The 113,995-nt window shown below is 66.1% G+C and carries 102 protein-coding genes, 2 tRNA genes, 1 other RNA gene and 4 pseudogenes (1 of these 109 only partly in view); 34 read left to right on the plus strand and 75 right to left on the minus strand.

All coding sequences use genetic code 11. The annotated features are described in order from the left end of the window. The 3 genes from panB to GO606_RS16370 form a co-directional block, all read left to right on the plus strand. Window positions 1–329: the end of a 3-methyl-2-oxobutanoate hydroxymethyltransferase gene (panB, locus tag GO606_RS16360; protein ID WP_169119769.1), read on the plus strand. 487 nt of this gene lie to the left of the window's left edge; only the last 329 of its 816 coding nucleotides appear in the window; its start codon lies off the left edge, out of view; it ends in the stop codon at window positions 327–329. A 33-nt stretch (window positions 330–362) separates the two neighbouring features. Next, the gene (panC, locus tag GO606_RS16365; RefSeq protein ID WP_169119768.1) at window positions 363–1,193 is read left to right on the plus strand and encodes a pantoate--beta-alanine ligase; all 831 of its coding nucleotides are present in this window, start codon (window positions 363–365) and stop codon (window positions 1,191–1,193) included. A gap of 138 nt (window positions 1,194–1,331) precedes the next feature. Beyond that, complete coding sequence (locus GO606_RS16370; RefSeq protein WP_169119767.1) at window positions 1,332–1,778, plus strand: CBS domain-containing protein; 447 nt, start codon at window positions 1,332–1,334, stop codon at window positions 1,776–1,778. Window positions 1,779–1,794: 16 nt separating this feature from the next. Here the strand turns inward: GO606_RS16370 and GO606_RS16375 are convergent. Both GO606_RS16375 and GO606_RS16380 read right to left on the minus strand, forming a co-directional pair. Beyond that, window positions 1,795–2,752: pseudogene (locus tag GO606_RS16375) on the minus strand (IS110 family RNA-guided transposase). 371 nt (window positions 2,753–3,123) lie between these two features. Next, complete coding sequence (locus GO606_RS16380; protein WP_169119766.1) at window positions 3,124–3,333, minus strand: hypothetical protein; 210 nt, start codon at window positions 3,331–3,333, stop codon at window positions 3,124–3,126. Window positions 3,334–3,529: 196 nt separating this feature from the next. Between GO606_RS16380 and GO606_RS16385 the strand changes: the two genes are divergently transcribed. Further along, a complete protein-coding gene (locus GO606_RS16385) occupies window positions 3,530–4,186 on the plus strand; it encodes a Fic family protein (RefSeq protein WP_246979674.1) in 657 nt (218 codons plus the stop codon). On the opposite strand, the pseudogene GO606_RS16390 reads toward GO606_RS16385, so the two are convergent. From GO606_RS16390 to tnpA, 7 genes and pseudogenes are all read right to left on the minus strand, one after another. Beyond that, window positions 4,176–4,385 (minus strand): annotated as a pseudogene (locus GO606_RS16390) (transposase domain-containing protein); the annotation flags it as partial. The gene GO606_RS16385 and the pseudogene GO606_RS16390 overlap by 11 nt on opposite strands. A gap of 111 nt (window positions 4,386–4,496) precedes the next feature. Beyond that, window positions 4,497–5,507, minus strand: a complete 1,011-nt coding sequence (locus tag GO606_RS16395) for a site-specific integrase (protein ID WP_169120826.1) — start codon at window positions 5,505–5,507, stop codon at window positions 4,497–4,499. Next, window positions 5,504–6,451, minus strand: a complete 948-nt coding sequence (locus tag GO606_RS16400; protein WP_169120824.1) for a tyrosine-type recombinase/integrase — start codon at window positions 6,449–6,451, stop codon at window positions 5,504–5,506. The genes GO606_RS16395 and GO606_RS16400 overlap by 4 nt, the downstream gene beginning before the upstream one ends. After that, window positions 6,448–7,698 (minus strand): tyrosine-type recombinase/integrase, encoded by a 1,251-nt coding sequence (locus tag GO606_RS16405; protein WP_169120822.1) that lies wholly within the window; start codon window positions 7,696–7,698, stop codon window positions 6,448–6,450. The genes GO606_RS16400 and GO606_RS16405 overlap by 4 nt, the downstream gene beginning before the upstream one ends. Before the next feature lie 95 nt (window positions 7,699–7,793). Then, window positions 7,794–9,287: an IS66 family transposase gene (gene tnpC / locus GO606_RS16410; protein ID WP_246979675.1), complete on the minus strand. Its 1,494-nt coding sequence runs from the start codon at window positions 9,285–9,287 to the stop codon at window positions 7,794–7,796. 22 nt (window positions 9,288–9,309) lie between these two features. After that, window positions 9,310–9,669, minus strand: a complete 360-nt coding sequence (tnpB, locus tag GO606_RS16415) for an IS66 family insertion sequence element accessory protein TnpB (RefSeq protein WP_211166846.1) — start codon at window positions 9,667–9,669, stop codon at window positions 9,310–9,312. Beyond that, a complete protein-coding gene (tnpA, locus tag GO606_RS16420) occupies window positions 9,669–9,986 on the minus strand; it encodes an IS66 family insertion sequence element accessory protein TnpA (RefSeq protein WP_169120712.1) in 318 nt (105 codons plus the stop codon). Before tnpA ends, tnpB begins: the two co-directional genes overlap by 1 nt. A gap of 32 nt (window positions 9,987–10,018) precedes the next feature. On the opposite strand from tnpA, the gene GO606_RS16425 reads away from it, so the two are divergent. Further along, a complete protein-coding gene (locus tag GO606_RS16425) occupies window positions 10,019–10,477 on the plus strand; it encodes a Fic family protein (protein WP_211166845.1) in 459 nt (152 codons plus the stop codon). A 199-nt stretch (window positions 10,478–10,676) separates the two neighbouring features. Here GO606_RS16425 and GO606_RS16430 read toward each other — a convergent pair whose 3' ends face one another. From GO606_RS16430 to GO606_RS16440, 3 genes are all read right to left on the minus strand, one after another. Then, on the minus strand, window positions 10,677–11,102 hold the full coding sequence (locus tag GO606_RS16430; RefSeq protein WP_246979676.1) for a GNAT family N-acetyltransferase: 426 nt from the start codon (window positions 11,100–11,102) through the stop codon (window positions 10,677–10,679). 68 nt (window positions 11,103–11,170) lie between these two features. Next, window positions 11,171–11,464 carry a type II toxin-antitoxin system TacA family antitoxin gene (locus GO606_RS16435; protein ID WP_169120708.1) on the minus strand — a complete coding sequence of 98 codons (294 nt, stop codon included), beginning with the start codon at window positions 11,462–11,464 and terminating at the stop codon, window positions 11,171–11,173. 16 nt (window positions 11,465–11,480) lie between these two features. Then, window positions 11,481–11,903 (minus strand): hypothetical protein, encoded by a 423-nt coding sequence (locus tag GO606_RS16440; protein ID WP_246979677.1) that lies wholly within the window; start codon window positions 11,901–11,903, stop codon window positions 11,481–11,483. On the opposite strand from GO606_RS16440, the gene GO606_RS22190 reads away from it, so the two are divergent. Next, window positions 11,896–12,120: a DUF6920 family protein gene (locus GO606_RS22190; RefSeq protein WP_425532220.1), complete on the plus strand. Its 225-nt coding sequence runs from the start codon at window positions 11,896–11,898 to the stop codon at window positions 12,118–12,120. The two genes, GO606_RS16440 and GO606_RS22190, sit on opposite strands and share 8 nt — an antisense overlap. Further along, on the plus strand, window positions 12,075–12,299 hold the full coding sequence (locus tag GO606_RS22195) for a hypothetical protein (RefSeq protein WP_425532221.1): 225 nt from the start codon (window positions 12,075–12,077) through the stop codon (window positions 12,297–12,299). The genes GO606_RS22190 and GO606_RS22195 overlap by 46 nt, the downstream gene beginning before the upstream one ends. Here GO606_RS22195 and GO606_RS16445 read toward each other — a convergent pair. Further along, entirely contained in the window at window positions 12,233–13,453 is a 1,221-nt protein-coding gene (locus tag GO606_RS16445; protein WP_246979205.1) for an IS110 family RNA-guided transposase, read from the minus strand. The genes GO606_RS22195 and GO606_RS16445 overlap by 67 nt on opposite strands. A 176-nt stretch (window positions 13,454–13,629) precedes the next feature. Between GO606_RS16445 and GO606_RS16450 the strand changes: the two genes are divergently transcribed. The 3 genes from GO606_RS16450 (at window position 13,630) to GO606_RS16460 (ending at window position 15,433) form a co-directional block, all read left to right on the plus strand. After that, entirely contained in the window at window positions 13,630–13,932 is a 303-nt protein-coding gene (locus GO606_RS16450) for a DUF6920 family protein (protein ID WP_169120847.1), read from the plus strand. Window positions 13,933–13,935: 3 nt separating this feature from the next. Beyond that, entirely contained in the window at window positions 13,936–14,901 is a 966-nt protein-coding gene (locus GO606_RS16455; protein ID WP_169120849.1) for an alpha/beta fold hydrolase, read from the plus strand. A gap of 166 nt (window positions 14,902–15,067) precedes the next feature. Beyond that, window positions 15,068–15,433, plus strand: coding sequence for a hypothetical protein (locus GO606_RS16460; RefSeq protein ID WP_169120851.1), 366 nt, complete (start codon window positions 15,068–15,070; stop codon window positions 15,431–15,433). Window positions 15,434–15,487: 54 nt separating this feature from the next. Here GO606_RS16460 and arfB read toward each other — a convergent pair whose 3' ends face one another. After that, complete coding sequence (gene arfB / locus GO606_RS16465) at window positions 15,488–15,901, minus strand: alternative ribosome rescue aminoacyl-tRNA hydrolase ArfB (RefSeq protein WP_169120853.1); 414 nt, start codon at window positions 15,899–15,901, stop codon at window positions 15,488–15,490. A gap of 48 nt (window positions 15,902–15,949) precedes the next feature. Between arfB and GO606_RS16470 the strand changes: the two genes are divergently transcribed. Further along, window positions 15,950–17,248, plus strand: coding sequence for an IS1182 family transposase (locus tag GO606_RS16470; protein ID WP_169120923.1), 1,299 nt, complete (start codon window positions 15,950–15,952; stop codon window positions 17,246–17,248). A 183-nt stretch (window positions 17,249–17,431) separates the two neighbouring features. Here the strand turns inward: GO606_RS16470 and GO606_RS16475 are convergent, their stop codons facing one another. From GO606_RS16475 to GO606_RS16650, 36 genes are all read right to left on the minus strand, one after another. Beyond that, window positions 17,432–18,286 (minus strand): PA4780 family RIO1-like protein kinase, encoded by an 855-nt coding sequence (locus GO606_RS16475; RefSeq protein WP_169120077.1) that lies wholly within the window; start codon window positions 18,284–18,286, stop codon window positions 17,432–17,434. Beyond that, window positions 18,283–18,552: a VF530 family protein gene (locus tag GO606_RS16480; protein ID WP_169120079.1), complete on the minus strand. Its 270-nt coding sequence runs from the start codon at window positions 18,550–18,552 to the stop codon at window positions 18,283–18,285. The genes GO606_RS16475 and GO606_RS16480 overlap by 4 nt, the downstream gene beginning before the upstream one ends. 780 nt (window positions 18,553–19,332) lie before the next feature. Then, a complete protein-coding gene (locus GO606_RS16485) occupies window positions 19,333–19,560 on the minus strand; it encodes a hypothetical protein (RefSeq protein WP_169120081.1) in 228 nt (75 codons plus the stop codon). 206 nt (window positions 19,561–19,766) lie between these two features. Then, window positions 19,767–20,090, minus strand: a complete 324-nt coding sequence (locus tag GO606_RS16490) for a hypothetical protein (RefSeq protein WP_169120083.1) — start codon at window positions 20,088–20,090, stop codon at window positions 19,767–19,769. 13 nt (window positions 20,091–20,103) lie between these two features. Continuing rightward, entirely contained in the window at window positions 20,104–21,249 is a 1,146-nt protein-coding gene (locus tag GO606_RS16495) for a hypothetical protein (RefSeq protein WP_169120084.1), read from the minus strand. 201 nt (window positions 21,250–21,450) lie between these two features. Continuing rightward, the gene (locus GO606_RS16500; RefSeq protein ID WP_169120086.1) at window positions 21,451–22,347 is read right to left on the minus strand and encodes a coiled-coil domain-containing protein; all 897 of its coding nucleotides are present in this window, start codon (window positions 22,345–22,347) and stop codon (window positions 21,451–21,453) included. 83 nt (window positions 22,348–22,430) lie between these two features. After that, complete coding sequence (locus tag GO606_RS16505) at window positions 22,431–22,940, minus strand: hypothetical protein (RefSeq protein ID WP_169120075.1); 510 nt, start codon at window positions 22,938–22,940, stop codon at window positions 22,431–22,433. Beyond that, window positions 22,822–24,921, minus strand: coding sequence for a phage terminase large subunit family protein (locus tag GO606_RS16510; protein ID WP_169120088.1), 2,100 nt, complete (start codon window positions 24,919–24,921; stop codon window positions 22,822–22,824). The genes GO606_RS16505 and GO606_RS16510 overlap by 119 nt, the downstream gene beginning before the upstream one ends. 6 nt (window positions 24,922–24,927) lie before the next feature. Next, window positions 24,928–26,382, minus strand: a complete 1,455-nt coding sequence (locus GO606_RS16515; protein ID WP_169120090.1) for a phage portal protein — start codon at window positions 26,380–26,382, stop codon at window positions 24,928–24,930. After that, on the minus strand, window positions 26,382–26,588 hold the full coding sequence (locus GO606_RS16520; protein ID WP_169120092.1) for a phage head-tail joining protein: 207 nt from the start codon (window positions 26,586–26,588) through the stop codon (window positions 26,382–26,384). The genes GO606_RS16515 and GO606_RS16520 overlap by 1 nt, the downstream gene beginning before the upstream one ends. 76 nt (window positions 26,589–26,664) lie before the next feature. Next, the gene (locus tag GO606_RS16525) at window positions 26,665–27,042 is read right to left on the minus strand and encodes a helix-turn-helix domain-containing protein (RefSeq protein WP_169120094.1); all 378 of its coding nucleotides are present in this window, start codon (window positions 27,040–27,042) and stop codon (window positions 26,665–26,667) included. 136 nt (window positions 27,043–27,178) lie between these two features. Beyond that, window positions 27,179–27,694: a hypothetical protein gene (locus tag GO606_RS16530; RefSeq protein WP_169120096.1), complete on the minus strand. Its 516-nt coding sequence runs from the start codon at window positions 27,692–27,694 to the stop codon at window positions 27,179–27,181. Between the two features lie 128 nt (window positions 27,695–27,822). Beyond that, window positions 27,823–28,182: a hypothetical protein gene (locus tag GO606_RS16535; RefSeq protein WP_169120098.1), complete on the minus strand. Its 360-nt coding sequence runs from the start codon at window positions 28,180–28,182 to the stop codon at window positions 27,823–27,825. A 278-nt stretch (window positions 28,183–28,460) separates the two neighbouring features. Then, the gene (locus GO606_RS16540; RefSeq protein WP_169120100.1) at window positions 28,461–30,017 is read right to left on the minus strand and encodes a DUF3987 domain-containing protein; all 1,557 of its coding nucleotides are present in this window, start codon (window positions 30,015–30,017) and stop codon (window positions 28,461–28,463) included. After that, window positions 30,010–30,834 carry a toprim domain-containing protein gene (locus tag GO606_RS16545; protein ID WP_169120102.1) on the minus strand — a complete coding sequence of 275 codons (825 nt, stop codon included), beginning with the start codon at window positions 30,832–30,834 and terminating at the stop codon, window positions 30,010–30,012. The genes GO606_RS16540 and GO606_RS16545 overlap by 8 nt, the downstream gene beginning before the upstream one ends. After that, the gene (locus GO606_RS16550) at window positions 30,824–31,165 is read right to left on the minus strand and encodes a hypothetical protein (protein ID WP_169120104.1); all 342 of its coding nucleotides are present in this window, start codon (window positions 31,163–31,165) and stop codon (window positions 30,824–30,826) included. Before GO606_RS16550 ends, GO606_RS16545 begins: the two co-directional genes overlap by 11 nt. Beyond that, window positions 31,165–31,392: a hypothetical protein gene (locus GO606_RS16555; protein ID WP_211166799.1), complete on the minus strand. Its 228-nt coding sequence runs from the start codon at window positions 31,390–31,392 to the stop codon at window positions 31,165–31,167. Before GO606_RS16555 ends, GO606_RS16550 begins: the two co-directional genes overlap by 1 nt. A gap of 322 nt (window positions 31,393–31,714) precedes the next feature. Continuing rightward, on the minus strand, window positions 31,715–32,746 hold the full coding sequence (locus GO606_RS16560; RefSeq protein ID WP_169120919.1) for an IS110 family RNA-guided transposase: 1,032 nt from the start codon (window positions 32,744–32,746) through the stop codon (window positions 31,715–31,717). Between the two features lie 362 nt (window positions 32,747–33,108). Continuing rightward, window positions 33,109–33,549 carry a hypothetical protein gene (locus tag GO606_RS16565; protein WP_169119888.1) on the minus strand — a complete coding sequence of 147 codons (441 nt, stop codon included), beginning with the start codon at window positions 33,547–33,549 and terminating at the stop codon, window positions 33,109–33,111. Then, window positions 33,546–33,836, minus strand: a complete 291-nt coding sequence (locus tag GO606_RS16570; RefSeq protein ID WP_169119887.1) for a hypothetical protein — start codon at window positions 33,834–33,836, stop codon at window positions 33,546–33,548. The genes GO606_RS16565 and GO606_RS16570 overlap by 4 nt, the downstream gene beginning before the upstream one ends. After that, a complete protein-coding gene (locus tag GO606_RS16575; protein ID WP_169119886.1) occupies window positions 33,833–34,126 on the minus strand; it encodes a hypothetical protein in 294 nt (97 codons plus the stop codon). The genes GO606_RS16570 and GO606_RS16575 overlap by 4 nt, the downstream gene beginning before the upstream one ends. Beyond that, window positions 34,123–34,458 carry a hypothetical protein gene (locus tag GO606_RS16580; RefSeq protein WP_169119885.1) on the minus strand — a complete coding sequence of 112 codons (336 nt, stop codon included), beginning with the start codon at window positions 34,456–34,458 and terminating at the stop codon, window positions 34,123–34,125. The genes GO606_RS16575 and GO606_RS16580 overlap by 4 nt, the downstream gene beginning before the upstream one ends. Window positions 34,459–34,824: 366 nt before the next feature. Continuing rightward, window positions 34,825–35,526 carry a KilA-N domain-containing protein gene (locus tag GO606_RS16585; RefSeq protein WP_169119884.1) on the minus strand — a complete coding sequence of 234 codons (702 nt, stop codon included), beginning with the start codon at window positions 35,524–35,526 and terminating at the stop codon, window positions 34,825–34,827. Beyond that, window positions 35,523–35,759 (minus strand): helix-turn-helix transcriptional regulator, encoded by a 237-nt coding sequence (locus tag GO606_RS16590; protein WP_169119883.1) that lies wholly within the window; start codon window positions 35,757–35,759, stop codon window positions 35,523–35,525. Before GO606_RS16590 ends, GO606_RS16585 begins: the two co-directional genes overlap by 4 nt. Before the next feature lie 96 nt (window positions 35,760–35,855). Next, the gene (locus GO606_RS16595; protein ID WP_169119882.1) at window positions 35,856–36,497 is read right to left on the minus strand and encodes a hypothetical protein; all 642 of its coding nucleotides are present in this window, start codon (window positions 36,495–36,497) and stop codon (window positions 35,856–35,858) included. An 11-nt stretch (window positions 36,498–36,508) separates the two neighbouring features. Then, window positions 36,509–37,735, minus strand: a complete 1,227-nt coding sequence (locus tag GO606_RS16600) for a tyrosine-type recombinase/integrase (RefSeq protein WP_169119881.1) — start codon at window positions 37,733–37,735, stop codon at window positions 36,509–36,511. A 187-nt stretch (window positions 37,736–37,922) separates the two neighbouring features. Further along, window positions 37,923–37,998: transfer RNA gene (locus GO606_RS16605), tRNA-Ala, on the minus strand. Window positions 37,999–38,048: 50 nt separating this feature from the next. Then, a complete protein-coding gene (locus tag GO606_RS16610) occupies window positions 38,049–39,104 on the minus strand; it encodes an L-threonylcarbamoyladenylate synthase (protein WP_169119880.1) in 1,056 nt (351 codons plus the stop codon). Further along, window positions 39,091–40,251, minus strand: a complete 1,161-nt coding sequence (locus tag GO606_RS16615; protein WP_169119879.1) for a 5-(carboxyamino)imidazole ribonucleotide synthase — start codon at window positions 40,249–40,251, stop codon at window positions 39,091–39,093. Before GO606_RS16615 ends, GO606_RS16610 begins: the two co-directional genes overlap by 14 nt. Before the next feature lie 82 nt (window positions 40,252–40,333). Further along, a complete protein-coding gene (gene purE, locus GO606_RS16620) occupies window positions 40,334–40,828 on the minus strand; it encodes a 5-(carboxyamino)imidazole ribonucleotide mutase (protein WP_169119878.1) in 495 nt (164 codons plus the stop codon). Between the two features lie 4 nt (window positions 40,829–40,832). Further along, window positions 40,833–41,705: a bifunctional methylenetetrahydrofolate dehydrogenase/methenyltetrahydrofolate cyclohydrolase FolD gene (folD, locus tag GO606_RS16625; protein WP_169119877.1), complete on the minus strand. Its 873-nt coding sequence runs from the start codon at window positions 41,703–41,705 to the stop codon at window positions 40,833–40,835. Between the two features lie 62 nt (window positions 41,706–41,767). Beyond that, a complete protein-coding gene (locus tag GO606_RS16630) occupies window positions 41,768–42,376 on the minus strand; it encodes an indolepyruvate oxidoreductase subunit beta (protein ID WP_169119876.1) in 609 nt (202 codons plus the stop codon). Between the two features lie 5 nt (window positions 42,377–42,381). Continuing rightward, window positions 42,382–44,253, minus strand: coding sequence for a thiamine pyrophosphate-dependent enzyme (locus GO606_RS16635; protein WP_169119875.1), 1,872 nt, complete (start codon window positions 44,251–44,253; stop codon window positions 42,382–42,384). Window positions 44,254–44,360: 107 nt separating this feature from the next. Continuing rightward, a complete protein-coding gene (locus GO606_RS16640) occupies window positions 44,361–46,001 on the minus strand; it encodes a methyl-accepting chemotaxis protein (protein ID WP_246979678.1) in 1,641 nt (546 codons plus the stop codon). 122 nt (window positions 46,002–46,123) lie between these two features. Beyond that, window positions 46,124–46,759 carry a response regulator transcription factor gene (locus tag GO606_RS16645; RefSeq protein WP_169119874.1) on the minus strand — a complete coding sequence of 212 codons (636 nt, stop codon included), beginning with the start codon at window positions 46,757–46,759 and terminating at the stop codon, window positions 46,124–46,126. Beyond that, window positions 46,734–49,442 (minus strand): PAS domain-containing sensor histidine kinase, encoded by a 2,709-nt coding sequence (locus tag GO606_RS16650; protein WP_169119889.1) that lies wholly within the window; start codon window positions 49,440–49,442, stop codon window positions 46,734–46,736. Before GO606_RS16650 ends, GO606_RS16645 begins: the two co-directional genes overlap by 26 nt. 252 nt (window positions 49,443–49,694) lie before the next feature. Here GO606_RS16650 and GO606_RS16655 point away from each other — a divergent pair, with 252 nt between their 5' ends. The 4 genes and pseudogenes from GO606_RS16655 (at window position 49,695) to lpdA (ending at window position 57,620) form a co-directional block, all read left to right on the plus strand. Further along, window positions 49,695–50,873: an ABC transporter substrate-binding protein gene (locus GO606_RS16655; RefSeq protein ID WP_169119873.1), complete on the plus strand. Its 1,179-nt coding sequence runs from the start codon at window positions 49,695–49,697 to the stop codon at window positions 50,871–50,873. Window positions 50,874–51,291: 418 nt separating this feature from the next. Further along, entirely contained in the window at window positions 51,292–53,967 is a 2,676-nt protein-coding gene (gene aceE / locus GO606_RS16660) for a pyruvate dehydrogenase (acetyl-transferring), homodimeric type (protein WP_169120814.1), read from the plus strand. Window positions 53,968–53,988: 21 nt separating this feature from the next. Continuing rightward, window positions 53,989–55,742: pseudogene (gene aceF, locus GO606_RS16665) on the plus strand (dihydrolipoyllysine-residue acetyltransferase). 12 nt (window positions 55,743–55,754) lie between these two features. Next, the gene (gene lpdA, locus GO606_RS16670; RefSeq protein WP_169120682.1) at window positions 55,755–57,620 is read left to right on the plus strand and encodes a dihydrolipoyl dehydrogenase; all 1,866 of its coding nucleotides are present in this window, start codon (window positions 55,755–55,757) and stop codon (window positions 57,618–57,620) included. Between the two features lie 117 nt (window positions 57,621–57,737). Here lpdA and GO606_RS16675 read toward each other — a convergent pair whose 3' ends face one another. After that, window positions 57,738–59,129 carry a DUF3482 domain-containing protein gene (locus GO606_RS16675; RefSeq protein WP_169120684.1) on the minus strand — a complete coding sequence of 464 codons (1,392 nt, stop codon included), beginning with the start codon at window positions 59,127–59,129 and terminating at the stop codon, window positions 57,738–57,740. Beyond that, a pseudogene (locus tag GO606_RS16685) lies at window positions 59,122–60,542 on the minus strand (DUF2868 domain-containing protein). Before GO606_RS16685 ends, GO606_RS16675 begins: the two are co-directional and overlap by 8 nt. A 156-nt stretch (window positions 60,543–60,698) precedes the next feature. On the opposite strand from GO606_RS16685, the gene GO606_RS16690 reads away from it, so the two are divergent. Further along, a complete protein-coding gene (locus GO606_RS16690) occupies window positions 60,699–62,501 on the plus strand; it encodes a GGDEF domain-containing protein (RefSeq protein WP_169118096.1) in 1,803 nt (600 codons plus the stop codon). On the opposite strand, the gene bcsC is transcribed toward GO606_RS16690, so the two are convergent. The 10 genes from bcsC to GO606_RS16740 are packed head-to-tail and all read right to left on the minus strand — an operon-like array spanning window position 62,494 to window position 76,294. Next, window positions 62,494–66,018, minus strand: a complete 3,525-nt coding sequence (gene bcsC, locus GO606_RS16695; protein WP_169118097.1) for a cellulose synthase complex outer membrane protein BcsC — start codon at window positions 66,016–66,018, stop codon at window positions 62,494–62,496. The two genes, GO606_RS16690 and bcsC, sit on opposite strands and share 8 nt — an antisense overlap. Continuing rightward, window positions 66,006–67,121 (minus strand): cellulose synthase complex periplasmic endoglucanase BcsZ, encoded by a 1,116-nt coding sequence (gene bcsZ / locus GO606_RS16700; RefSeq protein WP_169118098.1) that lies wholly within the window; start codon window positions 67,119–67,121, stop codon window positions 66,006–66,008. The genes bcsC and bcsZ overlap by 13 nt, the downstream gene beginning before the upstream one ends. 4 nt (window positions 67,122–67,125) lie before the next feature. Then, the gene (bcsB, locus tag GO606_RS16705) at window positions 67,126–69,387 is read right to left on the minus strand and encodes a cellulose biosynthesis cyclic di-GMP-binding regulatory protein BcsB (protein ID WP_169118099.1); all 2,262 of its coding nucleotides are present in this window, start codon (window positions 69,385–69,387) and stop codon (window positions 67,126–67,128) included. Further along, window positions 69,384–71,969: a UDP-forming cellulose synthase catalytic subunit gene (gene bcsA, locus GO606_RS16710; RefSeq protein ID WP_169118100.1), complete on the minus strand. Its 2,586-nt coding sequence runs from the start codon at window positions 71,967–71,969 to the stop codon at window positions 69,384–69,386. Before bcsA ends, bcsB begins: the two co-directional genes overlap by 4 nt. Then, window positions 71,966–72,694, minus strand: coding sequence for a cellulose biosynthesis protein BcsQ (gene bcsQ / locus GO606_RS16715; protein WP_169118101.1), 729 nt, complete (start codon window positions 72,692–72,694; stop codon window positions 71,966–71,968). The genes bcsA and bcsQ overlap by 4 nt, the downstream gene beginning before the upstream one ends. Continuing rightward, complete coding sequence (gene bcsR, locus GO606_RS16720; RefSeq protein ID WP_169118102.1) at window positions 72,691–72,903, minus strand: BcsR/BcsP family cellulose biosynthesis protein; 213 nt, start codon at window positions 72,901–72,903, stop codon at window positions 72,691–72,693. The genes bcsQ and bcsR overlap by 4 nt, the downstream gene beginning before the upstream one ends. After that, window positions 72,900–73,403: a cellulose biosynthesis protein BcsG gene (gene bcsG / locus GO606_RS16725; RefSeq protein WP_211166591.1), complete on the minus strand. Its 504-nt coding sequence runs from the start codon at window positions 73,401–73,403 to the stop codon at window positions 72,900–72,902. Before bcsG (GO606_RS16725) ends, bcsR begins: the two co-directional genes overlap by 4 nt. Next, the gene (gene bcsG, locus GO606_RS16730) at window positions 73,334–74,530 is read right to left on the minus strand and encodes a cellulose biosynthesis protein BcsG (RefSeq protein ID WP_246979681.1); all 1,197 of its coding nucleotides are present in this window, start codon (window positions 74,528–74,530) and stop codon (window positions 73,334–73,336) included. Before bcsG (GO606_RS16730) ends, bcsG (GO606_RS16725) begins: the two co-directional genes overlap by 70 nt. After that, window positions 74,523–74,717, minus strand: a complete 195-nt coding sequence (gene bcsF, locus GO606_RS16735; RefSeq protein ID WP_169118103.1) for a cellulose biosynthesis protein BcsF — start codon at window positions 74,715–74,717, stop codon at window positions 74,523–74,525. Before bcsF ends, bcsG (GO606_RS16730) begins: the two co-directional genes overlap by 8 nt. Beyond that, on the minus strand, window positions 74,714–76,294 hold the full coding sequence (locus GO606_RS16740; protein ID WP_246979846.1) for a BcsE family c-di-GMP-binding protein: 1,581 nt from the start codon (window positions 76,292–76,294) through the stop codon (window positions 74,714–74,716). Before GO606_RS16740 ends, bcsF begins: the two co-directional genes overlap by 4 nt. A 341-nt stretch (window positions 76,295–76,635) precedes the next feature. On the opposite strand from GO606_RS16740, the gene ssrA reads away from it, so the two are divergent. Continuing rightward, window positions 76,636–76,963, plus strand: a transfer-messenger RNA (tmRNA) gene (ssrA, locus tag GO606_RS16745). A 155-nt stretch (window positions 76,964–77,118) separates the two neighbouring features. On the opposite strand, the gene GO606_RS16750 is transcribed toward ssrA, so the two are convergent. Together GO606_RS16750 and GO606_RS16755 are read right to left on the minus strand one after the other, a co-directional pair. Then, window positions 77,119–77,805 carry an SOS response-associated peptidase gene (locus GO606_RS16750; protein WP_169118105.1) on the minus strand — a complete coding sequence of 229 codons (687 nt, stop codon included), beginning with the start codon at window positions 77,803–77,805 and terminating at the stop codon, window positions 77,119–77,121. A 184-nt stretch (window positions 77,806–77,989) separates the two neighbouring features. Then, window positions 77,990–78,250, minus strand: coding sequence for a hypothetical protein (locus GO606_RS16755; protein WP_169118106.1), 261 nt, complete (start codon window positions 78,248–78,250; stop codon window positions 77,990–77,992). A 315-nt stretch (window positions 78,251–78,565) separates the two neighbouring features. On the opposite strand from GO606_RS16755, the gene GO606_RS16760 reads away from it, so the two are divergent. The 3 genes from GO606_RS16760 to GO606_RS16770 all read left to right on the plus strand — a co-directional run bounded on the left by GO606_RS16760 (window position 78,566) and on the right by GO606_RS16770 (window position 82,674). Next, window positions 78,566–79,060: a methyltransferase family protein gene (locus tag GO606_RS16760; protein ID WP_169118107.1), complete on the plus strand. Its 495-nt coding sequence runs from the start codon at window positions 78,566–78,568 to the stop codon at window positions 79,058–79,060. Between the two features lie 233 nt (window positions 79,061–79,293). Next, window positions 79,294–79,632, plus strand: coding sequence for a 4a-hydroxytetrahydrobiopterin dehydratase (locus tag GO606_RS16765; RefSeq protein WP_169118108.1), 339 nt, complete (start codon window positions 79,294–79,296; stop codon window positions 79,630–79,632). A 501-nt stretch (window positions 79,633–80,133) separates the two neighbouring features. After that, on the plus strand, window positions 80,134–82,674 hold the full coding sequence (locus tag GO606_RS16770) for an NAD-dependent epimerase/dehydratase family protein (RefSeq protein ID WP_169118109.1): 2,541 nt from the start codon (window positions 80,134–80,136) through the stop codon (window positions 82,672–82,674). Window positions 82,675–82,712: 38 nt separating this feature from the next. On the opposite strand, the gene GO606_RS16775 is transcribed toward GO606_RS16770, so the two are convergent. Genes GO606_RS16775 through coxB form a run of 4 tightly spaced genes read right to left on the minus strand, consistent with a single transcriptional unit; the run spans window position 82,713 to window position 87,047 of the window. Next, window positions 82,713–83,522 (minus strand): cytochrome c oxidase assembly protein, encoded by an 810-nt coding sequence (locus tag GO606_RS16775; RefSeq protein WP_169118110.1) that lies wholly within the window; start codon window positions 83,520–83,522, stop codon window positions 82,713–82,715. Continuing rightward, entirely contained in the window at window positions 83,513–83,860 is a 348-nt protein-coding gene (locus GO606_RS16780) for a hypothetical protein (protein WP_169118111.1), read from the minus strand. Before GO606_RS16780 ends, GO606_RS16775 begins: the two co-directional genes overlap by 10 nt. Further along, window positions 83,860–86,400: a cytochrome c oxidase subunit I gene (gene ctaD, locus GO606_RS16785; protein WP_246979683.1), complete on the minus strand. Its 2,541-nt coding sequence runs from the start codon at window positions 86,398–86,400 to the stop codon at window positions 83,860–83,862. The genes GO606_RS16780 and ctaD overlap by 1 nt, the downstream gene beginning before the upstream one ends. Continuing rightward, window positions 86,364–87,047, minus strand: a complete 684-nt coding sequence (coxB, locus tag GO606_RS16790; RefSeq protein WP_169118113.1) for a cytochrome c oxidase subunit II — start codon at window positions 87,045–87,047, stop codon at window positions 86,364–86,366. The genes ctaD and coxB overlap by 37 nt, the downstream gene beginning before the upstream one ends. 75 nt (window positions 87,048–87,122) lie before the next feature. Between coxB and GO606_RS16795 the strand changes: the two genes are divergently transcribed. Further along, on the plus strand, window positions 87,123–87,626 hold the full coding sequence (locus GO606_RS16795) for a DUF2231 domain-containing protein (protein ID WP_169118114.1): 504 nt from the start codon (window positions 87,123–87,125) through the stop codon (window positions 87,624–87,626). On the opposite strand, the gene GO606_RS16800 is transcribed toward GO606_RS16795, so the two are convergent. Then, window positions 87,621–88,034 carry a CopD family protein gene (locus tag GO606_RS16800; protein ID WP_169118115.1) on the minus strand — a complete coding sequence of 138 codons (414 nt, stop codon included), beginning with the start codon at window positions 88,032–88,034 and terminating at the stop codon, window positions 87,621–87,623. The genes GO606_RS16795 and GO606_RS16800 overlap by 6 nt on opposite strands. A 486-nt stretch (window positions 88,035–88,520) precedes the next feature. Here GO606_RS16800 and GO606_RS16805 point away from each other — a divergent pair, with 486 nt between their 5' ends. Then, window positions 88,521–92,462, plus strand: coding sequence for an EAL domain-containing protein (locus GO606_RS16805; RefSeq protein WP_169118116.1), 3,942 nt, complete (start codon window positions 88,521–88,523; stop codon window positions 92,460–92,462). 54 nt (window positions 92,463–92,516) lie between these two features. Here GO606_RS16805 and GO606_RS16810 read toward each other — a convergent pair whose 3' ends face one another. The 6 genes from GO606_RS16810 to acs form a co-directional block, all read right to left on the minus strand. Further along, window positions 92,517–94,601, minus strand: coding sequence for a sodium:solute symporter family protein (locus tag GO606_RS16810; protein WP_169118117.1), 2,085 nt, complete (start codon window positions 94,599–94,601; stop codon window positions 92,517–92,519). A 67-nt stretch (window positions 94,602–94,668) separates the two neighbouring features. Next, window positions 94,669–96,837, minus strand: a complete 2,169-nt coding sequence (locus GO606_RS16815; RefSeq protein WP_169118118.1) for a 3'-5' exonuclease — start codon at window positions 96,835–96,837, stop codon at window positions 94,669–94,671. A 3-nt stretch (window positions 96,838–96,840) separates the two neighbouring features. Beyond that, window positions 96,841–97,212 (minus strand): response regulator transcription factor, encoded by a 372-nt coding sequence (locus tag GO606_RS16820; protein ID WP_169118119.1) that lies wholly within the window; start codon window positions 97,210–97,212, stop codon window positions 96,841–96,843. A gap of 29 nt (window positions 97,213–97,241) precedes the next feature. Further along, window positions 97,242–99,998 (minus strand): sensor histidine kinase, encoded by a 2,757-nt coding sequence (locus tag GO606_RS16825; RefSeq protein WP_169118120.1) that lies wholly within the window; start codon window positions 99,996–99,998, stop codon window positions 97,242–97,244. Window positions 99,999–100,009: 11 nt separating this feature from the next. After that, window positions 100,010–100,207: a hypothetical protein gene (locus GO606_RS16830; protein WP_211166594.1), complete on the minus strand. Its 198-nt coding sequence runs from the start codon at window positions 100,205–100,207 to the stop codon at window positions 100,010–100,012. Between the two features lie 199 nt (window positions 100,208–100,406). Next, window positions 100,407–102,386 (minus strand): acetate--CoA ligase, encoded by a 1,980-nt coding sequence (gene acs / locus GO606_RS16835; protein WP_169118121.1) that lies wholly within the window; start codon window positions 102,384–102,386, stop codon window positions 100,407–100,409. Window positions 102,387–102,634: 248 nt separating this feature from the next. Between acs and GO606_RS16840 the strand changes: the two genes are divergently transcribed. From GO606_RS16840 to GO606_RS16895, 12 genes are all read left to right on the plus strand, one after another. Continuing rightward, window positions 102,635–104,167: a fumarate hydratase gene (locus GO606_RS16840; RefSeq protein ID WP_169118122.1), complete on the plus strand. Its 1,533-nt coding sequence runs from the start codon at window positions 102,635–102,637 to the stop codon at window positions 104,165–104,167. 438 nt (window positions 104,168–104,605) lie between these two features. Beyond that, entirely contained in the window at window positions 104,606–105,031 is a 426-nt protein-coding gene (locus tag GO606_RS16845) for a c-type cytochrome (RefSeq protein ID WP_169118123.1), read from the plus strand. A 37-nt stretch (window positions 105,032–105,068) separates the two neighbouring features. Further along, complete coding sequence (locus GO606_RS16850; protein WP_169118124.1) at window positions 105,069–106,451, plus strand: cbb3-type cytochrome c oxidase subunit I; 1,383 nt, start codon at window positions 105,069–105,071, stop codon at window positions 106,449–106,451. 188 nt (window positions 106,452–106,639) lie between these two features. Then, window positions 106,640–107,224, plus strand: coding sequence for a cytochrome c oxidase subunit 3 family protein (locus GO606_RS16855; protein WP_425532222.1), 585 nt, complete (start codon window positions 106,640–106,642; stop codon window positions 107,222–107,224). Window positions 107,225–107,237: 13 nt separating this feature from the next. Beyond that, window positions 107,238–107,543: a cytochrome C oxidase subunit IV family protein gene (locus tag GO606_RS16860; RefSeq protein WP_169118126.1), complete on the plus strand. Its 306-nt coding sequence runs from the start codon at window positions 107,238–107,240 to the stop codon at window positions 107,541–107,543. Continuing rightward, a complete protein-coding gene (locus GO606_RS16865; protein WP_169118127.1) occupies window positions 107,540–108,340 on the plus strand; it encodes a CbbQ/NirQ/NorQ/GpvN family protein in 801 nt (266 codons plus the stop codon). Before GO606_RS16860 ends, GO606_RS16865 begins: the two co-directional genes overlap by 4 nt. Before the next feature lie 41 nt (window positions 108,341–108,381). Then, window positions 108,382–108,789, plus strand: coding sequence for a hypothetical protein (locus GO606_RS16870; protein ID WP_169118128.1), 408 nt, complete (start codon window positions 108,382–108,384; stop codon window positions 108,787–108,789). A 3-nt stretch (window positions 108,790–108,792) separates the two neighbouring features. Continuing rightward, complete coding sequence (locus GO606_RS16875; protein WP_211166595.1) at window positions 108,793–109,863, plus strand: 4Fe-4S binding protein; 1,071 nt, start codon at window positions 108,793–108,795, stop codon at window positions 109,861–109,863. 1 nt (window position 109,864) lies between these two features. Then, window positions 109,865–111,733: a nitric oxide reductase activation protein NorD gene (locus GO606_RS16880; protein ID WP_169118129.1), complete on the plus strand. Its 1,869-nt coding sequence runs from the start codon at window positions 109,865–109,867 to the stop codon at window positions 111,731–111,733. Between the two features lie 2 nt (window positions 111,734–111,735). After that, complete coding sequence (locus GO606_RS16885; protein ID WP_169118130.1) at window positions 111,736–112,515, plus strand: Crp/Fnr family transcriptional regulator; 780 nt, start codon at window positions 111,736–111,738, stop codon at window positions 112,513–112,515. 72 nt (window positions 112,516–112,587) lie between these two features. After that, on the plus strand, window positions 112,588–113,745 hold the full coding sequence (locus GO606_RS16890; RefSeq protein ID WP_169118131.1) for an HD domain-containing phosphohydrolase: 1,158 nt from the start codon (window positions 112,588–112,590) through the stop codon (window positions 113,743–113,745). Window positions 113,746–113,843: 98 nt separating this feature from the next. Further along, window positions 113,844–113,919 (plus strand) — tRNA-Thr (locus GO606_RS16895). The last annotated feature ends 76 nt before the right edge of the window (window positions 113,920–113,995 follow it).

Consider the following 113,995-nt stretch of genomic DNA (forward strand, 5'->3'; position numbering starts at 1 on the left):
GCGAGGCCGCGGCGGCGCAGCTGAAGGCCGATGCGCTGGCACTCGAACAGGCCGGCGCCGCGCTGATGGTCATGGAAATGGTCCCCGCCGCGCTCGCCGGGGAGGTCACCGCGAGCCTCGCTTCGATGGCGACGATCGGCATCGGCGCGGGCCCGGACTGCGACGGCCAGGTGCTCGTGCTGCACGACATGATCGGCGTCTATCCGGGCAAGAAAGCGCGCTTCGTCAGGAATTTCATGAGCGGCAAGGCCGGTATCGACGAGGCCGTCGCGAGCTACGTCCAGGCCGTCAAGGACGGCAGTTTTCCCGCCCCCGAACACTGTTATTGAGCCGCGCCCTTCCAGCTTCCGAGACCCGCTGCCATGCAGATCCACACCACCCTCCAGAGCCTGCGCGCCGCGCGCGCCGCGGCCGCCGGCAAAGTCGCACTCGTCCCCACGATGGGCAACCTGCACGACGGCCACATCGCGCTGATGCGGCAGGCCGCCGGCCACGCCGATTCGATCGTCGCGAGCATTTTCGTCAACCGCCTGCAGTTCGGCCCGCGTGACGACTTCGACCGCTATCCGCGGACGTTCAAGGACGACTGCGAAAGGCTTGAGGCGGCGGGCGTCGCCCACGTGTTCGCGCCGGATGAAGGCGAGATGTACCCGCAACCGCAGCAGTACCACGTCGACCCGGCGCCGGCGCACGTCACCATTCTCGAAGGCGAGTTCCGTCCCGGCCACTTCCGCGGCGTCGCGACGGTCGTGCTGAAGCTCCTCAACATCGTGCGCCCGGACGTCGCGCTGTTCGGCAAGAAGGACTACCAGCAGCTGATGGTGCTGACGAACATGGTGCGCGAACTGGCCGTCGCGGTCGAGGTCGTGCCGGGCGAGACGATCCGCGCGGCCGACGGGCTCGCGCTGTCGTCGCGCAACGGCTACCTGTCCGCCGAAGAGCGCGCCGAGGCGCCGCGGCTGTACCGCGAGCTCGCCCGCATCCGCGACGCGGTGCGGCGCGGCGATCGCGATTTCCTGAAGCTCGAAACCGAAGCGGTGGCCGGACTCGCCGCGCACGGCTGGCACCCTGACTACGTCGCCGTGCGCCGTCGCGTGGACCTGCAGCCTCCAGGCCACGCAGACGATGCACTGGTCGTGCTCGCCGCGGCGAAGCTCGGCCACACGCGGCTGATCGACAATCTCGAAATCTGAACGACATCGGGCGCCGCCGGCGCGCTTGCCCGCGCAGGTGGCGCTTGCGTCCGCGCCGAAGTCGATTCAAGCTATGACGACGTGTTCGCGTCGGTGCCAGCCGGCACGGCAGTCAACGACAAGAGGAGGGAAGCAGCAATGACCACCACGACAGTGCGGCAGATTCTGGAAACAAAAGGCGCGGGCGCCCATGCGGTGTCACCGGACGTCAGCGTGTTCGATGCGCTGGCAGTCATGGCCAAGCACGACATCGGCGCCGTGCTGGTGACGGAACACGATCACCTCACGGGGATATTCACCGAACGCGACTACGCGCGGAAACTCGTACTGAAAGGCCTCAGTTCGAAAGAGGCGACGGTCGGCGAACTAATGACGCCGAACGTCTGCACGATCACGCCGTCGCACACCGTCGATGAGGTCATGAACATCATGACCGAGAACCGCTTTCGCCACCTGCCGGTCGTCGAGCGCGGCAAGATCGTCGGCATCGTGACGATCGGCGACGTCGTCAAATCGATCATCGTCCAGCAGGAAGAGACGATCAGCCACCTGTCGAGCTACATCGCGGGCGACATCACGAACTGAGCAACTGTCTTTCGAGTCAAGCGAGATGAATCGAATCGTCCCAAGAGGCGCCGGATCGGACCATCGCGTTGAGGATGGTCAGCAGCTTGCGCATGCAGGCGACGATGGCGACCTTCTTGGGCTTTCCTGCGGTGACGAGGCGGTCGTAGAAGTGCCTGATCACACTATTGAATCGGATGGCCGCGAGCGTGGCCATGTAGAGGGCGCGTCGAACTTCGGCGCGCCCGCCGAAGATGCTGCGCTTGCCGCGCATCTGTCCGGAATCGCGATTGAAAGGGGCGAGCCCGACCAAGGCAGCGATTTCGCGCCGGGACAGCGCACCCAACTCGGGGACATCGGCGATCAGGGTGGCGATGGTGGCCGGCCCGATGCCGCGCACGCTCGCGAGCTGGCGGGCAAGCTCGGCAATGATGCCGGTCGATGTGGCTGGCCAGTTGGGCCTCGACGGTATCGAGCTGCTGACGGATGGCCTTGATGAGCGCCTCGATGCTGGCACGAGCGGCCTTGTGGCTGATGGCCAGGCGCTGACGTTCGGCCACCAGCATCGTCACCAGCTGTCGGCGCCGGGCCACCAGCGCCTGCAACGCCTGCTGCTCGGCGGTGGGCAGCACCTTGACGAACTTTTCGCGCTCGGGGTGGCGCACCAGCACCTGAGCCAGCGCCGCCAAGGCGCACGCGTCGATGCGGTCGGTCTTGGCCAAGTACCCCATGGCACGGGCAAAATCGCGCGCCTGGCGCGGATTGACCACCGCCACAGCGAACCCGGCCGCCTGCAGGGCACAGGCCAGATCCCGCTCAAGGCCGCCGGTGGCCTCCATCGCGATCAGTTCGACCGTCTGCCCGGCCAAGGCCGTGATCAGCGCTTCGTGACCGGCGTCGTCGTTTGGAAACGTCCGCACTTCCGCCGTCACGCCCCATGCAGCATCGAAAGTCAGCTTGGCGATGTCGATGCCCACAACGATCGGTTCGGGCATGTTCCTACCCTCCCATCCTTGCAAATGCGATGTTCAGTCCAGCAACTGTTCGGGCTCCGGAGGAACGGTCGCGACGGCGCGCCGTCTGCTCAGATGCGGGCTTGCAGGCCCCGAGGGGGAACAGGCTGCGCCGCCGTGCTCGAAACGACTCGCGCTGTGGATTTGTGGACGATGGCCTGTCGGCCACCGGGCCGCTTGCCGTGGAAAAGTCTGACGACTTTCCCACCGCGCGGCCCTTCGCCCACAAGCTCCACAGCGCACCAATCATTTTTATAAAGATCAATCTGGAAGATACAAGGGGAGTTCTCTTGGCACACTGGAGCTCTTCGTTTGGCACGGTTTATTGGCACGATAAGACAAAGCGCGCCATTCTATTGGCACGCATACGCGAATCGTGCCAACGGCAGAAAGCCCACCAACCCAATGTCGATCGGGATATTGGCGTTGTCGCTAACGATCATCTGTCTCCACTTCTTGCATCGTTCCTTTTGGCAGTCCGGTGCCGAACAGAAGGTGTGGTTTTTGACGCGTGGATCTGGCTGGAAGGTCTGGCCGCAGCAGGCGCAAATCTTGGTGCTCATCAAATTTCTCCATACGAAAATTCGTATGGGAACTGCTGACCGTCGCATGGCGCAGGGCGTGAACCAATAAAACATCCATTCACACCCATTTACCCCTTGCGGCTCCGAGGACTCAACATCTTGAGAAATGGGTGTTATTGGGTGTATTATTGGTTCTATGCTTCGCTCTGACACCCTTCAGATCACCCCTGAGATCTTGAGCCTGATTGCTCGGATTGATGAGTTCAAAGGCGCTTGGCGCGCCTTGGGCACCCTTGCACCTGATCGTCTGTCTGCCTTGCGCAGGGTGGCCACCATCGAGAGCATCGGGTCGTCTACCCGTATCGAGGGCAGCAAGCTGACCGACAGGGAAGTGGAGAAGCTACTTTCCAACCTGGCCATCCAGTCTTTCGAGACCCGTGATGAGCAGGAAGTGGCTGGCTACGCCGAGCTGATGGACTTGGTGTTCAGCTCCTGGCGGGAGATCCCGTTCAACGAGAACCATGTCAAGCAACTGCACCAAATCCTGCTGCGTCACAGCGAGAAGGATTCACGGCACCGGGGACAGTACAAGACCAACTCAAATAGCGTGGCCGCTTTCGATGAAAACGGTGTGCAGATCGGGATCGTGTTCGAGACGGCAAGCCCGTTCGACACGCCGCGCCTGATGGCTGAACTTGTGACCTGGGTGAATGAGGAGCGCGACAAGGCGCAGTTGCACCTGCTATTGATCATCGCCATCTTCGTCGTGGTGTTCCTGGAGATTCACCCGTTCCAGGATGGCAACGGCCGCCTCAGTCGTATTTTGACCACTTTGTTGCTCATTCGTAAGCGCTCCACGAACCCCATCCTTCCCGAACTTGCTACGCTGTGATCAGATGCTCAGCCTTGAGATTCCAAGGCAGGAGGGCCTCGAAGTGTTCGACGGTGGTCGCAGCGGGCAGCGCCCGCAGCACGTGGCGCAGCCACAGGTACGGCTCGAGACCGTTGGCCTTGGCGGTTTCGACCAACGAGTAGATGAGCGCGCTGGCACGCGCACCGGCCTGGGTGTCCGAGAAGAGCCACGCCTTTCTGTTATCGAAATGTTTCGATAACCGGAATTATCCTCGGTCAACTATTAGGCAAGGTCTGCCGCCGGGATCGGCCACTTGTGTGGCGGGCCGCGTACTTGAGTTTGCATAATTTCAGAGGCTTTCGAGGAATTTGAGGACAGCGTCGCTTGGGCGGTAGCGTTTGCGCTTGGTCTCCGGCGGCGCGAGCGTATCGAGGGCACGTTCCTTCATTGCCAGGTCGGCCTCGACGTAGCCATGGGTCGTGACCGGGCTCTCGTGCCCCAGCCACAAGGCGATGACCGTGATGTCGACGCCGGCCTGCAACAGATGCATGGCGGTCGTGTGCCTCCAGGAATGGGGCGATATTCTGCGCCCCGCCAGCCGCGGACACTGCGTCGTCGCCGCCGTGATCGCGAGGGCAAGTCGCTCGGCGACATTCGTGCGGGTCATCGCTCGCCCGCTGCGGTTGGGGACGAGGGGCTGGTCGGTGCGCAAATCTGCATACTTCAACCAGTGACGGATTTCGGCCGCCGTTTCTTTCCACAGCGGCACGGTTCGTTGCTTGCGGCCCTTTCCATGCAGACGCACCGAGGACGTCGCGCCGAGCGTGACATCGGCGACCCGGATGCCGATCATCTCGGAAACCCGCGCGCCGGTGTTGTAGAGCAACGCGAACATCATCCGATCACGACGACCACACCAGGTGCTCGTGTCGGGGGCGGCGAGAACGGCTTGAACCTCATCGCGGGAGAGATACTCGAGCAGGGGCCGCTCGAAGCGTTTCATGGGTATTGCCAGAATCTGCTGCGCGAGTTGCAACGCCGGCGGGCATTGCAAGGCCACGTAATGGGCAAAGGCGCGCACCGCAGCCAGTCGTGCGTTGCGGCTGCGCACCGTGTTGCGGCGCTCGGTTTCGAGGTGGGCGAGGAAGTCGAGGACCAGTGCCGCATCGAAATCCCCCAGCGTCAGCTTGGCCGGTGGCTTGCCCCGTTCTCGTTCTGCATAGGTCAGCAGCAGCCGGAAGGTATCGCGATAGGCCACAACCGTTCTCGGACTGGCGTTCTGTTGCTGGATCAGACGTTCGGCAAAGAAGCGCTGGAGCAAGGTGGCGAAGTCGGCGGGAACTGCGAGCAAGGGGTTCATCGCGTCGCTCCCTCGGTGTAACGATGGAAGCGTTCGGCGGCAATCGCCATCAGTTCTGGAATACCGGTGAAGTACCAGTAGGTGTCGCTCACCTTGGCATGTCCGACGTACGTCGATAGCGCCAGGACGGCCCGGTCGACATCGATGCCCTGCTCGTAGAAGCGCAAAGTGCTCCTGACTATGAAGGTGTGCCTCATGTCATGCAGGCGGTGATGCGGGTAGTCGCCGCGGGGCTGCCAGCCGAGTTGCTGACACAGCGCCTGCAAGGCGTACAGGATGTCGCGCCGATTCGCACAATGGCCGTCATCGCGCAGGAAGAACCGGTCGCAGGCGGGTCGAGGCACGAGCCGGTCACGCTGAAGAGCATATGCGTCCAGGTACTCAGTTACGGTCAGATGAAGCGGCACCAACCGCTGCCGGTGGAACTTGGCTTCCCGGATACGGAGGATTCCGGCCTCGAGGTCGACGTCGGCGCGTGTGAGCCCGAGCGCTTCGGAGATGCGCAGGCCGCTGGCGGCGAGCAAGCCGAAGATGCACCGGCAAGTCGCCGGCCGCAAACCATGCTCCGGCGCCAGGCCATTGGCTGCATCGAGCAGCGCGATCAACTCCGCCTCGGTGTAGATATGCGGCACCAGGCGCCGGTGCGCCGGGCCGAAGAGACCTCGTGGTGGCATCTCCGTCGCCGGATCGTCGCGCAGGCAGAAGCGTGCGAAGCCACGCAGAACGTCGATACGGCGTGCCCACGTGAGCGGATTTGGGCGCTGCGAAGACCGTGCCCATGCGCTGGCCAGCGCCACCGTCAGGTGATCTGCGGTACCACATCGGTCAGCAAAGCGGGCAAAGGATCGAAGCTGCGTGGCATCGATGCTGAGCTCGAATCCGTGACGGCGGCGATACGCCAGATACGTCTCGACCCGAGTCATCCAGGAAACCGGGGCGTTCATGACCGACTCCCGGGCCACGGCAGGGCCACGGCCCGCAAGCCTTCCAGATCGACGCGCGCGTAGCTGTTGGCCGTGTCGAGGCTTTGGTGGCGCAGGAAGTCGGCGATTTCTTTGACGGAGGCCCCTGAGCGCTGCAGATGCGTCGCCATGGTCCGCCGAAGTACATGGGTGTTGCAGAACCGATCGCTCAGCCCGCAGCGAACAAAGGCGCGATTCATCGAATTACGGATCGCCGGTACGCCCAACGGTTTGTCGAAGGGCGCGCGGTGTCGTACGAACAATGCCCGGTTCACGGTCTGCGGTCGTCCCCGCCGTAGGTACTGAGCGATGGCTTCGCCGGTGGACTCCGGCAGGGGCAACTGCTGCACGCGTTTGCTCTTGGTGCTGCTGATCGTCAGCGTTGCGCTGCGCCAGTCCACCGACTCCAGGGTCAGGTAGGTGACTTCATGGCCGCGCAGACCAAGATCGAGCAGGCAGCGCGCGATGGCGTAATCGCGCAGTCCGACAGGGTCAGCGCGATCGAATGCCTTCAGGAAGGCATCCAGTTCGGCGTCCGCGAGCACTTTGGGCAGAGTGGTGCGGCGCCAGTCCGCAATTCTTGGCAGGGAGGCCGCCAAGGCAGCGGTCGACTCACCCAGCAGGGCACGGTAACGAAAGTAGCTGCGCAGACTGTTGCCGACGACGCGCAGCGATGACGGCCGCAAATGTGAACTCAACTCGGCAAAGAATGTATCCAAGCGCGCTGCGGACAGCTGCGCGATCACGGGAGTTGAAACTCCAAACTCGCGAACAAGGAAGGTGCCGACATGGTGAACTCGGCGGTCACGGGTGACGGGAGCCAACCCACAAATGTTCGAGAGGTACTCGCCAAACCGCTCGAGTTCAACCGCCACCGGATCCGTCAATGTCGCTGCCGATGGGTCGCCGGGCAGCAGGCGGAGCATATGCCGTAGCGCTGCGCCTGAACTGGCGGCAGAGGGATAGCAAGGCGCCGGGCATGTGCAGGCAGGGAGGTGGTCGTGCAAGAAGCGCTTGATGAGCGCAGCATCAAGGCGCGACATCCTGATCTCGTCAGTCTTGATCCAGTGGCTGAAATGGGCCAGACCGCCCAGATAAGCGCGGATGGTGTGATCGGGATAGCGCTGGTTGCGCAACGCTTCGATGTAGGGGGCGACGACGTCGTTGAGCGGGCCGTCAGTCAGCCAGTCGCGACGAGCAAAGTTCGTCAGGCACGCATCCGTAGGCATGGTGTGCTCCTGTGGTGAGGGATCGGACTCACAGGAAACACCAATTCTTATGGCAGGTTCGCCGACAGCAATGAGAGCTGAGACCCCCGATGGCCCTAGGCTTCGCGGACGGTAGCGAGCAAACCTTGCCTAATAGTTGACCGAGGATAATTGCGCCCGACCACGAAGGGGCGGATGGCGTTTTCGGCCGGATTGTTGTCGACCGGCAGATCGCCGCGCTCGATATAGCGGATCAGGCGTGGCCACTGCCGATGCAGGTAGCCCAGTGCGCCGCCGAGCACCGAGGAAGGCGGCACGGTGGGGAGCACCTGGTCAAGCCAGCGGCGCAGTTCGTCGAGCACGGCACGGCTTCGGGTCTGGCGTTGCGCCAGACGCTCGGCGTCGTTCAGTTCGCGGCACGCCTTCTCGATGGCGTAGAGCTTGCCGATCAAGCCCAGCGCTTCGTGGGCGCGCCCGCGCTTGCCCGCGGGCAGCACCTTGCTGGCCTCGACGAAGCGGCGCCGCGCGTGAGCCCAGCAACCGAGCCGGGTCACCCCGTCGCAGAAGGAGATCGCCCCATAGCTTTCGAGCCCGTCGGCCATCAGGTGTCCTTTCCAGCCTTCGAGCAGGCGTAAGGGCACGGCCTGCGCACGGCTCGGATCGTACTCGAACAGGATCACCGGCGTGCCGGGTGGCCCGCCGCGCTGCACCCACATCTGGCTCGTGCTCGTGGGCGAGCGCCCGGGCTCCTTGAGGACCTGGATCGGGGTCTCGTCCATGTGGATCACGTCGTGTCCGAGCAACACGTCGCGCATCAGGTTGGCGATCGGCTGCAGCGCCCGGGCCGCACCGATCACCCAGCGCGCCAGCGTCTGGCGCGGCACGAGGACGCCCGCGCGGGCGAGCACGTACTCGAAACGCGCCAGCGGCAGGCCATCGACGTATTTGATGATGAGCAGCAAGGCCAGAGAATCGTTGCTGGCGTTGCTCTTGGGCAGCACCTGAGCCGGTGCGGGGGCCATGACCGGCGCCTGGTCGCCCTTGGGGCAGCCGTAGCGCTTGCGGATGTGACGCAGCACCCGCACCTGCATGGGCACGATGTCGAGCTGTTCGCTGACGTCCTGGCCGATCTCGACCATGGGTGTGCCGCAGGCGCAGGTGCGCTCGGCCTCGGGGACGTCGTGGATCACGTCGATGCGGGGCAGCTCGACCGGCAAGGGCTTGCGCTTGCCGCGCGCCTTCTTCTTGCCGGTGTCGGCGGGTGTGTCCTCAGACGTCTCGGTGGCCGACGGCAACGCTGCGGCGTCGCCGGCCTCGGGCGCGGACTCGACCAGCGCCTCGGCCTCGTTGAACAGCCAACCCTGGCCCGCGTGCGATTCGCTGCTGGGCCCGAACATGCGCCGACGTGCCAGGCGCAGTTGTTCGTAAATCTCGACGATGCGCGCTTCGAACGCTTTTTGCAGTTCGGCTTCGCGTGCCTCGAAAGCGCGCTGCTGTTCCAGCAGCAAGGCTTTGAGCACCGCCGGATCGTCCGGCAACTGCGCCGGGGGGACGAGCGCACACCCGCCGCTGGCGGAGTTCGAGAGGGGGTCGGCGGTGCTGCACAGCATGCCGCAATTATACCCGATTGAACTACGTAACTGACTGGAAATGCAGCGTTTTATGCGGCTTTGCCGCCCACAGATCGAAGCCTTCGAGCAGCCACTCGAGCTCCCTGGCCGTCAGCACGCAGGTGGCCTCGCCGGCGTCGGTCGCAGGCCAGGCGAAGCGCTCGGCTTCGAGCCGCTTGTACCACAGACAGAACCCGTTACGGTGCCAGTACAGCGCCTTGAGCTTGTCGCGGCGACGATTGATGAACAGGTACAACGCGTCGCCAAAGGGATTCAAGCCCAGCTCCTGCTCGACCAGCGCCGACAGTCCGCCGATCGACTTGCGGAAATCGATCGCCGACCGGTACAGATACACCGTGCCGATGCGGTGCCCCGGGTGCATCAGCGCCCCCGCTCGCGCAGTGCCGCCGACAGTGCGGCCAGCCAGTCGACGGCGGGCAGCGTTGCGCATTCGAGCCGCAACCCGGCATCGATCACCACCGTGCAGCCCGCACGCGCTGCCAGCGAAGGCTCGATCTGGATCGGGACGAATCCGCCGAGTTTGGCGCGACTGCGCCGACCGCCGGCCACCAGGCGCTTGCGCCATTGATAGAGCGCCTGCGGCGACAGGCCCTCACGCTCGGCATACGCCTTCGTGGTGATGCCCTCGGCCTCGATCGCCGACAGGTGCGACCACCAGAACTCGCTGCGCTCCGACATGCTCGTGCTCCCAGAAAAACGGAAGCCAGAGCATGCAGGCTCTCCAGCGGCTACATAAGGATGGGGTTCGTGGAGCGCTTACGCTCATTCAGGCAGGCTACGCCTACGTGCCATACAGCTCACTGGAAAGCGTGATCGAGCTGAATAAAGAGGCGTACTACCTTGCCTTGCGGCAGACGCAGGGTTCTATCCGGACGGATGCACCCAACTGGCAACCGTGGCTGGTGTTTTTCCTCCGGTCACTGGCCGAGCAGGTTCGGCGACTGGAAAAGAAGGTAGAGCGCGAGAAGATCGTGCTGGCTGCCTTGCCCGAGCTGTCACTGCAGATCGTCGAATTTGCCCGTGAGCACGGGCGCGTCACGATCGGCGATGCGATCAAATTGACGGGTGTCAGCCGAAACACTCTGAAGCAACATTTCCGCAACCTGGTCGAGCACGGTCATTTGAATCAGCAGGGCAGCGGGCGTGGTGTTTGGTACGAACTCAAGTGACGGGATTGATGGAGCACTGACGCCAGCACCGCCTGACTCAATTTGTGGCGCTCTCGTAGCGCGGTCAGTGAGCAAAGTTCCGACCCTGCAAGTAGACCTATGACCGTGGACTGCATACGCCTTGAGTTGCGTTCCGACCAGTAGTCGAACACGTTCACAACGAGCGCCGACGAGGAATGGAGCGCCTTCAACTCATTGTTCAGCGTACCCAGCGACGGGCATCCTTCAGGAGCAACAGCAGTTGCTGCTCACGCAGCGGCGAGGCGATGAACCCAAACCGGGTGTAGAACCGCGCCGCGTCTTCATCGATGGGGCGGGTCAGCATCGCCCGGATGCCGACTTGCTCGGCAATCAGCATCGTGCGTCGGATCGCATCCTGCAGCAGACCGAAGCCTATGCCTCGCCCCTGATCCTGCGCCGAAGCCGCCAGCCGCGCCAGGATCACCACCGGCAACGGGTACTGCCCCATCCCTTTTCGGATGCGCTCCGGCGCGTCCAGCGTATCGATCTGGCCGACGGTTAAACTGCAATAGCCTGCTACCCGGTCATCATCGGCCACGACGAAGGTCTTGGCTGAGCCGCTGCCCTGGGCCTGCCGGGCGTGACGCAGCAGCCAGTCGTTCAAGGCCAGTTTGCCACAGTCGAATCCGTCCAGCCGATGTTGGATGCTCAGGGGTTCAGGTCCGCGCAATGTCACTTCGCATCCCACGGCGCCTTGCGCGAAAACAGATCACGCAAGCCTTCATTGGGCTGCTCCGGTTGTTCCAGCAAATCCATCAGGGCTTGGTACTGACTACCGGAAACCATGAACAGGCGTTGGTCCAGCAAAGTCTGCTCGGCGGCCAAGCAGGCGCTGTCCAGGATGAAGTCGGTCAGGGATTTATGCGCCACCTCGGCGGCGCGGCGCAACACCACTTCCTGTTCGTGAGTGGCGCGTAGCCCCAAGCGGGCAGACCGGGCGGAAGGAGAGGATGCGATAGCAGCCATCACGGCACCTCGTTTGTCAGATCAACTGCCGCAATGTTAGTACAAACGACGCACACCGTCTAGTTCTGGCGGGCGACCGGTTGCCTTGGTTGACGATGAACCGGCGTGCGTGGCGCCGACAGAACTGGCTCACACACGTCGTCGACAGAGGCAACTGATCTGCATCGATGCCTTGCAACGCTACCCAGAACAAAGCGCCACGCTTGCGTGTGAACTGTCGCGCCGCGGAGTCGTCGAGGGTGGCAAACACCTGATCCAGCACGTCGTCCTCAACTGCACTTTGCATCACGAACGCCAGCATTCCGCCCGCAGGGGTCCCGTACACGGCTGCTTCGCGATTGGCAGTGCCTGTCGCCGCGTCGATGGCCTTCCTCAACTCCTCGCGGCCCTTATCCTTCGCCGCTTCGATCTTGGCAGGATCGAAGGGCTCTATGCGCACTTCCGCGCCTCCACCCAAGGTCGCGCTGGGAGTCGGATCCGGGCAAGCGCAACTGCTCTCTGCAGTGACTGTCGCTTCCGACAGGGACAAGCCTGAACTGAATTCAGGTTCACTGCATCGCTATCTGGCGGAAGCAGTCTGGTATCCGACCGCGCTGCTGCCGTCCGCGGGGTGCGGTGGAGTCCGATCGACAACCGGAGGGCCCTGGCCACACTGAGCGACTTGGGAAACACGGTGTCGCTGGAATTTCGGTTTAACGTGAAAGAGCCCACATCCGAGACGAGCGCGCGCCTGACCGCTGAAGGTCATGGGGTGGAAGGGCGGGTGAATCAGGCGGCTGCGCGAATGAAGCCGAAGCGAGTCAGCGCCTTGATCCAGCGTGGAGCGTTGCGTTGAACGGAAAGCGCCTCATAGTCGGTGGCTGAATCCCGGTAGTGTTCGCCACGTTTGAGCATGAAGTAGATGGTGCGCAGAATCTTGTGTGCCAAGGCGACGATGGCGCGTTTGTGGCCGCGGCGAACGATGAGCGACTGGAACTTCGACTGCAAGGCCGATTTGGTGCGGCTGGCGGCATGAGCGAACTCGCAGAGCAGGCGTCGGACATAGAGGTTGCCCTTGCGAACGCGTCCGGATTTGCGCTTGCCCGCCGACTCATTGTTGCCCGGGCAGATGCCGACCCAGGACGTCAGCCGATCCGCGCAGCCGAATGCCTCCATATCGGTGCCAATTTCCACCAGCAGCATGGCTGCGCCGATCAGATCGACGCCGGGCAGGGTTTGCAGCAAGGCGAGCGCGTTTCGTTCGTCCTGCAGTCCATCCAGAAGTCGCGCATCGAAGCGCGCAATGCGCGCCTCGATCTCCTCGACATGGTGCATCAGTTCATCGAGCACGAAGCGATGGCTGTCGGTCAGTTCCCCCTGCAAGGCATCGAAGATTTCCTCGCGACTGGCCTTGAGTCGCCGACTGGCGAACTTCAGCACCTCGTTCGGCGAGTGCCCTTCGATGATGGCCTTGACCATGGCGCGTGCCGACTGACCATGCAGATCGCTCACCACCACGCCCAGGCGGATGCCGCCGTCGGTCAGCACCTTGTGCAGGCGGTTCTTCTCGGAGGCCAGCAGACCCACCAGTTTCTGCCGCTGCCGCGAAATCAGACGCAACTCACGCAGCCGTGCCGGCGGCACGAACGAACCGCGCAGCAATCCGGCACGCGAGAGCGTCGCCAACCATTGCGCATCGCCGACATCGGTCTTGCGTCCGGGAACATTCTTGACGTGCCGGGCATTGACCACTTGCCCACGGATGCCCACCGCTTCCAGTGCGGCATACGGGCTCTTCCAGTAGATGCCCGTGCTCTCCATCACCACCTGATCGGGAGCAAGCGATGCCGCCCAGTCGGCCAGTGCGCGCCGATCGCGTTTGAACGCACCGAATTGCCGCTGTTCGATACGCGTCGTGCCGTCGGCCTCTTCGAGGATCGCGCAGGCCGTAATTTGCGCCTGATGCACATCCAGTCCGATGACTCGTTTGTGTAGCGCTACCAGTTCCATGCCATCTCCCGTCGAATTACACTCAACAGTGGAAGGGGGCGGGTGCCAGAACTGAAAGTGCCTGAAGGCGACAAGTCGCCGACGGCCTGTTTAACGTGCGCTCTCTATGGAAGCAATCCGGGGTACGAGTCAGTTCGGCGGGTCACGTTAGCTTGCGGGGTCGAGCCGCCAAAAAATTGCGCGACCTCTTCCCGCCTCCTTCCACCCCGAATTCTCTTTCATCATCAGGGGTGGCGGCCATCGCAATCACCGTTAGCGACGTAGCCGAGGTCGTCGGGATTTATACGGAGGGACGCTGGAGCCGCACGGCGAATGGGTACGAACTGACGCCGTGGGAGGGGCACTTCAGCGCGTACCGCCGCCACCAGGGAGTGCTCGTGCCCTCCAGCGGTGAGGTCGGCTGGTATGCGAACGGGCGGCTGGAAATCGTCTGGAAGGGCGAGATCACTTCGCTTGAGTACGAATTCGAACGGGTCTAGGGGATGAAACGAACCGTGCTTGTTGCTGGAACCCTCCTGATCCTGGCCGTCGGATTGATGTACGTTCAGTACCGATCCGATCTTTCAGCTGCCCGCCGGGAATTGCGGGCGGGCAGCCAGATCGCTCAGACGGCGTGTGGCCCTGTCGAGTACGCCGTAGCGGGATCGGGACCGGCCGTGCTGGTCATCCACGGCGCCGGCGGTGGCTACTCGCAGGTGGCAGCAATCAGCGAATTGCTCGCGACCTCGGGCTTCCAGGCGATCGCGATGTCGCGCTTCGGCTACCTGCGGACGCCGCTGCCGGTAGATGCGTCGCCGTCTGCGCAGGCTGACGCCCACGCCTGCCTTCTGGATGCGCTGGGTGTATCGAAAGCTTCAGCCTTGGGACTATCGGCCGGAGCCCCCTCGGCCATCCAGTTTGGCCTGCGCCATGCGGCGCGCTGTTTCGCTCTCGTCCTGCTCGTACCAGCCATCACCGTGCCCGGGCGTGATGTCGCCGAAACGACCCCGCCATCTGCGTTCTGGCAGCTCGTATTCGACTACGTGCTCAGATCGGACTTCGCGATCTGGGTTGTGACCTGGTTTTGGCCGGAGATGCTCGTTGAAACGGTACTGGCCACTCCTTTGGACGAATTTCGTCACGCGAGCGGGGCAGAGCGGCAGCGCGGTCTCGGCGTGATCCGGGATATTTTCCCGGTGAGCCTCAAGGTCGACGGCTTAAAGAACGACACCCTCGTTACGATAACGACGACCGCTCACCACTTGGAGCGGATAACGGTCCCAACGCTGGCAATCAGTGCGAAGGACGATCTATATAGGACCGATGGTGGTGCGCAACATGCGGCAGAACAGATACCAGGAGCGCGTCTGATCTTGTTTCCCACAGGCGGACATGCCTGGCTGGGACATGATGCCGAAGTCCGTGATGAGTTAGTGACCTTCCTGCGCGGGGCCACTTCATCTCAGTAACGAACGACAGGATTTGGGCGGCCAATTTGACGCTCTGATAGGCGCCTTCGGGTCCTCTGGCGAAGTTGGACACACCAACGCCATTGCGACGTCCTGCCACGAAAAACCTGATCCACTGGCAAGCACCGTCCGTGCTACGGTACGACTTTCCGCGAGAAGCAAATCGATGAGCCCGCAGCCCCCTTCCCCTCCACCCGCCGACAGCCGCGGCACTCGCGCCGCGCTGCTCTTCGCCTTGACGGCCGAACGCCTGTCGGTCTTCTATGAGCACGGGCAGTGGCCTACCGCGGCGCAAGGCGCGAGTCTCGTCGCAGCGTGGCTCGGTCGCAGCGGGCGCAGTCTTCCGCTGGCCGATCGTCGCCTCCTGTCGGAGCTCAGTGATGAGTTGGCCCGCCAGCTTGTCGGCTCGCTGCCGCGCGAGGCGGGGCTACAGACGGTGCACGAGATGATGGAGGCGCTCGACCCCAGGTACGAATCCGACCTGGCCCGCGCACTGATGGCCGAATGCACGAAGCTGCTCGACGCGGCCTGATTCCTTGTCGCGTGCCGCGGCGCGCCGAGATGCGCCATCGGCCAGCCCCACGCCCTAATCGCCCACCTTCCCCCGCCCCGCTTTCACTGATGCGCGCCGCGCCTTACCCTCCAGGCGCCGGGTAACGGCGGCACGCGTCGGCCGGGTGGCGCGGCGGGCCTTGGGCGGTGCCGCCACGCGGTTGATCAGCTCCTCCAGCCGCCGCAGCGCGTCGGCCCGGTTCTTCTCCAGGCTGCGGAACTTCTGCGCCTTGATGATCACGACGCCGTCCTTGCTGATGCGCTGGTCGCCGAGTTGCAGCAGGCGCGTGCGGATCGCCTCCGGCAGGGTGGAGGCGGTGATGTCGAAGCGCAGATGCACCGCGTTCGACACCTTGTTCACGTTCTGCCCGCCCGCGCCCTGGGCGCGGATCGCGGTGATCTCGACTTCGTCGGGTGAGAGGCTGTGAAAATTTCCGGCATGATATATGCGTTTAGTATAATTGCTGCTTGAGATTGGAACTGGACTGCACAGCTGATGAAGACGCGAGCACGGGTGTTGTTGCCCAACCGGGGGCAGATGGAGTTTCGGGCGAGCGACCTGGAGTCGCTGCTGCCGGCAGGACATCGGGCGCGGCTGGTGTGGGCCTATGTCGAACGGCAGGATCTGACGCGGTTCTACGCGGGCATTCGTGCGGTCGACGGTGGCGTGGGACGGGCGGCGATCGCGCCCGAGATCTTGCTGGCGCTGTGGCTGTACGCCACCCTCGACGGGGTGGGCAGCGCGCGGGCAGTGTCGCGACTGATCGAATCGCACGATGCCTACCGCTGGTTGTGCGGGGGCGTTCAGGTCAATCACCACACCTTGTCGGACTTTCGCAAGGACCACGGCGAGGCGCTCGACGAGTTGCTCTCGGTGAGCATCGCCAGTCTGATGGCCGCTGGCGTGGTCAAGCTGCGTCAGGTGGCGCAGGATGGCATGCGGGTGCGGGCGAGCGCCGGGGCGGGCTCGTTCCGCCGGCACGAGAAGCTCGAAGCTTACCTGGAGGCGGCGCGTGGGCAGGTGAGCCGGCTCAAGGCCGAGCTCGAAGCCGACCCGGCGCAGGCCGAACGGGCACGGCAAGCGGCGCGGCTGCGGGCGGCCAAGGAACGTGAAGCGCGGCTGGAGCAGGCGCTCTCAAGGCTGCCCGAGATCGAAGCGATCAAGCAGCGGCAAGGCAAGAAGGCGGCTGAGGCGCGCGCATCGATGACCGATGCTGAGGCGACGGTGATGAAGATGGGCGACGGCGGCTTTCGGCCCGCCTACAACCCGCAACTGGCCTCGGATGCCGACAGTCTGGTGATCGTCGGCGTCGAAGTGGCCACCGTCGGCAGCGACCAGGGGCAGCTGGTGCCGATGCTCGAGCAGGTCACCGCGCGCTGTGGCCAGGCGCCCGACGCCTGGCTGGTCGATGGTGGCTTCGTCGGCCACGAACAGATCGAGCGCGCCGCCGAGCACACGGTCGTGTATGGCCCGGTGCCCGCGCCCAAGGACAAAACGGTCGATCCCCACCAGCCCAAGCTCGGCGACAGCGCTGCGGTGGCGGACTGGCGGCAGCGCATGGGCACCGACGAGGCCAAGGCCATCTACAAGCGGCGCGCGGCCACCGCCGAATGCGTCAATGCGCAGGCGCGCAACCGCGGCTTGCTGCAGTTTCGGGTGCGCGGGCTGGCCAAGGTCAAGTGCGTGATGCTGATGTTTGCCCTGGCGCACAACCTGATGCGCATGGCCGCCCTCGCGCCGGAGTTGCTCGGGATAGGGACAGGTGCGTCCACAATCCCCGGAATCGGGGCTTGAGGGCGAAAAATCGGCGGAAATTGGTCAGATGAGCAGGCTATAGCGGCACAAACGATGCAAAACACATATCCCGCCCGGCGCCACGGCGTCAGAACCGCTTGCGTGACCAGCGGGTCGCGTGAACGAAAGATTCACAAGCTCTGAGACGATCACGTGAGGGCGCATCGGAGTCCAGCTTGCGGTTCAGGCGGTGCCGGCCGCCGCCCTGCCCGCCTGGCGCGCGGCCTCTTCCTTGCGCGCCGCCTCGATGATCTGCATGACTTCGTCGACATCGGCGCAGCCGTCTTCCGTCCTGAAGATTCCGGTGAGCTCACTGTCGGGCAGCAGCCTGCCGGATTCGTACAGCGCCCAGATCTCCTTGCCGTAGTCGGTGTCGCGCAGATCGGGGGCGAACTGGCCGAAGTAGGCGCCGAGGTTGTCGACATCGCGCTCGAGCATGGCGCGCGCATTGTTGTTGGCCGCCGCATCGACGGCCTGCGGCAGATCGATGATCACCGGCCCGTCGCGATCGACGAGCACGTTGTATTCGGACAGATCCCCATGCACGATCCCGGCGCACAGCATGCGCACGACCTGGCGCACGAGCTCGGCGTGGTAGCGCCGCGCATCGTCCTCGCTGAGCACGACGTCGTTGAGCCGCGGGGCCGGTTCGCCGTCCTCATCGGTCACCAGCTCCATCAGCAGCACACCCTCGTGAAAGTCGTAGGGCGTCGGCACACGCACGCCGGCCGCGGCGAGCAGGCGCAGCGCGTCGACCTCGGCGTGCTGCCACGCGGCTTCCTGCTCCTGCCGACCGTAGCGCGAGCCCTTGGCCATCGCGCGCGCCTGGCGGCTGTTCTTGACCTTGCGCCCCTCAGTGTAGTCGGCCGCCTTGTGGAAACCGCGCTTGTTGGCTTCCTTGTACACCTTGGCGCAGCGCACCGCGTCGCCGCACTGCACGACATAGACCATGGCTTCCTTGCCGCTCATGAGTTGACGCAGGACGGCATCGACGAGCCCGTCGGCCACCAGTGGTTCAATTCTGCTCGGGGTCTTCATGCTTTGGGGCCACTCCTCGGCGCCTTGCCGTCGATCGCAGCGGCCGCTGCGCGCAGCGCGTCAAGATACAGTGCTTCCACCTGTTCGCGCGCCCACGGCGTGCGGCGCAGGAACTTAAGGCTCGAGGCGATGCTCGGCTCGTGGTTGAAGCAGCGAATGTCGATCCGCCGCCCGAGCCCCGCCCAACCGAGGCGGGTCACCAGTTCGTTCAGGATCCGCTCCAGCGTGAGACCGTGCAGCGGGTTGTTGGGCTGGGGTGCTGTCATCGCGTTCTCTCGCCTCCGGGCCGGCGGTGGTGTGGATCGATTGCGCCAGGGAATCGTGTGTGGAGGGGGTCGGTCGGTTTTGCTCACGGCATAAGTTCGGCCACGGTCGCCCTCGCCCACCAAAGCACGTTTCAAACATGCCTTCGTAACCCATTGATTTGTATATGTCGCGTGCGAAACCGCCTTTCGCACAAACAGAGAGTAGAGAGCCCTCTCTGCCTAATTTTTGTGCAATTTATGACGAATGTGGGGTTTCAGGTGCGCCCGCACCTTTCGCACGGATCGCCGGAACCCGCGCCAGTGCTGGCGTTTCGGGCAGATAAGACAAAGCCCGGAGCGAGTCCGGGCTTTGAGGGTGTGGCCGAAAGGCTATCTAACAATCGGTTAAAAGCCTTATGTCGCAAGGGATAAGAAAGCTGCATCGCTTCGTATACCGTCAAAAATACCGTCACCCGTAAGACATCATCCGCGCAAGCTTCCCCGGTAGCGGGTTGTAAAGGTGCCGGATGTTGCCGAGCAAGGACGACTCTGCGGGCCTTGCGGTTGCCGCCATCCGGCGTTGAAGGGTAGGCAGGCCAGCGCGCCCTGGTAAACGCGCTGGCCATGCGGGCGACCATGAAACACCCTTGCCCGTTGAAACAGATCAGGAATTCATGCTTGGGCTCGGTGATTCGATCGAATAGAACTCAACCCCTACCCCCTGTCGAAAAAGTCGACTAACTCGAATAACACGCGGTGCGGGGAGTGCATTGCTGTTGGTCGAGTTGGGGGCGAAGTCCATCAGGCGCGATCCGCAAGCGTCGTCCGGATCTTATCCAGATAAACCGCCACGTCCTGCGAGTGGAAATACGGGATCTGCCCGCGACGAATGACCGGGATACCGAGCGTCCGCGCGCTGAGCTGGTTGCGCACGGTTCCCGGCGCCAGGTGCAGGACTTCGCTCAGCTGCGCGACGGTGAGCAGCGGGCCGTATTTTTCGAGCAGGTAGGCGTGAACAAGCAGGGACATGGTGTGACTCCGCGATTCTGTCGAACGAGGGCGGCGCGGCGCACAGCCCTCGGCTTTGTCGTTGAACCCCATCCCCCGGCGGAAGCGGGGATGGGGTTCAACAGCGCGGGTGACCTGCCCTGCTGTCGGTCGATCCGGGCTTAGAGGGCCGCCGCCTACAGACCGGTGAAACGACTGCTTGGGGCGTGGGCGATGAAGAATACCGTTTACGGGTGCTCCGCGGGGTCGGGCGGCGTTGGGGTGGGGATGAGGCTGGCCGCTGCAGCAGGGGCGTGCACGCCGGTGTGATCGTAGGAGATGACGGTGTAGCCGGCGCCGTTCTGGCGGGGGGCGATCCCGTCGAATGCCCAGGCGCCGGCGGCATCGCTCCATGTTTTTGCAACAAGCACCGGTACGTTCACACTGCGCAACAGCTGCACGCGGCGCGAGGTTGGAATATTCGGCGAGCCGGCGATGGAGGTTGTGCCGCGGAGCCTATTCAGGCCGCGATCGGCACGATGGATCGTCAGGGTCGTCAGTCGCATCATCATGGCCTTGTCCCCGTCAGTCCCATTTGCCGTTGGCGCCGAGGTCGATTGCGTAGAAGCAGTTGTGAGCGGCGACGATTCGCAGGCCATCGCCCGGCACGCCACGTAGGCCTTCGTACGAGCCAGCGCTGAAAGGCAGGTGTCGCACTTGCGGCGCAACACCGCGGGGGATGCCTGCTGTACTGTCGTTTTCGAGGATCTGCACCGGCTCGCTCGGCAGCGCGTCGCCAGATATTGGCGTCGCATAGCTCGCGGCGCCGGTGACATAGCTTCCCGCGAATATCGGTTTCGCCAACACCGCCCCTGCCACTCCTGCTCCGTTCCGGGCCAGGAACACTCCGTTTGTCGAGTTGCCGGTTCGGGAGTGCGGTAGGTTCCCGCTGCGTGGAGTCTGCCCGGTGTACATCGTAATTGCCTCCCCCGAAGAGTATGGCCCGCTGCACAGGGACGCGTACGCATCCCCGGCTGCAGCCCCGAGCAGATCTCCGAATGTCGCGTGATTAAAGAGGTTCGAGTAGTACGGCGCAGAGAAAATCGCGAACCGGCGGCCGTCCGCTACCAAACGCCACGGCCTGGCGGTTCCAGAGGCGGCGTACGATTTACCGACCCACAGTCCGCCGGATAGCTGCGTGTCCGTGGGGTACGGCCCCGTACCGGTGTCGGCGTCGCTCATCTCCTCGAACCCGCGCAGGCGCGCCGTGGTGGTGCCAGTGTCGTCGACTCGCACAAAGTGACGCAGGCCCGCAACGTCCAAGCCGCGATAGACCGCCGTATTGGTCGCCGCAAACACTTTCTCCCATCCCGCGGGTGCCCGCATCGCGGTGATCGTGCCGGTCGCGCTGCCGGCGGCAATGCCGAGTCCGGCGACCGACCATACCGCCGTCGACCCCGTCACCGAGGCGAGCCGCCAGGCGCCGTTGAGCGCGGCAGGGGTCGCACCGGCGACGCGGATCACGTCGCCCTCCCCGTAGAAGTGACCGGCGCTGATCTGCGCGGTGGCGATGCCGTCGGCGACCGTCAGAGAGTTGATCACGCGCACGTCCCAGCCGTCGACGAGGCAGGCGTCGAGCACGCTGATCAGCGCGCCGGCCGTGCCGGACAGCACCGGCGCGCCGGCCATGTCGGAGCGGTAGTAGCGGACCTTGTTGCTGATTGTCGTCATGATGCCTCCGGGTTACGGGCGGCGCCGGGGGCGGACAAACCACAACCCTCCGCCCCTTCGCCAAGAGGTTCGGCTGCACCCTGCTGGCCGCTCGGGCTCAAGCTGTCGGCCACATCTTTCTCCCGCGTGAATCGCATCATGACCGGGCGTTTCTCTGCCTCGTCAACGGGGGCAGAGAGGACCATTGGAATGTGACCGCGCTTATTGGCAGGCATGTTCAACCCCCTCCGTCGCTTCCGGCAGGGTGATTTCTTCTACCAGCCGCCTGATGCTCCGGCCGGTCAGGCTGCCTGCGTTCGGCGCCAGGCGGTCGATATTGAGTTTGCGGAACAGGTAGTGGGCGTCCGTCCCGGCCAGGGATCGCGCCGCGACGATACGGGCGCCGATCAGGGAAAGCTGCTCGACAACGTCATCCCACTGGGCGGCGTATTTGGCTTCGATGGCGGTTCCCATCTGGAATCGCGCTTCCTTCGCACGCTCTTTCGCAGCGGCGTCCAAGTCATCGAGTTTTGCGGTTTCGGCCTGCAGCGCGTCGAGCACGACACGTTGGCGCTGCGTGGCCTCAACCGTATCCTGCGCGGCTTTGAGGGCTGCATCGGCTGTCTTCTGGGCTTTCTCGTCGCCACTGGCAACAGCTTGTGCATACACCTCTGCGGCAGCCTTTGCCGCGGCGTCCGTTTGCTCGGATGCGCTCGCGAGCTGTGATTGAAGTGCCGTCAGCTTGGCGGCGACCTGGTTGCGGCGCACGGCGATGGATTGCGATTCGGCGTGCGCTGCAGCATGTGCCGTGCGTGCCGCCTTGATGTCGCTTTCCGCGCTCTCGGTCTTGAGGCAGAAGGCCAGGCGCTTTTCCAGATCCGGGAGCTTGAAGTTACGCAGGTCGTCGACGGTCGCCTGCTCGCGGCTCAGGGTGGCGGCGATTTCTTGCGCACGGAGGTGGGCGGAGGTGGCGGCGCCCTGGTAGTTTTGCGGCAGGCGGATCTCGGCGTATTCGGCCGACAGCGCAGCAATGTGCTCGTCGAGTGCCGCGATTTGGCGGTTCACTTTGGCGATCTCGTCTTGCAGCGATTCAGCCTTGGTCTTGATGGCAGGAGGCATGGTCTGTCCTTGAGGAGGGAAGCCCATCATTCCATCGCCGCGCCGCGGGCGCCTGTGGAGGAATTTCCGCGTTACGGCGTCCTTTATGGCGTGCTGAACACCATCGGGAGCAGGCCGATCGCTTCGGCCTCGGCGCGGCAGCGCCCGACCTGCTTGGTGCTGACGCCGACCAGGTCGGCGACGTCGCGGGCGCCTGTGCCGGCGCGCAGGAGCCCGGCGACGCGGCGCACGCGCCGCAGGCGGTGGAAATCCTCGGCGCCGGCGAGGTCGAGCTGCTCGCGTCCGAACGCGGCGGACAGGCGCAACGCGGCCTCGAGGCCGAGGGCGCGGACGATGACGTGGTCGGCCTCGATGGTTTCGGGGACGTAGAGCCGCGTGCCGCCGAAGAGCGCGAGCAGGCGCAGCGTGGCGGTGGTGCCGATGGCGGCGCCGATGTCGTCGATGAGGTTGGTTTGTATGGTTGTCGCTCCCTGGTTATCGGCTGAGATAGGCGCTTCGGGTGGCGCGCCGCTGCGGGCGTGGCGCCACGGCTGGCGGGTTGTGCTCGCGGAGCTTGGGCGGCAGCACAGGTGCGGGCCCTGACAGCTCGCCATCGGCCGGCGGCTGGGTGGGCGCTTGGGTGGAAGGGGTGGCGGTCGGCGCGGTCCCTTCCGCAACGGGAACCGAAGGCGGCGCAGAGAGGAACATGTCGGACTGCAGCGGCTCGACCTTCTGGCGCACCCTCGCCCACTCCTGCGCCGTGTAGGCATGCAGCCCGAGGTAGTACACGCCGGCGAGGTTATAGACGAAGGTGTCGAGCGCTTCGTTACGGTCGCCGGGTTTCTTTACCCATTCCGCCTTGGCATGGCCCTTGAGGTAGCGCACGAGCTTCTTTTCCGCGACCAACTGATCGAAGTATTCGTCCGGCAGTTGCGTCGAGAAGTGGCAGGCGCCCGGGCCGCTTGTGAGCGGCAGGCGGCCGTGTATCCAGTCCTTTGCCACGTCTGTACCGACGAACCACAGCTCGGCGCCGTCATTGACGGTGCTGCCGCGCCACGAGACATCCACCTTGACCGGGCGCGAAGCCATTACGGGGCGGTTCGGTTTGGACGCACCCTTGATGCCGAGGATGTTGCGGTGCCGCCGGTGCCGGACGAAGTTGTAGACGTCCTGCGTGTTCGATCCGCCGGTATCGATGCAGCACGCAGCAATGCGCATCGGCACGCCGCGATGGTTGAGCACCGGCGTATTCAGGATTTCATCCAGGCGGCGCCACACGTCTTCCTGCGTCGGGTCGCCCCACAGCACGCGGTAAGCGACCACCCAGTTCTCCAGCCCCTCGCCCCAGGCCTTGATTTCGAGTTCCAGCCGGCTCGGTTGCGTGTCCACCGCAGCCGTGAGCGCCAGGCCGCCGAGCGGGACGATCCCCAGCGGATAGGATTCGGCGCGCGCGCGCAGCTCGTCGGCCTTGGTCGACGACACCGCCGCATCCCAGGCCTTGGCGAGCCGGGTGTTGACGAAAACCTGCATCGGCTCGGGGTCGCCCTGATCGAGCTTCTTCTTCGCCTTGAGGTACTGGCGCGCGAGGGATAGCCAGCTCACGAATCCAAGCGGCGCATACAAGGCGTTGAGGTGGAAGCTTTCGGTCTGGCCGTCGCCGACCTGTTCCGGGCGCCACTCCGCGGTGCCGCCCATTTCGCAGTCGGGCAGGAAGCGCGCCTTGTCGGCCTCCTCGATCTCGCAGCCGCAATGCGGGCAGACGTACCAGGCGCGCGAGGGCAGTTCGTCGTGGTCCCAGTGGATTCCGCCGTGCGCCGTTTGGCCCGTGGCGTCCCTGACGGCAACACTCCATTCGAGCACCTGGTGCGTGTCGCAATGCGGGCACGCGATCCAGTAGCGGTTGCGCGTGCCCTGGTTGTACAGCGCGTCGATGCGGCTCAAGCCCTCGACCGTCGGGGAGCTGGTGAGCAGGATCTTGGCGTTGTATTCGAACGTGCTGGTACGGGTTTCGGCCAGCTCGACCGGGTCGCCTTCACCGCCGACGTTGCCTTCCCATCGGCCGATCTCGTCGCCATAGACGTAGCGCGCCGGAATTTCCGCCAGGTTCGAGGCGCTGCCGGCGGTGGTGATGTAGAGCACGCCGCCGTCGAACTCCTTCGTGTCGGTGGTGTTGCGGCTGTCCCGGCTGCGGGGGGCGGCCACGCGGGCGCGCATCGCCGGCACCAGCTTGATGGCATCGGCGATGCGGGCGGAGACGCGCTTGGCGATCTTATCGGTAGGCAGTAGCGCCAGCACGTTGGCGGGCGCCTGACAGATGATCGACCCCAGCCAGTTGATCGCGGTCTGCGTCTTGAGCAACTGGCTCGGCCCTTCCACGACCACGCGCCGGCACGGATGCGACGGTGACAGGCAGCGCATGATCTGGCGGGCGAACGGCGTGCGCTCGGTGCGATAGCGTCCCGGCTCCGCGCTCTTGCCCTGCGGCAGGACCATGTTGGCGTCGGACCATCGGTCAACCGGCAGGTCGGAGTCCGGAGCGAGCCCGGCCTGCGCCGCCCGCAAGGCGACCAGGCCACCGTGTGACAATCCCTTCATGCGGGATCACGCCCCGCGGCCGGAACCCCCGGCAGGCCTGACGCGCCTGTCGCGTTCGGCATCCTCGGCCCGGAGCTTGTCGACTTCGTCGGGGTCTTCGCCGGTCGCGGCGATCACTTGGCTGCGGGCACGGAAACCAGCCTCGACTTCGATTCGCTTCGCCTGGACATCCTGCACCGGGTGAATGTAGGCCCACGCCTCGGGCGCCCAGGTGACCCGCTTCGCCTCCCGGACTTCGGCCCCCGAGAGGTGGCCGCCCAGCCCTGCATGGACGGCCCAGGCGTCGCGCACGGGCTGGCACAGCATCGGAATGATGATCTGCCATTGCCGCTGTCCGCAGTGCCGGCGGAACTCGTTGAGGATGATGCGCAGGCTGCGATCGGACACGTCCTTGAGGTCGCCGGTCAGCAGTTCATACGGCAGCCCCTGCCCAGCCGAGACGCCGAGGTGCTGGGCACGGACGAATTCGCTGTAGTTCGCCCCCGAGTCCGGCGGCTCGGAAAACTTCACGTCCTCGCCCGGCGCGAGCTCCTGCACGAGTCCGGGCTCCATCATGATGACCGGCGAGCCATCGCTTTCGGTTGCGCTGTAGGGCTGGCCGGTGGTCACATCGATCGGCATCGGCCCGGTAGGGGTCGGTCGGGTGACGAAGAGCGTGAAGAGGTTGGCCAGGCGCTGGCGCTCGAGCACCGCGTCGTCGAAATCCATCACGCCGCGCAGCTTGGCCAGCACCGGCGCGAGGTCGGACACGCCGCGAAGCTGGCCCGGCCGCAGCGGCTCGAACATGTGCCGCATCTGGTCGACCGGCACGCGCACCAGTTCGGAGAAGTTCGCGGCGCCGAAGACCTGGTCGCCCGGATGAGTGCGGTACACCCAGTAGGCGACGCGGCGGCCGATGCGGTTGAACTCGATGCCGGAGCGGATGACGTTGCCGGCCGGCAATGGGCGGTCGATCGTCGGCACCATGTCCGACTCGATGAGCTGGACCTGCAGCGGCACGGTAAGGCCGTCGTCGCGACGCCGAGGGCGCAGGCGAAAGAAGACTTCCCCCGAGGTGATCCACGATCGCGTGGCGAGCGTCTGCAGGCCGTAGAAGTCGAGCACGCCGTCAGCGTCGGCCTCGCGCACCCACGAATCCCACAGCTCGATCAGCTTCGCCTTGAGCTTTGGGTCGGTGGTGCGCGGGCGCGGAACAATGCCCGAGCCGATCAGGTTGGTGACCAAGGAACGGGCGCCGGCCGCTGCGCTCCAGTCGTTGCGTACGGCATCGCGGGTGCGGTTGCGGATGGTTTCGAGGCCGGCCGTGGCGCGATTGGGTCCGGTGCTGGGGGCGCGCCAGCCCCGCATGCGCCGGCCCTGCCCGGCAGCGTCGTACTGGGCACGGGCAACGAACGGGGCATCCGCGGCGGTGTGCACCGGGGCGGCCGTGGCTGTGGGGCGGCGGGTGCGCTTGCGGGCCATCAGTAGCCCCTCCCGCCTTGAGCGAGGTAGGCGCGCCGGGGGCGCGATTGACCCGCGGCGAGTTGGCGCTGCAGATCGTCACGGGCGAGGATGAGTTCGGAAACCGAGCGGTATTCCACCGTGCGTCCGTCGCTGAATCGCACCAGGCGCTCGCCGTGGGCAATGGCGCCGTTCAGGCTGTCAATATCGGATTGGGTAATGGGCATGGCTGCATCCTGATGAGGGTTGGATGCAGTCTTTCACCTTCGACGTGCTGGCGCCTGTGGGGGAATTTCCGTGCGGTCAGTCGTGCGGCAGGCATCGCCCGATCAGGCGCATCCGGGCGCCCTCGTTGCGGATGTTCCTGATCGTCCTCGGCGTGTAGTCAAAGCGCCGGGCGAGTTCTTCCACGGTCACGCCATCGGCGAGCAGGCGCACGACTTGGCGCACGCGACGCAGGCGCATGAACTCCCCCGCGGCGGGTACCGATATCGTTTCACCCCTCAAGGTAGCGACCAGGTGCCGGAACGGAGTCCTGCCGACTACCAGCGCGATCGGGTGCTCCGCATCGGCCATCATGGGAACGTACAACTGGCCACCGCCGAAGACCGCGACCAGGCGCATCGCCGCTTCGGTGCCCATGACGGCGCCCAGGTCTTCGAGGGTTCCGTTCAGTTTCATTCTGCGCGGTCACCTGTGATCATTCGTTGCCGGGCGCCGTGTCGCGCCGGCCCTGCGCTCGATGCGGGGGACGAAATCGAGCGATGAACGGGGGTCGTGTCGGGGGCAACGAGGCACCGGCAAGCGGGCTGCAGCGTCACTTTCCATCCTCCTGTTCGGCAATCCGGGCCAACGTCTCGTCGTTCAACTGGCTGAATTCCTCCAGGCATCGGCGGATCTCCGCACGCATGAGCTCGGCAGCCGCCTGCGGGGTGAGCCCGACCACCTGCGCGGCCAGCCGGTTCGGCACCGACAGGAGTTGATCGCGCAGCATGCGGTGCGCGGCGTACAGGGCGCGGTGCACGCGCTCGACTTCGCACAGGCCGTGCTTGGCGCGGGCGAGCTCGATCTCGGCGAGTTCAGCCTGCGCCGTCTCCTTGCGCGCCCTCGAGGCCAGGAATTCGGCCGAGGCGTTTGCACTGGCGGCGCCGTGCGCACCGCCCTCGCCGCGCGCTTCCGGGCTCCAGGACGGGTGAAGGTTCTCGGCTCGCCACGCCCGAGCGGCTGCCACGCTGTCGGTGGGCATGCCTTTGGCCGCGAGCTTGCTGATCTGCCCCTTGGAGAGCCCGAGGGCTTCGCCAAGGCCGGTCATGGTCATGGTGCTGTCATCCATCGTATCGATGTGTCCTGTTTCCTGATTTTGAAAGCCAGCCACTACCGAAGGCTCGCGCTCTCCGTTACCCGTGTTCGGCGGCGATGTGCAGGGGCCCCCGGTTTCGCGTGAGGCGCCCGCTGCCCTGGTCATACCCAGTGCATTCCGGGGGCACGATCCATCAACTCCTTGACCTTGACGCGCATCGTTTCGATATCGTCGAAGAGGCCCGACTCTCTGAGTTCGGCCTCCATCCCCGAAGCCGTCACGGTGTCGCCTCGACGGTCGGCCACGAAGTAGGCACGGCGCAGTTCGGCGGCGTCGGACAGATCCACCGGAACCGCGGTCGCGATCCATACTTCGAACGCCAGTCGGCCGTCGATCTGCGGGTGATCCGCCATCCAGTCGAGGAACACGGGCTGCAGATCGGTATCGAGCGCCAACATGGTTTCGGTGAGGAAGTGGGCGAAATGCTGTTCGGGGCGGGTTTCCTGCTGGTGATGCGTCATGTCGAACTCCTTGCAGTGATTGCGTCGGGGCCGGTCGGCTTGGTAGCGGCCAGGAAGCCGGCCGTTTGTCTTGATGGGCACTCTTTCGCGAGCAGTGACCCGTCCGCCTTCCCCCTGTCGAATAAGTCGAATAAGTCGATCAACCGGCTCTCACTCAGATGGGGAGGATTCCGGTTGTTCGAGTTAGTCGACATATTCGGTAGTCGATGTGCCTTATGGCGTAATGTGTTAATAAGAAAGAAAAAAGGTTAAAAATTTCTTCTAGGCGAATATCCCGGCTACGTCGATAGAGCCTTCGGATTCACCGCGCACATCGGCGTCGCTCTGGCGCCCTTGTTGCGGCGTTCGTAGCAGCGCACCACGTACTGGTGCTCCAGGCGCTGCAGGGCTTTGGTCAGGCGCTCGACGGTGCGGAATCGCCCTTCCATCGCCTTCTGGCAATCCGGCCGGCTGAACTCCTGCAGGTCGTTGGCACGCACCCATTTGAGGATGGCCGCCGCGTCGGTGTCCGTCGCATCGGTGCCGAGCAGGCCGAAGGCGGCTTGCGCGTGGGAAATCAGCAGGCAGCCGAGCTTCACCGCCCGCTCCATCGCCGACTGACTGACCGCCTCCGAGTGAAGTCCCATCTCCCCGAGTTCGAGCAGCGCGGCGATGCGCGCGACTGCGCCGGGTAGCTTGCTGGTCCAGTCGCTGATGGACTCGTACCGCCCGCCTTCGCCCTGGTTGTCCTCAATCTCCTGCGCGAAGTCGAGCCAGTGGTCGCGCGCTGGGTCGGTCATTTCGAGCACGCGCGGCTTGCCCGGCCGCACCTGGATGTCTTCGAGCAGGCGGAAGATTGCCGCCTCGTAGTCATCCCGCACCGCGCGAGGGATCGGCACATGGCGGCGCACGTCGCGCTTGCCGACGTTGCTGATCGGCATCGCGTAGAGGAAGCGGGCCAGCAGGCCGGAATCCCGGAAGCGCCGCGAGCCGGCCGCCTCGGACAGCACGCCCGGCTGCAGCGCCAGGCCAAACGACAGGGCCGGCTTATCGACGTGCGCCGACCGCCCCGCTCGATCCACGCGCATCGCGGTGCCGGCGTGCCCCTGCAGATACACGTCGTTGTTCGCCTGCCCGCCCGAGTAGAGGCCGGCGAGGTTCGCGAAGATGCCGCCCTCGTCCGACAGCACGGCCATGCGTTCGCCGTGCTCCACGAGCAGCGATTGCAGCCGCTCGCCCGTCACGTCCCCGGTGAAGAGGCGCGGCGCATAAACCTCCTCGGGCATGGCCTCTTCCTCGCGCTGGATGTCCGCGCGGTAGCCTTCGCGTTCGGCGTCGTCCTTGGCCTTGGCGGATTCGGCGAGGAGGCGCTCGATGCGCTTCTTTGCCACCGCACGCGCCGACGAAACGCGCACGATCTCGGAACGCATGCGGTCGCGCTGGACCTTCTCCCAGTGCAGCAATGGCTCCGTCAGCGCTTTGATGACGCTCGTCTTGCGCGCCCCGCTCGGCAATGCCGTGAGCGTCCACAGCGCCAGCGGCTCGGTGTAATCGTCGCCGAAGGGGGCCACCTCGAAGCGCCGTTGCAGCACTGTGGCGAGCACGGACAGGCCGACCATGACCGCCAGCGCAGGCGGCGTCTGGCTGGATTCGGCGACCGCGCCAGCCATCGCCCCCAGCCAGCTCGGCAGGACGTCGGCGGGGATATCGGGCGTGCGGATCGTCCCCGGCAGGATCGGGTCCGGCCATTCCGGCGCCGGCGTTTGCACGGGCTGAACCGCTTGTGCGACCACTTCCCGCACCGCATCGAGCCCGACAACCTGCGCCATGTCATTGAAGTCGGTGAGCTTACCCATGCGCCATCTCCCCGAACTTCGGCAGCGCCACGCGTCCGCCTACCGCCTTCGCTGCGGCATGTGCCGCCGACACCCCGGGGTTTCCCTTGGTCTCGCGGTCATCGTCGGCGCATACGACGAAGCGCAGCCTCGGAAACTTGCTCCGCAAAGCCCGGGCCACCGGGAGCAAATTCCCTGCATTGAAGGCGACCGCCACCGCGTTGCCCGTCGCCTGGTAGAGCGTCGCGCCGGTCGCGTACCCTTCGGCCAGCAGCAGCACGTCCGCCGGGCGGCCGATCGCGAAGTAACAGCCGGCGAGGCGCCCGCCGGTGAGGAAGCGCTTGGTGCCGTCCGGGCTGATGAACTGCAGCGTGTGGAGCCGCCCTTCCGCATCGCGCGCCGGCACCATGATTTGGTCGCGCAGCACCCGCAGTCCGAACGCATGCACGCCCTTGGCGCGTAGGTACAAGTTATCGTCCGTGGCCGGCTTCGCCCCGTTCCAGAGCTTCAACGCGCGTGCTGCCGCCGCTGCTCTGACGCGCGCCTCTTCGTCACATCGAGCGCGCTGTGCGGCCTGCAGCTTGCGCTGCAGCTCGGCACGCTCGGCGGGCGTCATGGTCTCGTTGCTGTTTGCGCGCCAGGTGTGGTGTTCGCCCGTCTTCCACGAACCGAAGGCGCCGGCTGCGACCGGCTGGCGGTGCAAGACCGCCCAGCCGTTGCGGCTGCCGGCCTTGTCACCCTGCACCCGAAAGCGCACGAGCTTGCCCTCGGGCAGATCGAAGGGCTTGAGCGGCGCCAAGCCTGCCGCCGCGATGGCCCCCAGAAATTCAGAATCCATCGAGCGCCTCCACAACCGCACCGGGAAACTGAGTGCAAATCTCGTTCGCCGTCGAGAGCTTCGGGCAGACAACCCGGAACGGCTCCTGCCCCGGCAGCGAGACCATCCATTCCCGGCTGGTGCGAGCGGCTGCAAAAGCCTGCATGTCCGCGAGCATCCTCTCGGCACCGGGCTGGCCTTGGCGCTTGTACATCTTCAACTGACGCACGATCTCGCGCCGCTGCGAGCGCGAGCCGTACTGCATCGTCCATTCGTAATCGACCAAGCCGGGCTGACGCGGGTTGGCATCACGGCCAAGGCCAGCCCCACGGGGATAGTTATCGTGAGCCATCACTTATCTCCATCCGGCAGATGCAGCTCGGGCGGCTTCGTGTGCACGCGCAGATGCCCGTGCCCGGCGAGGAAGTTCCGGTACGTCGCGATCGCGACATTCCATGCCGCGTGCTCTACCGCGGCGCCGGCCTCGAGGATGTTGCCGTCAACGTCGATCACGGCGAGGCGGGCGGGGCGGCCGTCGAGGGTGGTGATGGTGAGGCCTTCGTGGACGACGCCGCTCATTGCGACGGTTTTCAGCGGGGCTCTTTTCGGGGCGGGGATCATGACGTGCTTATATGGACGCCTCCCGTTTGCAAGGACGATTTGGTGTGTTGGGACAGATAGGCTGCAGTTTTATATCCGGCCTGTGGTGCAGGCCGATGCCTGCTGGCCCTGATGGAATCCGCTGACCCGCGCCTCATTTCCTTTGGTGGACTCGAAGTCCGGAACGTCATACAGGCTTGGCGGGTCACGGTCTGACCTGTTTGCCATCACACGTTTTCGTACCTTCGCAACCTTTACGGCGGCCACTCCTTTCTTCAAAGTGGTTGATTGACGTTGTGCTTCAGCCCTGCGCGGGTTGAGTCACAAACTCCCTTTGGTACGTCCGTTCATGAGCGAGAATCGCCCAGATCGTCCGCGCCATCTTGTTGGCCAAGGCCACCACCGCGACGTTGAGCGGTCGGCGCTGGCGTAATGCAGTCACCCACGGGCCCGGATCCTTCGCGTTCGTAAGAACCGCCCGGGCGCCGTGGATGAGCAGCGTTCGAAGGTAGGTGTCGCCGCGCTTGCTGATGCCAAGCAATTTGACTCGCCCGCCCGTGCCGGTCTGTCGTGGCACCAGTCCGGCGAAAGCGGCAAACTCCCGCCCGGACTTGAAGGTCTTGGCATCGCCCATGATGGCGACGGCGGCGGTCGCGGTCAGCGGCCCGACGCCAGGAATCTCGGCAATGCGCCGGCAGGCAGCGTCTTGCTTGAGCCAGTCTTTGATGCGCCGCTCGATAGTGGCGATCTCGGCATCCATCTTCTCGATGCGCGCCCACTGCTCGCGCAGGGTGTCGATGACGATCGCCGGCAGGCGATCCGACAGTCGTGCCAGGGCTTGCGTGATGCCCTTCCGGATGGCGGCTTTTCCCTGCGCCATGACTTCGCCGTATTCGGTGAGCAATCCCCGCAGGCCGTTGATCTGGGCGGTGCGGAACTTGACCAGCTGGCTGCGCATGCGATGCAGCGCCAGGATCGCTTGCTGTTCCTCGCTCTTGATGGCGACGGCCTTGACGTGCGGCTGCTGTACCGCCGTCCAGATCGCCCGCGCATCGTGGCGGTCATTCTTGTTGCCCGTCACGAAGGGCTTGACCGCCTTGCCAGGAAGAAGCTTGACCTGGTGCCCCAGCGCCGTGAGGCTCCGCGCCCAGTGCTGCGCGCCGCCGCAGGCCTCCATGCCGATCAGGCAGGGCTGCCGGTTGGCGAAGTGCTCGAGAAACTTCTCGCGCTTGAGCGGCAAACTCACGATCTCTCCCGTCTCCATGTCGATCCAGTGCAACTGGAACACCCGCTTGGCAATGTCGATGCCGACGACCGTTTTGCTATCATTCATCTCGGACCCTCCGGTTTGCCTGTGAAGATCTTCGTATCTTCCACCTTGGCACTTTGATGCCGTCGGCCCGTGAGGGTCCACCTCTCGATCGACCACCCCCGCAGAGTTATCCACGGCGCCGGGCGCCGCAGGTCCCTCTATCACCGCAGGCGACCGGCGCGGTGGGTAACTCGTGTTCAGCGCTCACGGGGGGCGGGAGGCGTCCATACCATTTCCTTGAAGGAAACTCACTGGGCGCAGGCTCTGCACCCCTTTGGAAATTGCCGTGCGGCATGGCAATCCGCTTTCCGAACACGCCGCAGATTGGTGAGCCAGACATGCGGCGATTCCCGGCCCGGCTCGGGTCGGCACTCTCAGGATAGTTAGCGCGCGACATGACAATCTCCTTTCCGGATGCGGCGCAGGTTGTCGATTCGGATACACGTACGCCAGGCCTGTCCGGTGCGCTCGCCCGTCGCAACGTCGTAGGTTTCCATCGGGATCGAGAGGGCGGCGATATCCGCAAAACCATCGGCGCTGATGCCCACCACCTGCACCTGCTTGCCGTGGTTCTCGGGCAGTGCGCCGCGGCACAGTTCGCATACGTCGCCAATGGCCAGCCGCGGGCGGCTGGTGAAGCGCACGACGTTTCGCGGCAGCCGTCCGCGTCGGCGAGGAGGGTTGGCGACAGGCGGGCGCTCGTCGGTGAAGAGGCAGACGACGTTCGGCGCCAGCCGGCGGGAGGGATGAGTGGGGGCCGCGAACTGCCGTCTGGCGACGCCAGCGCCGATTGCAAACGCGGCGAGAATGGCGGGGGTTTTCATGCATCGCCCCCTGTCTCCGGGAGGGCGATCCGCACGCGCCCCGCGATATCTGTAGTCCGTTCTAGTTCGTCGTCGAGGGCGGAGATAGCGGCGTTCGACAGGTCGAGCAGCCGCGCGACAAAGCCTCGCATGGCGCGCGAATCGATTTCGCATGCAGGATCAAGAGTGCTATGCATCACGAGGCACAGCGCCGCGATTTCCGCAGCCGCTTCCACCAGAAGACCGTGCCGGGCCGCACCCAAGGTCACGACGCCATTCTTCTTGCTCAAGTCGGGAGCGGCGCTCATTTTCCACTCCCCTCGTTGTTGATGGACGGCATCTCCAGCGCCGCGCTCAACACGGCGAAGTGCCTTTCCATCTCTTCTCTCTCGCTGTCGTGCGTGCTTGCCCAATCAGAGGCCAGATAGCCTCCGATATTGGCCAGCTTGTGGGCTTGCGAACCTTCGTTAGAGGAGTCGGCAATCGCCTGGAAGAGCGCACCCAAATCGGTGAAGCAGGAATACGCCAAGTTGGCAGTGCCATGGGCGCGGCTGACGGATTTCCATGCAGCCAGGACAGTCGGATTGTTGGTTTTCATGACCGGCCCTCCTGTGCAATCCGGAGAGCAGCGCGCGCCTGTTCAATCGACAGGTCGTGCACGAGGTAATAACCGGCGTTGTCAGGCCCCACGCCCGCGCAATCGGCCACGATCGCGGCCAGCGCGGCGAACAGATCCGGCGCGGCGACGATCAGATGCTCGTTCGCGTCGGCTTGCTCGACGCCGACACCGGCGGGCAGGACTTGGCAGACAGGTAGCCCGGCGCCATGAGCGGCGACGATGAAGCGTTGTCCGAGGCTGCGCCACGGGCCGAGGGTGAAACGGGGGGAATTCGGGGTGTGGGCGTGCGTGCCCGATGCGGTATTACGCATGGCTGAAGCTCCGTGTCGTTTGGTCTGGAGCCAGCATCCCCACGCCAATGGGGCGGCTGGCGCGTGCGGGATTGGCGTACCGGGACAACGGAACCGGCGAGCCTTGCGGCTCTCCCGCAGCGCCAGCCATAGAAACGGCAGCACATGCGGTGGACGTAAAAAATCCGCCTGGGTGGCGGAATCGTCCGCCGTCATCATTCGGGACGCCAATCCCGTTGCCTGTTGTTTGCAGGCGAGATGGATCATGCCTGCGAAGGGGCGAGTAGGTCAAGCACGCCGACATGCCGGCGGCGATCTTCCTGCGCTTCCAGGTCCGTTTCTGCCGGCGCTCCTGCCGGGAGGGTTTTTCGTAGGGGATCGGCGCGTTCATGCGGCAACCTCCAGCCGCGCCGGCCCGGCCAGCGTGAAGGCCCGGTGCTCAGTGGCGAAAACTTCGAGCGCGCATTTCCGCTCCGCGTAGTCCAGCCCTGCGCCGAGCAGCACCGCGTTCCGCTCCTCGACCTGAACGAGTAGCGCCAGGTCTTCCGAGCTCAACGCGGACCGATCGAGGGATCTGAAAACCCCGGTCAATACCCAGGCAACGAGCCGCGCCTCGTTGATGAAGTGCCGCGACTCGGCTGCCTTCCCCTGCAGCTCATGGGTCAGCCGCAGGATTTCGGACATCACGCGGAACGATGCGGCCGCTTCCCGGCGCAGTCGCTCCTGATCGAGTTGCGGGTGCGTGCCCCGGAGCAGGTTGTCAATCTGCTCGTCACACCAGATTGAAAAATCGATGTCCAGCCATCGAGCGAATGGAACACCGAGCTTCGGGTGAAGCCATGTTCCTGAATTACAAGCCTGTCTGGTATTTCCGCCGCGGCGGGTTCTTACAAAGTGGGATTTTCCCACTTTGAACTTTCGGCACAGCGCGTCGACGTAACGCTCCGTCTCCGGCAGCCGAAGCCATTCAATCGGCTTCTTTCCGAATCGCGTGGCTGAGGCCGTCGCATTGAACCAACCTTCCCGATCGAACTGGACAGGCTGGCCCGCGTAGTCGAGCGGGACGATCTTGCCGAGGCGCGAGCTCATTCCGAACCACCCGACAGTGCAGCCAGGTGACGACGGATCGCTCCGACGTTCCAGCGGGTGCAGGCCGGGCCCGTCTTAATCGGCTGAAGTTTTCCGGTTCTGGCATCACGCCAGATTGAGGATTCAGACTTGCCTAGGATTGCGGCGACGGTTTTTACGTCGACCATTGCCGCGTCGGGCAGGCTATCGAAATTCGACAGTGCTGTGGGGATGGTGCTGCTATGAGGTTGCATCGGTTGCCTCTCCTTGCGCCGGGTGGCGCTTCGTTGAGGCGGATGATGCTCAGCCGCTTAATCCGAGAGGAGCGGCAATAATTTCTGATTTACCTGCTAATTTTTACCCCCCTCGTCACGACAGGACATGATAGATGCGACGCACTCCGCCGCATACGCCGGGGGGCTGTCAATTGGGATGAAGCAGTCAATGTCTCCATGTTCGGCACGGCCGCCGCCCCATTGGCATAACCAGACACGCCCTTTCACCCGCAAACCGTTGCCAGTCCATTCCAAGATTGCGTCCTTTCTGACCACGATTGCCAAGCGCCCGTCTCCGCCGGCATCGCCCGAAAAGGTCAAAATGCTCTGAAAACCGTCGAGGGCTGCTTCAACGCCGGCATGCCTTGCGTGAGTCCGGATGTACTTTGCAGCCTCTTTTTCGTCATCTCCTCCTAGACACAGCGCCCGCGCGGCACGGACACGTGCGCTCGTCTTGGATTCTCCTGTGGTCTCGGCACCGCAGAGGGCCATCTTCTCGTGAAGGTGTATTGCGACTTTGCGTGGCTGATTACTCGGACGCCCTCGTCGACGGGCTTTCTTCAGTTCGAAGAATTCTTTTGGAAAACGCCCTCGTACGGTGGCTAAGTATTCGCCATTCTGGCCCGTCATGACGCCACCAAACGGGTATGAACCGTCATGAGACTTTGCAACAGATGCATGAATTTTGAATAGGGGAGTAGGTATCTGCTGGGTCATGCTCGAGTTTCCTATCTCAAACGTGCCTGGTCGATCTGTACCACTTCCGCCCCCTTTCGCAGGCGGTCGAGGTAGTCCGCCCACTGCTGCATCATCATCTTGCGCTGGGGCAGGAACTTCGTCCGGTTGTACGCGGCGCCCAAGGCATCCGGCACACGGTGCGCGAGCTGATGCTCGATCACCGCTGCGTCGACGCCCAGGGTCTCATGCAGGATCGTCCGGGCCATGGCCCGGAAACCGTGTCCGGTGATCTCGGTGCGTGTGTCGTATCCCAGGCGTCGTAAAGCGGCATTGATGGCGGCATTGGACATGGGGTGCGCCCGGGTGCGCGCACCGGGAAAGACGTACCGCCCCTGCCCGGTGAAGGGTTCCAGGTCACGCAGGATTGCAACCGCCTGCGTCGGCAGCGGGACAAGGTGATCGCGGCGGGTCTTCATCTTCTCGCCCGAAATCGACCATTCGGCCTTGTCGAGCTCGATCTCCGTCCATTCCATTTGCCGCAGCTCGCCAGGGCGGACGAACAGCATCGGCGCCAGGCGCAGCGCACTGCGAACGATCAGCGTCCCCGTGAAACCTTCCACGGCCCGCAGCAGTGCCCCCACTTCGGCGGTGTCCGTGATCGAGGCGAAGTGCTTGCCCTTGGGCGGCGCCAGTGCGCCGCGCAGATCCGCGGACGGGTCGCGCTCAGCGCGCCCAGTGGCGATGGCATAGCGGAAGATCTGCCCGGCTGTCTGCTTGGCACGGTGCGACGTGTCGACCGCGCCCCGCTCCTCGATTCGCCGTAGGGTGGTGAGCAGTTCCACGGCGCTGACCTCCGATGCGGGCCTCTTCCCCAGCCAGGGGAAGATATCGCGCTCGAGCAGGCCGAGCACCTTGGAGCTGTGCGACGGCGCCCAGCTCGGAAGCTGGCGCGCAAACCACTCACGGGCGATGGCCTCGAACGAGTTCGACGCGGCCGTAACACGGGCGAACTTTTCGGCTTTGCGGACTTGGCCGGGGTCATCTCCGCCAGCGAGCTGTTCCCGCGCCTGGTCGCGTCCCTTGCGGGCGGCGGCGAGGCTGACATCCGGGTAGGCACCAAGGGCGAGCGTCTTGCGCTTGCCCTCGAAGCGGTAATCGAGCCGCCACAGCTTGCCGCCGGTCGGCTGAATCAGCAGGTATAGCCCGCGCTCATCGGCGAGCTTGCGGGCCTTTTCGGCGGGTTTGGCTTGACGTACAGCGGTGTCGGTCAGTGGCATGGCGGCATCCTTCCCAGCGTCCGTTTTCACGGTATACCGTCAAGGGTAGCGCGATACCGTCAGGTGTACCGACACCTTTGACGGTATGGCTTGCTTCTTGGTGACACTGCCTGACACAAGAAAAAACCCGCAGAGCCTTTAGCTGTGCGGGTTTTGGTCTTTCTTGCCACGAGGTGACATGAGGAATTGGTGGACCGAAAGGGGATCGAACCCTCGACCTCTGCATTGCGAACGCAGCGCTCTCCCAGCTGAGCTATCGGCCCTTAAGAGCGGCGAATTATAGCGGTGCTGTTTTCATTTTGAAAGGGATTTTTCAGGTTTCGTCTGCGTCGCCGGAGCCGGCGGCGGCGCGGCCGAGGCGGTCGTTGACCGCTTGCCAGTCCTCGGTTGCGGGCAGGGTTTCGACGACGATGAAATCGGCGCCGCAGGCGTCGAGGTCGCGCAGGTTCGCGTAGAGCGCGTGCGCATAGCCGGCAGCGTCGATCGGCGCGGCGCGCCAGATCAGGCGCGCGTCCTGCGGGTCGTCGCAGCGGTGCGCAAGAACGGCGACACGGCTTCCTTCGGCGGCGAGCGTTGCCGCGAGTTCAACGAGGTGCGAAGCGGGTGCGACCTGCAGTGGCGTGCGCGGCGCGTAATGCGCCGACAGCGAGCCCGATACGCGGGGCTCGCCCTCGTCGGTGCCGCCATCGCTGTCGGTCCTGGCGCTGGCCTCGTCGGCCGCCGTCGCGCGGGACCGGGGATGGCGACCGATGACGCGGGCGATGTCTTCGGCGGCGATCGCGCCGGGGCGCAGGATCTCCGGTACGTCGCGCGACAGGTCGAGGATCGTGGACTCGATGCCGACTGCGCACGGGCCGCCGTCGAGGATCAGCGCGACCTTGTCGCCGAGTTCCTGGCGCACGTGCTCGGCGGTCGTCGGGCTGATGCGCCCGAAGCGATTGGCGGACGGCGCGGCGATGCCGGAATCGAAAGCCTGCAGCAGCGCGAGCGCGACCGGGTGGTTCGGCACGCGCAGGCCGACCGTGTCCTGGCCGCCGGTGACGGCATCAGGCACGCCGTGCTGGCGCTTCAGGATGAGGGTCAGCGGTCCGGGCCAGAATGCGCGGGCGAGCGCGAGGGCATCATCCGGAATGTCGCGCGCCCAGCGCGGGAGATGGCCGGCGTCGGGCAGGTGGACGATCAGCGGGTGGTCGGCGGGGCGGCCTTTCGCGGCGAAGATCCTGCCGACCGCGGCAACATTGAGCGCATCAGCGGCGAGCCCGTAGACCGTCTCGGTCGGCATGCCGACGAGTTCGCCCGCGCGCAGCAGCTCGGTGGCGCGACGGATCTCGTCGTCCGGGACTGCCGCAGCGGTGTCAGCGCTCGTCATCGCGGATGCCGATCGCCGCTCGCGCCCGCAGCGCCACGGCCAGCGCTTTTTCGGCGTCGTCGCCGATCACGGTGAAATGCCCCATCTTTCGCCCTGCGCGGGCGTGATGCTTCGCGTACAGGTGCAGGCGGAGATTCGGCACCGCATGCAGCGCAGACCAGTCCGGCTCGCGGTATGTGCCGCCGACGTGCGCGCCGTCATACCAGAGTTCGCCGAGCAGATTCACCATCACCGCCGCGCTGTGCGCACGCGGCTCGCCGAGCGGCAGCCCGCACAGCGCCCTCACCTGCTGCTCGTACTGGCTGGTGACGCAGGCATCGATCGTGTGATGGCCGCTGTTGTGCGGGCGCGGCGCCATTTCGTTCACGTAAAGTGCGCCGCCGCAGACGAAGAATTCGACGCCGAGCGTGCCGACATAGCCGAGCTTCCCGGCGATTTGCCCGGCGACCTCGCGGGCCCGCGCGAGGAGCGCCGGGGCGACCCCGGCCGGCGCGATGGTGATGTCGAGAATGCCATGGCGGTGGCGGTTTTCGGATGGATCGAAAGAGCGCACGTTGCCCGCCTCGTCGCGCGCGAGGACAACTGACAATTCGCAGTCGAGGTCCAGCATTTTCTCGAGCACGCAGGCTTCGCCGCCGAACTGGTGGAAGGCGTGCAAGGCTTCGTCAGGGTTCGCGACGCGCGCCTGGCCCTTGCCGTCGTAGCCGAAGCGCGCCACCTTGAGGACCGCAGGGAACAGGACCGCGTCGGCGTCGCGGACCTCGGCCTCGCTGCGGATCACGGCGAACGGGCCGTGCGGCAGGCCGTTGTCGGCGAGAAAAGTCTTCTCTGCAATGCGGTTCTGGCACACCGCCACGGCACTCGCCGAAGGGTGCACCGAAAGGAATTTGGCGAGGTAATCGAGGGTCGCGGCCGGGACGTTTTCGAACTCGGTCGTCACCCCGGCACAGGCTGCGGCGAGTTCGTCGAGTGCGGCGTAGTCATCGTAGGCAGCGACGAGGTGGCGGTCGGCGATCAGGCCGGCCGGGCTGTGCGGGTCCGGATCGAGCACCCACACGCGGTAACCCATTTCGTGGGCGGCAGAAACGAAGAAGCGGCCGAGTTGGCCGCCACCGAGCATGCCGAGGGTTGCGGGAGGGAGGATCATCACGCCCTCCGCCGGAGCAGCCCCGGAAGGACGTTCGTCCTCAGGGGCAGCGTAGCGGCTAGCGCCGCGAGCGTGGGGACTGTCATACCGGATCCAGGGTCATGTCGAGCACCGCCTGCGTCTGGCGGGCGCGGAACGCGGCGAGTTTTTCGGCGAGTGCGGCGTCCTCGTTGGCGAGCAGCGCGACGGCGAAAAGCGCCGCATTGGCTGCACCGGCTTCACCGATTGCGAAAGTCGCGACCGGGATGCCTTTCGGCATCTGCACGATCGACAACAGCGAATCCTGCCCCGACAGCGCTTTCGACTGCACCGGCACGCCGAGCACGGGCAGCGTCGTCTTCGCCGCGACCATGCCGGGCAGGTGTGCCGCGCCGCCTGCGCCGGCGATGATCGCCTTGAGGCCGCGTTCGCGCGCGCTGTCGGCATAGACGAACATCAGGTCCGGCGTGCGGTGGGCGGACACTACGCGAGCCTCGTACGGCACGTCGAATTCGGCGAGCATCTTCGCCGCCGCCTGCATCGTCGGCCAGTCGGAATTCGAGCCCATGATGATCCCGACGAGGGGCTTGTCGCTCATCGTCTCAACCTTTGCGGCGCGCGACGCGCTCGGCCGACTCGACCGTGTTCGCGAGCAGCATCGTGATCGTCATCGGGCCGACGCCGCCCGGCACCGGCGTGATCAGCGACGCAACCTCCTTCGCCGATTCGAAGTCGACGTCGCCGCACAGCTTGCCGGCATCCGGCCCTTCGGTCAGGCGGTTTATGCCGACGTCGATGACGACGGCACCCGGCTTGATCATGTCGCCGGTGACGAAACGCGGCTTGCCGATCGCGGCGACGAGGATGTCGGCGCGGCGGGTGTGGAACGCGAGGTCGCGTGTCTTCGAGTGGGTGACGGTGACAGTCGCGCCGGCGTTGGTCAGCAGCATCGCCATCGGCTTGCCGACGATATTCGAGCGGCCGATGATGACTGCCTCCGCGCCCTGCACCGGCACGTCCCCGGCTTCGAGCATCTTCATGACGCCGTGCGGTGTGCACGGCAGGAACGCTTCCTGGCCCTGCGACAGGCGGCCGACGTTCTCGGCGTGGAAACCGTCGACGTCCTTCTCGACGCGGATCGCCTCGAGGACTTCAGCTTCATTGAACTGCTTGGGCAACGGCAGCTGCACGAGGATGCCATGCACGGCCGGGTCGGCATTCAGCTCGGCGATCTTCGCCATGACTTCGGCGGCCTCGACATCGGCGGCGAAATCGAAGCGCAGCGAACGGATGCCCGCCTTCTCGCACGCGGCAACCTTGTTGCGCACATACACTGCCGACGCGGGATTCGCGCCGACCAGGAGCACCGCGAGACACGGCTGCACGCCCCGGGCGGCAAGGGCCGCGGCGCGCTCGGCGAGTTCGCCGCGGACGCGCGCGGAAAGGGCGTTGCCGTCAAGAATGCGAGCGGTCATCGTCGTTATCCCAAAAACCGGCGATTTTATCGCACGATCAGGGGCTTGTGCGCGTGCGACGCTCACGCGGCGAGCGTTTCTCCCGCGACCGCGCGCCGGCCGGCTTCGAATGCCTCGCGATTGACGTCGACGAGCTTCGGTTTGCGGCTGCCGAAGCGCGCCAGCACCGCGTCGCGCAGCACTTCCGCCGGGAACGGCAGCCAGTCCGAACTCGCGCCGAGCATCACGGTATTGCCGAGCCGGATGTTGCCGAGCTGCACCGCGAGCGCCGTCGCGTCGAAATCATGCACCCGCAGGCCGAGCGCGCGCATCTGCGCGACCGGTTGCTCGGGATAGTCGAACAGCCCGATATTGACGACCGGCGGCACGATGCGTCCGCTGTTGACGAGCGCGACCCCGCCGGGGCGCAGCATGTGACCCCAGCGCAGCGCTTCGGCCGACTCGAAGCCGATCAGCAGGTCGGCCTCGCCCGGAAGAATCTGCGGCGACAGCACTTCGGAGCCGAAGCGCAGGTGCGACGTGACGACGCCGCCGCGCTGGCTCATGCCGGCGACTTCGGTTTTCTTGACGTCGAAACCGAGCGAGATCGCCGCTTCGGCGAGGATTTCGGTCGCGGTCATGACGCCCTGCCCGCCGACGCCGCACACGAGAATGTTGGTGACTTTCGACATGTCGCTCATTTCCTGACGAACTGCACGGGCTGCAGCGTTTGCACGGGCTCGGCGTGGATGATCGCTTCGGGGGCGCACGGCTGAACGCACAGGCCGCAACCGGTGCAGGCTGAAGTGTCGATGCGCACGAACGACAGGTCGACTTCCTTGCCGGACGCCTTGACCTCCTTGTCGCGACGGATCACGTGGATCGCCGGACAGCCGACATCGACGCAGTTGCCGCAGCCGGTGCAGCGATCCTCCTTCACCAGGTACGGCTTCGTCGGCACGTAATGATCGATCAACACGCACGGGCGATCGGTGATGATGACCGACGGCTCCTCGATCTTCGTCTCTTCGCGCAGCGCCTTGAACAGCACCGGCAGCTGGTAGGGATCGAGGACGCGGATGCGCTCCTTCTTCACGCCGAGCGCCTCGCACAGCTTGGCGAAATCGATGCGCGTCGTTTCCTTGCCATGGAGGTCGCGCCCGCTGCCGGGGTTGTCCTGCCCGCCCGTCATGCCGACGGCGCGGTTGTCGAGCAGCAGCACGGTGACGTTGCCGCGGTTCCACGTGATATCGAGCAGGCCCTGCATGCCCATGTGCATGAAAGTCGAGTCGCCGATGACCGCGACGACCTTCTTGTTCTCATCGACCTTGCCGCGGCCCTTGTCCATGCCGAGCGCGGTGCCCATCGACGCGCCCATCGAGATGCAGGAATCGAGCGCGTTCCACGGATGGCCGGCGCCGAGCGTGTAGCAGCCGATGTCGCCGGCGATCATCACGTTGCGCATCTGCGACAGCGTGTAATAGACGCCGAGATGCGGACACGCGACGCACATCGTCGGCGGACGCGGGAACACTTGCTGCGGCACGACGTGCTCGGGCTCGGCGACGACTTCGCCGCGCAAGCGGGCGACGCCGAGATGCAGCGCATCGGGCGCGAGTTCGCCGGTACGCGGCAGCACGTCCTTGCCGTGGCATGCGATGCCGGCGGCCTTGAGCTCGGTTTCGAGCAGCGGCTCGGTCTCCTCGACGACCAGCACGCTATCGACGCTGGCGGCGAATTTCCTCAGGCTTTCGAGCGGCGCCGGACAGGACAGGCCGAGCTTGAACACTGGCGCATCCGGAAAGGCCTCGCGCACGTGCATGAACGCCGGGCCGGACGTGACGAAGCCGATACGCCGGTCAGTGCCGTCGACGCGGAAGTTCAACGGTGAATTCTCGGCTTCCGCGCGCACCGCGGCTTCGCGTTCGAACATCAGCGGCAGGCGCGGCTTCGCGTTGCCCGGCACCATCACCCAGCGGCGCGGGTCCTTCGTGAAGCCGCCGGGTTCGACCGCCTCGCGCTCGCCGGCGACGACGACGCCCTTGACGTGGCAGATGCGCGTCGTCAGGCGCAGGATCACCGGCGTGCGAAAGCGCTCGGACAGTTCGAACGCTGCACGCGTCATCGCATAGGCTTCCTGCGAGTCGGCGGGCTCGAGCACCGGCAGATGCGCGAAGCGCCCCCAGTAGCGCGAATCCTGCTCGTTCTGCGACGACGACATGCCGACGTCGTCGGCAATGGCGATCACGAGCCCGCCTTCGGTGCCGGTCACGGTCATCGTCATCAGCGCGTCGGAGGCGACATTCATCCCGACGTGCTTCATCGCGCAGAACGCACGTGCACCGACCATCGATGCACCGAGCGCGACTTCGAGCGACACTTTCTCGTTGATCGACCATTCGGTGTACAGGTCAGGGTACTTCGCCAGCACCTCGAGAATTTCGGTCGACGGGGTGCCGGGATAGGCTGCGGCGACACGTGTCCCCGCCTCCCACACCGCACGCGCCACGGCTTCGTTACCGGACAGGAAAAGCCGGGCCGCTGCCGGCACGGGCTGGGACGCAGACATCAGATGAACCCCGGGGATTGTGGAGCGCAAAGCTTACCGATCGGTCGACTTTACTCCGTTGATTCAGATCAAGCGGCGCAACGTTGCCGCGGCCGGAGACGAAAAACTCAGCCGATGCGGAATCCGGTCGTCAGCTGCTCCAGCGCTTCGGCGCTGTGCCTGAGCCGCGCCGTCGACTCGTTGCTGCTGCGGATCTCGGCGCTGCTGCGTTCGGCGACCTCGGCGACTTCCTGCATGTTCGTCGCGACGCTGTTGCTCGCCGACAACAACTCCTTCATCGATGACACCACTTCCTCGAGGCGCACCAGCGTGTCCCGCGCGCCCTCGCGAATCTCGTGCAACGCGTCAGCGGCCTGCTTGGACAGGCGCGCGCCCGAATCGACCTTCGACACGATCTGCTCGATGCTGGCGACCGCGCTTTCGGTTTCCGCCTGCACCGAGACGATGACCTGCGAGATTTGCGTCGTCGCCGCGCCGGTGCGCTCGGCGAGCTTGCGCACCTCGTCCGCGACGACCGCGAAGCCGCGTCCCTGTTCGCCTGCCCGCGCGGCCTCGATCGCGGCATTGAGAGCGAGCAGGTTCGTCTGGTCGGAAATCTCGCGGATCACGTTGGCGATCTTGCCGATTTCACCGGAGCGGTCGCGCAGCACCTGGATCTGTGCTGCGGCGTTGGTGACGGTGGCGGAGATCTGGGCGATACCGTCCGAGGCGTCGCGCGCAAGCCCTTCGCCGCGCAGCGCGACTTCCACCGTGCGCTGCGAGTTGCCGCACACCTCTTCGGCGTTCTCCGACACATGCGCGATGCTCACCGCCATCTGTTCGATCGCCGCCGCGGTACCGCCCGCGACTTCCGACTGGCGCATCGACGCTTCGTGGATCGAGCGCCCGGTGTCGGCCGCTTCGCGCACCGCCACCGTCACGTCGCGGGCGTTGTCGCGCACCCGCCGGATCACCTCGGCAAGGCGCGACTGCATCTGCTGCATCGCATACGTGATGCTGCGCGTGTCGCCCGCCGCGACCTTGACGTGCGAGGTCAGATCGCGCTTGGCGATCTGTCCGGCCACCTGCTGCAGCTCCGACGGCTCACCGCCGAGCTGGCGCAGAATTCCGCGCCCGATGCGCCACGACAGCAGGATCACCAGCAGCGCCGCAAGGGCGCCAAAGATGAAGGTGTAGCGCGTGTGCTGCCAGAAAGTCTCATCGACATCGTTGACATACACGCCGCTGCCAATCAACCAGCCCCACGGCGCGAACCCCTGCACGTAGGTGACTTTCGGCTGCGGATCGCTCTTGCCCGCTTTCGGCCATACGTAGTCGACGTAACCGGCGCCGGACTTTTTCACGACCTCGACGAACTCGACAGCCATGCGCTTTCCGCTCGGATCGGCAACCTCCCGCTGGTCCATGCCCTCGAGCTCGGGCTTGACCGGATGCATCAGCATGCGCGGATGCATGTCGAGGATGATGAAATATTCCCCGCCGCCGTAACGCATGCTCTTGACGACGGCCATCGCCGCGGCCTGCGCCTCGTCGCGGGTCATCTCGCCGGCAAGCTCGCGCCGCTGGAAATGTTCGAGCACGCCGTGCGCCGATTCGACCGCGTGCCGGGTGCTGCTCTTGCGTTCGTCGAGCATCACCTGGCCAAGAGAGCTGAGCGACTGCCACATGACCACGGCGAACAGCCCGAACGCGATCAGGATGATGAGACGCAGGCGTGTGCCCACTTTCAGATGAAAAAAACTTGGCACGAAACACCCCGGGGGAAATATTGAAGCGGAAACCGATGGAGTTCTTATCGGACTGGCGCAGCGAAACTTTAGGCGCCCCCGCCCGCGCCGGCCTGCCGGCGGCTTCCCGGGAGTGAAACCGCTCAGGGCGCCGCGTCCGGCTCGGCGGAAATGACGTGCCGGACCAGTTTGGCGAGCGAGTGGGCGCCCATCTTCTCCATCACCCTTGCGCGATGCACTTCGACGGTCTTGATGCTGATGCCGAGGACGTCAGCGATCTGCTTGTTGAGCTTGCCGGCGATGATCAGGTCGAGCACTTCGCGTTCGCGCTGGGTCAGGCTGCCGAGCCGGCGCGCAGTGTCGGCTTCGAGCCGGCGCTTGCCGCGGCTTTCCTGTTCGGCGGCGAGACACCGTTCGATCAGCCCGAGCATGTCGCGGTCGCCGAACGGCTTCTCGATGAAATCGACCGCGCCTTTCTTGACCGCCGACACCGCCATCGGCACGTCGCCGTGCCCGGTGATGAAGATCACCGGCAGCGTCGAACGCTGTCGGCGCAGCTCCTCGAACAGTTCGAAACCGCTCATGCCCGGCATCCGCACGTCGAGCACCAGGCAGCCGGTCATCGCCGGCTGGTACGCGGCGAGAAACTGCTCCGCCGATTCGAATGCGATCGCGCGGTAACCGCTCGATTCGAGCAGCCACACGAGCGAATCGCGCAGGGCCTCGTCGTCATCGACGATGTAGATGTTCTGGTCAGGCACGCCGGACGACTCGCTCACTGGCAACCTCCGTAGGCAGCGTAAAGGAGAAGATGGTACCGCCATCCGGGTTCGAGTCGACCACTAGGCGGCCATCGTGGAACTCGATGATCGAACGGCAGATGTTCAGCCCCATCCCCATGCCCTCGGCCTTGGTCGTATAGAACGGCGTGAAGAGGCGTGCACGGTCGTCCTCGTCAATGCCGTGGCCGCGGTCGATGACCGACACCTCGACGGCGCTCGGCCCGAGCGCGCGCGCGCGCACGACCAGCACGCGTTCATCGCGCGGCAGCTCGGCCATCGAATCGATGCCGTTCTTGACCAGGTTCAGCACCACCTGCTCGATCATGATGCGGTCGGCAAACACCGCCGGCAGTCCGGCCGCGACGTCCGCGACGATGCGCGAGCTCATCCGTTTGGCGTCGATCTCCGCGAACCCGATCGCGTCGTCGAGCACTTCGGAAATCTGCACCGCGCTGCGGCGCGGCTCGCTCTTCTTCACGAACTCGCGCACGCGGCGGATGATCTTGCCGGCCCGCTCGGCCTGGAAGCTCGCCTTCTGCATCGCCGCGAGCAGGTCTTCCCCGCGGACATTCCCCGACTGGATGCGGGTCACGCAGCCCATGCAATAGTTGGCGATCGCCGCCAGCGGCTGGTTGAGTTCATGCGCCAGCGTCGAAGCCATCTCGCCCATCGTGATCAGGCGCGACGTGCGCTGCAGGCGCTCGGCCTGCTGGCGCGAGACCTCGGCGGTCTGCTTGCGCTCGGTGATGTCGGTGGCGATCCCCATGCGCACGACGCGGCCGTCGACCCAGCGGGTCGCGCGCTCGCGCACGTGGTACCAGCGCCCCGACAGCGGATGCTGCAGTTCGCCGTCGAACAGCTCGCGCGGCACGTCGGCCGGCTTGAGGGCGCGTGGATCGAGCCGGTAGTCGCCGCGCTCGGGCTGCGGCACCGCGACGCCACGCACCGTCCGCCCGACGGCGTCGAAACCGTGGATGTTCTTGAATGCGCGGTTCGCGAACAGGATTTCGTCGGTGCCTGCGTCGGCGACGAACACCGCCGCTTCGAGCCCGTCGAGCACCGCCTCGAAGCGCTCGTGTGCGGCTTCGAGCGCCGCGCGGATGCGCTTCGGCTCGGTGATGTCGGTCACCGAGGCCATCCAGCCGGTCTGCGTGCCGCTGTTGTCGATCAGCGGCGACAGGTAGAAGCGCGCGTCGAGGCGTTCGCCGTTCTTGCGCCGGATGCGCATCTCGAAGCCCGCCCGCGGCGCCTGCCCGAGCAGCGTCAGGTCGAGGTTGTCGCTGCACAGCTGCAGGTCTTCGGGCGGCCAGTACGGAAACGGCCGCGACGCGCCGATGAGCTCGTCGGGCTCGAAACCGACCAGGCGGCAAAACGCGGGGTTCACATAGATGATGCGCCCGTTGAGATCGATCGCCCGCATCCCGGTGACGACCGACTCCTCCATCGCCTTGCGGAACGACGACTCGGCGCGCAGCGCATCTTCGCCCGCCTTGCGGCCGGTGATGTCGTGCGCGACGGCATAGACGAGCTTCTCCTCGCGCACCGGGTTGATGCTCCACGCCAGCCACTTGAAGCTGCCGTCGATGCAGCGGCAACGGTTCTCCAGGCTCACCGGCTCGCCGCCCGCGAGCCGGCGCATCTGCTCGACGGTATCCGAGACGTCGTCGGGGTGCACCAGATCGAGCAGCGGGTGGCCGGGCAGGTCGTCCGGCGCGTAGCCCAGAATCCGCTCGAACGCGGGGTTCGCGCGGCGGAACACGCCATCGAGGCCGACGATGCACAGCAGGTCGAGCGACAGGTTGAAGAGGCGGTCGCGCTCCTTCTCGACCTGTACGCGACGCTGCACGTGGGTGCGCAGCAGCCACAGGCTCCACAGCACGATCACCGACAGGCCGAGGATCATCGCCGTCGGCAAGGCCTGGGGCAGCTGGCTGCCGGTGCGGAACGCCGTGGCCCGCAGCGTGAGCCCGTTGCCCGGCGGATCGAGCGGGATCTGGTACGACACGCTCTCGTCGAGATCGCGCACGCGCGAATTGACCGCGAGGCTCTCGCCCTTGTCGCTGATCAGCGCGAGGCGGTATTTCTCGGCGAACCAGCTCGGCACGAGGTGGCGGACCATGCGGTCGATCGAATACACGCCGACCACCGCGCCGAGGAATTCGCGCCCGCGCCGCGCCGGCACATAGACTTCGAGCACCACCTTGTCGCGCGGATTCGCATAGGGCGCGCCATAACTCGGCCGTGAAAGTTCGCGCGCGCGGTAGAACGCCTGCGTCTGCAGCCCGGACAGCCCGTCGCCGACGAGCCAGTCGGTAGTGTCGAACGGCGCCGACCAGCGCACCGCCTCCTCCGGGCCGACCCACACGATGTTCACCAGCTCGCCGTTGTTCGCGATGTGCTGGTTCGCGCGCACCTGGAAGCCGTCGCTGTCGAGCGCGTCGGCAGCCAGGTCGCGCGCGAGCTGCCCGAGAAACTCCTCGGTGCCCTGCATGTGCAGGCGCATCGTCTGCTCTGCCCACTGGACGTCGCGCGCCACCGCGTTGCGCTCGCTCTCGGCTTCGCGCGTCTGCAGCAGCCACACCAGCGCGAGCATCGTCAGCGCGAACACGCCGACGGCCACGTACGGCGCGGTCCAGTACCAGCGGGCTCGCGTGAAACGGGACGAATCGATGTCGTTCATGAAAGCGAAGGCCAGGGCAGACGGCAGTTCCGGAATGAAGCGCACGGCAGCGAAAGCGTCGCCCGATGGCTCGAGCGCATTCTTGCCGCGGCGCGTCATCGGCGACATCGGGTCTTTCCCCTACCGTCGGAGCTGACTCAGGAGGCCTGCACGCGAGATGGGGGCGGTCCCGCGCTGCGGGTTTTCGCCAATTCTTGCCCGGCCGCATGTTGCGTAAATTGCGTCTTCGACGACAACCACGGCGGACTTCGCGTGCCACGCCTGATCCTTGCCCTGTTGTGCCTGCTCGCGCTGTCGGTCCACGGCGCGCCGCCGCTGCGGATCGGCGTGTCCGGTCCCTTCACGGGCGGCTCGAGCCCGATGGGCATCTCGACGCGCGAGGGGATCCGCATCGCCGCGGCTGAAATCAACGCCGGCGGCGGCGTCCTCGGCCGGCCGATCGAACTCGTCGAACGCGACGACGAGGCGCGCAACGAGCGCGGCGCCCAGGTCGTCCAGGAACTCATCGAGAAGGAGCACGTCGTCGCCGGCCTCGGCGTCGTCAACACCGGCGTCGCGCTCGCGAGCCAGCGCGCGTACCAGCACGCGCGCATTCCGGTGATCACGTCGGTGGCCACCGGCTCGGTCATCACGAAGCAGTTCGTGCCGCCGCAATATCCGGACAACTTCGTCTTCCGCATCTCGGCGAATGACACCCTGCAGGCGGCGATGATCGTCATGGAGGCGATCGACCGGCGCGGCCTGAAGCGGGTGTCGATCTTCCACGACGCGACCAATTACGGCCAGCTCGGCCGCGAGGACCTCGAGCGGGCGCTCGCCGCACACGGCGTCCATCCGGTCACGGTCGAACGCTTCCAGATCCGCGAATCCGACATGACGACGCAGCTGCGCCGCGCACGCGAGGCCGGCGCCGAAGCGATCCTCACGTACGGCATCGGCCCCGAACTCGCGCAGATCGCCAACGGCATGGCGCGGATGAACTGGCGCGTGCCGCTGATCGGCAGCTGGACGCTGGCGATGTCGAATTTCATCGACAACGCCGGGCCGAACGCCGAGGGCGCGCGGATGCCGCAGACCTTCATCGCCGAGCCGACGACGCCGCGGCGCCGCGCGTTCCTCGGCGCCTGGAAAAAATCCAGCGGCAGCGAGCGCATCCCGGTGCCGCCAGCCGCCGCGCAAGGGTATGATTCCCTCCTATTGCTCGCCGCCGCAATCCGGCAGGCAGGCAGCACGGAAGGCGACCGGATACGCGAGGCGCTAGAAGAACTGCGCGAGAAGGTCGAGGGAGTCATCATGACTTATCACCAGCCCTTCTCGAAGGACAACCACGAGACCATCACCAGCGTTCATGACATATTCATGGGCGAGGTGCGAAACGGCAAAGTGGTGTTCGCCTACGACGAGGATCGGCGCAGAGCGTCAGGCAAATGAGCCGGGCGCCTCCTCTCCCGTTTTACCCATCGGCCGGGGACCTCTCCCTCCCTCCCTCTCCCCGGCCGATTTTTTCCGCTGCTCCGCACCCTCCGCCGTCCCGCACTTTTGCGCGACTCCGCGCCGCAGCGCCCCCTTCCGCCGGCCCCTTCGCTTGGCAGCTTCGCCCCGCGCTGCCGCGAAACACGTTCGACCTGTCCATCCGCTTCCCGCGACGAATTGCCTGCAATCCTGTTTGCAAGATCCCCGCCGCGAACCACTCGCCATGAAATTTGCTGCGCCTTTATTGCACATCACGAAAACACATTTTATCATGTGAAACTTGCCGATCAGACGCAGGGGTCGGCGATCCACGCTTCCGCCCCGACCGCTCCACAAGAGCGAAAACCGCAAACCTCAATCGATGAGGAGACAGAGAATGGCCGCTACATCGAACGTGATCCTGCAGCCCGACCAGGACAGCCAGGAAACCCAGGAATGGCTCGATGCGCTACACGGCGTCGTCGCCAACGAAGGCCCCGAACGGGCCCACTTCCTGATCGAGAAAATGATCGAGGCCGGCCGCGAGGAAGGGATCGACATCCCCTATTCCGCGACGACCCAGTACATCAACACGATCCCCGCCAGCCAGCAGCCGAAATACCCCGGCAACCCGGACATGGAGATCAAGCTGCACTCCTACATCCGCTGGAACGCGATGGCGATGGTCGTGCGCGCGAACAAGCACACCAACGTCGGCGGCCACATCGCGTCGTTCGCGTCGGCCGCCGCCCTTTATGACGTCGGCTTTTCGCACTTCTGGCGTGCGCCGACGAAAGACAATGGTGGCGACCTGATCTTCTTCCAGGGCCATTCGGTGCCCGGCGTCTATGCCCGTGCGTACATGCTCGGCCGCCTCACCGAGGCGCAGCTCGACGGCTATCGCCAGGAAGTCGACGGAAAGGGCATCTCGTCGTACCCGCATCCGTGGCTGATGCCCGACTTCTGGCAGTTCCCGACGGTGTCGATGGGCCTCGGGCCGCTGTGCGCGATCTACGCGGCGCGCTTCATGAAGTACATGGATTCGCGCGGCATGATCGAGGCGAAGGACCGCAAGGTGTGGGCCTTCCTCGGCGACGGCGAGACCGACGAGGTCGAGTCGCTCGGCGCGATCGGCATGGCCGCGCGCGAGAAGCTCGACAACCTGATCTTCGTCATCAACTGCAACCTGCAGCGCCTCGACGGCCCCGTGCGCGGCAACGGCAAGATCATCCAGGAGCTCGAAGCCGAGTTCCGCGGCGCCGGCTGGAACGTCATCAAGGTCGTCTGGGGCACGCACTGGGATTCGCTGCTCGCGCGCGACACCAAGGGCCTGCTGAAGAAACGCATGATGGAATGCGTCGACGGCGAATATCAGACCTTCAAGGCGAAGAACGGCGCCTATGTGCGCGAGCACTTCTTCAATACGCCGGAACTGAAGGCGATGGTCGCCGACTGGACCGACGACGAGATCTGGCGCCTGAACCGCGGCGGCCACGACCTGTTCAAGATCTTCTCCGCGTACAAGGCGGCGGTCGAGCACAAGGGCCAGCCGACGCTGATCCTGGCGAAGACGATCAAGGGCTTCGGCATGGGCCAGGCCGGCGAGGCGATGAACATCTCGCACCAGCAGAAGAAGCTCGACACCGACGCGGTGCGCCGCTTCCGCGACCGTTTCGAGTTGCCGGTGCCCGACGACCAGGTTGCAGAGGTGCCGTACCTCAAGTTCGCCGACGATTCGCCCGAGCAGAAATACCTGCTCGAACGCCGCATGACGCTCGGCGGCTTCCTGCCGGCGCGCGCGCGCCGCGCCGAAACGCTGCCGGTGCCGCCGCTCGCCACCTTCGCCGCGCTGCTGAAATCCTCCGGCGAGGGCCGCGAGCTGTCGACGACGATGGCGGTGGTGCGCATCATGAACATGTTGATGAAGGACAAGCAGATCGGCCGCCATGTCGTGCCGATCGTGCCGGACGAATCGCGCACCTTCGGCATGGAAGGCATGTTCCGCCAGTACGGCATCTGGAACCAGGAAGGCCAGAACTACGTGCCGGAAGACCATGACCAGCTGATGTTCTACAAGGAATCGAAGACCGGCCAGGTGCTGCAGGAAGGCATCAACGAAGCCGGCGCGATGGCCGACTGGATCGCCGCCGGCACCGCCTATTCGGTGCATGGCGTGCAGATGATCCCGTTCTACATCTTCTATTCGATGTTCGGCCTGCAGCGCACGATGGACCTGTGCTGGGCGGCAGGCGACCAGCGCACGCGCGGCTTCCTGATCGGCGGCACATCCGGGCGCACGACGCTCAACGGCGAAGGCCTGCAGCACGAGGACGGCCACAGCCTGCTGCTCGCGAACATGATCCCGAACTGCATCAGCTACGACCCGACCTTCCAGTACGAAGTCGCGGTCGTCGTGCAGGACGGCATGCGCCGGATGTTCGCCGAACAGCAGGACGTCTATTACTACGTCACCGTGCTGAACGAGAACTACGAGCACCCCGACATGCCGGCCGGCGCCGAAGCCGACATCGTCAAGGGCATGTACGCGTTCAGGAAGGGCGGCGAGTCGACGAACACGCTGCGCGTGCAGCTGCTCGGCTCCGGTTCGATCTTCCGCGAAGTCATCGCCGCGGCGGACCTGCTGAAGAACGACTGGGGCATCGAGTCCGACCTGTGGGGCTGCCCGAGCTTCAACGAGCTGGCCCGCGACGGCCAGGACGTCGATCGCTTCAACATGCTGCATCCGCTCGATGCGCCGCGCGTCAGCCACGTCGAAAAGTGCCTCAAGGGCACGAGCGGCCCGGTGATCGCCGCGACCGACTACATCAAGATGTTCGCCGAGCAGATCCGCCCCTTCGTCAAGCGCACCTACGTGACGCTCGGCACCGACGGTTTCGGCCGCTCGGACACGCGCGAGAAGCTGCGCCACTTCTTCGAGGTCGACCGCCGCTGGGTCACGGTCGCCGCGCTGAAGGCGCTCGCCGACGACGGCCTGATCGAGCGCGACAAGGTTGCCGCCGCACTGCTGAAGTACCAGCTCGATCCGAACAAGCCGAACCCGATGACCGTCTGAGCGCCCCAGGGAGACAACAACATGAGCGAACTCATTGAAGTGAAAGTCCCGGACATCGGCGATTACGCCGACGTGCCGGTGATCGAGCTGTTCGTCAAGCCCGGCGACACGATCAAGGTCGAGGACCCGATCGCGACGCTCGAGTCGGACAAGGCGACGATGGACGTGCCCTCGACCGCCGCCGGCGTCGTGCGCGATGTGCTGGTGCAGGTCGGCGACCGCGTTGCCGAAGGCAAGGTGCTGATCAAGGTCGAGGCAACCGGCGCCGGCACCGCTGCGGCAGCGGAAGCCGCCGGCAGCGCTGCGGCGCAGGCGACGCCTGCGAGTTCCGGCGCCGCGCGCTGGAACAGTCGTGCGTCTGCCTGCCTGGCGCCGCGCCGCCCCTGCCCCTGCCTCGCCTCGCCCTGTTCTCGCACCCGCCGCGACCTGGCCGCCCCACCGAAGTGAGAGTCCCGGACATCGGCGATTTCTCGGACGTCCCGGTGATCGAACTGTTCGTCAAGATCGGCGACACGATCAAGGTCGAGGACTCGATCGCGACGCTCGAATCGGACAAGGCGACGATGGACGTGCCGTCATCGGCCGCCGGCGTCGTCAGGGAAGTGAAGGTAAAGGTCGGCGACCGGGTTTCCGAAGGCGCGGTGCTGATCGTCGTCGACAGCGCGGCTGGTGTGGCTGCCGCTCCGGCCGCCGCACCCGCTCCCGCTGCAACGCCCGCCGCCGCCCGCATCGCAGCCGCCGACGCGACGCCCGCCGATGCACCCGAGGCGTTCGAGCAGTCGAAGCTGTCCGCTCCTGCGTTGGCGCAGGCGGCTGCCGGCGCCCCGTCCGCGGTGGCCCTTGGCGGCAGGGTGCATGCGAGCCCGTCCGTGCGTGCCTACGCCCGCGAACTCGGCGTCGATCTCGCGCAGGTCCGCGCGACCGGACCGAAAGGCCGCATCGTCCGCGAGGATGTCACCACGTTCGTCAAGGGCGCGATGCAAAGCGGCATCATACCGGGCAAGGCAGCGGCGGCCGGTGCCGGCGTAAGTCTCGGCGGCGGGCTCGATCTGCTGCCGTGGCCGAAGGTCGATTTCTCGAAGTTCGGCGAGATCGAATCGAAGCCGCTGTCGCGCATCAAGAAGATCTCCGGCCAGAACCTCGCCCGCAACTGGGTGATGATCCCGGCGGTGACCTACCACGAGGACGCCGACATCACGGATCTCGAGGCCTTCCGCGTCGCGATCAACAAGGAGAACGAGAAGTCGGGCAAGAAGCTGACGATGCTCGCGTTCATCATCAAGGCATCGGTGCGCGCGCTGCAGCAGTTCCCCGAGTTCAACACTTCGCTCGACGGCGACAATCTCATCTACAAGAAGTACTTCAACATCGCCTTCGCGGCCGACACGCCGAACGGGCTCGTCGTGCCGGTCATCAAGAACGCCGACAAGAAGAGCGTATTCGAGATCGCCGCGGAGTCGGGCGAGCTCGCGAAGAAAGCGCGCGACGGCAAGCTGGGCCCCGCCGACATGTCCGGCGCATGCTTCACGATTTCGAGCCTCGGCGGCATCGGCGGCACGTACTTCGCGCCGATCGTCAATGCGCCGGAAGTCGCGATCCTCGGCGTCAACAAGTCGGTGATGAAGCCGGTGTGGGACGGCAAGCAGTTCGTGCCGCGCCTCACCTTGCCGATGTCGCTGACTGCCGACCATCGGGTCATCGACGGGGCGCTCGCGACGCGCTTCAACGTCTATCTCGCCCAACTCTTGTCCGACTTCCGTCGGGTCATGCTGTAAGGAGGCCGCGACATGAGCCAGATTGTTGAAGTGAAAGTCCCGGACATCGGCGATTTCTCCGACGTCCCGGTCATCGAGCTGTTCGTCAAGCCCGGTGATGCGATCAAGGTCGACGAGTCGATCTGCACGCTCGAATCGGACAAGGCGACGATGGACGTGCCGTCGTCGGCCGAGGGCGTCATCCGTGAAGTGCTCGTCAAGGTCGGCGACCGCGTCGGCGAAGGCGCGGTGCTGCTGAAGGTCGAGGCCGAAGGCGCCGGCGCGGCGCCGGCCGGGGCGGGCGAAGCGAAGGCGGCGCCGGTTTCGTCCAGCGCGGCAGCGACGCCTACCGCACCCGCGGCTCCTGCCGCGCCGCCTGCGCCCGCCCCCACGGCCGCCAAACACGCCGGCGGCGCCGACCTCGAGTGCGACATGCTCGTGCTCGGCGCCGGCCCCGGCGGCTACTCGGCCGCGTTCCGCGCCGCCGATCTGGGCCTGAAGACCGTCATCGTCGAACGTTATGCGACGCTCGGCGGCGTGTGCCTCAATGTCGGCTGCATCCCGTCGAAGGCGCTGCTGCACGTCGCGCAAGTGATCGACGAAGCCGGGCACATGGCGGCGGCCGGCATCACGTTCGCGAAGCCCGCCGTCGACCTCGACGCGCTGCGCGCGCACAAGGACAAGGTCGTCGGCAAGCTCACCGCCGGCCTCGCCGGCATGGCCAAAGGCCGCAAGGTCGAGGTCGTGCGCGGCCTCGGCACGTTCCTCGACGCGAACCACGTCGAAGTCGAGCTGACCTCCGGCAGCGGTCAGGACAAGACCGGCGAGAAGAAGGTCGTGCGCTTCGGCCAGTGCATCATCGCCGCCGGCTCGGCCGCGGTGCATCTGCCGTTCATCCCGAAGGATCCGCGCGTCGTCGATTCGACCGGCGCGCTCGAACTGCGCACATCCGGCGGCAAGGCGCCCGCGAAGATGCTCGTCATCGGCGGCGGCATCATCGGCCTCGAGATGGCGACCGTCTATTCGACGCTCGGCACGCGCGTCGATGTCGTCGAGATGCTCGATGCGCTGATGCAGGGCCCGGACCGCGACGCTGTCAAGGTGTGGGAGAAGCAGAACGCGCAGCGCTTCGACAACATCATGCTGAAGACGAAGACCGTCGCCGTCGAGGCGAAGGACGACGGGCTGTGGGTCACATTCGAAGGTGCCGAGGGTAGCAAAAGCGCCCCGCAAGGCCCGCAGCGCTACGACATGATCCTGCAGGCGGCCGGGCGCAGCCCGAACGGCGGCAAGATCGGCGCGGAGAATGCCGGCGTCGTCGTCACGGATCGCGGCTTCATCCCGGTCGATGCGCAGATGCGCACGAACGTGCCGCACATCTTCGCGATCGGCGACGTCAATGGCAACCCGATGCTTGCGCACAAGGCGGTGCACGAGGGGCACGTCGCAGCCGAAGTCGCGGCCGGCGAGACACAAGGCAAGTCGGAGCTTGCCCGCTCGGCGTTCGACGCGACCGTGATCCCGAGCGTCGCCTACACGCACCCGGAAGTCGCGTGGGTCGGCTTCACCGAAGAGCAGGCAAAGCGAGAAGGCCGCAAGATCGAGACCGCGAAGTTCCCGTGGGCCGCTTCGGGGCGCGCGATCGCGAACGGCGCCGACTACGGCTTCACCAAGCTGATTTTCGACGCCGAAACGCATCGCGTCATCGGCGGCGCGATCGTCGGCCCGTCGGCCGGCGACATGATCGGCGAAGTGTGCCTCGCGATCGAGATGGGCGCGGATGCCGTCGATATCGGCAAGACGATCCACCCGCACCCGACCTTGGGCGAGACCATCGGCCTGGCGGCCGAAGTGGCGCACGGCAGCTGCACCGACATCCCGTCGATGCGCAAGAAATAGGCTTGACCGCTTCACACGGCTAGCACGGGGGCGCTGCGGCGCCCCTGTTTCATCCGGGCCTTGGCCGTCCAGGAAAACCCGGGTCAGAGCTCGACTGCGGGACCTGTTTCCCCGCTTTCAGGCGTTCGCCGTTGCCGCTTCCGACAACGAGTGCGCCAACGTATCGACTGCTTCCTGTCGCGCGTCGTCCGCCCGCCCGGCGCCGAAAAGCCCCGACCATTCGCGATGCGCCCGCGCGCGCAGCAAGGGCTCCGGGATCGGGCCTTCACGCCATTGCCGCAGCTGCGGGTCGACCAGCCGGATCGGCGCCATCGCAGCGTGGCCGCGGGCTTCGAGCGCGTCGATGAGGCGCAGCTGGCGCAGTGCGAGCAAGCGCAGGATCGCGTCGTCGACGCTGAGCTCGCGCTGCCCGCGCAGCTTCTCGACCACGCGGTCGCCGAACTGCCGCACCGCCTGCCAGCCTCCGCCGGCAAGCGCCCCGAGCGCAGCGGCGGTGCCGAGCGTCAGCCCGCCGAGCATCAGGTCGATACCGACGCCGGCGGCTGCTCCCGCCGCCGCGCCGGAGCCGACGCTGACGCCCATCGCGCGGAAGGTCTCCGGGTTGAAGAGATCGTTCTCCCAGCGGCCGTCGAGCAGCGGCAGCTCGCCCGCATCGACGTCGTCCGGGCGGAACCGGTACAACGCGAGCAGCGCCTCGACGCAGCTCTGCTCGCGCCGCCGCACCCGCTCGTGCAGATCCGCGACCGCCCGGCCGATCACCGCTTGCGGCCCGCTGGCGACAGCGACCCGCGCGGCGGCGACGTCGACCAGCAGTTCGGCAACGAGCCTCAGCGCGGCGACATGCCGCGCCCGCGCCTCGCGCTCCCGGCACGCGACGAGGCGTTCAAGCGCCGAGCGATGCGCGTCGACGAGCGTCGCGAGCTTCTCGTACAAGCGGCGCTCGCCGTCGCGCTCAGGTGCGACCGTGTCGAAGCGCACGACGGCATGCAGTCCGAGCCGCGCGAGCGCCTCGCGCCACGAGGATTCGTTGGCCGCCGGGTCGCGCACGAAGTTCAGCACCGGCAGCAGCGGGATCGCGCAGCCGCCGAGGATCGCGAGCTCGTCGCGATGCTTCGCGAGGACGGGATCGCGCACATCGACGACATAGAACGCCGCGTCGCTCGCGAGCATCTGGCGCAGCACCTTCGCTTCCTGCTCGAAGCGGTGGCCGGCCACCGGAGTCGCGAGGAAGCGCTCGATCCGTGCCGTATCGTCGAGCCGTTCGCCGCCGGGCGCCTCGATCGCCTCGAGCCGTTCGAGCAGCGCGATCGGGTCTTCGAGCCCCGGCGTGTCGTACAGCTCGACGAGCACCTCGCCGTCGGCGAGCAGCCGCGCGCCTTCGACATGGCGGGTCGTGCTCGGCCGGCTCGACACCTCGCCGAAGCCGGTGTCGCGCGTCAGCGTGCGCATCAGCGACGTCTTGCCGGTGTTGGTGTGCCCGACGACGGCGATGCGCAGCGGTCTAGTCATTTTCGGCGCCCGTCCCCGCGCCGCGCAGCCAGTCCATCGCGGCGGCCGGCGTGCCGATGACCCGTTCGGCCCTCATGCCGATGCCATCGAGCGACTCCCGCCAGTGTGACGCATGCCCGCCGGCGCCATCGCCCCCTGTCAGCCACACCCGGCAGTCGCCCGCGTGGCGCGACAGCTCGGCAATCAGTTCGAGGCTGCCGCGATCCGGGGTTTGACGCGCGTCGCACGCGACCAGCAGCCGCGCCGGCGGGTCGGCCTGCAGTTCGGCGACGAGGCGTTTGCGCTGCTCGCGGCTGTCGATGACGCCCGCATCGCGCACCCCGCCGGCAGCGCTGGCGGCCACCCCGCCCCCGTCGGCAGCTCAAGCCCGACCGCCAGCGGCGAGCCGCTGCCGGCCGAGTGTGCGCCATCCGCCCGCGGCCCCCAGAGACGCCCCGGATCGGCGTCGGTGACGCCAATCCGCTCGCTCGCCGGCGCGAGCCGCGCGGCGAGCACCGCGTAGCCGGGCAATGCCAGGTCGAGCCGCAGGCGCGCGCGCCCGACACGCCACAGGACGAGACACACCGCCCCCAACAGCGCCCGCGGCACGATGCCGTACATCGTCACGCAGCCCAGGAGCCACGACGACCACGCGATGCGCGCCACCTCGTCGACGGCGGCGGCCACGCCGCTCGCGCGCACATGCTCCGCGTCGGGCACCGCGAAGCCGACCTGCGCCGGCAGCCAGCCGACGATGCGCACGAGATCCACGAACACGTCTGCCGACAGGATCGTCGTTTCCCAGGCGAAGCCGTAGCGCCGCGCGGACAGCGTCGCGAGCAGGCCGACCAGCGCGCCGCACAGCGCAGCGAACCACAATCCGTGCGTCACCGCCCCGAGCCACCAGCGCAACAGTCGCGCGCGCCCGAGCAGGCCCGCGAGCGCCCTCGCGACGTACACCGCTGCGGGACCAGCCGGCGACAGCCGCGTCGATAGCCACAGCCAGACGCGCCCGAGTGCACCGCCCGCATCCCGCCCGCCAAACGACAATCCGAGCGCCCACAGCAGCAGGCTCACCAGGTGCACGCCGAGCAGGCCGCCCAGCGTCCACACGACGTTGACCGCACGCGTGCCGTCGCCCAGCACCGCGAGCGCGGCGCCGAATCCGCTCGTCAGCGCGACGATCGACGCCAGCATCAACACCAGCCGGGAGCGCGCGCGCCACGCCGCGATCATCCCGACCATTCCCTCGCGCTCGCCCAACAGCAGTGCGCGGCGCACGATCCGCTCCTCGACGCCGCCGTCGGTCGCGCGCACCGCGGCTACCGCATCGCGGTCGTCGAGCGGGCCGGCCGCCTCCTCGCGCAGCCGGAGCGCCTCCGCCAGCCAGCGCGATTCGAAGGCTGTCAATCGCGTGGAATCGGGGGCAGGCATGCGCGAAATCGGGTCCGGGTCACGATCAGGACGACAGGATAGCGGATCGGCGCCCGCGGTCCCGCCCTGGCGCGCCGTCGGCGCGCCTTTCACCTTGGTCCGTGCTCAACGACAAGGCATAATCCGCGGACCCAAACCGGATGAAAGACGCTGACGATGCCCGCCCCGACCCAGCCTTCGGATATCGCCCGCGAAGTCCTGCGACTTTTCGCCTCGCGCCGCCTGCCGCCCACGCCGGACAACTTCCGCACGCTGTATCACGAAGTCTCCGGCATTCCCGCGCCTGACGGGCCGTTCCCCGAAAAATTCGTCCGCTCCCTCGCCCGCCAGCTGCCGCGCGACACCTCCGAGCGCGCGCGGTTCGCCCGGCTGCTCGACCAGGCGCTGGCTGTCGGCAAGGCGGAGGTCGCCCGGCAGGCGCTGGCGGAGTATTTCGACAATCTCAAGGCCGAACGGCCACCGGCGTGGAACGAGCTGATCGCCGAACTGCTGCGCCAGTGGGAAAGCCGCCAGACCGGCTGGACCGTCGCACGCAAGCGCGAATCGCTCGAACGCGTGCTCGCGGCCAGCGACCCGCAAACGCTTCACGCCCGCCTGCAGGCACTCGTCCGTTCCTGGAGCCACGCCCCGGCGGAGTCCGGGACGACGTCGCCGCCCGACATGCCGGTGCAAGCTGTTGCCGCCAGGCCAGCGGAAACAGCGGCGCCCGAAGTCCGCCTCGTCGCAGCCAGCGAAACGGGCGGACTGCTCGCGGGGCTGCGCGAACTCCTGCTCCTGACGCTCGAATCGATCGCTCCGGTGTTCCTCGCCGACCAGCCCGAACTCACCCGCGACGCGGCCGGGTTCTCCGCCTCGGTCCGGAGCGCACAGGACGCCGGGGCGCTGCAGGCCATCGCCAAGCAGCTGCGCAAGTTCGCCTACCGGCTGGAAATGCTCGCCGGCGACCGCGCCGAAGTGCACACCGGCCTGCTCAATCTCCTGCGCCTGCTGCTCGAGAACATCGACCAGATCGTCATCGACGACCAGTGGCTGCACGGCCAGATGGACACGCTGCGCGACATCGTCGGCAACCCGACCAGCCTGCGCATGATCGACGACGCCGAACGCCGCCTGAAGGAAATCATCTACAAGCAGAGCCAGCTCAAGCACAACCATTCCGAAGCGCAGCGTTCGCTGAAGAAGATGCTCGCGGGTTTCGTCGACCACCTCGCGAGCTTCGCCGACACCACCAGCAGTTATCACGACCGCATCGAAGAGTGCGCCGACAGGATCTCGGCGGCGCGCGACATCGGCGAGATTGGCGACGTGCTCGACGAAGTCATGCGCGAGACGCTGGCGATCCGCGACGAGGCGCGCCGCTCGCGCGACGAACTGCGCGCGACCCGCGAACGCGTCCGCGAAGCCGAAGCGCAGATGGCCGAAATGCAGCGCGCGCTCGACGAAAGCAGCCGCCTCGTGCGCCAGGACCAGCTCACCGGCCTGCTCAACCGCCGCGGCCTTGAAGAAACCTTCGACAAGGAAGCCGGCCGCGCGCGGCGCCACCGCAACCCGCTCAGCATCGCCCTGCTCGACCTCGACAACTTCAAGAAAATCAACGACACCCACGGCCACCAGGCCGGCGACGACGCGCTCGTGCATCTCGCCCGCATCGTCCGCGCCAACCTCCGCCCGCAGGACACTCTCGCCCGCCACGGCGGCGAGGAATTCATCCTGCTCTACCCCGACACCGGCCTCGAGCAGGCGCACGTCGCAGTCGTCCGCCTGCAGCGCGAACTCACCCGCGCGTTCTTCCTTGCCGACGACAAGAAGATCCTGATCACCTTCAGCGCCGGCATCACGGTGTGGAACCCGGGTGAAACGCTCGATGCGGCGCTCAAGCGCGCCGACGCCGCGATGTACGAGGCGAAGGAGACGGGGAAGAACAAGGTGGTGGTGGCCGCAACGGGCGGCTTCACCTGAAATCGGCGTAAGGCGTCAGCGGCGCCGCTGGCAGAGGCAAGCTGCCTTGCCAGGGTTCGAGGGTATAGCGCAGGTAAAGCATGGCACGGCTCGGCGCGTAGTCTTCGCTGTGCTGCCACGAAAGATGGCCGCCAAGCACCAGGTGATCCGACAGCCGCCGCTCGATGCTGGCCTGCAGATGCAGGCTGGCGCCGCCGCCGCTGTCGCTGGGGTTGACCAGGCGCCCTTCCTCCAGCACGTAGTCGTCCGGATTCCTGCCGTCGAACAGCTGCGCCATCATCCTGCGCAGCGGATAGAGTTCGCTATCCTTCGACTGCGCCTGCGACCAGCCGAACGACCCTTCGAACTGCACCGACCAATCGGCGTTGCGCCGCGCGTAGCTGAGCGGGATGCCTACCGAGTAGTAGTGGCGCGGGCTGTAATAGCCGCCTTGCCCCAGCGTGTATTCGCCGAGGTCGTGCCGGTAGCCCCGGTACATCACCGATACGCCGGCGCGCAGGCGCTCATCGACCCGGTCGATGAAGCGGTGGTAGTAACCCGCCATCGCCGTGCCGCGCTGATTGTCGGCAACGTTCTCGCCGCGCAACCGGTGCAGGCCGAGACTGGCCCAGACGCCGCCGGCGCCGCCCTGGTCGTGGCTGAGGCCGAGGGTGAAGCCGTTCGCGGTGACGCCGCCCCAGCGGATCCCGGTCTGCGGGTCCACCGCCCCGGCGTAAGAAAGCAGGGAATTGCTCAGCGGCCGGCGCGACGCCGTCAACGTCCAGCCCAGCTCACCCCAGTCGCCCTCATGGCTGACGCTGCCCAGCCAGTTGCCGACCTCGAAACCCTGCGGCGAATGCCCGACATCGAAACTCCAGCGTCGGCCACTCCAGCCCAGCGCCACGGCGGTACCGCGAGCACGCTGGGCACCGTCCCGGCAGCCGGCCGGGTACGCGGCCCCGCTCTCCCGGTGGCGCCACTGCAGCGCGCAGGAACCGAATTCTTCATGATGCCGGCCACTGTCGTCGGTGTCGAAGCTGCCGACATCGAGGTCCACTCGTTCGGCGCGCAGAAAACCGTCGCCACCCGCGAAAGGCAGGTCGACCTGGAGGATGCTGGTCTGCGCCCCCAGGTCGGAGATGCCCGGCGTCGCATCGTCGCTGCGCCAGGCATACTCGTGGTGCACATGCACGGTCGGGTTGTGTCGCCGGTAGAGCGCGTCGACGTCGCCGCGCAGGCTGCCGATGAGCCAGCCATCCTCTTGGCGGGCGCGGCTGGCGCGGGTCAAGGCGCGCGGGTCGGGCGACCCGGATTGCGCGTGCGTGAGCAAACCGGCCGCGGTCATCGCCTGGGCATATAGCCCCATCGCGCGTCCGGGCTGCTGGGCGGCGAACAGGCGCGCCGCGTCGCGCAGCAGCAACGGGTCCCACTGCCCCTCCTGCCCCAGTTCATCGAGCAGGATGCCGGCCTCGTCCTTTGCGCCCAGGGCGATCCAGGCGTTGGCCAGGCGCCGGCGTGCATTCAGCGCCCCGGAGGGCAGTTGCAGCGGTTCCTGCCGCAGCAGCGTCCGTGCCTCATCCGGGTGGCCGCCGGCGATCAGGCTTTCGACCAGCCCCAGGCGCGCCTCGGCATGTCCGGGCGCGCGCTGCAGCAGTTGCCGGTAGTAGCGTTCGGCCTGCGCAGGCGCGTTGCGCTCCGCCGCCCACTCAGCGACGCGCAACAGATCCTCGTCGAGAGGATCGCGCAGCAGCAAGGCCGCCGCTTCGTCCTCGCGGCCGGCCGCGCGCAACGCCGCGGCGCGTGCCAGCAGTTGCCGGCGCTGCAGCCTCGCCGCCAGTGCGTGCATGTCCTCGTCCCAGGCGGCCGGGGAAATCCGTCCCAGCGATGCCAGCGCTTCTTCATCGTGCCCGGTGCTCGACAGGTACAGTCCGTGCGCGTAGCGTGCCTGGCGATCGTCGCCGTGGCGCTCCAGGAGGCGCTGGAAGCCGGCTTCTGCAACGGCATCGCGCCCGAGCTCGCGCTGCGCGTTGGCGAGGCGGTAAACCAGCCAGGGATCGTCCGGTGCCGCCACCGCGGCCTCTTCGAGCAGCGCCACGGCGCGCTCCCGCTCCCCCCGGGCGCGGGCGGCTTCGGCCTCGCGTTCGAGGCGCTCGCGGCGCAAGGCGCGCAACGAGTCGGCGAATTCACCCCGCAGGGTTATCGGCAGACCGGCGAGCAAGGCCTCCGCGCGCTCGGGCTGCCGATCGCGGTACAGCCGCACCAGGGCGCGAACGACATCGCCGCTTGCCGGGTCGAGCCGATACGCCTCCAGCAGCAGGCGTTCGGCTTCGGCATCGTCGCCCTGTGCCTGCGCCACCCGGCCCAGGCCAACGAGGGCGAAGGCATCGCCCGGCTTCACCCCCCGGGCCTCGCGGTACAGCCGATGCGCGGCGGCGGAATCGCTGGCGTCGAGCGCCTGGTCGGCCTGCTTCAGCAGCATCCAGTAGCGGCTGGTGATCATCAAGTCGCGCCACCGGCTGATCGCCGAGTCGTCCTGCTCCATAGCCAGGGCCTGGCGCAAGGCCGTGTACGCAGCGTCGTGGCGCCCCAGCCGCAGCAGGGCATAACCCAGTTCGCCGTGCAGGCTGGCGTCCTCCGGATATCGACGCAGCGCCCGGCGCAATTCCATCTCGGCGGCAGCAATCTCTCCCTGCCCCAGCAGCCGCTTGCCGCGCTGCCCGGCTTGCCAGGAGGGGTCGGCAAGCAGCCGCTGCTGGGCCTGGAGACGGGTTTGCGCGTCGCCGCGCCGGGACGAATCCGGGTAGCGCACAAGGAACCGCTGCCAGGCCCGGGCGCTGTCGCGACTGACCGGCAATTCGGCCAGGTAGTCGAATTCCCTTTGCGCGGCGGCATCGCGCGCGGCCGGATCGGCCGCGAGCTGCCCGAGCACCCGCAACGCTTCTTCGTTGTGCCGGGCGGCGAACAGCAGGTCGACCAGGGCTTGGCGCAGGGCGACGTTTCCCGGGTATTGCCGGTCCAGCGCGCGCAACTGTTCGATCGCTTGCCGCGGCTGGCCATCGATGGCGGCACGCAGGCGCCAGTATTCCAGCGCGAGCGCCATGTCCGGCGGCTCGATACCGAACAGTTGCTCGTAGAGCGCGCGCGCCTGCACGCGCCGGCCGCCGGCGGCAAGCAGCCGGGCCTGCTGCAGCGTGCGCTGGCTGGTGGCGTCGTGCAGGCGCAGCAGCACTTCCCCGTGCCGCAGCAGCGGCGAATCCGGTGCCACGCGGCGCAGGCGCTCGAGCAGGCGACCGGCCTGGCCGGCGTCCCGCTTTCGCAGCGACAGCCGCAGGCTCGCGAACAGGGTTTCCGGGTTGTCCGGGGCGATGCGTTCGAGCCGCGCCAGCGAATCGCGCACCAGTTCCTCGCGGTACTGTGCTTCGCCGATCCTGACCTGCTCCAGCAGCCAGCGCTGCTGTTCGATCCGGTCCAGCGGTTCAGCCAGCGCCAGCCCGGACAGGCTGCCGAGCAGCAGCACCCACCCGCTCAATCTTTGCATCTGTCGATCCAGGCCGGCAGCAGCCGGCCGTCCTTGTCGAAGCGGTAACGTCCTTCATCCCAGCCCCGGCCGAACAGGTACAGGACTTGGCCATAGTACGCATCCGGGGCCGGCGGAGTGCGCTGCAGGAGGTCACGCTGCGCCTGCAGCGCCACCCCCTCTCCGGTCGCCGCGAGCAGTGGCAGCAGGGCGGCGGAGAAACCCGCCGGGCCGACTCCCCGATGATCGCCGCTGCGCGCGTCGATATGTTCCGGCGGCTGGCCGAGGCGCGCAGTCAGTTGCGCCATCGGCGCGAAATGCCCCTGCAGCCGCTCCCGTTCCGGCGCCTCGTCGGCGAGCATGCCGAGCCACAGGTAGACGCGGATGGCATCGTAGCTCCCTGCCGCGCCGTGTTCCGGGTCGACCGCCCAGCCCTGCCCCGTTTTCCACTGCAGCCAGTCCGGGGCGAAGCCTTTCGGCGCCCCCGCCAGCAGCAGACGCCGGGTGTTGGCGGCGAGTTCGCCCCAGACCGTGTCCACGAGGGCGAAACGCGCCAGTTGCTGCAGCGGCAGGTAGGCGGGATTGAGACGCCAGCCTTCGGCGCCGTCGAAGCCGTAGTCGCCGGGCAGCAGCATCAGCCCCAGCCCCGGCAGCTTGCGCACGGTCTGAGCGGCGCTGCGCCGGAGCAGCTGCTGCCCGAGCGCGGCGTAGTCCGCGCGCCGCCACAGGCGACCGGCCTCCAGCAGGCTGTAGGCGAGCCACAGGTCGGCGTCGCTGGCATTGTTGTCGTCGAGCACGCGCCAGTCGCCATCGCCGGCGCGTCCCCACTGCCAGGCCGGCAGGCGATGGCCGAGCTTGCCGGCGGCGAGATTGTTCCCCGTCCACTGCAGCAGGCGGGCGAAGCTGTCGCGATCGTCGGCGAGCAAGGCAAAGAACAGGCCGTAGCTCTGCCCTTCCGAGGTGGTGATCAGGCGTGGCGAGGAGCGGTCGATGACACGTCCGTCCACACTCACCATCGCCTGCTTGAACGATTCCCACGCCGGCCAGGGGCACTGCGCCGCTGCGCTGACGCGCCCCGGCACGCCCAGCAACAGGACGAAGAGACACACGGCAAAGCTGCGCATGCGCTCAGGCGTCCCCGGGCAGGCGCCGGCGCGCCGCCCAGCGCAGCACGCGCCACAGCAGGAAGGCGGCCAGCGCGACACTGATCGTGGCGAGCACGGCAAGCAGCACCGGATACGCGGACAAGTGGAACCAGGTCAGCAGCCACCAAGGCAGGCTGCCGACGAAGTAGCGCTCACCGGCAGCCTGGCTGACGATGCCGCTGCTGCGGATCAGCGACACCGAGCCGGCAACCGCCTCGAGCCGCTGTGGATCGGCCAGGGCGGCCCGCAGCAGTTCGTAATCGCCCTCCTCCGATGCGAGCAGGGCGACGATGCTGCGCTGCGCGTGGGACGGCGACTGCATGCCGACGATGGCGGCGATCGGCGCCCCCGCGGAGATGTCGACCCGGCTCTCCACCCCCGCGGTGTGGGCGCTGCCGGGCTGCCGCAAGCCGTCGCGCGAACGTTCGAGCAGCAACTCGAGGTCGGGATCGTCGCGCAGTTCGTCAGGCAGGCGGCCGAGCAGCAGCAGATCGGCATCGGTCGCCGCGGCGGTGCGCCAGTCGTCGCTCACGCGCAGCCCGAGCGCCGGGTAGCCGGTACGCGCGGCAATCCCCGCCACCACGTCGAGAAGGACGCCGACCTGCGTCGCCCCGGCGCCGGCGGGCACCACCGCCAGCGTTTCCGAAAGATCGGCCATGCGGCTGAAGGGGAAACCGCTGCGCACGAAGACGCCCAGGTCTGGCATGCGGATGTAATGGTGATAACCGGACAGGTCGATCGACGACTCCTCGTCGATGATGGCGCGCATATCCACCGGCAGCATCGTCTGGCAGCGGTCGCGCTGCGCGCTGGCGAGCACGCTGGCGAAGTTGAAGTCGAAGCGGATCCGGTTGTGGTCCCCCAGTTTGAGCGCCGGCACCAGCAGCTTGTCGCTGAAGGCGCCGGCATCGCCGGAAAGCACGTTGAGGCGCAGTTCTTCCAGGCGGACGCGCCCCTGTTCGCTGCTCTGCAGCGGCAGGCCGCTGATGAATTGATCGTTGATGCTGACGTTCAGGCGCGACTCGTCGCTCAGGTTCGGCGCCGTGTAGCGGTACACCGTGCGCAGCGGCACCCCCTGGTTGCGCCAGACGAACAGGTCCGGCGGCAGGTTGACGTCCACCACCACTGGCCGCGGCTGCAGCCCGCTGACCTGCAACTGCCCGGGGTAGTCGATCAGTTCGCCGAAACGCACCGGCCGGTCGGTGCGCATCCAGTTCGGCGCATCGTAAGGCTTGCGCGGTTCGAGCCGCTGCACCCGATTCACCGTCACCCGCGCGCCGCGGAACAGTTCTCCGCCCAACACGAGGGCAGTGGCCGCGGCGGCCAGATCGTCGGCGTCGCGGCCGAGCACCAGCAGAATCTTGGCGTAGGGGTCGTGCGGATGATCGATCAGTTCCACCACCGGAGCATCGACCGGCGGATATTTTTCCGTGTCGGCGAGAAACGCCGGGCGGCGGTCGTTGCTGGCGAAGACAATCGCGGATTGCGGCGCCTTCCCTGCCTCTGCCTCGGGCAGGCGATCGAACAGGACGGGAAAGCTCGCCCCGCGCCATCCCGCCTCGCTGCCGAAGTAGGAGGCCAGGATCGCCGCCGCGCGTTGTTCGCCGAGACCGGGCGCGGCGGCGAAAACGATCGGTACCACCAGGCGCGCGGTCTCGCGGGGGTCGAAAAAGGGCGCCGGGAAGTACGCCAGGTCGTTGTGCAGCCCCAGCGCCTGCTCCCGCACGACAACACTGCTGTCGCGGCTGACGCTGAGCCACAAGGCGCTGTGGGCAGGGTCTTCGCAGATGTCGGTGTAATGGCCGATGAACTCGATACGGACACGGTTGAAGTCGGCGACCAGCCGCGGATCGAGTGCGATCTGCTGATGCACTGGCCGGCCGAGGTGTTCCTTCTCGATCGGCAGCACGCTCATCAGCGCATCGTTGAGGTAGATGCGCAGGTGCGACAGCGTCGGCAGCAGCGCCGGCGAGGGGGTGTACTGGAGCCGCAGGCCGGCTTCGCTGGCGATGCGGTCGCGGCGCAGGCCGAATTCGATCTGGTCGCTGTTGCGGATGCCCAGCAGCAGCGTGTCATCCGGACGGCCGAGGCGGGCGAAGGTACGCGTCGTCTGCCAGGCCGGAGGCGGGGGTGGCGTCACGGACCTGGTTGCGGCCGTCGCAGGGGGCGCCGTCGCGGCCAAGGCGCCGGCGGCGAGCAGCAGCGCGAGGCCGCCAAACAGGAATTTGCGGAAGTGGCGGTTCATGGTCCGGCGGTCGGCAAAGGAGAGGAAAGCAGGGGCAAGGGATTGCGCGGCAAGTAGCTGCCCAACCAGCACCCCACACGCCCAAAGTGGCGCAGCGGTGCGCGCAACGGGCGCGGCAGGTGCAGGTACAGCCGGCGATAGCCTTCGCAGCCCAGCTTCAGGACGTCGGCGAAACTGCGCAGAGGCCGATCGCCGCCGAATTCGTGGTGCCAGTCCAGCCAGGCGTCGGCACGGGCAAAGGTGCACTGGACGAAATCGATCTTCTGCTGGGGCGAGAGCGTTTCGAAGCCGATCCCGAGCAGATCGCCTTCGTAACGGCGGACGATGCCGGGAAAGGCGAATTCGCGCTCGCCGCGGCGTAGCAGCAGGTTCACTTCGATGCCGGACGACAGCGGCAGCGGCACCTGCAGCCTGACAGCGACGCCAGCGACGGAGTAGTCCGCCAGGACGCCGGGGAAAAGATGGCCGTCGGGCAGGCGCAGCGCCACCGGCAGTGGCGTCTGCACCCGATGGCTCTGGCGCACCTGGCGCGCCTCGGCGGCCACCGACATGGCGGCACCGATGATCAGCAAGTTGTAGCCCACCCACAGCGAACTGACGATTACGGTGGCGATCTCCCCCGCCGGGCCGTATGACAGGCGCCAGACGGCAAAGCCGAGGCCGAGAAAATTCAGCGCCGCCAGGACAAGACACGGCAGGGCGATTTTCCAGTTGAACTGGTCTTCCTGGATCAGGCCGCCTTTCGCGGTGACATTGAAGCTGCCCTTCTTCGGGTTGAACAGGGCGACCGTCGTCGGCCAGGCGATATACCAGGCCAGCACCGTCTCGTACACCTCGCCCCAGAAGGTTTTCCGGTAAGCGCCCTGCATGCGCGAGGTGGCCAGGCTGGCATGGATCATGTGCGGCAGGACGTAGAGCAGGATCATCAGCGCCGGCGCATAGATGATGTAGGCATGCAACAGCAGGAACGCCAGTGGCGCGGTGAGAAACACCAGCCGCGGCAGGCCGTACAGAAAGTGCAGCATGGCGTTGGCGTAGCAAAGGCGCTGCAACAGGTTCAGTCCCTTGCCCAGCAGGGGGTTGTCGATACGGAAGATCTGCGCCATGCCGCGCGCCCAGCGGATGCGCTGGCCGACGTGGGCAGGCAGGCTTGCGGTGGCCAGACCGGCGGCCTGCGAGACGCGCAGGTAGGCCGAGTTCCAGCCGTTGCGGTGCAGGCGCAGCGCGGTATGCGCATCCTCGGTCACCGTCTCGACGGCGAAGCCGTCGACCGAGTCCAGCGCGGAACGGCGCAGCACCGCGCAGGAACCACAGAAGAACGCTGCGTTCCACATGTCGTTGCCATCCTGAACCAGGCCATAGAACAGGTCGCCCTCGTTGGGCTGGCGGCGGAAGATGCCGAGATTGCGTTCGAACGGGTCCGGCGAGAAGAAATGGTGTGGCGTCTGCACGAGCGCCAGTTTCGGGTCGCGCAGGAACCAGCCCACGGTAACCTGGAGAAAGGAATGCACCGGCACGTGGTCACAGTCGAACACCGCCACCAGTTCACCGTCCGTATGGCTCAGCGCGTGGTTGAGGTTGCCGGCCTTGGCGTGGCGGTTATCCGGGCGGGCGAGATAACCGACGCCGACCTCGGCGGCGAAGCGGCGAAAACTGTCGCGCCGGCCGTCGTCGAGAATGTGGATGCGCAGCTTCTCCTGTGGCCAGTCGATCCCCAGCGCCGCATAGACAGTAGTGCGCACCACGTCGAGGTCCTCGTTGTAGGTCGGAATGAACAGGTCCACGCTCGGCCACTGCCGGGTGTCGGGCGTCAGCTGCGCGGGACGGCGCCCCAGCGGCCAGCAGGTCTGGACGTAGCCAAGCATCAGGATCAGCCAGGAATAGCTTTCCGCCGCCAGCAGGATCAGCCCGCAGGCCAGATCGAGGGCGTCGTTCCAGTTCAGGGTCGCGGTATAGCGCCACCACAGGTAGCGGCAGGACACGATCACCGACAGCACGAGCAGCAGCAGCGTGGGAAAGCGCCCCGGCATGCGCCTGATCACCATGGCCAGGGTCCACAGCAGGAGGACGAACACCGACTGGGCCAGGTAATCGAAAGGTTCGGTGACGCACAGCAGCGCCAGGCCGGCGGCGAGGATACCGATCACGCCGTACAGCAGTAGCCGGCGGCGCGGGCCGATTCGCTCCAGCCAGTCCGCACCGCGGCGCAGCCTGGTACTGCGCCGCACGCGTGGCGGCATCTGCCCGACGTCGGCAAACAGGCGCCCGCAGGCCCGCTCCACACTCGACCATGCAGCCAGCCAGTTCCGGTGCGGCGAATGCACCGGAGCGGCCGGGCGGATCATCAGCAGCCATAACGTCTGCACGGCGTAACGCAACGGGTCGCCAGGGCTCGGCCGCTTGTCCGCCAAGTGCGGATACCAGCGCTGCCGCTCATCGAGCAACGCACGCCAGGCATGTGACTCCAGGCGCAGCACGAGCCAGGCCAGCAGGTTGATCATGCTCATCAGCAGCGCGGCCACGGCCGAACAGCCATGCCGCTGGCGCAGCCGACGATAAGGAAAGCAGCACGCGAGCGTCACGCTGCCCTCGCCCGCTGCGCCAGGCACCAGATGGCCACGCTGAGGGCGTCTTTCGCCACCAGGCTGGCGGGAGCGTAGTGACCGACCGGGGCCTTGCAGGCCAGCGCCTCGCGCATTGCCGCATCGGCGTGGACGTTTACCGGCAGCAGCCGGCCGCCATGGCGCTGCTGCCAGAGCAGCAGCACATCGCGCTGCAACTGGCAGAGCGGATCGTAGCGATTGACGAGCATGAGGTCGCAGGACCGCTCTGGCCGACGCTGCAGCAGCGCATGGCAGGCGGCATCGGCCTCCACCACCCGGATCGGCAGATCGCACGGACCGACGCTGGCGGCATGAGCCGGATGGCCGCGCGGCAGATCGAACAGCAGCCAGTCGAAATGCTCCGCCAAGCTGGCCCGGCGGCGCCGCCACAGCGCGGGCTCGGCACCCAGCCGTCGCTCCATGGCGGTCTCCTCGGCCTCGTTCACCTCGCCGTATGGAAGCAGGAACAGGTTCGACCCCAGACTCCAGGCCTGTTCCTCCCACGGCCATCCATCGAGAGTGGCGCGCGCCCACCCCCTCCTCTCCGTCCAGCCCAGGTTGAAATGCAGCCGCAACAGGTTCTCCGGGCAGACATCGACCAGCAGCACCCGCTCGCCCAGGCTGTGCAGCGCATGGCCAACGGCGGCCAGCAGCGAAGTGCTGCCGACGCCGCCACGCAGTCCGCGCATCGACACGGAGGTCACGCCGCCGCCTCCTGCCGGTCGTGCGTTGTCGGCAGGGCGTCGCTGCGATCCAGTTCATCGAGCAGGGGCCAGCGTCGCAGCGCGCGCAGCATTTCCGCCCGCACGCCAAGGCCGACGTAATCGAACTCGGGCAGTTGCAGCGCCGCCCGCAGGCGGCCGATGTCGTCGGCCGTGGACGAATCGTCCAGGTCGTGTGCCGTCGTGCTCATTGCGAACGATGCGGGTAGGGCAGCCATTCACCTTGCTCCTGAATGCGTACGTAAGACATCCCGCCGTATTCCAGCACCACGGTGCCGGCGTTTTCCGCCACCGGGGCCGTCTGCGGCAGGTCCGCTACCAGGGCGTGCCGGTCGATGCCGGCACCACCGTCGTCCACCGGCGACATCACCGACAGCCGCGCGATGATTTCCGACAATGCCAAATAGCTGCTCGGCGCGCCGACATGCAGCGGCTCGTCGCGCGCGGCCGATCCCATGCCGATCAGCTTGATCCCCACCGGCACGTGGGTGATCGACGGGCTGGGGATCTCGCGCATGCCGGCAATCTGCATGCGGTCGCCATGCAGCCCGGCGCCGTGCTCGGGGACGATGACCAGGACCACGCGCCGGCCGCTGCGCTCGAGTTGATCGATGAAGGCGTTCAGGTCTTCGAGCAACCGCTGCGCGAGCGCCCGGTAATCGACGCGTTGAGTGCCGCCGTCGGCGCGCACCAGACGGTTGCCGTCGTGTGCAGTGTGACGGTGTTGTACAGCAGAGCCACGCGCCCGGAATCCTGCCCCTGGCGATGCTGCCACCAGCGCTCCAGCACCTCGCGGTCGCGCCAGATCGGCGAACCGTCGAAATTCACCAGCGCGCGGCGGAAACTGCTGCCATCGAGCGCCGGCGCCGGCATGCCACCCTGGCGGCGCACCTCGCCGAGGAAATCGTCGAACTTGCCATCGTGGTTCAGCGCCAGTGCGCTGTCGAAACCCAGCCGGCGCAGGTTATCGAACAGGAGACACTGGTTCGCGGCGTGATCGTAAAGGCCGCTGTGCGAGGATTGACCGCAACTCGCGCGCAACAGGCGGATGGCCGCCGGCCCGCTGTAGGACGTCGCCGAATTGAAGTGGTCGAAGACGATGTCCATCTGCCGGAACAAGGCGTTGTCCTTCATGCCGACGGCCTCGAGATCGTCCCAGGCCAGCGAGCAGATGTTCACCAGCAACAGGTCGAAGGGCGCCGCCGCTGCGGGGGGCGGCTGGAATTCGGTGCGCCGCCCTGCCTCGTCGCCGTAGAACCGTTGCAGATATTCGTCCAGCGTGGCGCTGTCGGCTTCCCGGCCCGGCGAAGCCGGTACCGCGTGGCGCGGCTGCTCGCGGGCGACGGCGGCAACCGCAGGCTGCCCCGCCATGTCTGGCAAGCCACCGCTGGCCAGCCACCCGAGCCCGATCAGAGTGAACGTGGTCAGACGCAGCCAGCGCGAAAGGTACAGCGCCGCCACCACGAACACGAACAGCACGCCGACAAGCGTCCAGTCGATGAAGCGTCCGGCCAGTTCGAGCAGATATTCCGCAGAAAAATCGAGCACTCCGGGCTGCGCCAGGAGGCGGGCGAACGGCGGCAACCAGGTGTCGTGATAAAGGAGCGCCACGCCCGCCGGCAGCGCCAACAGCTTGCGCGGCAGCAGCAGCGCCGACGACACCGGTAACAGCAAGGCCGCGGCGAAAACCAGGTTGGGTACGGCCTGAAAATTCAAGTAACCGAGCCACACGAGGATGAACTTGGCCAGAAAATACAGATTCCAGCCCCCCAGCCCCGGCCACGCCAGGCCCGGCTTGCCGGGCTTACGCTCATTCACGGGCATCTCCATTCTCCGCGGTCCCGGCCTGCCGGCGCCGCACACCCCTGGCACGCAGATGACGGGGCGGCAGGCAGCGCTCGATCCACTCGCGCAGGGTGCGCCGCAACTCGCCGACGAGGAGGACCAGCGCCGTCGTCAACACGCAGACCACGGCGACGACCTGGAGCAGTTCGGCGTAGTTCATGTGCAGCGCTCAGCAAGATGCAAGGTTGCCGGACGCAACTGCAAGGGTGCCCGCCCCACGGCGGCCGGTTCCATGGCTTCGTCAGCTTCGGCAGCCGCCGCCATCGTCGCAGCGGTGTCGACGAAGGCGTCGCGCCGCAGGGTGGCGATGCTGTCAAGCCGCTCGCAGCCCTCGAAGAGTTCCCGCCACGGCAGGCGGCAGATGTTGGCCAGCGCCGGCTCCAGGCCATCATCGCGGCAAGCGAACAGAAACAGGTAGAGGACGCCGTCGACGACACAGGCGATATCACCGAATCGCCGCAAGCGGATCTGGCTCAGGCACTGTGCGATCCGTAGGCCGGGATGCGGCCGCAATCTCAGCAACTGGTGCACGAGTTCTCCGAATTCGCCGGCATGGATCATCTCCAGCGCAGCAAGGAAATCGCGCGGGGCGAGCAAACCCCGCAGTTGCGGCGGCCGCAAGCGGTCGAGCAGGGAGTCGAAATCGGTCGCGAGGGCGCGCCGCCAGATTTGCCCCTGGACACTTTCGATCAGGCTGAGAAAACCGGGCAGCGGCATGCCATGCGGCACGACCAGGGTGGCGCCGGACGACAGCAGCAGGCGCTCGTCGCGATACCGCACCCCGGGGACCATTTCGCGCAGCACGATCTTCAGGGCGTTGCCGCTGCGCTGGCGCAGCATGTGCACCTGCTGCGCGATTTCATCCACCTCGCCGATGTCGTCGATCGCCATCAGCACGCTGGCCGCACGCGCCCCGACAGCCCGTTGCAGCAGTTCGGCACGGCTGGCGACCAATTGCCAGCGACCGGACGAGGCCGACGCGCTACCGAGCACCTCGCGCTGCGCCAGCACGAGATCATCATCGTCGACGATCACGACTTGCGGCTGAACCTGGGCCTCCGTCACCCGGCGGAATCCTTCGCCATCGACGACAAGTTCGAATGCCTGCTCGGCGCAGACGCCAACCTCGCTATGCCAGAAATCGAGCAGGTAGCGAATGGCGCCTTCGCCACGATACAGCCGCGCCAGGCCGGACAGCAGTTCATTTGCCGACGCCAGTTCGCGATACACCTGCGACGCCTCGCCGTGGCATACCAGCAGCAGCGTGCAGCGCTGTCGTGCCAGCCAATCGCGCATCCATCGGCACCAGGCATGCAGCTGACGGGAGTCATAATCCAGCCAGCCCTCGATCGGCAGCGCGAGCAGTAGCAAGCCGCCTGCGGCGCCGATACCGGCGCGCGTCAGTTCGGACGGCAGATGATCGAGCGTCTCCCGCAGCCGGCTCCGGGAGACGTCAAACAGCGCCAGTTCGTCCGGCCCTGTCTGCTTATCGAGGCCGTCGGCCAGTTCCTGCGGCTCGATGCCGCAGCACAGCAGGTTGGCCGGCATCTGCTCGGGCAAACCCGCCAGCACTTGCCGGATCAGGCGCCTCGCGTCATCTTCCCGATCGATCGTCAGCCAATACAGCCCACCTTGACGCAGGCGCGTCTGGCACTCCCGGAAAGACGGGATGGCAAGGGTGACACGATTCAGACGGGCCTCCCTGGAAGAATCGCCAAGCCGGGCACATCGTTGCATCGAGCCAGCCGACGATGGGGCAGTGACTGCGGCCGATGTGCAAGGCCAAGCGGGAGGTGGCTGGCGTGATCCATAAGACGGCGACGCATTCGCCGCCGTGCGGCGAAGATGCGGGAGCAATGTGAGCACAAAATCCTGATAAACATGACAAATGTTACCATTTGCAAATATGCCTATTAAACGGAAAAATGCCTGAAGCGTGAATTAATTCAGGTTTCTGGTCATTGCCCACAAAAACATTCACAACTCCCTGTTTCGGAAAAAGGGCAGGAGGGGGCGTGATTGACCTGCTTCAATTACAACGCCGTGGAACAAAGATACTGGCGCGCTGGCGTGTAAAAAAACCCCAGTACACTTGAAATTGGAGGGGCACTGCCCTTATAGTGCAAAACATGGTTGTAATTCCGGCAACCCGGAGACGTTCTGGACGCGGGTTCGATTCCCGCCACCTCCACAGTGGGCATTCTCGAGAGTGTCCAGTGTGGGGGTGCACCGGTTTCGACAGGGCGGGCAATGGTGAGCAGGCAACCCGAGAGGCGACGGACGTAATCCGCGCAAATCCACAAACGCCAACGATGAGCGTTTCGCTGTAGCCGCTTAAGGCAACAGCCGGGGCTGCCTGAGCCCTGTTACCAAAGACGGCGGGCGGGGGCTTCGGCCCCCGCTTCACGTTCACCGCGCTTGGCCAAGCGCTCGGTTGCCACCTGATTGCCTTTCTTCCCCGTGATCCTGTCTGCGACAAGGGTTGCGCCTATCAGGGCCGCTGCCCTTCCTGCCCTCGCTCGTTCCAATCGGCAATGCAGGGTCGGAGCGCACCGAAACGTTCACGGGGCGCGGTCTTCGAGCGGGGCGACGAGTTCCTGGCCTTCGTTGTGCACGTTGCCGACGCGCTTCGTCACAGGGTGCATCCGGATTAGAACGGAGTCGTACGGCACGAGCAATCGGCGCACCAGCTCCGGATGCGTGTCTTTGCTCAGCCACAGGTCGTAATCATCCTCGGGCACGATGACGGGCATGCGGTCGTGCAGTTCGCCCAGCGCCTCGTTCGCCTCCGTCGTGATGATCGTAAAGGTGTCGAGCGTCTCGCCGTCGGGCTTGCTCCAGCGCTCCCATAGCCCTGCGAAAGCGAACAGGCGGTCATTCGCCGGGCGAATGAAATACGGCTGTTTTCCGCCCGCAACCTTCTTCCATTCGTAGAACCCCGACGCCGGCACGAGGCAGCGGCGGCTCTTGAACGCATTGCGGAAGCTCGCCTTCTCGGCGAGGGTCTCGCAGCGAGCGTTGATGAGGCGCGTGCCAATCGTCTCGTCCTTCGCCCAGGACGGGATGAGGCCCCAGCGCAGCAAATGCGCCACCCGTTCGCCCGTGGCCAGTTGCCGGATGACGGGCAGCCTCTGCATCGGGGCTGCGTTGTAGCGCGGAGGAAAGTCCAGGATCAGCGGGTCGATATCGCAGCCGAACTGCTCGCGCAGCCGGGAGATCGAACCATAGAGGGCGTAGCGACCACACATGCCGCGACTCCTTTGCCGAAGGAGGTGTCAGTGGCAATAGTAGTTCGTTTGTCGCCCGGCGGATAATGCCTTCCAGGCGCCAGTTGGACAGGTCGGCGTCGCACCATCGCGTACAAGCCGCCCCTGTTGGAATGTGCTCTCCACGTTGATCATCCCCGACTGATAATCGACGCTGCGTGTCCACTCAATGCGACGGCACGAGTCGATAACCGCGACGCTCGCGTACCCGCAGAATCTCCTGCAGGCGCACCTCGATATCTTCGAGGCAGGTCAGGCGCTCGTGCCGCTCACCCCCCTGGCGCGTTTCCTTGGCTCCCCAGTACCGCGACAGCACCAGATCGCCAAAGAGGTCCTGGTGCACGAAGGCGATGTAGTAACGCGTATCGCTCTCCCAACGAAGGGACCGGTTGACGAGCGCAGCCGCGTCGAACTGGGTTGCCGACATCACCTCACCTCCCTCGCCGGGGTCACCACCCCGATATGTTTGTTGATCCGCTGCGAAATCCCACGGATTTGCGCAGTGAGTCATCTCCGAACCGCCCAAAAAACCCGAAGATGAAATATTGTCGTAATTATGGCCTGTCAGGACGGACGCGATGGCTGCCGACAGAGGTTGGACGGGCGATTCGCGGCGTATCCCGGAATGGGGCCGGAATCCTACACCATCATCAAGCTGCCGGTTGCCTCCGGCCTGCATCTCGAGTGAGGTAAGGGCGACTTCGATGCTCAGCCGCGGAGTGGACGGACCAGAGGAGGAAACATGCATTCTTCAAAACAACCTTGGTGGAGAGGCCATCGCGGCGAATGGTTCGTCGTCCTGCAGGCAATCCTCTTCGCCCTCATCCTGTTCGGGCCAAGAACCGCCCCCGGCCTGCCACCCTGGCCGGAAACCGCAGCCGTCGTCACGTCAGTCGTTGGCGCCTTGCTGATCGCTGCAGGGTTGACGATGTCAGTCGCCGCGGCACTGCACCTCGGCTCCAACCTCACCCCCCTGCCCCATCCCAGGGAGCACGCAACCCTGGTGATCACCGGCCTGTATCGAGGGGTGCGGCATCCGATCTACTGCGGGGTGATATTGATGGCGGTCGGCTGGGCGTTGTTTATCCACGGATGGCTTACCCTGATCTACGCAGCCGGGCTGTTGCTGTTCTTCGACATCAAGTCGAGACGCGAGGAACGCTGGCTGATCGAACGCTTTCCCCACTACATCGAATATCAACAGCGGGTGCGCAAATTGATTCCGTTTATTTACTGAATCCGAGTTTCAACCAGGTGATTGCGGAAAATATTGCGGAGGGTACGGGTCTCATGCCGCTGCCCGGTCACGAGGGACTCCGGTGGACAAAGCCGCCTCCATCATCGTCATTCCCGCCTTCGGCGACTGCGGCATTTGAACGTTGTTCCGGGACGATCTACATTGGATCGTTCGTCGGGATGCGCAGCGTTTGTGTTCGCCCGGATCGAACTCGCCTTTGGAGGAATCCCGATATGAGCGACGAGCTACAGTCCAGGACATGCACGCCGTGCCGCGGCGGCGTGCCTCCGATGACGAAGGCGCAGGCCCAGCGCTATCTGGCGCAGACGCCGGCCTGGACCCTTTCGGACGACGGACGCTGCATCGAGCGCAGCTTCACTTTCGGCGACTTCAAGGACGCGATGAGCTTCGTCGCGAAGCTCGGCGAGCTGGCTGAAACCGAGGGCCATCATCCGGACATCTGCTTCGGCTGGGGCTGGGCCCGCGTGACGTGGCAGACAAAGAAGATAAACGGCCTCCACGACAACGATTTCATCATGGCGGCCAAGACCGACGGGCTGGCGCCAACGTGACGCGAAGGCCCTTCCAGTCTTCCCCTCGCCGCAGCCGTTCGTGAAGGCCTTGCCGCAAGCGCCCGTACCGTTGCCGCGGCGACCGGGAAATTGTTTCAACGCGCTGTAGTTTTTTCAGCCGGACTCACGGGTCTCGCGTACAGGAAGCCCCTGGGCCGAGTTCGCGTTGGTCTTCGACAGGCGGCCGGTGGAGTATTGCTTTGTCGCTCGACAGCCCCTTCCGACGAAGGCCTGCAGTCGCGGCGGCGTAGGGCATCCCCGGCACTGGCGGCAGTCCGTTTTCCGCTCACACGGGCGCACCGGCTCGTCCCGACGGACCGAATCTTCTTCCCGGCATCTCCCTTGCAGCGTTCGATATTCCGAAAACCCGGCATCATCATCGCGAGCTTCAAGAAAAACTGGGACAGCCTGTTTCCCCCCGGGTGGATACCTGGCTGAAGGCGAAGCCGTTCTTTTTTCCGCAACCCGGAGCCTTGTGCGTGCGATCGTGAGGAGCATTTCATGGCGTCAACGAAACCGCTGGTACTCATCACCGGTTCGGCAGGCCGGCTCGGCAGCGCGATCGGTGCGGCGCTCGGCGAGCGCTTCACCGTCGCCGGGTTCGAGCGCGATTGCAGGCAGGCGGCCGACTGCATCGACGTCGACATTACTTCGCCTGACGCGCTCGCGGCGGCCTGTCGCACCCTTCGCGAACGCCATGGTACGCATATCGCGTCGGTCATTCACCTCGCCGCCTATTACGATTTTTCCGGCCAGCCGGATCCGAAATACGACGAAGTGAATGTGCAGGGCACGCGCCGGCTGCTGGAGGCGTTGCAGGATTTCGACGTCGATCAGTTCGTCTATGCGAGCACGATGCTGGTCCACGCGCCAACCGAGCCGGGCGTCCCGATCGACGAGAACAGCGAACTCGCGCCGAAGTGGCCGTACCCGCAATCGAAGCTCGAGGCCGAAGAGGCCGTGCTCGCGACGCGCGGGCGGATTCCGGCCGTGATCCTGCGCATTGCCGGCGTCTACACGGACGACTGCGAAGTCCCGTCCCTCGCCTACCAGATCCAGCGCATCTACGAGCGCCAGATGCTCGGCCACGTCTTCCCCGGCGATCCGGCCCACGGCCAGGCCTTCGTGCATCTGGACGACGTCGCGCAGGCGTTTCGGCTGGTCGTCGAGAAACGCCATGGACTGGAGGACGAAACCACGCTGCTCATCGGCGAGCCGGTGACAGAAAGCTACGAGTCGCTGCAGAACCTGATCGGGCAGCTCATCCACGGCGAGCCGTGGGGGACGCGGCGGATACCGAAACCGGTCGCGGCGACCGGCGCGTGGGCACAGGACGTCGTCGAAAAAGTCACGCCGGACGCCATCGACCGCGGCATCGAACCATTCATCCAGCCGTTCATGGTGTGGCTCGCGGACGACCACTACGAGCTCGACATCTCGCGCGCGACCGAGCTCCTCGGCTGGCGACCGCAGCACAGCCTGCGCCGGGTCCTGCCGAAAATGATCGGCCGGCTCAGGCAAAGCCCGGCTGCCTGGTACAGGGCGAACCACATTCCGCTGCCGCTGTGGCTCGAGGACCTGGCCGCGCAGCCGCAGCCCGAGGCGCAGCTCCTCGCCGAATACGACGCGCTCGATCGGCGCGAACACCGGCAGACGATCTGGTGCCATTTCGCGAACGCCGCGCTCGGCCTGTGGCTCGTCTCGTGCCCGTTCATCTTCGGGCTCGCCGATCGCTGGATGGAGCCCGGCGAACTCGTCGCGCCCAACGAGCGCGGCCTCATCCTGTCCGACACCTGGATGACCGTCAGCGACATCGCCAGCGGACTCCTGATCACCGCCTTCGCGCTGGCCTCACTGTCGCGGCACATCGCGTGGGCGCGCTGGGCGACCGCCGCTCTCGGCACCTGGCTGCTGTTCGCGCCGCTGGTGTTCTGGAGCCCGAGCGCCGTCGCCTATGCCAGCGACACGCTCGTTGGCGCGTTGGTGATCCTGTTCGCGGTCGGCGTGCCCTCGACGCCGGGCGTCGGCCCGATTGCGCGTCTTGCCGGGCCGGACACGCCTCCCGGCTGGGACTACAGCCCGTCGTCGTGGAACCAGCGCATCCCGATCATCGCGCTGGCGATGGTGGGCCTGTTCATCTCGCGCTATCTGGCCGCGTTCCAGCTCGGCCATATCCCGGGAGCGTGGGATCCGTTCTTCGGCGACGGCACGGAGCGCATCATCACCTCTTCGGTTTCGGAAGCCTGGCCGGTTTCCGATGCCGGACTGGGCGCGGCCGTCTATGTGCTGGAGATCGTCACCGGCATCATCGGCGACAAGCGGCGCTGGCGCACGCTGCCGTGGCTGGTGCTGCTGTTCGGCGTGCTGATCGTCCCGCTCGGCGCCGTGAGCATTTTCTTCATCATCATCCAGCCGCTCGTGATCGGCACATGGTGCACGCTGTGCCTCGTGGCCGCCGCCGCGATGCTGCTGCAAATCCCATACTCCTTCGACGAGATCCTCGCGACCCTCCAGTTCCTCAAGGAGCGCCGCCGGCAAGGGAAGTGGCTGTGGCATGTGCTGCTGCACGGCGACACCATCGAGGGTGGCAGCGCGGACTATTCGGACAATTTCGAGGAACGCGCGCCGGTCGTGCTGCGCGAAATGCTCAAGGGCGGCGTGACCGTACCGTGGACGCTGTCGCTCAGCATCGTCCTCGGCGCGGTCCTCATGCTCAGCCGGCTGCTGTTCGACGCGACCGGCACGGCGGCCGACAACGATCATGTCGTCGGCGCCCTGGTGATCACCTTTTCGATCATGGCGCTCGCCGAAGTCGCGCGGCCGCTGCGCTTCATCAATGCCGCCTTCGGCGCATGGCTGCTGCTCGCGCCCTGGCTTCTCGACGGCTATACCGGTCTCGGCACCGCGACGGTTTCGATCGCCGGTCTGCTGCTGGTCGCGCTCGCCTTGCCGCGCGGCGCGGTCGAAAGCCACTACGGCGCCTGGGACCGCTACGCGAAAGCGGGAGAGCGCTGGTCGAGGCTGGCGGCGCCGGGCGGCTGACGCTGCGGGATCGCGACAGCTGGCGAGGTCATCGCGATTCAATCCCGTGCCGGCACCGCGGCAGGCGCGGTTTCTTCGCCGAGCCGGCGCCACAGGAGCCAGCCGGCGGCGGCAAGATAGGCGAAGCCGCCCGGCACCCACATGATGAGCCCGGCCAGCTGCTGGTCCTCGAGGGCGCGCCCGTCGCCGTAGAACGATACCCTGCCGAAAGTCAGCAACGCGCCCAGCAGCCCGGTGTGGATCAGCGTCAGCAGGATCGCGAGCAGCCCCGGCGCGAGCCGGCGGCCGCATAGGACGGACCACCAGAAGAGCCAGCCGCTTGCGACAAACAACACATGCTCGAGCAGGTGCCACCACGGATCGTCGAGCGCCAGCCGGTACATGCGCGGTGCATGCCAGATCCAGATCACCGCGCCGTGCACCATCGCCGCCGCGAGCGGATGACGGCCGCAGCGCAGGATCGTCGCCCACAGCGGGCGCAATAGCGCACCGGTCGCGGCGCGCCACTGCGACAAGGGGCCGGCCAGCGCTCCGAACGGCGCGACCACGACGATGAGGAGAATGTGCTGCACCATGTGCCACGCCGTACTGTCTTGCGCCCAGCGGTCCAGCGGGCCGAACACCGCCAGTGCGCCGATCGCCATCGCGGCGCAAAACCACGTCGCCTGCGCCCGGCCCGGCGGCACCCGCCGAGCCCCGATCCCGTAGAGCCCGCACGCGGCACCCAGCAGCCCCGCACTCAGGAGCAGCGGAAAGCCTGCGGGCAGCGACCCGGAAAGCGCGTGCGCCGCGGCCGGCCGCGCCGTGACGAGCAGCGGCACCAGAACCGATGCAGCGATCAGACGCATGGCGGCAGACCCACGATCGGCAGCGCGATGAACAGCGTCGCCAGCGCCGCGACCAGATGCACGCTCGCACCGACCCGCGCGATGAAGCGCTTCGCCCGCTCGTTCTTGCCGACCCTGCGCGATGCGCGCCAGCACAGCGTCGACAATCCAAGCAACAGCCCCACCGTGGCGAGCGACGCGCCGCCCAGCACGGCGTTGAGCCAGTTCCACGGTCCTGCTGCCGCGTCCGGCGGCGCGACGGCGCAACCGACCGACAGGCCACTGTACAGCGCGATGAACCATACGCCCCACACGATCAGGCCGAGCGGGATCTGGAGCGGATGGTAAAGCCACATCATCAGCCGCCTCCCCACGTCGAAGGAAACAGCACCAGGGCGAAGTAGGCGCTCCACACCACGCCGAGGTTGTAATACCAGAGTTGCCCCAGCACGATCGGCTCGTACGGCGCCGCACGGTCGACATAGCCGTAATGAACCCGCCACGCCTGCAGCCCGGTCGCGACTCCCGCGAGGACGCAGTGGAAAAGGGTATAGCCGAGGACGACGGCAATCACCGCGTCGTGGGCCGTCGCCTTCGGCACGAGGCCCGACGCGTGCATCAGCCACAGCAGATGTGCCGACTGCAGCAGGCCGAGTGCCGCGATCGCGGCGAGTTGCCCGCGCAGCCGTCCGTCCGAACCGCGCCGCAGCGCCGCGAGAACCCGCCGCAGCCACAGCGTTGCCACGGTCAGCAGCAGGGCATTCGCGAGCATGCCGCGAGCGTCGAGCGGAGACTGCGCCGGCACCTGCCACTGCGGAGCGACGGTCCACAGGTAGAACCAGCCGAAGAGAAGCGCCGCATAGAGCGCGCCGTCCGCGAGCAGCGTCACGCCCATGCCCCAGCGTCCGGGGCCGTTGTGGGTACGCCAGTGCAACGGCGGGTCGCCGGCAGAAATCGGAACGGCCGTGCCGCCCTCTTCGTGGGCGCCGTTCTCCCACGACCAGCGCAGCACAAGGATCGCCGCCGCGACGATCGCGACGCTGGCCACGGCATACGCCTTCACCAGCAGGCCGATGCACACCGCCGACAGCACCAGCGCGACGGCGAACGGCAGCCAGGTGTTGCCGGGCAAGTGGATGATCTCGCGCACTTCGCCGGTCACGGCATCGGTGCCCCAGGTTTCGCGGCGCCCGTGCGCGATCGCCGCCAGGCCCTGCTCGCCGCGCGCCATCTCTTTGACCAGGTCCGGGCGGTCCCACAGCGGGTAGCGGCTATCGACGCTCGGCAGGCTGATGAAGTTGTAGGCGGCCGGCGGCAGCCGCGTGGCCCATTCGAGCGTATCGGCGTGCCACGGATTCGGCGCGGCCCGCACGCCGAAGCGAAAGTGCAGCAGCACGTCGACCAGCACGGTGGCGATGCCGATCGCCATGATGAAGCTGCCGATCGAGGAAACCAGGTTCGGAGTGTCCCAGCCGAGCCCGGGGGCATACGTGTAGGCGCGCCGCGGCATCCCCAGCAGCCCGGTCCAGTGCATCACGAGGAAAGTGAGGTTGAAGCCGCCGAAGACCAGCCAGAAACCCCAGCGTCCGAGGCGCGGCGACGGCATGCGGCCGGAAAAATGCGGCAGCCAGTAATAGACCGCCGCGACCAGCGGAAAGAACATTCCTCCGACCAGCACGTAGTGGAGGTGGGCGACGACGAACTGGGTGTCGTGCACCTGCCAGTTGAACGGCACCAGCGCCAGCATCACGCCGGTCAGCCCGCCGGCGACGAATATCACGAGGAAGCCGAAGAGCCAGAGCATCGGCACGTGATAGACGGGCCGGCCCAGCCACAGCGTGGCAAGCCACGAGAAGACCTGGACACCGGTGGGAATCGCGACCAGCATGCTCGCGGCCGAAAAGAACGCCTGCGCCAGATGCGGGATGCCCACGGTGAACATGTGGTGCACCCACAGCGCGAAGCTGATGAAGCCGGTCGTCAGCACCGCGACGACGACCCAGCGGTAGCCGACGATCGGACGCCGGGCGAACACCGGCAGCATCGTCGAGACGAGGCCCGCCGCGGGCAGGAAGATGATGTACACCTCCGGGTGGCCGAAAAGCCAGAACAGGTGCTGCCACAGGATCGGGTCGCCGCCGCGGGCCACGTCGAAAAACGCCATTCCCGCGGCGCGCTCGAGTTCCAGCAGGATGCTGCCGAGGATCAGGGGCGGAAAACCCAGCACGATCATCATCGCCATCGTCAGGATGTACCACGCATAGAGCGGCATGCGCTGCAGCGTCATGCCGGGCGCGCGGGCGCGCAGGATCGCCACCACCAGTTCGACCGCCGCGGTGACGGCGGAAATCTCGACGAACGTGATCCCCAGCAGCCAGAAATCCGAATTCACGCCCGGGCTGTACGGCAGGCTCGACAACGGCGTGTACATGAACCAGCCGGCATCGGGAGCGAGCTCCAGGAACAGGCTCGCGGCGAGGATCAGCGCGCCGAAGAGGTAGCACCAGTAGCCCAGCGCCGAGAGCCGGGGAAACACCAGGTCCCGCGCGCCGAGCATTTTCGGGATCAGGTACACCGCCAGGCCTTCCATCATCGGCACGGCGAACAGGAACATCATCACCGTGCCGTGCATCGTGAACACCTGGTTGTAGGTGTCGGCGTCCATGAAAGTCTGGTCCGGCAGCGCGAGCTGGGCGCGGATGAGCATTGCCAGCAGGCCGCCGAAAATGAAGAAACCGAGGCCCGTCAGAAGGAACAGCAGACCGATGCGGGTATGGTTCACGATCGTCGCGGCGCGCCAGCCGCGGGGATTGCCCCACACCTCATCGAACTGCTGGTGGAGCTCGTCGGGGCGGCCTTCGATCATGGCGGGAAGGCGGCGGCCCGCTCCGTGAGCCATGCGGAAAAACCCGCCTCGGTATGCACCTGCACCTTCAGCGCCATGTGCGCGTGCCCCGTGCCGCAGAATTCCGCGCACTGGCCGCGCAACGATCCCGCCTCGTCGGCCTGCAGGCGCAGGACGTTGGTGCGTCCGGGCACCGCGTCGATCTTGGGCCCGAGCCGCGGCACCCAGAAGGAATGGATGACGTCGGCGCTGGTGACGTGGATATGCACCGGGCGACCTGCGGGCAAGTGCAGCTCATCGACGAGCACGACACGGCTGCCCGGATAGGTTACGTCCCACTGCCATTGCCGGGCCGTCACGTCGATGCGCAGCGGCGCGTGGTCCCGCAGCGGCAGCATGCGGTCGCCGGCGGGAACCCCGAACCCGAGCAGCAGCACGATGCTCGCCGCCGGCAGCAGGATTCCGCCGCCAACGACCCAGCGCCGGCTGAGCCGTTTTGCCTCCTCGGGGCTGAAGTCGCGCGGCCTGCGCACCATCGCCACGATCCACGCGAGGGTGACACCGACGAGCACGACGGTGGCGACGATCAACATTGGCCACCACAGCAGGGTCACGTCGCGCGCGGCGGGGCCGGCCGGGTCGAGTATCGACTGCGGCCCTTCGCAGGCAGCAAGCCACGGCACGGCCAGCGCCGGGAGCATCGATTGCACCGGCGGGACAGCAGCCGGCGCCGATGGCATCGGTACGGCTGCCCCCCGTCCACCCGCGAGGTCGCGATGCCCGTATCCGCCGACTCCGGCGCCGAATCGATCGTCAGCCGCGCCGCGCTGCGCGGCCACCCGCTTCACCCGATGCTGATCCACTTTCCGGTCGCGGCGCTCATCGGGCTCGTCGCCACCGATGTCGCGTGGCTCGTGAGCGGCGATCCGTTCTGGGCGCGCGCCGGCCTGTGGCTGGCCGGCGTCGGGGCGGGCGGCGGCTGGATCGCGAGCCTGCTCGGTGCCGCCGACTTGCTGTTGGTCGAGCGCATCCGCGAAAAGATCACCGCGTGGTGCCACGCCGTCATCGCCGTGATGATGCTGTCGCTGGCTACGCTGAACTGGGCGATGCGCTACCGTGCAGGGGCCGAACAGCTCGCGGCGTGGGAGCTCTACCTGTCGCTCCTGGCCGCCGGGACGATCGGGCTGGCGGCTTATCTCGGCGGGCGGCTGGTCTATGAGCACGCGGTCGGTGTCGAACTCGGTCATAAGGCGGCCATCGAGGACTCGACCACGCTATAACGGCTTGGCCAGCACCAGCCACAGCGTCACGCCGAGCAGGACCGTCAGCACGCTGCCGAGGATCACGCAATGACGACGAATCCTTCCCTCCGGGCGACGTTCGATTTTCAGGATCAGGACGCCGCACAACGCATGACCGATCACCAGCAGGCAGACCACCGAAAGCTTCAGGATCAACCACGGTTCGAGCGCGGCGGCGCCAGGGAACAGCGCGGTGCCGGAAATGATTGCGAGAAGCGCTGCCGGCGACGCAACCAGCGTGAACAGCAGCCTCATCAGGTGGGCATGGTCGCGGTAGAACATCGGCTGGTTGTGACGCGTGCCCGCGGCGATCATTGCCGGCATGTACAACAACGTGCCGCACCAGGCCAGCAGTGCCGCGAAGTGAAGCAGCTTGAGCAAGTGCATTCCCGGCCTCCGTTCGACAGCCTCGCCACGGCCCCTATGGACTCCGGCCTGCGCGAAAGAAGCAAAGCGGGGGCCTGTGGCGGAACCTGTCGCACGCAGCGTCAACAGACAGCACACGAGCGGGTGCTGTAAAAATTTCAAGCGGAGCGGCGAAGAAATGTCCGAGCGGACAAAGGCCGGATTACTCGTCCCGGTGCCAAATCCTGAACGCTGCCCGGGCAGAAAATACTGCACACTAATGCAGATTCTGCCGGACTGTTCCGCGCGGAATCGACTTGATATGCACCCTATTACCGTCACAGCACGATCCTGCATGATATTTCATTATTGTCATAACATTGAGCGCGTTCCCGGGCGTGTAGCCCAACCGCCGGACCCGGCCCCTGCCCTGCCGCGTCCGCCCGACAGGGACGGCTGCTGTTCAGACGTGATGAAGGGCCCGGGAGAGTGCGCGTGAGCAAGGCGGAGATTGCCGGGAAGGGACCCATGGATGGCATCGACGAACGGCCCTGCGCCGAAACCCAGTGGGAAGATGGCCCGCGCGACCCGTTGCTCCCCGACATGGCCGCGCTGATCGATGTGCTGCGCCGGCACTGCGCGGTGGATTTCTCGGACTACAAGACCGGCACGCTTTTGCGCCGCATGCGCCGGCGGATGACGCTGGCGGGCTGCGACACGATGTCCGCGTATCGCGAGAAAATCGTCCGGGACGACGTCGAACGCAACGCGCTATGCCACGATCTGCTGATCAACGTGACGGAGTTCTTCCGCGATCCGCCCGCGTTCTCGCTGCTTGCCGACGAAGTGCTCCCCGACATGTTGCGCGGGCGCAATCCGGCTGACGCCTTGCGGCTGTGGTCGGCCGGATGCGCGAGCGGCGAAGAAGCCTACACGCTGGCCCTGCTGGCGCTCGACGCGGCGAGCCGCTTCGGATTCACCGGCGACGTCAAGATCTTCGCGACCGACATCCACCCTGGCGTGCTGAGCGACGCCTCGCAGGGAATGTTCCGCGACGACGCAGTGCGCGCGATCCCCGAAGCGCTGCTGCGGCGCTATTTCCAGCGCACGCACGACGGCTGGCGCGTCGATGGCACGTTGCGGCGGCATGTCGTCTTTGCCCGCCACAATCTCCTGACCGATCCGCCCTTTACGCACATCGACCTCGCGCTGTGCCGCAACCTGCTGATCTATCTGCAGAACGGATCGCAGCTGAAGGCGCTGGCGCAGCTTCACTTCGCACTCAAGCCGCAGGGCCTCTTGATGCTCGGCGCGAGCGAAACCGTCGGCGAACACGCGGTGCGCGCCTTCATGACAGTCGATCGTTCGGGCAAGCTTTACCGCAAGCAGGCGGCCACGCTGCCACGCGCGGGCAGCATTGGCCTCCCCCCGCTGTCGGCGGTGACGGCGCTGCCCGACGCGCGTCCCGCGAACGGCGCAGGCACGCCGGAGGAGCTCGAAGCGGAGCTGCTCGCGACCCGCGAACGGCTGCACGAGATGATCGTCGAGCTCAAGAGCAGCCACGAGCACATCGATCTCGCGAACGAGGAACTGACCGCGTCGAACGAGGAGCTGCAGAGCGCCAACGAGGAATTGAAGTCGGTCAACGAAGACCTCTACATCCTCAACCGTGAACTCGAAGACCGCAATGCAGCGCTGGCAAACCTGAACCGCGACTACGATCACCTGCTCGCGAGCACAAAGATCGGCACCGTGTTTCTCGATGCCGGGCTGCGCGTGCGCCGCTTCAGCGCCGCCGTCGAAGACGTTCTGGCCTTGCGTGCCTCGGACGCAGGCCGTCCGCTGTCGGAAATCACCTACCGCGCCGGTGACGCATCACGCTTCCTGGCCGATCTCCAGCACGTCGCAGCCACGGGCGAAGGCCTGGAGCGCGAGGTGGACGTCGCCGGCCGCTGGTACCTGGAACGGATGCTGCCGTTCCACGGCGAGGGCGGCGTGCGCGACGGCGTCGTGCTCACCTATACGGACATCAGCCGCGTGAAGACCGCGCAGGCCGAAGTCGCCGTGCTCGCGGCCGAGCGCACGCGCCTGCAAGGGATTCTCGACGCGCTGCCCGACGGCGCGTACATCGTCGGCGCCGATCACGTCATCGAGTATCTCAACCCGGCGCTCGAACGCCAGTTCGGCGCACCGGCCGGACGCAAGTGCTTCGAATACCTCCACGGCCGAAGCGAAGCCTGTACGTGGTGCAACAACGACGCGGTGTTCGCGGGCGCGTCGGTGCAGGCGGAATGGACGACGCCCGGCGGGCGCAGCTATGACCTGTTCGAAATGCCGTTCCGCAATCCCGATGGCACGCTCAGCAAGTTCGAGATTTTTCACGACATCACGCCCGTCAAGGAGAGCCGCCGGCAGCTCGCCGAGGCCACCCTGCTGGCGCAGGTCGGGTACTGGGAATGGCAGCTTCCTGGCGGCGTCCTCCACTGGGGGGAGCAAACCGATCGCCTCCTCGGCCACGCGCCAGGCCAGGTCACCCCCAGCGGCAGCGCCTTTCTCGCGCACGTTCATCCGGACGACCGCAAGCGTGTGGCCGGCGATCTCGAGGGCGCGGTCAGGAACAATCGTTCCTATGTCAGCGAATTCCGCCTCATCCGCTCCGACGGCGCGCAGCGCATCGCGCGCGCGAACGGCCACCTCCAGTACGACCGGGAAGGCCGGGCGGTACGTGTGTGCGGCGCGATCCAGGACATTACCGAGCTGCGCGCCACCGAAGCCGCGCTGCGCAACAGCGAAGAACGGTTTTCCATCGCGATGACGGCGGCACCGTTCGCGGTCGCGATCACGCGCGTCGAGGATGGACGATTCATCGAAGTGAACGACAAGTACGAAATCCACTTCGGCTGGAAACGTGAAGACCTCATCGGCAAGACTTCGGTCGAGGTCAACCTGTGGCCCGATCCCGCGAGCCGCCAGCGCTGGCTTGAAATACTCCAGCAGGACGGTTCGGTGCTCGATTTCGAGACGGTTGGGTGCGATCGCAACGGCGCGGTGCGCCAGGTCAGCCTGTCGTCCAAATACATCGACATCGACGGCGAGAAACACGTGCTCACGTTCGTGCACGACATCACCGACCGCAAGGAAGCCCAGGCGCGCGTCGAGTATCTCGCCCATCACGATGCGCTCACCGGTCTGCCGAACCGCGTGTTGTTCCGCGACCGCTTCGCGCTGGCCACCGCGTGGGCAGAGCGCGCGCAGGCGAAAGTCGCGCTGCTGTTCGTCGATCTCGATCATTTCAAGACCATCAACGACACCCTCGGCCACCCCGCCGGCGACGGCCTGCTGCAAGGGGTGGCGCTGCGGCTGCGCGAGTGCCTGCGCGAAACCGACACCGTCAGCCGCCTCGGCGGCGACGAGTTCCTGATTGCGCTTACCGATATTCGCGACCCTCAGGGCATCAACAGTGCGACCGCGAAGATCGTCGACGCGCTGGCTCGCCCGTTCGAGCTCGAAGGCCATGAGCTGACGAACACGATGTCGATCGGCATCGCGATCTGGCCCGACGACGGCAAGGATTTCGACACCCTGCTGAAGAACGCCGACACCGCGATGTACCAGGCCAAGCGCGCCGGCCGCAATACGTGGCGCTTCTACACCGAGCAGATGAATGCCAACGCCGTCGAACAGCTGCAGCTCCGCACGGCATTGCACCGCGCCCTCGAAAACGACGAGTTCCTGCTGCATTACCAGCCGCAGATCAACCTCGCGAGCGGTCATGTCGTCGGTGTCGAAGCCTTGCTGCGCTGGCACTGTGACAAGCGCGAACTGGTCGCGCCGGGCCGCTTCATCCCGGCGGCGGAGGACAGCGGCCTGATCGTCCCGATCGGCGACTGGGTGCTGCGCGAAGCGTGCATGCAGGCCGCCCGCTGGACGCGGCAGGGCTTGCCGGAGCTGAGCGTCGCGGTCAACCTGTCGGCCGTGCAGTTCCGGCGCGGCGATCTCGAACGCAGCGTCGTGCGGGCGCTATCGCTGTCGGGCCTCGATCCGGCGCGGCTCGAACTCGAACTGACCGAGTCGTTGCTGCTCGTCGACTCCGAATCCGTCATCGAGACGCTGCGACGGCTGAAATCGCTCGGCGTGCGCCTGTCGATCGACGATTTCGGCACCGGCTATTCGAGCCTCGCCTACCTGAAGCGCTTCGCCGTCGACAAGCTCAAGATCGACCAGTCGTTCGTCCGCGACATCGCCACCGACCCGGACGACGCCGCGATCGTGCGCGCGATCGTCAGCATGGCGCGCACCCTCAAGCTGCAGGTCATCGCCGAAGGCGTCGAAAGCGAGGATATCGACCGCTTCCTGTGCATCTTCAACTGCGACGAGGCGCAGGGATACCACTACGCGCGGCCGATGCCGGCCGACGCGCTGGCCGAATGGCTGGTTGCCAGCGGTCGCGGCGCAAGGGGGCCGCGATAAAAAACATTCGCGATCGACGGCCGTCGCTGCGACGCTCGGCGGGATGATCGCCGATCAACTCTGAGTTCGCCGTCGCGGCGCCGCGAGGGAGTCCGGCTGCGCCTCGCTGTCGTCCGCCGGGAGCCGCGGATAGCGCACGTAATCGACGAGATCCTGGATCTCCGGGGGCGGCGGACGGGTCAGCAGGCTCACCAGCACGATCGTCGCGAATCCGAGCGGGACACCGAACACGCCCGCGGAGATAGGGTTGATATCGAACCAGGCCTGCGCCATCGAACCGCCGAAGAACGGATGGGTGCGCACCGCGTAGTACAGCGTGACCACGAGCCCGGCGAGCATGCCGGTAACCGCTCCAGGGCGGTTCGCGCGCTTCCAGAAGATTCCGAGCACCAGCGCGGGAAAGAACGCGGCGGCGGCAATCGAGAACGCGAGGCCGACCATGAACAGGATGTTGTCGGGGCGCATCGACGCGACCCACGCCGCGATCACCGCGACGACGAGCAGCTGGGATTTCGCGATCACCAGCCGGCGCTGCGTCGAGGCGTGTGGATTGACGACCTTGTAATAGAAGTCGTGCGAAAGCGCGTTCGAGATCGTCAGCAGCAGCCCGTCCGCGGTCGACAGCGCGGCCGCGAGTCCGCCCGCCGCGACCAGTCCCGACACGACGTACGGCAGGCCGGCAATCTCCGGCGTTGCGAGCAAGATCACGTCGGTGTTCAGGCGCAGTTCGGCCAGCTGCAGGATGCCGTCGCCATTGATGTCCTCGATCGCGACCATCCCGACCTTGCCCCATGACGCGACCCAGTTCGGCAGCAGCGAAAGACTCGATCCGATGAGGTTGTTGTAGACCTCCCACTTCGCGAACACCGCGTAGGCCGGCGCCGTGACGTACAGCAGGAAGATGAAGAACAGCGACCAGAAAACCGAGCGTCGCGCTTCCACGACCCCCGGCGTGGTGTAGTAGCGCACGAGCACGTGCGGCAGGGCGGCGGTGCCGATCATCAGGACGAACACCAGCGCGAGGAAGTTGTTGCGCGCGACGCGCTTTTGCTCCGGCGTGTCGCCGGGGTGGGCCTCGGCGTGACGGGGCGGTGGCCGCGACCGCCCGGCGGCCTCGACGCGCGCCTGCTCCCACGTCGCCCGCGCCTGGTCGGGCGTCTTCGGCAGGTCGCGCAGCGCCCGTTCGGCGTGCGCGATTTCGCGCGCCGCGGCGTTGTCGATGCGCAGCCGGTTCAGGCGTTCGATCAGCGAACGCCGTTCTTCCTCGAGCGAATCCGGCAGCGCGGCGATCTTCGCTTCGTAATCCGCCGCGCGTTGGCCGAAGCGTTCGCGAACCTCGATTTCGCGCGGCTCGACGAACAGCTCGGTCTCCTTGGCGGAAAGCCTGTCGAGTACGCTGCCATACACTGCCGGCGGGACCGGTATGCCGGTGACCTTGTACGACAGGATCACCACCGGCGCGAGGTAGGCGACGATGAGGATCACGTACTGGGCGACCTGCGTCCATGTCACCGCACGCATGCCGCCGAGGAACGAACAGACGAGGATGCCCGCGAGGCCAACGAACAGGCCGATCTCGAACTCGACGCTGACGAAGCGGCTCGTGATCAGACCCACGCCGTAGATCTGCGCGACGAGATAGACGAAGCTCGCCAGCACCGTCGCGACGAGCCCGACGATGCGCGCGACATTGCCTTCGTAGCGTGCGCCGAGAAAGTCCGGAATCGTGTATTGGCCGAACTTGCGCAGGTAAGGCGCGAGCAGCAGCGCGACGAGAACGAAGCCGCCCGTCCAGCCGGTGACGAACGCGAGGCCTTCGAAGCCGGAAAAGTACAGCGTGCCGGCCAGGCCGATGTAGGACGCGGCGCTCATCCAGTCGGCCGCGGTCGCCATGCCGTTGAAGACCGCCGGAACCCGCCGGCCGGCGACGTAATACTCCGACACGTCGGAGGTGCGGCTCATCACGCCGATGCCGGCATAGATCGCGATCGTCGCGAACAGGAACACGTGCCCGATGACCCCCGGCGACATGCCGAACTGTTCGCCGATCGCAAGCAGCCCGACGAACGCGAGAAAGCTGCCGGTGTACCAGCCGTAATAGCGCCGCAGGCGGCGGCCAAAGGCGGACTGCGTGGTCAAGACCGCACCGCTTCAGCCCAGTGGCCGGCCTGCAACCCGCGCACCGTCACGGGCACCCATCCGGGGTTCAATATTTGACCCTCGCGTAATACGATTTTTCGGCCGCCTGGCGCGCCTCGCCGAGCGTGCGGATGCCTTTTTCCGCGAGCAGGGGGATCAGCTTCAGCAGCACTTCGGCCGTCACGATCGCGTCACCGAGCGCGGTATGCCGGCCGATGATCGTCAGATTAAGGCGCTCGGCGATCGCTTCAAGGCGGTGCGACTCCTGGTTCGGATGGACCACCGCCGACAGCAGCAGCGTGTCGAGCACGGGCTGGTCGAAGCGCAGGCCCGTCAGGTTCTCCTTGAGCTGCAGGAAGCGCATGTCGAACGCCGCGTTGTGCGCGATCAGCACCGTGTCCTGCGCGAACGCATGGAATGCCGGCAGCACCTTGGCGATCGTCGGCTGGCCGGCGAGCATGTCGGGCGTGATGCCGTGGATCTTGATCGACTCCGGCGACAGGCCGCGCACCGGATCGATCAGCTGCTCGAAGGATTCCTGGCGCAGCAGCTTGCCGTTGACGATGCGCGTCGCACCGATCTGGATGATCTCGTCGCCGTTTGACGGGTCGAGCCCGGTCGTTTCGGTGTCGAAGACGGTGTAGGTCAGCTCGCTGAGCAGGCGATCCTCGAGCGCGTGCGATTTTTCCGACCATTTGAAGAGATCGAAATCGTAGTACTCGGGCCGCGCCTCGCCTTTAAGGAACGCCGCCGGGTCGAGCTCCTCCCGTGGCAGCGCGGCCGGCAACACGATGCGGAAGAACGCGCGGTGGCGCACCTTCTCGCGCTCCAGCCACATCTCGCCATCATTGCGCTCGATGACGTCGCGCACGGTGAGCGGGCTGTTTTCGTCGGCGAAGCGCATCGGTTCGAGCTCCCAGCTCATCACCGTCTCGGTGCTCATCGCCTGCCCCGACCAGATCAGGTCGAGGTGCACCAGGCGCCCCGCCCCGCTCAGCCGGAAACGCACCTCGCGTATCTCGAACTCGTCCGACAGCCGGCTCGCGAGGTAGGTCAGCGCCTGCAGCAGCGAGAAGCTGTCGACTTTCACCCACAGCGACTCGTCGATCTCCTCCAGCTTGGCCGGCACCTTCAGCACCTTGACGATGCGCCGCTGCGCCGCGGCGACCAGGTCCGCGCCGAGCATCTCCTCGAGCGGCCAGCGCGCCTTCAGCGCATCGGCGAACTCGTTTGCGGTCTCGTCGAGCCGCCGGCTCATCGCGCTCACCTCGTCGCGGATGACCTTGCGAAAGCGCTCCTGCAGTTCGCCCTGCAGGTCAGGGTAGTCGAGCATTTCCGCCGCCGCCCGCACGTTCGCCAGCGCCGCGCGGTTGCCCTCGGTCAGCGTGTGCAGCATCTGGTCGCGGCGCGATTCGTTCTCGAAATTGCGCGTGATGTCGTCGAGCATCAGGATGAACCCGGTGATGCTGCGCTCGGCGGCGCCCTCTTGCGCCACCGACAGCACCGGCGCCATCTGCGCGCGCAGCAGGTGGCCCGCACGCGTCGTGGTGACGAATTTCGCCACCGGCTGCACGCTGCTGCGCCGCAGCCGATGCTGGATGCTCTCGAGCGCGTGGTTGATCAGGTTGCGGTCGAACACGCCGTAGATCGAACGCCCGAGCCCGATCAGCTCGCCGCCGTTCGCCACTGCCGGCGCCTGCGACAGCGAGCGGAACTGCGTGCGCGCGCGGTTGTTGTAGAGCAGGATGCGTCCGTCGAGGTTGCAGACGAGCACGCTCTGCGTCAGCTCGGACATCAGCGCGGCGAGTCGATTCTTCTCTTCCTCGAGCGACTCCTTCGCCCGCGCGATCTGCGCCTCGACGTCCTGCAGCAACGCGTCGCGCTGTTCGGCCAAGGCGTTGACGTAACGCGCCAGCGCCCTCACTTCCGGCGGCCCGTCCTCCTTGACGCGGAACTCGCGGTTCGCGCCGAGCATCAGGTTGAGGTTCTCCCCCATCCTCAGGAGGCCCTGCACGTAGCGGCGAAACAGGTTGCGCAGCACCGCGATGCCGACGACGAAGCCCATCAGGGTCATCAGCGTGCCCAGCGGCAGGTGCGGCGCGATCACATCGATCAGCAGTTCCCTGCTGCCTTCCCTCGTCTCCAGCCAGACCAGCAGTGCGGTGACGACGAACGGACCGGTCATCAGCAACGCCAGGACGATCACCGCCAGCAGGAAACGCGTGCGTGCCGTCATCCGTCAGCCCGCCGCGAGCATGCTGCGCACGCGCTCCACCAGCTCCTTCGTCGAGAACGGCTTGGTCATGTACGCATCGGCTCCCAGCGCCAGCCCCTTGGCGACCTCGGTGTCGCGCCCTTTTGCCGTCAGCATCAGGATGCGCACCGACTGCAGGTCGGGGTCGGCCTTGATTTCCTGGCACACCTCGAAGCCGCTTTTCTTCGGCATCATCACGTCCAGCAGCACCAGGTCGGGCAACTCGGCGCGGATTCGCGCGACCGCCTCCTCGCCATCGTTGGCGATCGAAACCTCATACCCTTCGCGCTTCATCAGGAATTCGAGCGAAATGACGATGTTCTGCTCATCGTCCGCAATCAGTATCTTTTTGGCCATGCTTCTCCCTCTCTCCCCGGTATTCTATGTCATTGCACGACAGCCACCGTGTCGGGATGGGGAGCGTGCAGCGGCAGCACGAACGTAAATACCGTGCCCCGCCCAGGCGACGACTCCACCCACAGCCGTCCGCCGAAATGCTCGACGATCTGACGGCTGATCGGCAGCCCGAGGCCGGTGCCCTGCGGCCGCGAACGCTCGTCTCCACCCTGCCGGAATTTCTCGAATATCACGCCGTGCAGCTCGGGCGGGATGCCCGGCCCGTTGTCCGACACCTCGACGCGCACCTGCCCGGCTTCGGACATCAGCGCGACGCGGATACGGCCCGCGCCCTGCGGCACGAACTTCGCCGCGTTCGACAGCAGGTTCAGCATCACCTGCACCAGCCGGTCGTGGTCGGCCTTGAGGTGCGGCGCTTCGTCCGGCAGCACCAGCTCGACCGTTGCGCCGCGGTCGCGGAGCAGCTGGGCCGTGGTGTCGACGGCCTGCTCGACGAGCGCGCACATGTCGATGTCGCTGTTGTGCCACTCCGCATGGCCGGACTCGATCTTCGCCAGGTCGAGCACCTGGTTCACAAGGCGCGTGAGGCGCTCGGTCTCGGACACGATGATGCCGAGGAACCGCATCCGGTCGGGGAGAGCGATGTCGGGATCGTCGAGCAGCATTTCCGAGAATGCGCGGATCGACGTCAGCGGCGTGCGCAGTTCATGCGACACCGATGACATGAAGTCGTCCTTGAGCCGGTCGAGTTCCTTCAGCCGCTCGTTGGCCGCGCGCAGTTCGGCGGTGGCCGCTTCGAGCGCCAGCGATTTCTCTTCCAGTTCGTGCGAATACGCGCGCACCTGCGAGGCCTCGTCGAGGATGTCCATGACTTCGTCGAGTCCCAGCGGCTCCTCCTGCACGACCGACGACACCATGACGCGCGCCGAGGCGCTGCCGATCGCCCCGGCGAGCTGGGTCTCGGCGAACTGCACGAGCCCGGCATCGGGCTGGATCTGTGCGATGCCGGCGAGCCCGCGCTGGCGGGCGTAGTCAGTGAAAGCGCGCTCCGCGCGGGCGGTGCCGAGAAAGCGCGCCACCAGCGGCAGCAGGTCCCGCACCTGGGCGCTGCCGCGCCAGAACATCGCCGGTGACGTCCGGCCGCGCCGGAAGACGTCGACGAAAAGCGTCGCCTGGCTCGCCTCCTGCCCGGTCGGCGCGCGCAGCAGCGAGACGAGAAGATAGCAGGCGATGTTCGCCGTGAGGCTCCAGAACAGCGCATGGCTGATGTTGTCGAGCCCCCGCAGCCCGAACAGCTGCTCGGGCCTGAGGAGCGCGATGCCGAACAGGCCGTGCTCGAGGAACGCCGGGTCGAGCCAGCCCGATTTCGCCACCGACGGCAGCATCAGCGTATAGGCCCAGACGACGAAACCGGCGAGCAGTCCGGCCAGCGCCCCTTCGCGCGTGCCGCCGCGCCAGTACATTCCGCCGAGCATCACGGGCGCGAACTGCGCCACCGCGGCGAAGCTGATCAGGCCGATGCTGACCAGCGCGTAGGCTTCGCCGGCGAGACGGAAATACAGATACCCGAGCAGCACCACAACCAGGATCGCGCCGCGCCGGATCCCCAGCAGCAGGCCGGTGAGATCGCCATGCGCGGCGCGGTTGAAGCTGCGGCTGCGCAGCACCAGCGGCATCACGAGGTCGTTGCACACCATTGTCGACACCGCGATCGTCTCGACGATCACCATTCCGGTCGCGGCCGACAGTCCGCCGACAAACGCGAGCAGCGCCAGCGCGCCGTGGCCGTGGGCGAGCGGCAGCGACAGCACGAAGGTGTCGGGATCGACCGTGCCGCGGCCGAAAAACAGCAGCCCGCCGAGCGCGATCGGCAGCACGAAGATGTTGATCAGGAACAGGTACGTCGGGAACAGCCAGGTCGCGCGGCGCAGGTGCTGTTCGTTCACGTTCTCGACGACCATGACCTGGAACTGGCGCGGCAGGAAGATCACCGACAGCATCGCCAGCAGGGTCAGCGTGAACCATCCGCCATAGCCGGCGCCGCTGGCGCTCTCGACGGTAAGGAGACCGGCGAGCTCGGGCTGGGCGAACGCGCGCGTGAAGAGATCGCCGAAACCGTCGTACATGCCGTACGTGACGAACACGCCGATGACCAGAAAGGCGAGCAGCTTGACGACCGATTCGAACGCGATCGCCGCCACCATGCCTTCGTGCCGCTCGGTCGCGTCGAGGTGGCGCGCGCCGAACAGGACGGTGAACACCGCCAGCGTCAGCGCGACGTACAGCGTGCTGTCGCCGACCCAGCTGACCGAGGCGAGCGGAAAGAACTGCCCGTCGCGCTCCCCGGTGAGCACTGCATAGCCGCTCGAAATCGCCTTCAGTTGCAGCGCGATGTACGGGACCATCCCGACCACCGCGATGATCGTGACCAGCCCGCCGAGCAGATGGCTCTTGCCGTAGCGGCTGGCGATGAAGTCCGCGATCGACGTGATGCGGTAGGTTTTGGCGATGCGGATCATCTTCAGCATCACGATCCACGACAGCGTCATCGCCAGCGTCGGGCCGAGATAGATCGGCAGGAACCACACGCCGCCGGAGGCCGCGCGACCGACGCTGCCGAAATAGGTCCACGCCGTGCAATACACGCCGAGCGACAGCGCGTAGGTCCACGGATTCGAGATCACCGAGCGCCCCTGCTCCGCGCGGCGATCGGCGAAATAGGCGACGGCGAAAAGGAGCAGCAGGTAGGCGAACGAGACAACGACGACGACGGTGCCGGTGAGCATGCGGCCGATCCTCAGCGTGCGCCACGCTCGACAATCCACGCGACTGCGATCAGCAGCAGCGCCCAGATGCCGAACAGGAAAAACCACAGCATCGGCAGGCCGAGAAAAAGCTCGGGCCGGTCGAACAGTGAAAGCACCGGATAGTTGAACAGCAGCACGCCGGTCAGGAAAACCGCCACCAGCCGCTGTCCGGCAAGACCCTTGCGCATCAGGGACTCCTCATGATGACGACGGCCTCCGGATTATAGCGACACGCGGAATTCGCCCTTCGCCGCCGGCGCCCGCAGGCTGCAAAAAAAAAAGCGCGCTTTCGCGCGCCTTCTCCTCGTCCCCCCAGGTCAGCCAGAGTGACTGCCTCATTGTTCTGATCGGAGCCGGGCCTCTGCGGGCCCGTGCCCCGCAAGGGGTTCAGCTCAGCGGCTGGCCAAGCTGATCCAGGATCGCCGGATTCTCGAGGGTCGACGTGTCCTGGGTAATCTCCTCCCCCTTCGCCAGCTGACGCAGCAGCCGGCGCATGATCTTGCCCGAACGGGTCTTGGGCAGATTCTCGCCGAAACGGATGTCCTTCGGCTTCGCGATCGGCCCGATCTCGCGGCCGACCCAGTTCTGCAGTTCCTTGATGATCGCCTTCGCCTCTTCGCCGCTCGGGCGCTCGCCCTTCAGCACGACGAACGCGACAATCGCCTCGCCGGTCAGGTCGTCGGGACGGCCGACGACCGCGGCTTCTGCGACTTTCTCGTGCGCGACCAGCGCCGACTCGATCTCCATCGTGCCCATGCGGTGGCCGGAGACGTTCAGCACGTCGTCGATGCGCCCGGTGATCGTGAAGTAGCCGGTGTCCTTGTCGCGGATCGCGCCGTCGCCGGCCAGATACAGCTTGCCCTTGAAGTCGTCCGGGTAGTACGACTTCTTGAAGCGCTCCGGATCACCCCAGATGGTGCGGATCATCGACGGCCACGGACGCTTGACGACGAGGATGCCGCCCTGCCCGTTCGGCACTTCGGTGCCGGTCTCGTCGACGACCGCGCACTGGATGCCCGGGAACGGCAGCGTGCACGAACCCGGCACCAGCGGCGTCGCACCCGGCATCGGCGTGATCATGTGCGCGCCGGTCTCGGTCTGCCAGAAGGTATCGACGATCGGGCAGCGCCCGCCGCCGACGTTCTCGTAGTACCACTCCCACGCCGCCGGGTTGATCGGCTCGCCGACCGAGCCGAGGATGCGCAGGCTCGACAGGTCGTATTTCTTCGGATGCACCGCGGGGTTGTTGTCCGCGGCCTTGATCAGCGAACGGATCGCGGTCGGCGCAGTGTAGAACACCGTGACCTTGTGATCCTGGATCATCTTCCAGAAACGCCCGGCGTCCGGGTAGGTCGGCACGCCTTCGAACACGATCTCGGTGGTGCCGCAGGCGAGCGGGCCGTAGGTGATGAAGGTGTGGCCGGTGACCCAGCCGATGTCTGCGGTGCACCAGAAGACGTCGTCCGGCTTGATGTCGAAGGTGTATTTCATCGACATGATCGCGTGCAGCAGGTAGCCGCCGGTCGAGTGCTGAACGCCTTTCGGCTTGCCGGTCGATCCCGACGTGTAGAGCAGGAACAGCGGATGCTCCGCATCGACCCATTCCGGTTCGCAGGTATCCGGCTGGTTCGCGCAGACGTCGTGGAACCACTGGTCGCGGCCCTGCGCCATCGCGGTTTCCGCGCCGGTGCGCTTGACGACGATGACATTCCGGATCGATTCGCAGCCGCCCATTGCCAGCGCCTCGTCGGCGATCGGCTTGAGCGGCAGCGCCTTGCCGCCGCGATGCTGGCCGTCGGAGGTGATCAGCGCGACGGCGCCGGCGTCGTTGATGCGGTCGCGCAGCGCCTGGGCCGAGAAGCCACCGAACACGATCGAGTGGGTCGCGCCGATGCGCGCGCAGGCCTGCATCGCGACGACGCCTTCGATCGACATCGGCAGATAGATGACGACGCGATCACCCTTCTTGACACCCATGCCGCGCAGCGCGTTCGCGAATTTGCAGACGCGCGACAGCAGGTCCTTGTAAGTGACGCGGGTGACTTCGCCGCTGTCGGCTTCGAAGATGATCGCGACCTTGTCGCCGAGGCCGTTATCGACGTTGCGGTCGAGGCAGTTGTAGGAGACGTTGAGTTGGCCGTCGGCGAACCACTTGAAGAACGGGGCGTTGCTATCGTCGAGACCCTCGGTGAAAGGCTTCTTCCAATCGATCAGCTCGCGGGCGTTGCGCGCCCAGAATCCTTCGTAGTCGTCTTCCGCTTCCTTGCACAACGCAAGATAGGCTTCCATGCCGGAAACCGCGGCGTTCTTGACCATTTCTTCCGAAGGCTTGTAGATGCGGGTCTGCGTCTGCTGCTCGTTCGACATATTCACCTCTCCTCAACTGTTCTGAATGGTTGAAGCTGCCCTGTTGCGGGGCGGCCGGTTGGTTCCAGCCTGTATTGTCGTTCGCGAAAGGCTCCGCGATCTGCTCCGCATTTAAGAGCAGCTATCTTACACAGGACTTACACGCCCTGCGGGGGCGGTAAATCGGGTCTCTTCCTGCACTGCAACACGCATCCAGCCCCAGGCTGATAGAATTGCGGCCCCTTGCCCCGCCACCTTGGAGACGCATCATGACCGTGATTCGCGAAGAAGACCTCATTCAGTCCGTCGCGGATGCCTTTCAGTTCATCAGCTATTACCACCCCCTCGACTTCATCGAGGCGCTCGGCGAGGCCTGGAAGCACGAGGAAAACCCGGCGGCGAAGGACGCCATCGCGCAGATCCTGACGAACTCGCGCCTGTGCGCCGAAGGCCACCGCCCGATCTGCCAGGACACCGGGATCGCGGTCGTCTTCCTCAAGGTCGGCATGAACGTGCAGTGGGACGCGACGATGAGCGTCCAGGAGATGGTCAACGAAGGCGTGCGCCGCGCGTACACCAACGCCGACAACAAGCTGCGCGCCTCGGTGCTGCTCGACCCGGCCGGCGCACGGCGGAACAGCAAGGACAACACTCCGGCGGTCGTGCATTACGAGATCGTGCCGGGCGACCACGTCGAAGTCACCTGTGCGGCCAAGGGCGGCGGCTCCGAGAACAAGACCAAGTTCTACGCGCTCAACCCGTCCGACTCGATCGTCGACTGGGTGCTCAAGACCGTGCCGACGATGGGCGCCGGCTGGTGCCCGCCGGGCATCCTCGGGATCGGCATCGGCGGCACGCCGGAGAAGGCGATGCTGCTCGCGAAGGAGGCGCTGATGGCGCCGGTCGACATCCACGAGCTGCGCGCGAAGGCCGCCTCCGGCGCAGAGCTTTCGCGCGTCGAGGAACTGCGCCTCGAGCTGATGGACAAGGTCAATGCGCTCGGCATCGGCGCACAGGGCCTCGGCGGCCTGACGACCGTGCTCGACGTCAAGATCCTCGACTACCCGACGCACGCCGCGAGCCTGCCGGTGGCGATGATCCCGAACTGCGCGGCGACCCGCCACGTGCATTTCGAGCTCGACGGCTCCGGCCCGGCGAAGCTCGAGGCGCCGAAGCTCGAGGACTGGCCGGACGTCACGTGGCAGGCCGACACAAAGGTCGCCACGCGCGTCAATCTCGACACGCTGACGAAGGAAGAAGTCGCGTCGTGGCAGCCCGGTCAGGTGCTCCTCCTGAACGGCAAGATGCTCACCGGCCGCGACGCCGCGCACAAGCGCATCGCCGACATGCTCGCGAAGGGCGAGAAACTGCCGGTCGACTTCACCAACCGCGTCATCTACTACGTCGGCCCGGTCGACCCGGTGCGCGATGAAGTCGTCGGCCCCGCCGGCCCGACGACCGCGACGCGCATGGACAAGTTCACGCGCATGATGCTCGAGCAGACCGGCCTGATCTCGATGGTCGGCAAGGCCGAGCGCGGCCCGGCGGCGATCGAGGCGATCCGCGACAACAAGTCGGCCTACCTGATGGCGGTCGGCGGCGCGGCCTACCTCGTCGCGAAGGCGATCAAGGCGGCGAAGGTCGTCGGCTTCGCCGACCTCGGCATGGAGGCGATCTACGAGTTCGACGTGCAGGACATGCCCGTGACCGTCGCCGTGGATTCGAACGGCACCAGCGTGCATGAGACCGGCCCGAAGACGTGGCAGGCGAAGATCGGCAAGATCCCGGTCGCGACCGCCTGACCGCCAGCCTCGCTCGATCCATACAGGACCCGACCGGGAAACCGGTCGGGTTTTTTTATCGTCGCCTCGCACGGAGGCGGCCTCGGGTCTGCGAGGGCCTATGGCTTGATGGGGAATTGCGCAGACGGCATGCGAAGCCCGGAAAATCCACTTCCGCCCGGCATCGCTCGACCGCCGCCGGAATTGCTGGAAGGGGAACTTTCAGCAATTCCCGGCGCACGGGTGGTTGACAGCGGCGAAAAACTTCCTGCTGTTTCGCGGTTTTTCGCGTAAAACCATTGAATCGACAAGGAAATACATCACGCCGCCGGAAGAGGTCAGTTTTTTGTAACTTGATTCAAATCATGGAGCCCCCCTCCCCCTCTGCTCAGAATGCGCCTAACCTTCGGGTTATCCATCAACCACGCGGACGCATGACAAAACAATGAGGGGAAATCCATGAGCGGCACCTTCACAAAGGCGATGGCTCGCAACATCTTCTACGGCGGGACAGTGTTCTTCTTCCTGCTTCTGGTGGCGTTGACCGTTGACACGACGACCAACCTCCACAAGTCGGACAACAGCGCGAACCTGACACCCCAGGTGGTGGCGGGCAAACACATCTGGGAAACGCGCAACTGCATCGGCTGCCACACCCTGCTGGGTGAAGGTGCGTACTTCGCACCGGAGCTCGGGAACGTCTACCCGCGTCGCGGGCCGGAGTTCATCAAGGCGTGGATCCAGTCGCAGCCGACCGGCGCCCCCGGCCGCCGGCAGATGCCGCAGTTCCATCTCACCGACCAGGAACTGGACGATCTGGTCGCCTTCCTGAAGTACACCTCCGAAATCAACGCCCAGAAATGGCCTCCCAACATCGAGGGCTGAGCGCAGCGAATCGAAAACCTCAAGGGGATAACAAACCATGAAATACACCTCGCAATCGGTCGCGCTGCCATACTTCATAGCGGCGATCGGTCTCTTCGTCGGCCAGATCGTGTTCGGCCTGGCCATGGGCCTGCAGTACGTCGTCGGCGATTTCCTGTTTCCGGAAATCCCGTTCAACGTCGCCCGGATGGTCCACACCAACCTGCTGATCGTCTGGCTGCTGTTCGGCTTCATGGGAGCGGCCTACTACCTGATCCCGGAAGAAACCGAAACCGAGCTCTACAGCCCGAAACTCGCGCTGCTGATGTTCTGGATCTTCCTGATCGCAGGCGCCGCGACGATCCTCGGCTACCTGTTCGTCGACTACAACACCCTCGCGGAGATGACCGGCAACAACATCCTCGCGACGATGGGACGTGAGTTCCTCGAACAGCCGCTGCTGACGAAGATCGGTATCGTGATCGTCGCACTGGCCTTCCTGTTCAACATCAGCATGACGATGTTGAAGGGCCGCAAGACGGTGATCAGCATCGTCATGCTGCTCGGCCTGTGGGGTCTGGCGATCTTCTTCCTGTTCTCGTTCTACAACCCGGGCAACCTGGTCAAGGACAAGTTCTACTGGTGGTGGGTGGTGCACCTCTGGGTGGAAGGCGTGTGGGAACTGATCATGGCCGCGATGCTCGCCTTCGTGCTGATCAAGGTCACCGGCGTCGACCGCGAAGTCATCGAGAAGTGGCTGTACGTCATCATCACGCTGGCGCTCGTCACCGGCCTGATCGGCACCGGTCACCACTACTTCTGGATCGGCACGCCGGGTTACTGGCAGTGGTGGGGTTCGATCTTCTCGGCGCTGGAACCGATCCCGTTCTTCGCGATGACCGTCTTCGCGTTCAACATGGTGAACCGTCGCCGCCGCGAGCATCCGAACAAGGCTGCCGTGCTGTGGGCGCTGGGTACCGGCGTGATGGCCTTCCTCGGCGCGGGCGTGTGGGGCTTCCTGCATACGCTGGCTCCGGTGAACTTCTACACGCACGGTTCGCAGATCACCGCGGCCCACGGCCACATGGCCTTCTATGGCGCCTATGTGCTGGTGGTGCTGACGATCATCAGCTACGCGATGCCGTTGCTGCGCGGTCGTGCGGCCAACAGCCAGCGCGCCCAGGTGGTTGAAATGTGGAGCTTCTGGCTGATGACGATCTCGATGGTCTTCATCACGCTGTTCCTCACCGCCGCCGGCATCCTGCAGGTGTGGCTGCAGCGCGTCTCCGACACGCCGATGCCGTTCATGCAGGTGCAGGACCAGATCTCGCTGTTCTACTGGATGCGCCTGTGGGCGGGGGTGGTGTTCGCGGTCGGCCTGGTCACCTACGTCGCGAGTTTCTTCGTCAAGGGTGAAAGCAAGCCGCTGATCACCCCCTGAGCAGACTCGAAAGTAGTCCTTCGACGGCGTTGAAGGACAGAATCACGGGGCGGCGCAAGCCGCCCTTTTTTTTCCTGCTCACGCAAATCGTTCTCGTTACATCTGCGCGGAATGAATTAACCAGAATCAAGGTCCAGAGGGGGTACGCTCCCTAGACTGACCCCATGAATACAAGCAGCCAAGCCCTGATGGCCCGCAACTCCGGGCCGGAGACCACGGCGCGACGCCTTCCCGGTGACCTCGCGATATGGTTTTTCATCCTCGCCGAGTTGCTGGCGTTCGGCGTGTTCTTCGTCGTGTACGCGTTCACGCGCGCCAATCACGTGGAACTCTTCAACGCCGAACAGCTCACGCTCGACCGCACCTCCGGTGCGATCAATACTGTGCTGCTGCTGACCTCGAGCTTTTTCGTCGTGCGCGCGGTGCAGGTCGCCGAAGCCGGATTCAGTCGCCGCGCCGCGCCGTGGCTGGCCGCAGCGTTTGCGTGCGGTGCCGGTTTCGTCGTCGTGAAGATCTTCGAGTACGCGGAGAAGATCGGTGCCGGCATCAGCCTGTCGTCGAGCACGTTCTACATGTTCTACCTGTCGTTGACGTTCTTCCACTTCATGCACGTGATCCTCGGCCTGGTGATCATCGCCGCGATGTGGAACGGCGCTCGAACCGGCCGCTACGGCCCCGGCAACATGAACGGGATCGAGACCGGCGCGGCATACTGGCATATGGTCGATCTGGTGTGGCTGATCCTGTTCCCGCTGATCTACGTGATGCGCTGAGAGGTCCAAGACAATGCAATCCTCGCTTTCCTCCCCCCGGCATGCCTCGTCCCACGGCACGCCGAATCGCGCCGCGATCATCTGGGCGGCACTGATCTTCGCCACGATGCTGACGTGGATGGTCGGCGAACGCGGCGATGCCGGCCCCGCTGTCACCGCCCTCCTGATGACGATCGCGTTCGCCAAGGGCACCCTGATCATTCTCGACTACATGGCGTTGCGCCGCGCACCGCTGATGTGGCCGCTGATCGCGCTCGGCTGGATGCTCCTGGTATGCTCGATGATCGGCCTGGCCTACTGGAAAGGACTTGCAGCATGAAAATGGAAGCACCCCTGATGGAAATTCCGTTCTACGAACCGGCTGGCGATGAAATCAGCGTGTTCGAGCACGCGTGGAAAAACCGCCTGCCGCTGCTGATCAAGGGTCCGACCGGCTGCGGCAAGACGCGTTTCGTCGCGCACATGGCGGCAAAGCTCGGCCTGCCGCTCTACACGGTCGCCTGCCACGACGACCTGACGGCCGCCGATCTCGTCGGCCGCCACCTGATCGGCGATGGCCAGACCGTGTGGTGCGACGGCCCGCTGACACGCGCGGTGCGCGAAGGCGGCATCTGTTACCTCGACGAAGTCGTCGAGGCGCGCAAGGACACCACGGTGGTGCTGCACCCGCTTGCCGACGACCGCCGCATCCTGCCGATCGACCGCACCGGCGAGCTGCTGTCGGCGCCGCCGTCGTTCATGCTCGTCGTCTCGTACAACCCCGGCTACCAGAACCTGCTGAAAGGCATGAAGCCGTCGACGCGGCAACGGTTCGTCAGCCTGCGCTTCGATTTCCCCGCCAGCGCCCGCGAGGAATCAATCCTGCTCGGCGAAGCCAGCTGCGCTCCCGACCTCGCGCGTCGCCTGGTGTCGATCGCGCATGCGTTGCGTACGCTGAAAGACCAGGATCTCGAGGAAGCCGCGAGCACCCGGCTGCTCGTCTATGCGGCGCTGCTGGTGCGTGACGGCATGGACCCGGTCACCGCGTGCCGTGCGGCGATCGTCGAGAGCCTGACCGACGACCCGGAGGTTGCCGAAGCATTGATGGAAGTCGTATCGGCGACCTTCGGCCGCTGAAGCCCGGCCGGCAGCCGGTCCGACCGCAAGGAATCGACGCGATGCCAGAGGCCGAACACGATCTGCTGAAGGAAGACATGCCCGGTCCGCCGCTCGCGGTGGCGGCCGAATCGCTGTTCCTCGTGAACCTGATGATCGCCCCCGGCCTCGCGTTCATCATTCTTGTCGTGCTGTGGTGGCGGCATCGGCTCAGCGCACCGGCGCTCGCGCGCAATCACCTCAAGCAGACCGTCGTCGCCAGCCTGTGGGGAGGCGGCCTGCTGGTTGGGGTCAGCGTGGCGGTGTTCCTGCTCGGCGGCTTCACGAACCCGTGGTCGTGGGTCGTCGGGGTGCTGTACTTCGTCTGCTTCCACGCCATGCTGATCCTGTTCGGCGTGATCGGTCTGAACCGCGCGATGCTCGCCCGCCCTTACCGTTTTCCCCTCATCGGCCCGAAGCTCGTCGAGTAGACCATGAACGCCCCGCAGTTCTCGCCACTTTCACCCCAGACGTCGCCCGATTCGGTTCAGGCCGACAGGCCGGATGGCGCACGCAGGCCGTCCCGCCGGGTCATCCCGATCGCCGCGGCGAAACCGGCCGGGCACAACCGCACGCAGAAGAAGCGCATCGCATTCCAGATCGGCTTTTTCACGCTGTTCATTCTCGCCCCGGTGCTTGACCTGTTCCGCTACGACCTCGTCGCCGGCCACGCGTGGCTGCTCGGCATGGAATGGCGCCTGGGGCTCGACGATTTCGTCGCCGGCCGCATCAGCGCGCTCGAAGCCGGTTCGAACGTGATGTTCCGGCTGTTCGTGCCGATCCTCGTCGGCGCGGCCGCTTTCCTGTGGGTCTCGTGGAAGTGGGGGCGACTTTACTGCGGCTGGCTGTGCCCGCATTTTTCGGTCGTCGAAACGATCAACAAGCTGATGCAGCGCGCATCGGGCAAACCGAGCGTGTGGGTCCGGGAACCGCTGCCGCCATGGAAGGCCGACGGCACGCCGTGGCGACCGGACGCCCGGTGGTGGGCCGTCGTCGTGCCGGCCGCGGTGTTCTTCGCGTTCCTGTGGTCGGTGGTGTTTCTGAGCTACCTGCTGCCTCCGGCCGAAGTCTACGGCAACCTCTTCGGCGGCGCGTTCACGCGCAACCAGACGATCTTCCTCTCCGCGGCGACCGTCGTGCTGACGATGGAATTCCTTTTTGCCCGTCACCTCTTCTGCCGCTACGCCTGCGCAGTCGGCCTGTTCCAGAGCCTGGCCTGGATGAGCAACCGCGACGCGATGGTCGTCGGCTTCCAAAGAAAGCGCGCCGTCGACTGCGCAAGCTGCCTGCCCGAGCGGCAATCGGCCTGCGACGCGGTCTGCCCGATGCGGCTGACCCCGCGCAACATCAAGCGTCTGATGTTCACCTGCACGCAGTGCGCGCAGTGCGTCGAAGCCTGCGAGCAGAGCCAGCGCGACAACCCCCAGGGGCCGCTGCTCGCGTGGGTGAGCAGCGAAGCCGCCCGCCAGAATGAAGCCGGGTTCCGCTCCGGCAAGGAACGCTAGGATGGAAGAAGTCGTTGGCAAACTCTGGCACCGCTGGGTCACCCGCACTGCGCTGGGCAATCACCCCGAGGCGGTCGTCAAGCTGAAGGAGATCGAACGCACCGCCGGCGTGTTTTTCCGCGCCCTCGGCGGCGATCCCGGCCTGCGCGTCGCCGCCGCCACGGAGGACGAACATGGCGCGCGGCGCAGCCTGCTGAAACGCATCGCGGGCGCCGGCGAACGCGCCGCCCGGGCACGCATGGACGCCTCGACGCTGCGGCTGCCGCCGGAGATCGACGCTTTTCCCGAGCGCTCGCTGAACCGCGACCTCTACCTGTGGCTCGCCGCGCTCGCGGCCGCGCACGACGGTATCGAAGCGGATGGGCCGGACGCGGCCGACAACGATTTCCGCTGCAACCAGTTCGCGACCTGCGCGGCGCTGCACGCGTGGCCAGGGATCGAGTCGCGCTACCGGCGCCTCGTTGCCGCCTATCTGCCGACGCGCCCGCGTCCCGAGAAACTCCCCGCGGCCGAAGCCGAACGCGAACGGGCGATTCGCCAGGCGCTCGAAGCGCCGGGCACCGTCCGTGCGCTGCCGCCGGTCCCGGCCGGGACGCCCCCCGCACAGCCGGTATTGCTGTGGCTCACCGGTTCCCTGTCCGGTACCGCCGCGAGCCGGCGCAACACCGGCGCCGACCCCGAGCAAACCGCCGACGGCGGGCCGCCGCCGTCGTTCGATGAAAACGAGCGCCACGCTCACCGCGCCGAGCAGGTCGACATGCCGCAGGAAAAGAACGGCCTGCTGATCTTCTTCCGCGCCGAAAGCCTGCTTGCGGTCGCCGAGTTCCTGCGTGTCAACCGTCCCACCGACGACGAGCCCGATCCGAATGCCGCCAGCGCCGCCCGCGATCTCGATCACTTGTCGCTCGCGCAGGACACGGACCGCGTCGCGTCGAAAGTGCGCTTCGATCTCGACCTCCCTTCGGCAGCCGAGGACGACATCGTGCTCGGCGCCGGCATCCCGCTGCCGGAATGGGACTACCGCAAAGGCGTGCTGCTGCAGGATCACGTGCGTCTGGCCGAGCTCGCCGCGCGCGACGCCCCGCCCTGCCCGCTGCCCGAACCGCTGCGGCGCACCGCGCGACGACTGCACCAGCAGTTCGCCGCGCTGCAGCCCGGCCGGCGCTGGCTGAAGGCGCGCCCCGACGGCACCGAACTCGACCTCGACGCGGTGGTCCGCGCGCAGACCGACCGCGCGGTCGGGCGCAATCCGTCCGATCAACTGTATCTGTCGCTCGAAAAGCGCGAACGCGATCTGGCCTGCATGGTGCTCGCCGACCTGTCGCTGTCGACCGACAGCTGGGTATCGAGCGAAGCGCGCGTCATCGACGTCATCCGCGACGCGCTGCTGCTGTTCGGCGAGGCGCTCGGCGCGACCGGCGATCGCTTCGCGATGGCCGGGTTCTCGTCGGTCAAGCGCAGCCAGGTCCGCTTCCATCGGCTGAAAGACTTCGGCGACCGCTTCGACGATCGCATCCGCGGGCGCATCAGCGCGATCAAGCCCGGCTACTACACTCGGCTCGGCGCGGCGATCCGGCGCGCCAGCCAACTGCTCGCAGCCGAACAGGCCGCCCGGCGCATCCTGCTGATTCTGTCCGACGGCAAACCGAACGATCTTGACCTGTACGAAGGACGTTACGGCATCGAGGACACCCGCATCGCCGTCGGCGAAGCGCGCAAACAGGGGCTCGTCCCGTTCTGCGTGACAATCGACCGCGAGGGCGCGGGCTACCTGCCGCACCTGTTCGGACCGGCCGGTTATGCGGTGATTCGCAAGCCGGAAGAATTGCCGGCACGGCTTCCACTGTTCTACGCTCAACTGACACGGTAATCATGCCGCGTATTGCTTGTTCGCCCGGAATCCGGGGCGAAACCCTCTCTTCCGCAGCCCCTCCCGCCATCCGGCAAGAGCACGCCGAGACCGACCGCTTGTGCAGGCTGCTCGTGCACGTACCGCTCCTCAGCGGCTTCAGTCCCGCCGAGATCGCCCGCTTCGCCCACGGCGTACGCGAGCAGAACGTGGACCGGGGCTGCGTGGTGTTCCACAAGGGCGACCCCTGCCACGGCTTCCACCTGGTGCTGGCCGGCCAGGTCAAGCTCGCATTCACGTCCGCCGAGGGGCACGAGAAAGTCATCGAGATCATCCTTCCGGGCCAGACGTTCGGCGAGGCGGTGATGTTCATGGACAAGCCCTACGTCGTGATGGCTCAGGCGCTGACCGACTGCAAGCTGCTGCACATCTCGAAGACCGTCGTGTTCGACGAGATGGACCGGGACCCGGTGTTCTGTCGCAAGATCATCGCCGGCCTGTCGCACCGCCTGCACCACCTGATCGCCGACGTCGAGACGTATTCGCTGCGCTCGGGACGCGAGCGCATCGTCGGCTACCTCCTGCGCCAGGAAGAAATCGACGGCGAGCCCAGGACGAGCGGTTACGTGTCGGTGCGCCTCCCGACCAGCAAAGGCACGATCGCGTCGCGCCTGAACCTCACCCAGGAACATTTCTCCCGCATCCTGCACGAACTCATTGAAGCCGGGTTAATCTGTGTCGAGGGACGCACGATTCACATCCCCGATATCGAAAAACTGCGCACGACGCAGGGCCAATTCTAGGTCTTGTCGATCTCGACACTGCCTCCCGGCAGCGAAGCAGCAATTCCCGAAATGGGTCGCGAGGTCAAGGTTATGGACGCCCCGGTAAGCTGGCAGGAATTCGCCGCCTCGGCCGCTCGCCAAGCGAGCAACCTGCATTTCTCCTCGGTAGCGGCAAAGATGCGCGGCGTACATGAGCGCATCCACGCGCAACATCCGGTCGTCGAACGCCTCGCCGTCGCGCTCTACGACCCCGCCCTGAAACGGCTGCGAACGTTCGTCGACAGCACCGACAGCGGTACCTCACTGCGGGCATACGAGTGCCCGATCGCCGACGTGTCTTCGCTGCGCGCCATCGCCGAGAGCGGCAAGGCGCGCGTCCTCAACGACCTGGGCACTTCGATCAGCGGCCATTCGCCGCATTCCCGCTGGTTGCTCCACGAAGGCTACCGCTCGAGCCTGACGGTCCCGATCATGCAGAACGAGCAGCTGCTCGGCTTTCTGTTCTTCGATTCGCGCACGCGCGACGCTTTCCCCGACCCTGTCGTCGCCGACCTGCTTCTCTCCGGCCACCTCATCGGAATGATCGTCACGCAGGAGCTCGCAACGGTGCAGATGCTCGTCGGCGGCCTGCGGCTCGCAAGCCAGTTCACGCATGTGCGCGATCTCGAGACCGGCGCCCACCTCGACCGCATGGCACGCTACGCGCGCCTGATCGCACGGGAACTCGCGCCGGCCCACGGCCTGTCCGACGACTACATCGAACATGTTTTCCTGTTCGCCCCGCTCCACGACATCGGCAAGATCGGCGTCCCCGACAGCATCCTGCTCAAACCCGGGCGACTCGACGACGCCGAGCGGGACGTGATGCGCGAGCACGTCGCGATGGGCGTCCAGATGGCCGAACGGCTGATCAACGATTTCAGCCTTGCCGGCCTCGAGAACATCGACATGCTGCGCAACATCGTCAGCGCCCACCACGAACGCATGGACGGCAGCGGCTACCCGAACGGACTGACGGGCGAGGCAATCCCGCTCGAAGCCCGCATCGTCGCAACCGCCGACGTTTTCGACGCCCTCGCTTGCGCCCGCAGCTACAAGGCCGCCTGGACGCTCGACAACGCCTTCGACGAAATCGCCCGGATGGGTGGCGCCAAGCTCTACGCACCCACCATCGCGGCCCTGCTCGACTGCCGCGAGGAAGTGGAAGAGATCTACTGCCGCTTCCAGGACGACACCCCGATCCGCTAGACCCCGCTGCAGCGTCCCGGGGGCAGCGAACCCGCGCGGCAGCCGGAAGATCGAGGTGTGCCAGTCTCCACCCGCAGTTGCGCTATAATCCGGCCCGCGCCGGCATAGCTCAGTTGGTAGAGCAACCGCCTTGTAAGCGGTAGGTCATCTGTTCGAGTCAGATTGTCGGCACCAGCAACATGAAGGCATCAGCCCGCCGCATGGTCGGGCTTTTTGCTTTTTTGTGCCGGAAGTCCGAGCACTCTCGACC

This window comes from Aromatoleum anaerobium (assembly GCF_012910705.2).
GTDB lineage: Bacteria > Pseudomonadota > Gammaproteobacteria > Burkholderiales > Rhodocyclaceae > Aromatoleum > Aromatoleum anaerobium.

Bases quoted from the DNA above. Each gene is read 5' to 3' on its own strand.
- panC (WP_169119768.1), top strand. From the start codon at position 363: ATGCAGATCCACACCACCCTCCAGAGCCTGCGCGCCGCGCGCGCCGCG.
- GO606_RS16370 (WP_169119767.1), top strand. From the start codon at position 1,332: ATGACCACCACGACAGTGCGGCAGATTCTGGAAACAAAAGGCGCGGGC.
- GO606_RS16380 (WP_169119766.1), bottom strand. From the start codon at position 3,333: ATGAGCACCAAGATTTGCGCCTGCTGCGGCCAGACCTTCCAGCCAGAT.
- GO606_RS16395 (WP_169120826.1), bottom strand. From the start codon at position 5,507: ATGAACCCCTTGCTCGCAGTTCCCGCCGACTTCGCCACCTTGCTCCAG.
- GO606_RS16400 (WP_169120824.1), bottom strand. From the start codon at position 6,451: ATGAACGCCCCGGTTTCCTGGATGACTCGGGTCGAGACGTATCTGGCG.
- GO606_RS16405 (WP_169120822.1), bottom strand. From the start codon at position 7,698: ATGCCTACGGATGCGTGCCTGACGAACTTTGCTCGTCGCGACTGGCTG.
- tnpC (WP_246979675.1), bottom strand. From the start codon at position 9,287: ATGCTGTGCAGCACCGCCGACCCCCTCTCGAACTCCGCCAGCGGCGGG.
- tnpB (WP_211166846.1), bottom strand. From the start codon at position 9,669: ATGCACCCGGGGCACCGCATCGGCACGGTGTATCTGTACCGGTCGGCG.
- tnpA (WP_169120712.1), bottom strand. From the start codon at position 9,986: ATGTCGGAGCGCAGCGAGTTCTGGTGGTCGCACCTGTCGGCGATCGAG.
- GO606_RS16425 (WP_211166845.1), top strand. From the start codon at position 10,019: ATGCAGGCTCTCCAGCGGCTACATAAGGATGGGGTTCGTGGAGCGCTT.
- GO606_RS16435 (WP_169120708.1), bottom strand. From the start codon at position 11,464: ATGGCTGCTATCGCATCCTCTCCTTCCGCCCGGTCTGCCCGCTTGGGG.
- GO606_RS22190 (WP_425532220.1), top strand. From the start codon at position 11,896: ATGCGCACTTCCGCGCCTCCACCCAAGGTCGCGCTGGGAGTCGGATCC.
- GO606_RS16445 (WP_246979205.1), bottom strand. From the start codon at position 13,453: ATGGAACTGGTAGCGCTACACAAACGAGTCATCGGACTGGATGTGCAT.
- GO606_RS16455 (WP_169120849.1), top strand. From the start codon at position 13,936: ATGAAACGAACCGTGCTTGTTGCTGGAACCCTCCTGATCCTGGCCGTC.
- GO606_RS16460 (WP_169120851.1), top strand. From the start codon at position 15,068: ATGAGCCCGCAGCCCCCTTCCCCTCCACCCGCCGACAGCCGCGGCACT.
- GO606_RS16470 (WP_169120923.1), top strand. From the start codon at position 15,950: ATGAAGACGCGAGCACGGGTGTTGTTGCCCAACCGGGGGCAGATGGAG.
- GO606_RS16475 (WP_169120077.1), bottom strand. From the start codon at position 18,286: ATGAAGACCCCGAGCAGAATTGAACCACTGGTGGCCGACGGGCTCGTC.
- GO606_RS16480 (WP_169120079.1), bottom strand. From the start codon at position 18,552: ATGACAGCACCCCAGCCCAACAACCCGCTGCACGGTCTCACGCTGGAG.
- GO606_RS16485 (WP_169120081.1), bottom strand. From the start codon at position 19,560: ATGTCCCTGCTTGTTCACGCCTACCTGCTCGAAAAATACGGCCCGCTG.
- GO606_RS16490 (WP_169120083.1), bottom strand. From the start codon at position 20,090: ATGATGATGCGACTGACGACCCTGACGATCCATCGTGCCGATCGCGGC.
- GO606_RS16495 (WP_169120084.1), bottom strand. From the start codon at position 21,249: ATGACGACAATCAGCAACAAGGTCCGCTACTACCGCTCCGACATGGCC.
- GO606_RS16500 (WP_169120086.1), bottom strand. From the start codon at position 22,347: ATGCCTCCTGCCATCAAGACCAAGGCTGAATCGCTGCAAGACGAGATC.
- GO606_RS16505 (WP_169120075.1), bottom strand. From the start codon at position 22,940: ATGGCGAGCTGTCAGGGCCCGCACCTGTGCTGCCGCCCAAGCTCCGCG.
- GO606_RS16510 (WP_169120088.1), bottom strand. From the start codon at position 24,921: ATGAAGGGATTGTCACACGGTGGCCTGGTCGCCTTGCGGGCGGCGCAG.
- GO606_RS16515 (WP_169120090.1), bottom strand. From the start codon at position 26,382: ATGGCCCGCAAGCGCACCCGCCGCCCCACAGCCACGGCCGCCCCGGTG.
- GO606_RS16520 (WP_169120092.1), bottom strand. From the start codon at position 26,588: ATGCCCATTACCCAATCCGATATTGACAGCCTGAACGGCGCCATTGCC.
- GO606_RS16525 (WP_169120094.1), bottom strand. From the start codon at position 27,042: ATGAAACTGAACGGAACCCTCGAAGACCTGGGCGCCGTCATGGGCACC.
- GO606_RS16530 (WP_169120096.1), bottom strand. From the start codon at position 27,694: ATGGATGACAGCACCATGACCATGACCGGCCTTGGCGAAGCCCTCGGG.
- GO606_RS16535 (WP_169120098.1), bottom strand. From the start codon at position 28,182: ATGACGCATCACCAGCAGGAAACCCGCCCCGAACAGCATTTCGCCCAC.
- GO606_RS16540 (WP_169120100.1), bottom strand. From the start codon at position 30,017: ATGGGTAAGCTCACCGACTTCAATGACATGGCGCAGGTTGTCGGGCTC.
- GO606_RS16545 (WP_169120102.1), bottom strand. From the start codon at position 30,834: ATGGATTCTGAATTTCTGGGGGCCATCGCGGCGGCAGGCTTGGCGCCG.
- GO606_RS16550 (WP_169120104.1), bottom strand. From the start codon at position 31,165: ATGGCTCACGATAACTATCCCCGTGGGGCTGGCCTTGGCCGTGATGCC.
- GO606_RS16555 (WP_211166799.1), bottom strand. From the start codon at position 31,392: ATGAGCGGCGTCGTCCACGAAGGCCTCACCATCACCACCCTCGACGGC.
- GO606_RS16560 (WP_169120919.1), bottom strand. From the start codon at position 32,746: ATGAATGATAGCAAAACGGTCGTCGGCATCGACATTGCCAAGCGGGTG.
- GO606_RS16565 (WP_169119888.1), bottom strand. From the start codon at position 33,549: ATGAAAACCCCCGCCATTCTCGCCGCGTTTGCAATCGGCGCTGGCGTC.
- GO606_RS16570 (WP_169119887.1), bottom strand. From the start codon at position 33,836: ATGAGCGCCGCTCCCGACTTGAGCAAGAAGAATGGCGTCGTGACCTTG.
- GO606_RS16575 (WP_169119886.1), bottom strand. From the start codon at position 34,126: ATGAAAACCAACAATCCGACTGTCCTGGCTGCATGGAAATCCGTCAGC.
- GO606_RS16580 (WP_169119885.1), bottom strand. From the start codon at position 34,458: ATGCGTAATACCGCATCGGGCACGCACGCCCACACCCCGAATTCCCCC.
- GO606_RS16585 (WP_169119884.1), bottom strand. From the start codon at position 35,526: ATGAGCTCGCGCCTCGGCAAGATCGTCCCGCTCGACTACGCGGGCCAG.
- GO606_RS16590 (WP_169119883.1), bottom strand. From the start codon at position 35,759: ATGCAACCTCATAGCAGCACCATCCCCACAGCACTGTCGAATTTCGAT.
- GO606_RS16595 (WP_169119882.1), bottom strand. From the start codon at position 36,497: ATGACCCAGCAGATACCTACTCCCCTATTCAAAATTCATGCATCTGTT.
- GO606_RS16600 (WP_169119881.1), bottom strand. From the start codon at position 37,735: ATGCCACTGACCGACACCGCTGTACGTCAAGCCAAACCCGCCGAAAAG.
- GO606_RS16610 (WP_169119880.1), bottom strand. From the start codon at position 39,104: ATGACGAGCGCTGACACCGCTGCGGCAGTCCCGGACGACGAGATCCGT.
- GO606_RS16615 (WP_169119879.1), bottom strand. From the start codon at position 40,251: ATGATCCTCCCTCCCGCAACCCTCGGCATGCTCGGTGGCGGCCAACTC.
- purE (WP_169119878.1), bottom strand. From the start codon at position 40,828: ATGAGCGACAAGCCCCTCGTCGGGATCATCATGGGCTCGAATTCCGAC.
- folD (WP_169119877.1), bottom strand. From the start codon at position 41,705: ATGACCGCTCGCATTCTTGACGGCAACGCCCTTTCCGCGCGCGTCCGC.
- GO606_RS16630 (WP_169119876.1), bottom strand. From the start codon at position 42,376: ATGTCGAAAGTCACCAACATTCTCGTGTGCGGCGTCGGCGGGCAGGGC.
- GO606_RS16635 (WP_169119875.1), bottom strand. From the start codon at position 44,253: ATGTCTGCGTCCCAGCCCGTGCCGGCAGCGGCCCGGCTTTTCCTGTCC.
- GO606_RS16650 (WP_169119889.1), bottom strand. From the start codon at position 49,442: ATGAACGACATCGATTCGTCCCGTTTCACGCGAGCCCGCTGGTACTGG.
- aceE (WP_169120814.1), top strand. From the start codon at position 51,292: ATGGCCGCTACATCGAACGTGATCCTGCAGCCCGACCAGGACAGCCAG.
- lpdA (WP_169120682.1), top strand. From the start codon at position 55,755: ATGAGCCAGATTGTTGAAGTGAAAGTCCCGGACATCGGCGATTTCTCC.
- GO606_RS16675 (WP_169120684.1), bottom strand. From the start codon at position 59,129: ATGACTAGACCGCTGCGCATCGCCGTCGTCGGGCACACCAACACCGGC.
- GO606_RS16690 (WP_169118096.1), top strand. From the start codon at position 60,699: ATGCCCGCCCCGACCCAGCCTTCGGATATCGCCCGCGAAGTCCTGCGA.
- bcsC (WP_169118097.1), bottom strand. From the start codon at position 66,018: ATGCAAAGATTGAGCGGGTGGGTGCTGCTGCTCGGCAGCCTGTCCGGG.
- bcsZ (WP_169118098.1), bottom strand. From the start codon at position 67,121: ATGCGCAGCTTTGCCGTGTGTCTCTTCGTCCTGTTGCTGGGCGTGCCG.
- bcsB (WP_169118099.1), bottom strand. From the start codon at position 69,387: ATGAACCGCCACTTCCGCAAATTCCTGTTTGGCGGCCTCGCGCTGCTG.
- bcsR (WP_169118102.1), bottom strand. From the start codon at position 72,903: ATGAGCACGACGGCACACGACCTGGACGATTCGTCCACGGCCGACGAC.
- bcsF (WP_169118103.1), bottom strand. From the start codon at position 74,717: ATGAACTACGCCGAACTGCTCCAGGTCGTCGCCGTGGTCTGCGTGTTG.
- GO606_RS16740 (WP_246979846.1), bottom strand. From the start codon at position 76,294: ATGCAACGATGTGCCCGGCTTGGCGATTCTTCCAGGGAGGCCCGTCTG.
- GO606_RS16750 (WP_169118105.1), bottom strand. From the start codon at position 77,805: ATGTGTGGTCGCTACGCCCTCTATGGTTCGATCTCCCGGCTGCGCGAG.
- GO606_RS16755 (WP_169118106.1), bottom strand. From the start codon at position 78,250: ATGTCGGCAACCCAGTTCGACGCGGCTGCGCTCGTCAACCGGTCCCTT.
- GO606_RS16760 (WP_169118107.1), top strand. From the start codon at position 78,566: ATGCATTCTTCAAAACAACCTTGGTGGAGAGGCCATCGCGGCGAATGG.
- GO606_RS16765 (WP_169118108.1), top strand. From the start codon at position 79,294: ATGAGCGACGAGCTACAGTCCAGGACATGCACGCCGTGCCGCGGCGGC.
- GO606_RS16770 (WP_169118109.1), top strand. From the start codon at position 80,134: ATGGCGTCAACGAAACCGCTGGTACTCATCACCGGTTCGGCAGGCCGG.
- GO606_RS16775 (WP_169118110.1), bottom strand. From the start codon at position 83,522: ATGCGTCTGATCGCTGCATCGGTTCTGGTGCCGCTGCTCGTCACGGCG.
- GO606_RS16780 (WP_169118111.1), bottom strand. From the start codon at position 83,860: ATGATGTGGCTTTACCATCCGCTCCAGATCCCGCTCGGCCTGATCGTG.
- ctaD (WP_246979683.1), bottom strand. From the start codon at position 86,400: ATGGCTCACGGAGCGGGCCGCCGCCTTCCCGCCATGATCGAAGGCCGC.
- coxB (WP_169118113.1), bottom strand. From the start codon at position 87,047: ATGCTCCCGGCGCTGGCCGTGCCGTGGCTTGCTGCCTGCGAAGGGCCG.
- GO606_RS16795 (WP_169118114.1), top strand. From the start codon at position 87,123: ATGCCCGTATCCGCCGACTCCGGCGCCGAATCGATCGTCAGCCGCGCC.
- GO606_RS16800 (WP_169118115.1), bottom strand. From the start codon at position 88,034: ATGCACTTGCTCAAGCTGCTTCACTTCGCGGCACTGCTGGCCTGGTGC.
- GO606_RS16805 (WP_169118116.1), top strand. From the start codon at position 88,521: ATGGATGGCATCGACGAACGGCCCTGCGCCGAAACCCAGTGGGAAGAT.
- GO606_RS16815 (WP_169118118.1), bottom strand. From the start codon at position 96,837: ATGACGGCACGCACGCGTTTCCTGCTGGCGGTGATCGTCCTGGCGTTG.
- GO606_RS16820 (WP_169118119.1), bottom strand. From the start codon at position 97,212: ATGGCCAAAAAGATACTGATTGCGGACGATGAGCAGAACATCGTCATT.
- GO606_RS16825 (WP_169118120.1), bottom strand. From the start codon at position 99,998: ATGCTCACCGGCACCGTCGTCGTCGTTGTCTCGTTCGCCTACCTGCTG.
- GO606_RS16830 (WP_211166594.1), bottom strand. From the start codon at position 100,207: ATGCGCAAGGGTCTTGCCGGACAGCGGCTGGTGGCGGTTTTCCTGACC.
- acs (WP_169118121.1), bottom strand. From the start codon at position 102,386: ATGTCGAACGAGCAGCAGACGCAGACCCGCATCTACAAGCCTTCGGAA.
- GO606_RS16840 (WP_169118122.1), top strand. From the start codon at position 102,635: ATGACCGTGATTCGCGAAGAAGACCTCATTCAGTCCGTCGCGGATGCC.
- GO606_RS16845 (WP_169118123.1), top strand. From the start codon at position 104,606: ATGAGCGGCACCTTCACAAAGGCGATGGCTCGCAACATCTTCTACGGC.
- GO606_RS16850 (WP_169118124.1), top strand. From the start codon at position 105,069: ATGAAATACACCTCGCAATCGGTCGCGCTGCCATACTTCATAGCGGCG.
- GO606_RS16855 (WP_425532222.1), top strand. From the start codon at position 106,640: ATGGCCCGCAACTCCGGGCCGGAGACCACGGCGCGACGCCTTCCCGGT.
- GO606_RS16860 (WP_169118126.1), top strand. From the start codon at position 107,238: ATGCAATCCTCGCTTTCCTCCCCCCGGCATGCCTCGTCCCACGGCACG.
- GO606_RS16865 (WP_169118127.1), top strand. From the start codon at position 107,540: ATGAAAATGGAAGCACCCCTGATGGAAATTCCGTTCTACGAACCGGCT.
- GO606_RS16870 (WP_169118128.1), top strand. From the start codon at position 108,382: ATGCCAGAGGCCGAACACGATCTGCTGAAGGAAGACATGCCCGGTCCG.
- GO606_RS16875 (WP_211166595.1), top strand. From the start codon at position 108,793: ATGAACGCCCCGCAGTTCTCGCCACTTTCACCCCAGACGTCGCCCGAT.
- GO606_RS16880 (WP_169118129.1), top strand. From the start codon at position 109,865: ATGGAAGAAGTCGTTGGCAAACTCTGGCACCGCTGGGTCACCCGCACT.
- GO606_RS16885 (WP_169118130.1), top strand. From the start codon at position 111,736: ATGCCGCGTATTGCTTGTTCGCCCGGAATCCGGGGCGAAACCCTCTCT.
- GO606_RS16890 (WP_169118131.1), top strand. From the start codon at position 112,588: ATGGACGCCCCGGTAAGCTGGCAGGAATTCGCCGCCTCGGCCGCTCGC.